The organism is Ruegeria sp. S263 (genome assembly GCF_056780525.1).
Genome location: NZ_CM165558.1, coordinates 1,420,452 through 1,532,976, shown reverse-complemented (window position 1 = coordinate 1,532,976; position 112,525 = coordinate 1,420,452). Strand labels below are relative to the sequence as shown.

Annotated in this window: 116 protein-coding genes, 1 tRNA gene, 1 pseudogene and 1 riboswitch (2 of these 119 only partly in view); of the genes and pseudogenes, 66 read left to right on the top strand and 52 right to left on the bottom strand. The window is 57.0% G+C overall.

The features are described from left to right. Together ACT2B1_RS07690 and ACT2B1_RS07685 are read left to right on the top strand one after the other, a co-directional pair. On the top strand, positions 1–39 hold the 3' portion of the coding sequence (locus tag ACT2B1_RS07690; RefSeq protein ID WP_171122089.1) for an HvfC/BufC N-terminal domain-containing protein. It extends 723 nt beyond the left edge of the window; 39 of the gene's 762 nt are visible here — the last part of the coding sequence; its start codon lies beyond the left edge, outside the window; the stop codon is at positions 37–39. Further along, complete coding sequence (locus ACT2B1_RS07685; RefSeq protein WP_171122088.1) at positions 36–554, top strand: DoxX family membrane protein; 519 nt, start codon at positions 36–38, stop codon at positions 552–554. The genes ACT2B1_RS07690 and ACT2B1_RS07685 overlap by 4 nt, the downstream gene beginning before the upstream one ends. 1 nt (position 555) lies before the next feature. Here ACT2B1_RS07685 and ACT2B1_RS07680 read toward each other — a convergent pair whose 3' ends face one another. After that, complete coding sequence (locus ACT2B1_RS07680) at positions 556–924, bottom strand: hypothetical protein (RefSeq protein ID WP_171122087.1); 369 nt, start codon at positions 922–924, stop codon at positions 556–558. A gap of 41 nt (positions 925–965) precedes the next feature. Beyond that, on the bottom strand, positions 966–1,283 hold the full coding sequence (locus ACT2B1_RS07675; RefSeq protein ID WP_481669008.1) for an ArsC/Spx/MgsR family protein: 318 nt from the start codon (positions 1,281–1,283) through the stop codon (positions 966–968). Between the two features lie 215 nt (positions 1,284–1,498). On the opposite strand from ACT2B1_RS07675, the gene ACT2B1_RS07670 reads away from it, so the two are divergent. Continuing rightward, positions 1,499–1,705 (top strand): cold-shock protein, encoded by a 207-nt coding sequence (locus tag ACT2B1_RS07670; RefSeq protein WP_170382500.1) that lies wholly within the window; start codon positions 1,499–1,501, stop codon positions 1,703–1,705. Positions 1,706–1,784: 79 nt separating this feature from the next. On the opposite strand, the gene ACT2B1_RS07665 is transcribed toward ACT2B1_RS07670, so the two are convergent. Together ACT2B1_RS07665 and thyX are read right to left on the bottom strand one after the other, a co-directional pair. Then, entirely contained in the window at positions 1,785–2,093 is a 309-nt protein-coding gene (locus ACT2B1_RS07665; protein ID WP_481668891.1) for a hypothetical protein, read from the bottom strand. A gap of 61 nt (positions 2,094–2,154) precedes the next feature. After that, on the bottom strand, positions 2,155–3,066 hold the full coding sequence (gene thyX / locus ACT2B1_RS07660; RefSeq protein ID WP_171126468.1) for an FAD-dependent thymidylate synthase: 912 nt from the start codon (positions 3,064–3,066) through the stop codon (positions 2,155–2,157). Positions 3,067–3,241: 175 nt separating this feature from the next. Here thyX and ACT2B1_RS07655 point away from each other — a divergent pair, with 175 nt between their 5' ends. Genes ACT2B1_RS07655 through ACT2B1_RS07645 form a run of 3 tightly spaced genes read left to right on the top strand, consistent with a single transcriptional unit; the run spans position 3,242 to position 5,090 of the window. Continuing rightward, positions 3,242–3,670 carry a VOC family protein gene (locus ACT2B1_RS07655; protein ID WP_171122084.1) on the top strand — a complete coding sequence of 143 codons (429 nt, stop codon included), beginning with the start codon at positions 3,242–3,244 and terminating at the stop codon, positions 3,668–3,670. A gap of 32 nt (positions 3,671–3,702) precedes the next feature. Beyond that, positions 3,703–4,371 (top strand): DUF1194 domain-containing protein, encoded by a 669-nt coding sequence (locus ACT2B1_RS07650; RefSeq protein WP_174834510.1) that lies wholly within the window; start codon positions 3,703–3,705, stop codon positions 4,369–4,371. Then, complete coding sequence (locus ACT2B1_RS07645; protein WP_171126465.1) at positions 4,368–5,090, top strand: DUF1194 domain-containing protein; 723 nt, start codon at positions 4,368–4,370, stop codon at positions 5,088–5,090. The genes ACT2B1_RS07650 and ACT2B1_RS07645 overlap by 4 nt, the downstream gene beginning before the upstream one ends. On the opposite strand, the gene ACT2B1_RS07640 is transcribed toward ACT2B1_RS07645, so the two are convergent. The 3 genes from ACT2B1_RS07640 to ACT2B1_RS07630 all read right to left on the bottom strand — a co-directional run bounded on the left by ACT2B1_RS07640 (position 5,091) and on the right by ACT2B1_RS07630 (position 6,313). Further along, positions 5,091–5,588 carry a MarR family winged helix-turn-helix transcriptional regulator gene (locus ACT2B1_RS07640; protein ID WP_481668890.1) on the bottom strand — a complete coding sequence of 166 codons (498 nt, stop codon included), beginning with the start codon at positions 5,586–5,588 and terminating at the stop codon, positions 5,091–5,093. A gap of 78 nt (positions 5,589–5,666) precedes the next feature. Further along, positions 5,667–5,924, bottom strand: coding sequence for a succinate dehydrogenase assembly factor 2 (locus ACT2B1_RS07635; RefSeq protein ID WP_481668889.1), 258 nt, complete (start codon positions 5,922–5,924; stop codon positions 5,667–5,669). Beyond that, the gene (locus tag ACT2B1_RS07630) at positions 5,921–6,313 is read right to left on the bottom strand and encodes a helix-turn-helix domain-containing protein (RefSeq protein WP_171122079.1); all 393 of its coding nucleotides are present in this window, start codon (positions 6,311–6,313) and stop codon (positions 5,921–5,923) included. The genes ACT2B1_RS07635 and ACT2B1_RS07630 overlap by 4 nt, the downstream gene beginning before the upstream one ends. A 91-nt stretch (positions 6,314–6,404) precedes the next feature. Between ACT2B1_RS07630 and ACT2B1_RS07625 the strand changes: the two genes are divergently transcribed. Together ACT2B1_RS07625 and ACT2B1_RS07620 are read left to right on the top strand one after the other, a co-directional pair. Continuing rightward, a complete protein-coding gene (locus ACT2B1_RS07625; RefSeq protein ID WP_171240089.1) occupies positions 6,405–7,607 on the top strand; it encodes a pyridoxal phosphate-dependent aminotransferase in 1,203 nt (400 codons plus the stop codon). Between the two features lie 11 nt (positions 7,608–7,618). Beyond that, positions 7,619–8,020, top strand: a complete 402-nt coding sequence (locus ACT2B1_RS07620; protein WP_171240088.1) for a hypothetical protein — start codon at positions 7,619–7,621, stop codon at positions 8,018–8,020. On the opposite strand, the gene ACT2B1_RS07615 is transcribed toward ACT2B1_RS07620, so the two are convergent. After that, a complete protein-coding gene (locus tag ACT2B1_RS07615; RefSeq protein ID WP_171122076.1) occupies positions 8,021–9,394 on the bottom strand; it encodes an MATE family efflux transporter in 1,374 nt (457 codons plus the stop codon). A gap of 104 nt (positions 9,395–9,498) precedes the next feature. Further along, positions 9,499–10,422 carry a polyphosphate kinase 2 gene (gene ppk2 / locus ACT2B1_RS07610; RefSeq protein ID WP_171122075.1) on the bottom strand — a complete coding sequence of 308 codons (924 nt, stop codon included), beginning with the start codon at positions 10,420–10,422 and terminating at the stop codon, positions 9,499–9,501. 126 nt (positions 10,423–10,548) lie between these two features. Here ppk2 and ACT2B1_RS07605 point away from each other — a divergent pair, with 126 nt between their 5' ends. Further along, entirely contained in the window at positions 10,549–11,424 is an 876-nt protein-coding gene (locus ACT2B1_RS07605) for an alpha/beta fold hydrolase (protein ID WP_171240087.1), read from the top strand. A 4-nt stretch (positions 11,425–11,428) separates the two neighbouring features. Here ACT2B1_RS07605 and ACT2B1_RS07600 read toward each other — a convergent pair whose 3' ends face one another. Together ACT2B1_RS07600 and ACT2B1_RS07595 are read right to left on the bottom strand one after the other, a co-directional pair. Next, positions 11,429–12,037, bottom strand: coding sequence for a carboxymuconolactone decarboxylase family protein (locus tag ACT2B1_RS07600; protein WP_171126458.1), 609 nt, complete (start codon positions 12,035–12,037; stop codon positions 11,429–11,431). Positions 12,038–12,157: 120 nt separating this feature from the next. Beyond that, positions 12,158–12,970, bottom strand: coding sequence for a class I SAM-dependent methyltransferase (locus tag ACT2B1_RS07595; RefSeq protein WP_481668888.1), 813 nt, complete (start codon positions 12,968–12,970; stop codon positions 12,158–12,160). 174 nt (positions 12,971–13,144) lie between these two features. Here ACT2B1_RS07595 and parE point away from each other — a divergent pair, with 174 nt between their 5' ends. After that, positions 13,145–15,103, top strand: a complete 1,959-nt coding sequence (gene parE, locus ACT2B1_RS07590; protein ID WP_171240086.1) for a DNA topoisomerase IV subunit B — start codon at positions 13,145–13,147, stop codon at positions 15,101–15,103. Here parE and ACT2B1_RS07585 read toward each other — a convergent pair whose 3' ends face one another. Together ACT2B1_RS07585 and ACT2B1_RS07580 are read right to left on the bottom strand one after the other, a co-directional pair. After that, complete coding sequence (locus ACT2B1_RS07585) at positions 15,104–15,448, bottom strand: hypothetical protein (protein WP_481668887.1); 345 nt, start codon at positions 15,446–15,448, stop codon at positions 15,104–15,106. Further along, positions 15,441–15,968, bottom strand: a complete 528-nt coding sequence (locus ACT2B1_RS07580) for a hypothetical protein (protein WP_481668886.1) — start codon at positions 15,966–15,968, stop codon at positions 15,441–15,443. Before ACT2B1_RS07580 ends, ACT2B1_RS07585 begins: the two co-directional genes overlap by 8 nt. 344 nt (positions 15,969–16,312) lie before the next feature. On the opposite strand from ACT2B1_RS07580, the gene ACT2B1_RS07575 reads away from it, so the two are divergent. Then, positions 16,313–16,594, top strand: a complete 282-nt coding sequence (locus tag ACT2B1_RS07575) for a hypothetical protein (RefSeq protein WP_171240083.1) — start codon at positions 16,313–16,315, stop codon at positions 16,592–16,594. Here ACT2B1_RS07575 and ACT2B1_RS07570 read toward each other — a convergent pair. The 9 genes from ACT2B1_RS07570 to ACT2B1_RS07530 form a co-directional block, all read right to left on the bottom strand. After that, the gene (locus ACT2B1_RS07570) at positions 16,584–17,363 is read right to left on the bottom strand and encodes an alpha/beta hydrolase (RefSeq protein WP_171240082.1); all 780 of its coding nucleotides are present in this window, start codon (positions 17,361–17,363) and stop codon (positions 16,584–16,586) included. The two genes, ACT2B1_RS07575 and ACT2B1_RS07570, sit on opposite strands and share 11 nt — an antisense overlap. A 58-nt stretch (positions 17,364–17,421) precedes the next feature. Beyond that, a complete protein-coding gene (locus ACT2B1_RS07565) occupies positions 17,422–18,567 on the bottom strand; it encodes an iron-containing alcohol dehydrogenase (RefSeq protein WP_171240081.1) in 1,146 nt (381 codons plus the stop codon). Continuing rightward, positions 18,564–19,946 (bottom strand): aldehyde dehydrogenase family protein, encoded by a 1,383-nt coding sequence (locus ACT2B1_RS07560; protein ID WP_481668885.1) that lies wholly within the window; start codon positions 19,944–19,946, stop codon positions 18,564–18,566. Before ACT2B1_RS07560 ends, ACT2B1_RS07565 begins: the two co-directional genes overlap by 4 nt. A 93-nt stretch (positions 19,947–20,039) precedes the next feature. Further along, positions 20,040–21,401, bottom strand: coding sequence for a glutamine synthetase family protein (locus ACT2B1_RS07555; protein WP_481668884.1), 1,362 nt, complete (start codon positions 21,399–21,401; stop codon positions 20,040–20,042). A gap of 56 nt (positions 21,402–21,457) precedes the next feature. After that, complete coding sequence (locus ACT2B1_RS07550) at positions 21,458–23,143, bottom strand: Na/Pi cotransporter family protein (protein WP_171240078.1); 1,686 nt, start codon at positions 23,141–23,143, stop codon at positions 21,458–21,460. Positions 23,144–23,291: 148 nt separating this feature from the next. Continuing rightward, complete coding sequence (locus tag ACT2B1_RS07545) at positions 23,292–24,326, bottom strand: TRAP transporter substrate-binding protein (RefSeq protein ID WP_171122063.1); 1,035 nt, start codon at positions 24,324–24,326, stop codon at positions 23,292–23,294. Positions 24,327–24,377: 51 nt separating this feature from the next. After that, a complete protein-coding gene (locus tag ACT2B1_RS07540; protein WP_171125354.1) occupies positions 24,378–25,697 on the bottom strand; it encodes a TRAP transporter large permease in 1,320 nt (439 codons plus the stop codon). Then, entirely contained in the window at positions 25,694–26,266 is a 573-nt protein-coding gene (locus ACT2B1_RS07535) for a TRAP transporter small permease subunit (RefSeq protein WP_171122061.1), read from the bottom strand. Before ACT2B1_RS07535 ends, ACT2B1_RS07540 begins: the two co-directional genes overlap by 4 nt. A gap of 8 nt (positions 26,267–26,274) precedes the next feature. After that, positions 26,275–27,030 carry an N-formylglutamate amidohydrolase gene (locus ACT2B1_RS07530; protein ID WP_481668883.1) on the bottom strand — a complete coding sequence of 252 codons (756 nt, stop codon included), beginning with the start codon at positions 27,028–27,030 and terminating at the stop codon, positions 26,275–26,277. A 155-nt stretch (positions 27,031–27,185) separates the two neighbouring features. On the opposite strand from ACT2B1_RS07530, the gene ACT2B1_RS07525 reads away from it, so the two are divergent. Both ACT2B1_RS07525 and ACT2B1_RS07520 read left to right on the top strand, forming a co-directional pair. Next, positions 27,186–28,055 carry a MurR/RpiR family transcriptional regulator gene (locus ACT2B1_RS07525; protein WP_481668882.1) on the top strand — a complete coding sequence of 290 codons (870 nt, stop codon included), beginning with the start codon at positions 27,186–27,188 and terminating at the stop codon, positions 28,053–28,055. A gap of 75 nt (positions 28,056–28,130) precedes the next feature. Continuing rightward, a pseudogene (locus ACT2B1_RS07520) lies at positions 28,131–28,886 on the top strand (hypothetical protein); the annotation flags it as partial. A gap of 7 nt (positions 28,887–28,893) precedes the next feature. On the opposite strand, the gene ACT2B1_RS07515 reads toward ACT2B1_RS07520, so the two are convergent. Beyond that, on the bottom strand, positions 28,894–29,568 hold the full coding sequence (locus ACT2B1_RS07515; protein ID WP_171125358.1) for a TIGR04283 family arsenosugar biosynthesis glycosyltransferase: 675 nt from the start codon (positions 29,566–29,568) through the stop codon (positions 28,894–28,896). 72 nt (positions 29,569–29,640) lie between these two features. Between ACT2B1_RS07515 and ygfZ the strand changes: the two genes are divergently transcribed. Both ygfZ and ACT2B1_RS07505 read left to right on the top strand, forming a co-directional pair. Next, complete coding sequence (gene ygfZ / locus ACT2B1_RS07510; RefSeq protein WP_171210816.1) at positions 29,641–30,378, top strand: CAF17-like 4Fe-4S cluster assembly/insertion protein YgfZ; 738 nt, start codon at positions 29,641–29,643, stop codon at positions 30,376–30,378. A gap of 105 nt (positions 30,379–30,483) precedes the next feature. Then, entirely contained in the window at positions 30,484–31,428 is a 945-nt protein-coding gene (locus tag ACT2B1_RS07505) for an ABC transporter transmembrane domain-containing protein (RefSeq protein WP_171210817.1), read from the top strand. A gap of 58 nt (positions 31,429–31,486) precedes the next feature. Here the strand turns inward: ACT2B1_RS07505 and efp are convergent, their stop codons facing one another. Then, the gene (gene efp, locus ACT2B1_RS07500; RefSeq protein WP_170325421.1) at positions 31,487–32,050 is read right to left on the bottom strand and encodes an elongation factor P; all 564 of its coding nucleotides are present in this window, start codon (positions 32,048–32,050) and stop codon (positions 31,487–31,489) included. A gap of 218 nt (positions 32,051–32,268) precedes the next feature. Here efp and ACT2B1_RS07495 point away from each other — a divergent pair, with 218 nt between their 5' ends. After that, positions 32,269–32,589: a DUF6280 family protein gene (locus ACT2B1_RS07495; RefSeq protein ID WP_037310273.1), complete on the top strand. Its 321-nt coding sequence runs from the start codon at positions 32,269–32,271 to the stop codon at positions 32,587–32,589. Positions 32,590–32,663: 74 nt separating this feature from the next. Here the strand turns inward: ACT2B1_RS07495 and ACT2B1_RS07490 are convergent, their stop codons facing one another. Then, complete coding sequence (locus tag ACT2B1_RS07490) at positions 32,664–33,233, bottom strand: cobalamin biosynthesis protein CobQ (protein WP_481668881.1); 570 nt, start codon at positions 33,231–33,233, stop codon at positions 32,664–32,666. A 62-nt stretch (positions 33,234–33,295) separates the two neighbouring features. On the opposite strand from ACT2B1_RS07490, the gene ACT2B1_RS07485 reads away from it, so the two are divergent. Continuing rightward, a complete protein-coding gene (locus tag ACT2B1_RS07485; RefSeq protein ID WP_481668880.1) occupies positions 33,296–34,753 on the top strand; it encodes a cobyric acid synthase in 1,458 nt (485 codons plus the stop codon). 3 nt (positions 34,754–34,756) lie between these two features. On the opposite strand, the gene ACT2B1_RS07480 is transcribed toward ACT2B1_RS07485, so the two are convergent. The 3 genes from ACT2B1_RS07480 to ACT2B1_RS07470 form a co-directional block, all read right to left on the bottom strand. Continuing rightward, entirely contained in the window at positions 34,757–35,485 is a 729-nt protein-coding gene (locus tag ACT2B1_RS07480) for a hypothetical protein (protein ID WP_171240071.1), read from the bottom strand. A 75-nt stretch (positions 35,486–35,560) separates the two neighbouring features. Next, on the bottom strand, positions 35,561–36,979 hold the full coding sequence (locus tag ACT2B1_RS07475; protein ID WP_171122054.1) for a TolC family outer membrane protein: 1,419 nt from the start codon (positions 36,977–36,979) through the stop codon (positions 35,561–35,563). Positions 36,980–37,074: 95 nt separating this feature from the next. Continuing rightward, entirely contained in the window at positions 37,075–37,728 is a 654-nt protein-coding gene (locus tag ACT2B1_RS07470) for a protein-L-isoaspartate O-methyltransferase family protein (protein ID WP_171240070.1), read from the bottom strand. A 225-nt stretch (positions 37,729–37,953) separates the two neighbouring features. Here ACT2B1_RS07470 and ACT2B1_RS07465 point away from each other — a divergent pair. From ACT2B1_RS07465 to ACT2B1_RS07430, 8 genes are all read left to right on the top strand, one after another. Beyond that, positions 37,954–38,027 (top strand) — tRNA-Cys (locus ACT2B1_RS07465). A gap of 237 nt (positions 38,028–38,264) precedes the next feature. Next, positions 38,265–39,653 carry a tyrosine-type recombinase/integrase gene (locus tag ACT2B1_RS07460; RefSeq protein ID WP_481668879.1) on the top strand — a complete coding sequence of 463 codons (1,389 nt, stop codon included), beginning with the start codon at positions 38,265–38,267 and terminating at the stop codon, positions 39,651–39,653. A 393-nt stretch (positions 39,654–40,046) separates the two neighbouring features. Next, complete coding sequence (locus tag ACT2B1_RS07455) at positions 40,047–40,334, top strand: helix-turn-helix domain-containing protein (protein WP_481668878.1); 288 nt, start codon at positions 40,047–40,049, stop codon at positions 40,332–40,334. A 15-nt stretch (positions 40,335–40,349) separates the two neighbouring features. After that, entirely contained in the window at positions 40,350–42,695 is a 2,346-nt protein-coding gene (locus ACT2B1_RS07450; protein ID WP_481668877.1) for a bifunctional DNA primase/polymerase, read from the top strand. Between the two features lie 582 nt (positions 42,696–43,277). Next, a complete protein-coding gene (locus ACT2B1_RS07445) occupies positions 43,278–43,757 on the top strand; it encodes a hypothetical protein (RefSeq protein ID WP_481668876.1) in 480 nt (159 codons plus the stop codon). A 590-nt stretch (positions 43,758–44,347) separates the two neighbouring features. Next, complete coding sequence (locus ACT2B1_RS07440; protein WP_481668875.1) at positions 44,348–45,358, top strand: hypothetical protein; 1,011 nt, start codon at positions 44,348–44,350, stop codon at positions 45,356–45,358. A gap of 212 nt (positions 45,359–45,570) precedes the next feature. Continuing rightward, positions 45,571–46,098 (top strand): hypothetical protein, encoded by a 528-nt coding sequence (locus tag ACT2B1_RS07435; RefSeq protein WP_481668874.1) that lies wholly within the window; start codon positions 45,571–45,573, stop codon positions 46,096–46,098. A gap of 2 nt (positions 46,099–46,100) precedes the next feature. Further along, on the top strand, positions 46,101–47,000 hold the full coding sequence (locus ACT2B1_RS07430; RefSeq protein WP_481668873.1) for an exonuclease domain-containing protein: 900 nt from the start codon (positions 46,101–46,103) through the stop codon (positions 46,998–47,000). Between the two features lie 128 nt (positions 47,001–47,128). On the opposite strand, the gene ACT2B1_RS07425 is transcribed toward ACT2B1_RS07430, so the two are convergent. From ACT2B1_RS07425 to ACT2B1_RS07370, 12 genes are all read right to left on the bottom strand, one after another. Further along, positions 47,129–48,172: a chorismate transformation FkbO/Hyg5 family protein gene (locus tag ACT2B1_RS07425; RefSeq protein ID WP_481668872.1), complete on the bottom strand. Its 1,044-nt coding sequence runs from the start codon at positions 48,170–48,172 to the stop codon at positions 47,129–47,131. A gap of 170 nt (positions 48,173–48,342) precedes the next feature. Further along, positions 48,343–49,062 (bottom strand): SDR family oxidoreductase, encoded by a 720-nt coding sequence (locus ACT2B1_RS07420; RefSeq protein ID WP_481668871.1) that lies wholly within the window; start codon positions 49,060–49,062, stop codon positions 48,343–48,345. Continuing rightward, the gene (locus ACT2B1_RS07415) at positions 49,059–49,487 is read right to left on the bottom strand and encodes a hotdog family protein (protein ID WP_481668870.1); all 429 of its coding nucleotides are present in this window, start codon (positions 49,485–49,487) and stop codon (positions 49,059–49,061) included. The genes ACT2B1_RS07420 and ACT2B1_RS07415 overlap by 4 nt, the downstream gene beginning before the upstream one ends. Continuing rightward, the gene (locus ACT2B1_RS07410) at positions 49,487–50,263 is read right to left on the bottom strand and encodes a beta-ketoacyl synthase chain length factor (protein WP_481668869.1); all 777 of its coding nucleotides are present in this window, start codon (positions 50,261–50,263) and stop codon (positions 49,487–49,489) included. The genes ACT2B1_RS07415 and ACT2B1_RS07410 overlap by 1 nt, the downstream gene beginning before the upstream one ends. Continuing rightward, entirely contained in the window at positions 50,260–51,450 is a 1,191-nt protein-coding gene (locus tag ACT2B1_RS07405; protein ID WP_481668868.1) for a beta-ketoacyl-ACP synthase, read from the bottom strand. Before ACT2B1_RS07405 ends, ACT2B1_RS07410 begins: the two co-directional genes overlap by 4 nt. Before the next feature lie 10 nt (positions 51,451–51,460). Continuing rightward, positions 51,461–53,632, bottom strand: a complete 2,172-nt coding sequence (locus ACT2B1_RS07400) for an MMPL family transporter (protein ID WP_481668867.1) — start codon at positions 53,630–53,632, stop codon at positions 51,461–51,463. After that, the gene (locus ACT2B1_RS07395; RefSeq protein ID WP_481668866.1) at positions 53,629–54,072 is read right to left on the bottom strand and encodes a hypothetical protein; all 444 of its coding nucleotides are present in this window, start codon (positions 54,070–54,072) and stop codon (positions 53,629–53,631) included. The genes ACT2B1_RS07400 and ACT2B1_RS07395 overlap by 4 nt, the downstream gene beginning before the upstream one ends. 61 nt (positions 54,073–54,133) lie before the next feature. Next, a complete protein-coding gene (locus ACT2B1_RS07390; protein WP_481668865.1) occupies positions 54,134–55,045 on the bottom strand; it encodes an LpxL/LpxP family acyltransferase in 912 nt (303 codons plus the stop codon). Beyond that, positions 55,038–55,337: an ApeI family dehydratase gene (locus tag ACT2B1_RS07385; RefSeq protein ID WP_481668864.1), complete on the bottom strand. Its 300-nt coding sequence runs from the start codon at positions 55,335–55,337 to the stop codon at positions 55,038–55,040. Before ACT2B1_RS07385 ends, ACT2B1_RS07390 begins: the two co-directional genes overlap by 8 nt. Positions 55,338–55,362: 25 nt before the next feature. Next, positions 55,363–55,764 carry a hypothetical protein gene (locus tag ACT2B1_RS07380; protein ID WP_481668863.1) on the bottom strand — a complete coding sequence of 134 codons (402 nt, stop codon included), beginning with the start codon at positions 55,762–55,764 and terminating at the stop codon, positions 55,363–55,365. Between the two features lie 18 nt (positions 55,765–55,782). Continuing rightward, positions 55,783–56,517, bottom strand: coding sequence for a glycosyltransferase family 2 protein (locus tag ACT2B1_RS07375; protein WP_481668862.1), 735 nt, complete (start codon positions 56,515–56,517; stop codon positions 55,783–55,785). Positions 56,518–56,528: 11 nt separating this feature from the next. After that, a complete protein-coding gene (locus ACT2B1_RS07370) occupies positions 56,529–57,263 on the bottom strand; it encodes a class I SAM-dependent methyltransferase (RefSeq protein WP_481668861.1) in 735 nt (244 codons plus the stop codon). Between the two features lie 200 nt (positions 57,264–57,463). On the opposite strand from ACT2B1_RS07370, the gene ACT2B1_RS07365 reads away from it, so the two are divergent. Then, positions 57,464–58,261 (top strand): lysophospholipid acyltransferase family protein, encoded by a 798-nt coding sequence (locus ACT2B1_RS07365; RefSeq protein WP_481668860.1) that lies wholly within the window; start codon positions 57,464–57,466, stop codon positions 58,259–58,261. Positions 58,262–58,271: 10 nt separating this feature from the next. Here ACT2B1_RS07365 and ACT2B1_RS07360 read toward each other — a convergent pair whose 3' ends face one another. From ACT2B1_RS07360 to ACT2B1_RS07350, 3 genes are all read right to left on the bottom strand, one after another. Beyond that, positions 58,272–59,612: an AMP-binding protein gene (locus ACT2B1_RS07360; RefSeq protein ID WP_481668859.1), complete on the bottom strand. Its 1,341-nt coding sequence runs from the start codon at positions 59,610–59,612 to the stop codon at positions 58,272–58,274. A gap of 637 nt (positions 59,613–60,249) precedes the next feature. Beyond that, positions 60,250–60,537 carry a phosphopantetheine-binding protein gene (locus ACT2B1_RS07355; protein ID WP_481668858.1) on the bottom strand — a complete coding sequence of 96 codons (288 nt, stop codon included), beginning with the start codon at positions 60,535–60,537 and terminating at the stop codon, positions 60,250–60,252. 712 nt (positions 60,538–61,249) lie between these two features. After that, entirely contained in the window at positions 61,250–62,206 is a 957-nt protein-coding gene (locus ACT2B1_RS07350) for an NAD(P)-dependent oxidoreductase (protein WP_171240064.1), read from the bottom strand. Between the two features lie 138 nt (positions 62,207–62,344). Continuing rightward, positions 62,345–62,553: riboswitch (cobalamin riboswitch) on the top strand. A gap of 85 nt (positions 62,554–62,638) precedes the next feature. Here ACT2B1_RS07350 and ACT2B1_RS07345 point away from each other — a divergent pair. Genes ACT2B1_RS07345 through cobJ form a run of 7 tightly spaced genes read left to right on the top strand, consistent with a single transcriptional unit; the run spans position 62,639 to position 70,622 of the window. Then, positions 62,639–63,028, top strand: a complete 390-nt coding sequence (locus ACT2B1_RS07345) for a DUF1636 family protein (protein ID WP_171122041.1) — start codon at positions 62,639–62,641, stop codon at positions 63,026–63,028. Further along, positions 63,025–64,080, top strand: coding sequence for a cobalamin biosynthesis protein CobW (gene cobW, locus ACT2B1_RS07340; RefSeq protein WP_171240063.1), 1,056 nt, complete (start codon positions 63,025–63,027; stop codon positions 64,078–64,080). Before ACT2B1_RS07345 ends, cobW begins: the two co-directional genes overlap by 4 nt. A gap of 3 nt (positions 64,081–64,083) precedes the next feature. Beyond that, positions 64,084–67,377, top strand: coding sequence for a cobaltochelatase subunit CobN (gene cobN, locus ACT2B1_RS07335; RefSeq protein WP_481668857.1), 3,294 nt, complete (start codon positions 64,084–64,086; stop codon positions 67,375–67,377). Next, positions 67,374–68,495 carry a precorrin-3B synthase gene (gene cobG / locus ACT2B1_RS07330; protein ID WP_171240061.1) on the top strand — a complete coding sequence of 374 codons (1,122 nt, stop codon included), beginning with the start codon at positions 67,374–67,376 and terminating at the stop codon, positions 68,493–68,495. Before cobN ends, cobG begins: the two co-directional genes overlap by 4 nt. Beyond that, a complete protein-coding gene (locus tag ACT2B1_RS07325; RefSeq protein ID WP_171240060.1) occupies positions 68,495–69,124 on the top strand; it encodes a precorrin-8X methylmutase in 630 nt (209 codons plus the stop codon). The genes cobG and ACT2B1_RS07325 overlap by 1 nt, the downstream gene beginning before the upstream one ends. Then, positions 69,121–69,849: a precorrin-2 C(20)-methyltransferase gene (locus ACT2B1_RS07320; RefSeq protein WP_481668856.1), complete on the top strand. Its 729-nt coding sequence runs from the start codon at positions 69,121–69,123 to the stop codon at positions 69,847–69,849. The genes ACT2B1_RS07325 and ACT2B1_RS07320 overlap by 4 nt, the downstream gene beginning before the upstream one ends. Then, positions 69,846–70,622 carry a precorrin-3B C(17)-methyltransferase gene (gene cobJ, locus ACT2B1_RS07315; RefSeq protein WP_481668855.1) on the top strand — a complete coding sequence of 259 codons (777 nt, stop codon included), beginning with the start codon at positions 69,846–69,848 and terminating at the stop codon, positions 70,620–70,622. Before ACT2B1_RS07320 ends, cobJ begins: the two co-directional genes overlap by 4 nt. On the opposite strand, the gene ACT2B1_RS07310 is transcribed toward cobJ, so the two are convergent. Further along, positions 70,613–71,344: a cobalt-precorrin-6A reductase gene (locus tag ACT2B1_RS07310; protein ID WP_481668854.1), complete on the bottom strand. Its 732-nt coding sequence runs from the start codon at positions 71,342–71,344 to the stop codon at positions 70,613–70,615. The genes cobJ and ACT2B1_RS07310 overlap by 10 nt on opposite strands. Between ACT2B1_RS07310 and cbiE the strand changes: the two genes are divergently transcribed. The 13 genes from cbiE (at position 71,343) to mdoH (ending at position 86,110) form a co-directional block, all read left to right on the top strand. Continuing rightward, positions 71,343–72,542, top strand: a complete 1,200-nt coding sequence (gene cbiE / locus ACT2B1_RS07305; RefSeq protein WP_171240056.1) for a precorrin-6y C5,15-methyltransferase (decarboxylating) subunit CbiE — start codon at positions 71,343–71,345, stop codon at positions 72,540–72,542. The two genes, ACT2B1_RS07310 and cbiE, sit on opposite strands and share 2 nt — an antisense overlap. Then, positions 72,539–72,907: a cobalamin biosynthesis protein gene (locus ACT2B1_RS07300; protein ID WP_171122032.1), complete on the top strand. Its 369-nt coding sequence runs from the start codon at positions 72,539–72,541 to the stop codon at positions 72,905–72,907. Before cbiE ends, ACT2B1_RS07300 begins: the two co-directional genes overlap by 4 nt. After that, positions 72,904–73,698 carry a precorrin-4 C(11)-methyltransferase gene (cobM, locus tag ACT2B1_RS07295; protein WP_171240055.1) on the top strand — a complete coding sequence of 265 codons (795 nt, stop codon included), beginning with the start codon at positions 72,904–72,906 and terminating at the stop codon, positions 73,696–73,698. The genes ACT2B1_RS07300 and cobM overlap by 4 nt, the downstream gene beginning before the upstream one ends. Further along, positions 73,685–75,007, top strand: a complete 1,323-nt coding sequence (locus ACT2B1_RS07290) for a cobyrinic acid a,c-diamide synthase CobB (RefSeq protein ID WP_171125397.1) — start codon at positions 73,685–73,687, stop codon at positions 75,005–75,007. The genes cobM and ACT2B1_RS07290 overlap by 14 nt, the downstream gene beginning before the upstream one ends. After that, complete coding sequence (gene cobA / locus ACT2B1_RS07285; protein WP_481668853.1) at positions 75,004–75,732, top strand: uroporphyrinogen-III C-methyltransferase; 729 nt, start codon at positions 75,004–75,006, stop codon at positions 75,730–75,732. The genes ACT2B1_RS07290 and cobA overlap by 4 nt, the downstream gene beginning before the upstream one ends. Further along, the gene (gene cobF / locus ACT2B1_RS07280) at positions 75,725–76,474 is read left to right on the top strand and encodes a precorrin-6A synthase (deacetylating) (protein WP_171240053.1); all 750 of its coding nucleotides are present in this window, start codon (positions 75,725–75,727) and stop codon (positions 76,472–76,474) included. Before cobA ends, cobF begins: the two co-directional genes overlap by 8 nt. Positions 76,475–76,616: 142 nt before the next feature. Further along, entirely contained in the window at positions 76,617–77,075 is a 459-nt protein-coding gene (locus tag ACT2B1_RS07275; protein WP_481668852.1) for a DUF302 domain-containing protein, read from the top strand. 78 nt (positions 77,076–77,153) lie between these two features. Continuing rightward, a complete protein-coding gene (locus ACT2B1_RS07270; protein ID WP_481668851.1) occupies positions 77,154–78,773 on the top strand; it encodes a thiamine pyrophosphate-binding protein in 1,620 nt (539 codons plus the stop codon). Next, positions 78,760–79,944, top strand: a complete 1,185-nt coding sequence (locus ACT2B1_RS07265; RefSeq protein ID WP_171240050.1) for a CaiB/BaiF CoA transferase family protein — start codon at positions 78,760–78,762, stop codon at positions 79,942–79,944. Before ACT2B1_RS07270 ends, ACT2B1_RS07265 begins: the two co-directional genes overlap by 14 nt. 182 nt (positions 79,945–80,126) lie before the next feature. Continuing rightward, positions 80,127–81,497, top strand: coding sequence for a tetratricopeptide repeat protein (locus tag ACT2B1_RS07260; RefSeq protein ID WP_481668850.1), 1,371 nt, complete (start codon positions 80,127–80,129; stop codon positions 81,495–81,497). Between the two features lie 34 nt (positions 81,498–81,531). After that, entirely contained in the window at positions 81,532–82,749 is a 1,218-nt protein-coding gene (locus tag ACT2B1_RS07255; protein ID WP_481668849.1) for an OpgC family protein, read from the top strand. Further along, positions 82,746–84,245: an OpgD/OpgG family glucan biosynthesis protein gene (locus ACT2B1_RS07250; protein WP_481668848.1), complete on the top strand. Its 1,500-nt coding sequence runs from the start codon at positions 82,746–82,748 to the stop codon at positions 84,243–84,245. Before ACT2B1_RS07255 ends, ACT2B1_RS07250 begins: the two co-directional genes overlap by 4 nt. Beyond that, positions 84,242–86,110 (top strand): glucans biosynthesis glucosyltransferase MdoH, encoded by a 1,869-nt coding sequence (mdoH, locus tag ACT2B1_RS07245; protein WP_481668847.1) that lies wholly within the window; start codon positions 84,242–84,244, stop codon positions 86,108–86,110. Before ACT2B1_RS07250 ends, mdoH begins: the two co-directional genes overlap by 4 nt. 10 nt (positions 86,111–86,120) lie before the next feature. Here mdoH and ACT2B1_RS07240 read toward each other — a convergent pair whose 3' ends face one another. Together ACT2B1_RS07240 and ACT2B1_RS07235 are read right to left on the bottom strand one after the other, a co-directional pair. Beyond that, on the bottom strand, positions 86,121–86,936 hold the full coding sequence (locus ACT2B1_RS07240) for a CE1 family esterase (protein ID WP_481668846.1): 816 nt from the start codon (positions 86,934–86,936) through the stop codon (positions 86,121–86,123). A 2-nt stretch (positions 86,937–86,938) separates the two neighbouring features. Then, positions 86,939–87,406 (bottom strand): rhodanese-like domain-containing protein, encoded by a 468-nt coding sequence (locus ACT2B1_RS07235; protein WP_481668845.1) that lies wholly within the window; start codon positions 87,404–87,406, stop codon positions 86,939–86,941. Between the two features lie 222 nt (positions 87,407–87,628). On the opposite strand from ACT2B1_RS07235, the gene ACT2B1_RS07230 reads away from it, so the two are divergent. The 7 genes from ACT2B1_RS07230 to selD are packed head-to-tail and all read left to right on the top strand — an operon-like array spanning position 87,629 to position 95,720. Next, the gene (locus ACT2B1_RS07230; protein WP_481668844.1) at positions 87,629–90,499 is read left to right on the top strand and encodes a monovalent cation/H+ antiporter subunit A; all 2,871 of its coding nucleotides are present in this window, start codon (positions 87,629–87,631) and stop codon (positions 90,497–90,499) included. Then, positions 90,499–90,858, top strand: coding sequence for a Na+/H+ antiporter subunit C (locus ACT2B1_RS07225; protein WP_171122017.1), 360 nt, complete (start codon positions 90,499–90,501; stop codon positions 90,856–90,858). Before ACT2B1_RS07230 ends, ACT2B1_RS07225 begins: the two co-directional genes overlap by 1 nt. Then, entirely contained in the window at positions 90,855–92,399 is a 1,545-nt protein-coding gene (locus ACT2B1_RS07220; protein ID WP_481668843.1) for a monovalent cation/H+ antiporter subunit D, read from the top strand. Before ACT2B1_RS07225 ends, ACT2B1_RS07220 begins: the two co-directional genes overlap by 4 nt. Then, entirely contained in the window at positions 92,396–92,896 is a 501-nt protein-coding gene (locus ACT2B1_RS07215) for a Na+/H+ antiporter subunit E (protein WP_174834509.1), read from the top strand. Before ACT2B1_RS07220 ends, ACT2B1_RS07215 begins: the two co-directional genes overlap by 4 nt. Then, positions 92,893–93,162 carry a K+/H+ antiporter subunit F gene (locus ACT2B1_RS07210; protein WP_171122015.1) on the top strand — a complete coding sequence of 90 codons (270 nt, stop codon included), beginning with the start codon at positions 92,893–92,895 and terminating at the stop codon, positions 93,160–93,162. Before ACT2B1_RS07215 ends, ACT2B1_RS07210 begins: the two co-directional genes overlap by 4 nt. A 7-nt stretch (positions 93,163–93,169) precedes the next feature. Beyond that, positions 93,170–93,556 (top strand): Na+/H+ antiporter subunit G, encoded by a 387-nt coding sequence (locus ACT2B1_RS07205; protein WP_171122014.1) that lies wholly within the window; start codon positions 93,170–93,172, stop codon positions 93,554–93,556. 4 nt (positions 93,557–93,560) lie between these two features. Continuing rightward, the gene (selD, locus tag ACT2B1_RS07200) at positions 93,561–95,720 is read left to right on the top strand and encodes a selenide, water dikinase SelD (RefSeq protein ID WP_481668842.1); all 2,160 of its coding nucleotides are present in this window, start codon (positions 93,561–93,563) and stop codon (positions 95,718–95,720) included. On the opposite strand, the gene mnmH is transcribed toward selD, so the two are convergent. Both mnmH and ACT2B1_RS07190 read right to left on the bottom strand, forming a co-directional pair. After that, positions 95,711–96,763: a tRNA 2-selenouridine(34) synthase MnmH gene (gene mnmH / locus ACT2B1_RS07195; protein WP_481668841.1), complete on the bottom strand. Its 1,053-nt coding sequence runs from the start codon at positions 96,761–96,763 to the stop codon at positions 95,711–95,713. The genes selD and mnmH overlap by 10 nt on opposite strands. Positions 96,764–96,807: 44 nt before the next feature. Continuing rightward, positions 96,808–97,473, bottom strand: a complete 666-nt coding sequence (locus ACT2B1_RS07190) for an SOS response-associated peptidase (protein WP_481668840.1) — start codon at positions 97,471–97,473, stop codon at positions 96,808–96,810. 54 nt (positions 97,474–97,527) lie between these two features. Between ACT2B1_RS07190 and ACT2B1_RS07185 the strand changes: the two genes are divergently transcribed. Beyond that, complete coding sequence (locus tag ACT2B1_RS07185) at positions 97,528–99,180, top strand: tetratricopeptide repeat-containing sulfotransferase family protein (RefSeq protein WP_171240041.1); 1,653 nt, start codon at positions 97,528–97,530, stop codon at positions 99,178–99,180. 63 nt (positions 99,181–99,243) lie between these two features. On the opposite strand, the gene ACT2B1_RS07180 is transcribed toward ACT2B1_RS07185, so the two are convergent. Then, positions 99,244–100,827 (bottom strand): bifunctional metallophosphatase/5'-nucleotidase, encoded by a 1,584-nt coding sequence (locus ACT2B1_RS07180; RefSeq protein WP_481668839.1) that lies wholly within the window; start codon positions 100,825–100,827, stop codon positions 99,244–99,246. 108 nt (positions 100,828–100,935) lie between these two features. Here ACT2B1_RS07180 and ACT2B1_RS07175 point away from each other — a divergent pair, with 108 nt between their 5' ends. The 4 genes from ACT2B1_RS07175 to arsC are packed head-to-tail and all read left to right on the top strand — an operon-like array spanning position 100,936 to position 103,095. Then, complete coding sequence (locus ACT2B1_RS07175) at positions 100,936–101,274, top strand: DUF952 domain-containing protein (RefSeq protein ID WP_171240039.1); 339 nt, start codon at positions 100,936–100,938, stop codon at positions 101,272–101,274. Next, positions 101,271–101,702 carry a DUF1330 domain-containing protein gene (locus ACT2B1_RS07170; protein ID WP_171240038.1) on the top strand — a complete coding sequence of 144 codons (432 nt, stop codon included), beginning with the start codon at positions 101,271–101,273 and terminating at the stop codon, positions 101,700–101,702. Before ACT2B1_RS07175 ends, ACT2B1_RS07170 begins: the two co-directional genes overlap by 4 nt. After that, positions 101,699–102,757, top strand: a complete 1,059-nt coding sequence (locus ACT2B1_RS07165) for a quinone-dependent dihydroorotate dehydrogenase (protein WP_481668838.1) — start codon at positions 101,699–101,701, stop codon at positions 102,755–102,757. Before ACT2B1_RS07170 ends, ACT2B1_RS07165 begins: the two co-directional genes overlap by 4 nt. Continuing rightward, positions 102,754–103,095, top strand: coding sequence for an arsenate reductase (glutaredoxin) (gene arsC / locus ACT2B1_RS07160; protein WP_171210860.1), 342 nt, complete (start codon positions 102,754–102,756; stop codon positions 103,093–103,095). The genes ACT2B1_RS07165 and arsC overlap by 4 nt, the downstream gene beginning before the upstream one ends. Here the strand turns inward: arsC and ACT2B1_RS07155 are convergent. Genes ACT2B1_RS07155 through ACT2B1_RS07145 form a run of 3 tightly spaced genes read right to left on the bottom strand, consistent with a single transcriptional unit; the run spans position 103,092 to position 105,351 of the window. Continuing rightward, positions 103,092–104,408, bottom strand: a complete 1,317-nt coding sequence (locus tag ACT2B1_RS07155; RefSeq protein WP_171210861.1) for an MATE family efflux transporter — start codon at positions 104,406–104,408, stop codon at positions 103,092–103,094. The two genes, arsC and ACT2B1_RS07155, sit on opposite strands and share 4 nt — an antisense overlap. Before the next feature lie 5 nt (positions 104,409–104,413). Beyond that, positions 104,414–104,932 carry a PaaI family thioesterase gene (locus ACT2B1_RS07150; protein WP_171240036.1) on the bottom strand — a complete coding sequence of 173 codons (519 nt, stop codon included), beginning with the start codon at positions 104,930–104,932 and terminating at the stop codon, positions 104,414–104,416. Then, entirely contained in the window at positions 104,932–105,351 is a 420-nt protein-coding gene (locus tag ACT2B1_RS07145) for a PaaI family thioesterase (protein WP_171122002.1), read from the bottom strand. The genes ACT2B1_RS07150 and ACT2B1_RS07145 overlap by 1 nt, the downstream gene beginning before the upstream one ends. A 113-nt stretch (positions 105,352–105,464) precedes the next feature. On the opposite strand from ACT2B1_RS07145, the gene ACT2B1_RS07140 reads away from it, so the two are divergent. The 8 genes from ACT2B1_RS07140 to ACT2B1_RS07105 all read left to right on the top strand — a co-directional run. Then, positions 105,465–105,833 (top strand): MerR family transcriptional regulator, encoded by a 369-nt coding sequence (locus ACT2B1_RS07140; protein ID WP_171122001.1) that lies wholly within the window; start codon positions 105,465–105,467, stop codon positions 105,831–105,833. A gap of 305 nt (positions 105,834–106,138) precedes the next feature. Continuing rightward, positions 106,139–106,540, top strand: coding sequence for a MerR family transcriptional regulator (locus tag ACT2B1_RS07135; RefSeq protein WP_171125445.1), 402 nt, complete (start codon positions 106,139–106,141; stop codon positions 106,538–106,540). A 51-nt stretch (positions 106,541–106,591) separates the two neighbouring features. Then, the gene (locus tag ACT2B1_RS07130; protein WP_171240035.1) at positions 106,592–108,373 is read left to right on the top strand and encodes an acyl-CoA dehydrogenase C-terminal domain-containing protein; all 1,782 of its coding nucleotides are present in this window, start codon (positions 106,592–106,594) and stop codon (positions 108,371–108,373) included. 54 nt (positions 108,374–108,427) lie between these two features. Next, positions 108,428–108,640 carry a hypothetical protein gene (locus ACT2B1_RS07125; protein ID WP_171121998.1) on the top strand — a complete coding sequence of 71 codons (213 nt, stop codon included), beginning with the start codon at positions 108,428–108,430 and terminating at the stop codon, positions 108,638–108,640. A gap of 150 nt (positions 108,641–108,790) precedes the next feature. Further along, positions 108,791–109,429, top strand: a complete 639-nt coding sequence (locus tag ACT2B1_RS07120) for a glutathione S-transferase family protein (RefSeq protein WP_171240034.1) — start codon at positions 108,791–108,793, stop codon at positions 109,427–109,429. Positions 109,430–109,441: 12 nt separating this feature from the next. Beyond that, positions 109,442–110,653, top strand: a complete 1,212-nt coding sequence (locus ACT2B1_RS07115; RefSeq protein WP_481668837.1) for an acetyl-CoA C-acetyltransferase — start codon at positions 109,442–109,444, stop codon at positions 110,651–110,653. After that, on the top strand, positions 110,653–111,138 hold the full coding sequence (locus ACT2B1_RS07110; protein ID WP_171240032.1) for a cupin domain-containing protein: 486 nt from the start codon (positions 110,653–110,655) through the stop codon (positions 111,136–111,138). Before ACT2B1_RS07115 ends, ACT2B1_RS07110 begins: the two co-directional genes overlap by 1 nt. Continuing rightward, positions 111,135–112,525, top strand: the 5' portion of a protein-coding gene (locus ACT2B1_RS07105) for a 3-hydroxyacyl-CoA dehydrogenase NAD-binding domain-containing protein (protein WP_171121994.1). Its footprint extends 811 nt past the window's final position; only the first 1,391 of its 2,202 coding nucleotides appear in the window; it begins with the start codon at positions 111,135–111,137; the stop codon falls past the right edge of the window. Before ACT2B1_RS07110 ends, ACT2B1_RS07105 begins: the two co-directional genes overlap by 4 nt.

The following is a 112,525-nucleotide window of genomic DNA, read 5'->3' as shown; positions in this document are numbered from 1 at the left end:
GCCATTACTTCTGTGACTATCGAAAGGCTGGCACAATGACTGCCCTGATCTCTCTTCACAACAACGTTCTGGGACGGCTGGACAGCTCAGCCAACTGGCTGACCCCGACGCTTGCACGGTTGGTTTTTGTTGCTGTTTTGTTTGTTTACTATTGGAACTCTGCGACGCTGAAAATAGATGGATCTATTTTCTCGGCCTCTGCCGGTGCGTTCGGTCAGATATTCCCCAAGGCGGCTGAGGCTGTTTTGTACGACGTCACCCAGATGACCTTCTTTCAACGCATAGTGATCTTTCTGGGTACGGTTGCCGAGTTTGTTCTGCCGGTCTTGTTGCTGGTTGGACTGCTGACTCGGGTCGCGGCGCTGGCCATGATCGGGTTTGTGTGGGTGCAAACGATTGTCGATGTAACCGGCCACGGTGTGAAACTGGGCGGCCTTTTCGACAATGCTATCACACTGATGGATCAGCGCGTCATGTGGACGTTCCTGTTCCTGGTGATCGTCATCAACGGCGCAGGTCCGATCTCGCTTGATCGTCTGCTGCGCCTGAAGTGACCTAGAAATGCGCCTTGGGCTCGTCCGGTTTACCCGCGGCCAGCCCAAGGAGGCCCGCCACCGCAGCAAATGCCACAGGGAACATTGTAAACGCATTGAACCCAAACGCGTAATACATCCCAGCCGCGGAAATCAGCAGTAAGACCCCACCGAACAATGCCCGCGCATGAGCCATGGCCCCACCCGCGATTGCCAGCAGGGGCGCAATGATGGACATGGTTTGAATAAGCTGGGCGTTGTCCACTTGCTCGGCCAACCCTTCGACTTCGCCGAACCGGTCAATCAGCTCTACATAGCCGTAGCCAAAAAAGCCGACAATCATACCGATCAGTCCGGCAATCACACCCAAAATCATCGCTGCGTTACGCATTTCTTGTCCTCATTCTTGCGTCAAAGCAGATAGGTACGCTTTCAGGAAACGCCAAGTGCTGTCTTGGTTTCCGGGGTCCAACCCAAAAAAAGCGCGCCATCCCGTTCAATCAGCGGTCGTTTCATCAGGGTCGGATGATCCTGTATCAGCTCCAACGGAGGTCGCGCGCGCTGCTCTTCATCCAGACCACGCCATGTGGTTGACCGTGTATTAAGCAAACCACCGCCGAAAATATCGAACGCCTCAGACAGTACAGATTCAGGCACGCCTTGGCTGCGAACATCAACAAATTCGGCAGAAGGACGTGATTTCAAAGCCTTACGGCAAGTATCACATGTCTTTAGACCAAAAAGGCGCATTTTTAGGCAACTCCTGATTTTGAGCCAATTTTTAGCATTTTCGCCTGCTTCTTTCGGTAATTCTTGATTTTTTACTTCACCGTGCAATGTTGAAAAAGACGAAATGCGCAATCCGGGCCGTGGCGTGTGGGCGAGGCGGTGATGTGTTGCGGTGGCGTCAATCACTACCCCCACCAATTTGTGGGACAACGTGTAAGTAGAAGGAGACACGGGAAATGCCAACTGGCACCGTGAAATGGTTTAATACCACTAAAGGCTATGGGTTTATTGCCCCTGATGAGGGCGGCAAGGACGTATTTGTTCATATCTCGGCCGTAGAACGGTCCGGTCTGACCGGGCTCGCTGACAATCAGAAAATCTCGTACGAGCTGCAAGACGGACGTGATGGCCGCCAAATGGCCGCTGATTTGAAGCCGCTTTAATTTCCCCGTTACTGCGGGAACTAAAAAACAGGCCAACGGCTAATTTTCAGCCGTTGTCCGCCGCTAAAGGTGTGCGACCTTACCCTCGGGCCGGTTTATCTTCGGCACGGGTATGCCAGTCTTGTCCCATTGCCACAATGCATGACGTGCCCGTCGAATACGTGACGACCATGGTCCAGTCACCTGATTTACTGGTCCAGACCTCCATCAACTGTTCGGGTCCACGCAGGCCGGTTGCGTGCCGCTCGGCCCCGAACTGACGAAGAAGCTTGTCATGCATTTTCGGGGTCGGTTCGCAGATCACTTCGGCTATTGGCGACTTGGCAGAAACCGGAGTCGCCAACAACAAACCAACGCATACGTATCTAAGAGGTGTCACAAATGTCATGCACCGATCGTAACAGTTTCATGACAAAATGTATAGACAACCGATATGCCTTATCCGGGCATCATCCTTTCTGGATGACACCCTGAAACTCGCGCCATTCCCGCGCGGTCATCCCTGAATTCTCCTGTGTCACAGCCTCGCCCGACAGCATTCTGCGCAGGCAATCGACCATCTGCGCAGACAGGTTCACCGCGCCCAGCCGATAGTCTTCGAACGCACGATAGGCAAACGGCACCCAGTCGGCGACGATCTTGCACATGGTGTCGGCATAAACACGGATTTCATACTGAGCATGCGGGTCAGCGCGCAAACGCAGGAAGTGGAACAGATTGTGCAGGTCCACCTTCCAATACCATTGCGTATAAATATTTGCAGGCAAGTTCATCCGCGCCAATTCGCGCGCCAATCCTTGCTGGCCATCCTGACTGATCATCGCCTCATAGTTGTCGTAACAGCGGGCACTGTCTGCCTTGAGCATTTCCAGAACGCGCGCGGCCTCTTCCCCCTGCAGGGCGTCACCTCGGCCCTGGTTGTTGATCTCGGACTGCGCCGCGACGTGGTCGGGCGCGGGGATGTAGAACTCACGATCAAGGATCGAGTAACGGGCCGAGTATTCGTTCACATTTGCCGTCCGGTGCCGAATCCACTGACGCGCGACAAAGACGGGCAGTTTGACGTGCAGCTTGATCTCGCACATCTCGAACGGGGTCGAGTGCCAATGCCGCATCAAATAGCGTATCAGGCCTTCGTCGTTCTGAACGGATTTGGTGCCCTTGCCATAGGAAACGCGGGCGGCCTGACAAATGGCGGCGTCATCGCCCATATAGTCGATCACGCGCACAAAACCGTGGTCCAGGACCTGATGCGCGGTGTAAAGGTGATCCTCCATTCCCGCTGCCACAACGCGGCGTGTTGGATGCGATTGCGCCCGTTGCGCTTCGATCTCGGCCAGTTGGTCGGTGGACAGCGGCATGAATATTCCTTTCCAGCAATGAGTCGCCCACCACTATATCTCGACAACTCCACGACCGGAACCGCGATATGTGCGCCCTGCACAGCAAATTTTAAAATGTGCCCCGGCGGCCTCTCGACACGCTTGGTCTGCGCGCTAATCTGCAGGCTATCACCGAAATAGAAAGGAAGCCGCAATGGGGCTCACATACCTCCACACCATGGTGCGTGTTAAAGATCTGGAGAAATCCATGGCGTTTTATGAGCTGCTTGGCCTGAAAGAGACACGCCGTTACGAAAGTGAAGAGGGGCGTTTTTCCTTGATCTTCATGGCGCCTCCGGGACAGGAGGATCGGCCGATCGAGCTGACTTACAATTGGGATGGCGATGATGCGCTGCCCAGTGACAGCCGGCATTTCGGGCACCTCGCCTATGGCGTGGACAACATCTATGACATTTGCCAGCAGTTGCAGGACAATGGCGTGGTTATAAACCGCCCGCCACGTGACGGCAGAATGGCTTTCGTGCGGTCACCTGACAATATTTCTGTCGAACTGCTCCAGAACGGTGAAGCCTTGGCTCCAGCAGAGCCCTGGGTCAGCATGGACAGCACTGGCCACTGGTGATCCGCTGGCTTGCAACATTAGGTTTGGCCTTTATGGCCGGCTCCCTGAAGGCCGAGACCTGCCGCCTCGCCCTTGCGCTGGCTATGGATATCTCGACCTCGGTCGATGCGGCCGAGGATGTCTTGCAGCGGCAGGGTTTAGCCGCTGCCCTTATCGCGCCCGAGGTCACGCAGGCGTTTTTCTCGTCGCCCATGCCCGTTGCCCTGGCCGTTTACGAATGGAGCGGCCGCGACACACAACACGTCATTCTGGACTGGACGATGATCCGAACGCAGGCTGATCTGCTGACCGCAGCCGCGACAGTTCAAGGTTCGGTCAGAACCGACAGTGGTTCAGCCACCGCCATGGGATACGCGCTGGCATTCGGGGCGACGTTGATGCAACAGGCCCCAGCGTGCCTGTTCCAAACCATCGACCTGTCTGGTGATGGGTCTAACAACGATGGGTACGGGCCAGATTCCGCGTACAGGCACTTCCCGTTTGAAAACACGGTGGTCAACGGTCTGGTCATCAATGCCGCGGATTTTGAGGGAGAGTTGTTTCTCATCCCGTTTTTCGAAAACAACGTCTTGCATGGCCCCGGCGCGTTTCTGGAAGTCGCGCAGGGGTTCGAGGACTTTGAGCGCGCAATGCGCCGCAAACTGGAACGCGAACTGAAAGGGCTGCAAATCGGCGCCCTTCAAGATGCCGACCCCGAATGATACGCCCGATCGCGATTGCGGCTTCTTTTCTGGGCAGCCCGGCGGCGTGTGACTGCAGACAGGCGCTGGCCCTGGGTCTGGACGTATCGGGGTCTGTCGATCAGGCGGAATACCGGTTGCAACTGGACGGTGTCGCTGCTGCATTGCAAAGCCCGGAAGTCCAACAGTTGATCCTGTCCGAAGGGTTAGCTCCGGTGCGAATGGCGATCTTCGAATGGAGTGAAACTCATCACCAGCGTATCCTTGTGAACTGGACCGATATCCGCGTTCGCCAAGACCTTGCGCGGATCGAAGCCAAATTAAGTTCGGTGACCCGCAGCAACGCGCCGCAAGGCACGGCGCTAGGGTCGGCGATGCGGTTCGGGGCCGATCTATTGGCGCAACAGTCCGAATGCTGGAAACAAACACTTGATCTGTCGGGGGATGGCAAACGCAACCTTGGCCCCCATCCACAAGAGGTCAAGAACGAGCTATCCCGAAGTGGGATCACCATCAATGGGCTGGTCATCGGTGTCGACGACGCCGATCAGTCCGATCAGCGCACGGTTCAGGTTAGTGAACTGACGGCCTATTTCACTACCTCGGTCATAATGGGCCCCGATGCTTTTGTGGAAGTCGCGCTGGGGTTTGACGAATACAAAGCTGCGATGACTCGCAAACTGATCCGAGAACTGGAGGGCCTGTCCCTGTCCGCGGTCGGCCGGACCGCCCGCCCCTAGCTAGTAAATATAGCGGATCTGATCCGTCCAATACCGCTCCACCCGGCGCAGTGACCCCGTGATATCCCCGATCCCTTCGAATTCCAGCACCCCGCGGGATTGCAGACCTTCGGCATGACGAGAAAACAATTCGGATACGATGTCACGGATCTGTCGCCCTTGTGGCGTTAGTCGGACCCGAACGGAACGGCGATCAATCTCGCACCGTTGATGGTGCATATACCCCATTTCCACCAGTTTTTTCAGGTTATAGCTGACGTTGCTGCCCTGATAGTAGCCGCGACTTTTCAATTCACCAGCCGTAACCTCGTGATCGCCTATATTGAACAGAAGCAACGCCTGCACAGCGTTGATTTCCAACACGCCGACGCGTTCAAACTCATCCTTGATGACATCCAGAAGCAGACGGTGCAGCCGCTCGACCAAGGCGAGCGCCTCAAGGTAACTGGTCATGAAACCCTTGGCCGCCGGCGCGGAGACCTGCATTTCCATACTCATCCGATCCTCCGATTCAATCGCGCTGTTTCACGCAGCATGAATTGAAAAACCGAAAAATCAGTTAAGTCCGGTTTCTCGTTATTTTTGAAACGTTTGAGCGATATCCGAAATTAAATCGGAATATCGCGCAGGCGGCGCGACCTGACCTGTCACCCACTGATAGAGGTCCTGATCATTTTCGTGCAGAAGCGCGTCATAGTTATCCAACCCGCCCCCATCCATTCCAGCTAGGTTCCGATCCGCATATGCCGACAAAATCAAGTCCATTTCCTTGATCCCCCGACGCATAGAGCGCATTTTCAGGCGTTTGATCCTGACGTCCTGGGTTTCGGTCATTTGCTTTGCTCCAGCATCAGTCGGACGCGCTTTTCCAGACGCGCTGCGCGCTCGGAACTGGCGCGCATTTCACCCCGGATCGAGCGTAGTTCAGCAACGACCTCGGCCAGTTCGGGCGCGCTTTCGTCGGCTTCGACAGGCGCATCCATCCCCTCGCCTTCGCCCGTCAGCAACCACATAATCGAGACATTGACCATACCAGCCAGCATCGACAGACGGTTGGCCCGAGGCTCGGACAGGTCATTTTCCCACGCCGCGATCGTGGCCTTCTTTACCCCCAATCGGCGCGCCAATTGAGACTGTGTCATTCCACCGGCTTCCCGCGCGCCAGCCAACCGATCCCCGAATGTTGCAGCGTCCGGCCCATACCAGTCGTTTTCATCGTTCATTCGGGTCTCCAATTCTATAGGTCATATTGCTTGATCGTCATTCGGGCGCACCCTATGACAGACAAGTTGATCATTCAAACAGAGGGCCCCAATGAGTTTCCTGTCTGCGACACTGTCACGCGTAAAACCGTCGCCTACAATCGCAATGACGGCCAAAGCCGCCGAATTGAAGGCCGAAGGACGTGACGTTATCGGTCTAAGCGCCGGGGAACCGGACTTTGACACCCCTCAGAATATCAAGGACGCAGCGGTCGCCGCCATCGCCGCGGGCAAGACGAAATACACAGCACCCGACGGCATCCCCGAACTCAAAGAGGCCGCTTGCGTCAAGATGAAGCGCGATCACGGGCTGGAATATACCCCTGCGCAGATTTCAGTTGGCACCGGGGGCAAGCAGACGCTTTATAACGCGCTGATGGCCACGATAAACGAAGGCGATGAGGTGATTATCCCCGCCCCCTATTGGGTTAGCTACCCTGATATGGTGTTGCTGGCGGGCGGTACTCCGGTGATCGTGGAAACAACGCTTGAAAACAGCTTCAAGCTGACCCCAGACCAGCTTGAGGCCGCGATCACGCCTAAGACCAAGTGGTTCATCTTTAACTCTCCGTCCAATCCCACCGGCGCAGGGTATAGCCGCGCGGAACTGAAGGCGTTGACGGATGTTCTGATGCGTCACCCGCATGTGTGGATCATGTCGGATGATATGTACGAACACCTGGCCTATGACGGGTTCGAGTTCTGCACCCCGGCAGAGGTTGAACCTGGGCTGTACGAACGCACACTGACCTGCAACGGCGTGTCCAAGGCCTATGCCATGACCGGTTGGCGGATCGGATACGCGGCGGGGCCGGTGGAATTGATTGCGGCGATGCGCAAAATCCAATCTCAGTCGACGTCAAACCCCTGTTCCGTCAGCCAATGGGCAGCGGTCGAGGCTTTGAATGGAACACAGGCGTTTCTGGCCCCGAACAACGTGACGTTCAAACGTCGCCGCGATCTGGTGGTGCAGATGCTGAACGATATTGACGGCATAACCTGCCCCACGCCCGAGGGCGCATTCTATGTCTATCCATCCATTGCGGGGCTAATCGGCAAGACATCACCTGCGGGCACTGTGATCGAAAACGACGAGGCGTTCGCAACCGCCCTGCTGCAAGAGGCGGATGTGGCCGTCGTGTTCGGCGCAGCCTTTGGCCTGTCGCCGAATTTCCGCGTCAGCTATGCAACGTCGGACGAGGCGCTGACCGAAGCTTGCACACGCATACAACGCTTTTGCGCGTCCCTGACCTGATCGGAGGTTTCATGACAGCAATGTTGCCTGAATACTATTTCCGTGTTCGAGAAAACGGTGCAGTGGTTTTCAAGATCGACACTGAAAACCGCCAGCGCCGGATCGAGATGGATCAGATTGCTGTCATCAACATCCGCAACGGTGAGGTCAAACCACATGGCCAACGCTCGCTGTCCGAGGCGGATCGGACTGAAATCGAGCGGTGGATGGACGAGCGCAAAGAGCTGTTGGCCCGCCGGGATATCGACGACATTCACCGGGCGGTCGACTACCTGAATCTGACCGCGCAATGGGCGCAATCCAAGGCAACCGACGAACAGCTTGAATACGTTACGGACCGGTTGCTGCTGGCGATGCACGATCTGCGGTCGGTGCTGGTGCGCAAGAAAGCTGATCGCTTGGACAAAAGCTGATCAGGCCGAATTGCTGGCGGCCATCGGAACCCCGCGAACGGACCGTAGCCAAAACCGGGCCATCAGAAGAACGGCTGCGCAGGCCAGTCCCAGAACGAGGCCGAGCCAGACGCCGATGCCGTCCATCCCGCGGACAAAGCCAAAGTAATACGAGGCCGGGATTCCAATTACCCAATAGCTGAGCCCCGCCATCACCATCGGTATCTTGGCGTCCTGCAACCCTCGCAACAGGCCCAGGGCGATAACTTGCGCTCCGTCCACCAGTTGAAACAGTGCCGCCATCGCCAGAAGCCCGGTGCCGATCAGCAAGATTTGCGAGCGCTGCGGATCATCGGGTTCCATGAATAGCGAAATCAACGGCTCGGCGCAGGTCAGGAACAGGATCACCGTCAGGATCGACATCACCAATGACATCCCCGTCACCGCGATCGCCCCTTTTTCAAGATGCGCCCGATCTTTGCGCCCTAACGCATTGCCCGCACGGATCGTGGCCGCATTGGACAGCCCGAGATGCACCATGAACGTGGCGGAGGCGAGGTTCAGCGCGATCCCGTGGGCCGCCAGAGGCACCTGACCCAGCCAACCCATCATGATCGCTGACATTGCAAACAGGCTGACCTCGGCCAATGTGGTCAAGCCGATGGGCACGCCCAAACGCAGCACGCTGAAGAAGAATTCCCAATCCGGCCGCCAAAAGCGTTGAAACAGGCTGTGTTCAGGCAAAACGCGCACTGCATAGATTACGACGAATACCAATGAAACGATCTGTGTCACGACCGAGGCAATAGCCGCACCAATAACGCCAAGCTCTGGCGCGCCCCAGTTTCCAAAGATCAGCGCATAGTTGGTGAACCCGTTGACCACGGCGGCTGTGACGGTGATCCACAACACGATCTGAGTGCGTTCGAGCGCCGCCAGATAGGATTTCAATACCATTACTATAAGCGCCGGAAATAACCCCCAGCCTGCAACCCGCAGGTATTCGGATGCGGTTTTGGCCACTTCCGGCTCCTGATCCAATGCAATCAGGATCGGGTACGACCACCACAAAAGCGGCATCATCAACGCCGCATAGATCAGCGACAGCCACAGCCCCATGCGGGTCGAGCGACGAATGCTCGTCTCGTCCTCTTCGGCGGCGGCGGTGGCTACGATGGGCATGACGGCCCACCCAAACCCAGCACCAAACAGAAACAACACAAAGTAATAGCTGCTGGCCAGCGTGACTGCGGCCAGCGCCTCGACCCCATACCATCCCAGCATGATGGTATCGGTCAGACCGATGGCAAACTGCGCCAGATGCCCGCCGATCAACGGCAGGCCCAGTACGGCAATGGCCCGGAAATGGCCGCGATATGTCATCACCTTGTTCATTGCCCCAGCCTTATGCCCGGCCAGAGGCCGGGACAAGACCAGAACAGTGAAATTTCACAGTGAGACTATGAAACCCAAGGCAAAATCCACGCCCCGGACACCCCCTATCGCGCGTCAGGGTGCAGCGAGTTACCCAGAATATGCTCGGACCGATGGATCACGTGATGTGCCTGTCCGACAATCAGCGGATCGGGTTCACCCACGATGTCATGGTCCTTATCCGGATAATCCAGCGTCGACAGGAAGTGACGCATCGTATTGAGGCGCGCGCGCTTCTTGTCGTTCGACTTGATGATGGTCCACGGGGCGTCGGCTGTGTCTGTATAGAAGAACATCGCCTCTTTCGCCTCGGTGTAGTCCTCCCACTTGTCCAGGCTGGCCTTGTCGATGGGAGACAGCTTCCACTGCTTCAACGGATCAGTCTCGCGGCTTTTGAAACGGCGCTGCTGTTCGGTTTGCGTGACCGAGAACCAGTATTTGTAAAGCTGAATGCCGGAACGAACCAACATACGCTCTAGCTCTGGGGTTTGCCGCATGAACTCAAGGTATTCATTCGGAGAGCAGAACCCCATGACCCGCTCGACACCCGCACGGTTGTACCAGGAGCGGTCGTAGAAAACCATTTCCCCAACCGTTGGCAATTCCTGCACGTAACGCTGGTAATACCATTGGCCTTTTTCTTCCCATGTCGGCTTGTTCAGGGCCACAACGCGGGCTTGCCGGGGGTTCAGATGCTCCATGAACCTTTTGATCGTACCACCCTTGCCTGCGGCATCGCGCCCCTCAAACAGCAACACGAACCGCTGACCGGTCTCCTGCGCCCATAGCTGGACTTTCAGCAATTCAGCCTGCAACTGGGCCTTTTGTTCTTCGTACGTTTTACGGGCCAACTTGCGGTCATAAGGATATTTGCCGCTTTCGAAAGCATGGCGAATTTTGTCCGGGCTGGGCTGGCGTTCTGTGTCGGCCAAAGGTGGTACGATTTGAACCTGACCGTTTTTCTGTTCGATCTGCGCCGCTGTTTCCATTCAGTCTCTCCTTGCTACACTGTCCGACAAGGCATCTAGCAGAATGTGAAAAAACGCGCTTTGATTGGTGTCAAACTGCTACATCTTTCTTGTCGCGTTTACGTAAACACTCCAAGGGGTTCCGCTATGGAAAACAGGTTTATCAAGCTTAATGGTCAGAGTTTTTATCTGCGCAGTTGGGGCGACCCTTCGCTGCCGGTGATGCTGATGCTGCACGGCTTCCCTGAATATGGCGGTGCGTGGGGCGATCTGGCCCCGCACCTGTCAGAACACTTCCATTGCATCGCCCCCGATCAGCGCGGCTTTGGTCAAAGTTGGGCCCCAGCGGGAACTGATCACTATGCCCTGTCCAAACTGGTTTCCGACATGGCAGCCCTCATCGAGGATGCCGGTGCACCCGTTTGCGTTCTGGGTCACGACTGGGGCGCGGCAGTGGCCTACGGGCTAGCCATGTTCCGGCCGGAACTGGTCAGCAAGCTGATTATCGCAAACGGGGTTCATCCGGTTCCGTTTCAACGTGCCCTTGCGGAAGGAGGCGCACAGTCAAAAGCATCCCAATACATCAACGACCTGCGCGACCCAAACGCGGCCCAGCGGTTCTCGGCCGATGATTTTTCCCTATTGGAACGCTTTTTCCGGCGCGGCATGGGGGTTGACTGGCTATCTGACGAACAAATGCAGGACTACCGCACCGAATGGGCGCGCCCCGGGCGGCTTGATGCGATGCTGAATTGGTACCGGGCGTCACCTCTGATCGTTGCCGACCCGGATAAGCCCCTGACTGACCTGCCGGACTTGCCCTTGGATCGGCTGATGATCAAATGTCCGCACCTGTTGCTTTGGGGACCCGAAGACACCGCGCTGCTGCCCGAGTCGACTGCCGGGCTGGAGGACTTTGCCCCGGACCTGACCAGGATCGACATTCCCGGCGCTGATCATTGGCTGCACCATCAGCGCCCCGAGGTTTTGGCGCAGGAAATCAAGAACTGGATGGCGTCTTGACCGCCTAGCGATGCCCCCAATCGGCCGGGTCGTCCGAGTTGTTCGGCGATAGCCCAAGAACATCACCATCCGTCGAACAGCCAAGCCCCAGAACCGTCCGGTTGGCATAGGAGAAATACGCACAGACCTGATTGATCTCGAGGATCTCGCCGTCATCCCACCCGGCCTTCCGCAACGCCTCGACATCGGCCGCAACCATGTCTGACGGGGCTTCTGTCAATTTGCGCGCATACATCATAGCGGCGATTTGTGCCGCGTCCAGTGGGGCGGATTGGGGGGAACCTGCCTCGATTGCCGCGCGAATGGCATTGCCGCGATCGGGGTCGTTCAGCAGGCGTTGCAATCCGCTGAAATGATGTTCAACGCAATAGGCGCAGCGATTCAAGGAACTGACCCAAACACCCAGCACCTCAAGAAACCATTTCGGGATCGTATTGGCAGAATGGTGCAGGACATTCTTATAAAGCGCCATGTGGCCTTCCATCGAATGCGGCCGCAAGGAATGCACCATCATAATATTATCCACATTATTTCCGGGGCCGGTCACACGGTCGTACAGTTTTTTCAACCTGCCCGATGCCTGATCGAACGGAACTGTCTTGATCCAACTCATTCGGTTTCCTTGCTTTTTTCACACACAACGAGCGCACCTTAGACGCCCGCGACAAGATCTACGAGGGCCTATCGCGGACCAGTTTTCTGTTTATCACCCCGGATGCGGTGCCGAGATTTCTCAGTCCAAGCGACAAACAAACATTGTGGCGGACAAAGGCATCGTCATGCCATCTGGGCCAAAGCGATTTTCCAATTCGGCCCTAAATTCCTTAACGACGTCCTCGGGGTCGACACCGCCGCGTTCATTGATTTCGTCAATCAGCGGGTTCCCAAAAACCAACGATCTGGAGAACACCTCCAGATCCTGAATCTTCTTTTGAATTTTAATGATTTCATGCGTTACGTTGCTCCACCCGGCGGAAGACAGATCGCCAAGAACGGTGGCAGGATCGCCATAGTGAAAAGGAACTTTGTAGAACCCAGGCGGGTCGTCAGGAAAAACCTTCTGCATAAGCTCGTGTGCCATCTGCGAAAATGGGTTCTCTGACATTGGGCTCCAGACATTGAAGACATATCTGCCGCCCGGCCGCAAAACGCGCGCTGCTTCTCGATATGATGCGATTTTGTCGGGAAAGAACATTACGCCGAACTGACAGACCATTAAGTCAAATTCCGGCCCGTCAAACGGAAGCTCCATCGCATTGGCAACCGCAAACTGAATGTTCTCGTCACCGGAAAACTTGGCCTTCGCCACTTCCAGCATCGGCGCGTTCAGGTCGGTCACCAACAGACTTGCCTCTGCCGGTAACTTGTCCCGCAAGAATCTGCTGACTATTCCGGTACCCGCCGCCAGTTCAATCACCGAACTGGCGGGCTCATCGCAGCACTTTTCAGCAATGAGTGCCGCGTAGTCGACGAAGATATTTGGCCCCAGACCCTTGTCGTAATGTGTCGGTATATCTCCTACGAAACTGGCCGAGTTCGTGGTCATTTCAAATTCCCCCAATTAATTGATAATGCCAAGTGTCCCAATCTTATGCGAAAACGGGCTAACGCGCGAATGGCGGCCTAGGTTTGGCAAAATCCCACAACACTTCGCGTCCCTCTTCCCCCGGACCACATCACCTGCCATAATGGGCAAAACCCAAAAACAAGAGCAGCACCGATGCCCGACGATCTGTTGACGCCCAGCGCGACCGCTACATATGACGCCTCTTCGATCGAGGTTCTTGAAGGTCTGGAACCCGTTCGCAAACGCCCCGGCATGTATATCGGCGGCACGGATGAGCGCGCTTTGCACCACATGGTCGCGGAAATCCTCGACAACTCGATGGATGAGGCGGTCGCCGGTCACGCCAACCGTATCGAGGTTGAGCTGCACGAAGATTATGCGCTAACCGTGCGCGACAACGGACGCGGCATCCCGATTGATCCGCACCCCAAATTCCCCGACAAATCCGCGCTTGAGGTCATCCTGTGCACCCTACATGCGGGCGGTAAGTTCTCGGGCAAGGCCTACCAGACCTCGGGCGGTCTACATGGGGTTGGTGCCTCGGTGGTGAATGCGTTGTCGGATTCTATGGTTGTGCAGGTGGCCCGTGACAAGACGCTGTTCGAACAGCGGTTCTCGCGCGGTATCCCACTGGGTCCAGTGGAAAAGGTCGGCGCAGCCCCCAACCGGCGCGGCACCACGGTCACCTTCCATGCGGATGCCGAAATCTTTGGCCACCACAAATTCAAACCGGCACGACTGTTCAAGTCCATCCGCTCTAAGGCCTACTTATTCTCGGGCGTCGAAATCCGCTGGAAATCGCATATCGACGACGGCGAGACCCCGACCGAGGCGACGTTCCACTTCCCGGGCGGCCTGTCCGATTACCTCAAGGAGACGATGAACGGCTCGTCCACCTATGCCGAACAACCCTTCGCAGGCACCGTGGACTTCACCGAGAAATTCGGCACACCGGGCAAGGTCGAATGGGCGATCAACTGGACGCCCTCGCGCGATGGGTTCATCCAATCCTACTGTAACACCGTCCCCACCCCCGAAGGCGGCACCCATGTGGCGGGATTCTGGGCCGCGATCCTCAAGGGGATCAAGGCCTATGGCGAGTTGATCAACAACAAGAAAGCCGCGCGGATCACCCGTGATGACCTGATCACCGGCGGCTGCGCGCTGGTGTCGTGCTTTATCCGCGAGCCGGAATTTGTGGGCCAGACCAAAGACCGCCTTGCCACAGTCGAGGCGCAGCGACTGGTCGAAAATTCAGTCCGCGACCATTTCGATAACTGGCTGGCGGCGGATACGAAATCCGCCGGCGCGATACTCGACTTTGTGATACTCCGAGCCGAGGAACGTCTGCGCCGACGGGCCGAGAAAGAGACACAACGCAAGTCCGCCACTAAAAAACTTCGTCTTCCCGGCAAGTTGGTGGACTGCTCTAGTTCAACACGCGACGGCACCGAATTATTCATCGTCGAGGGAGATTCTGCGGGCGGCTCCGCAAAAATGGGCCGCGACCGCAAAACACAGGCCCTTTTGCCCCTGCGCGGTAAGATCCTGAACGTGCTGGGTGCGGCCAGTTCCAAGCTGGGCACCAATGCCGAGATCAACGACCTGACCCAAGCGCTGGGTGTGGGCCTTGGCACCAAGTTCAACGTCGACGACCTGCGCTATGACAAGATCATCATCATGACCGACGCGGATGTGGACGGCGCGCATATCGCGTCCTTGCTGATGACGTTCTTCTTCACCCAGATGCGGCCCATGATTGACGCGGGCCACCTTTATCTGGCCTGCCCGCCCCTCTATCGCCTGACCCAAGGCGCCAAGCGTGTCTATTGTCTGGACGAAGCCGAGCGGGACGAATGGCTGGAAAAAGGTCTGGGCGGCAAAGGCAAGATCGACGTCTCGCGCTTCAAGGGTCTGGGCGAGATGGACGCCAAGGACCTGAAAGAAACCACGATGGACCCGGCTTCGCGCAAACTGATCCGCGTCACGATTGACGAGGACGAACCCGGCGAAACCGGCGATCTGGTCGAGCGCCTGATGGGTAAGAAGCCTGAACTGCGATTCCAATACATTCAGGAGAACGCGCGGTTTGTTGAGGAGTTGGATGTCTAGCTACGAGTCGTCTGCGCGTAGATCCTTCAGTAGCTCATCAACTTCCTTATCAGCATCGAAAGCGATCCTTCTGGCCGTCTCGTAGAGCTGACGAAAGTCTTGGGTTGTATAGTGATAATTTGAGGCATCTTTTAAGTCTTCGTCTGTAAACCTGTCGACAGTGTCTCCTTCGTCGTTTCGAATCGAGAGCGTGTCATCTCCTGCACTCGAAAGAGCTAATCGAACTGTACGTCTTCCGACCGGTGCCTCCAACGTGCGCGAGAATTGATCCCATTCCCAATCAAGTTCACCGGTATCGGTTTTTTGCTGAACCGCCCCGAACAGCTCGATCCATTTTTTACTCATTTCTCGCGTGCCCCTTTAGATACTCTTGAATGGAGATCAATTCATGCAGTATCAACTCAATTGTTTGTTTGGACTTGAGCGTATCCATAGCCATGCCCCGTTCTTCTGCTGCGTCCGCGGATCGCGCCAAACGCTTAATTAGATCCAAAACTGTTTCTAGCTTTGTACGTTTTTCTCCTAAGGAAACTCTGTCCGCAGACAACAACCTGACCACTTCCAATTGAGCGGTTTCCAAGTTTTCGGAAACCCGCCTCCAGTCTTTTCCCCTAATTTCATGCCGCGCACTTTTTAGATTTTCTACAATCGAGCCGATGCTTCCTACAGCATCAAATGCTGAAAAGAGTGAAACAGCATTTTCTGCCACAATACTGGCCTTTTTTGCTCTCCGCGCAGCTAGAAAGGCAAAAATGAGTGAAAGAGCACCAAAAATCGTCCCGAGAAGACTGTACCCTTCCATAAATAGACAGCTTCTAAAAACGCCATATTTAAAAAAACAGCCTCCAGTTTTCTTGAAACACATGAACTAAATTCTATTAATTATCAACAACTAGATCTTCATTCACAGAAGCGCCCCCCCCAACGTCACAAAAATCACCAACTGCTCAAAAGACGACAAAAAACAACCGGGCTGCATTGCAACAAAAACTCAAAAAATGCTTGTTAAGCCTTCGGTATACCCGCAGTGTTTTATATCCTGCAGTGACAGAAAGATTGAGACGTCATTTTTTACATCCGCCGCCGCCCCTTGCCTAACCCGTTGATCTCGTTCACACTTACTCTCAACCCGTCATTCAAGAACGACATTTGAGGTTCCCGAGCGTCCAAGACCCATTTGACCCACTGATTTTTCAACGGGAGGACGACATGAAGACAGTAACCCTTGGGTTGGCCCTGGCCCTGCTGGCCAGCCAAGTGACCGCGCAACAAACGCTCAGCACTGCATCGCCAATTCCGGATGGGGCTGAGACCCGGTTTTGCTATTACGCAGGCATGGCCTATTCACAGGACGCTTTTGTGGTGATCTTCGGCGATAATACTGTGACTGACACGATCAGTACCCGTGAAGAGCACCTGCTGCGCTGTGTTAAGAACGACGACGGCTCACTCAGCTGGAAACCCCAAAGCAGCTTCCAGATCAGCCGGTGACACCCGACGTCTGATCCAGCCAGTCCGCAATCTGTCCGGCCGGGCCTTCCCAGCCGGGCTCCATGAACAGAAAATGCGCGTGGTTTTCTACGGGCAGAAAGGTTGCGCGTTCGCCGTACAGATTGGCTAGCGAGCGACAGGTGTTGGGGTTCACGGCCCGGTCCTCGGTGCCGGAAACGATCAGAACGGGGCAGTCGACCTTGTCCCTGTCCACCTTCATCGCGTGGTGGTCGTCGAACATCCAAAAGAACATCTCGAACATCACCCGCCCGCTTTCGGGGCCGAGCTGGTCGAACACCGCGTGCTGCTGCGCCTCGGGCAGTTTGTTCAGCGCAAAAGGGGCCATCAGATCGAAATCGACGCGCATGGGCTGTTTCCAGAACGCCCCGCCCTCCATCAGCGCACGCGGTACAGCGCGTTCGTCATCGGTTTCGGGCAACGTCCCCCAGGCCGCGTTCGGGTTGATCAGGACAATGGCGCTGGCCAGCCCACGAGACGCCACCTGCTGCGCCACAACCCCCGCGATGGCATGGCCCAGCAGCACAGGCTTGCTGTCCAGCCCCTGCACGAATGCGGCAATGTCATCGGCGTAATCCATAACGCTGGTATCGGTCAGACCGGGGTCAGGCTCGGCCTTGGGGTCTCCAACATGATAGCGCAGCGCGGGGGTGTGTACCGTCCAGCCGCGCGCGCGGAAGAAGCCCGCGTAATCCTGCATACACCACGGCCCGGCAAAGGCCCCGTGGATCAGAACTATCTCTTTGGTCATGAAAATCTCCCTCACCTGCACACAGTATGCGAGGTGAAGGAGCGTGTCTGCAAGCCTGTTACAGCGCGGCTTTGAACAACGCGGTCAGGTTGTCTTCGGTCAATTCAATCGGGTTGCCGCCGCAGGACGGGTCGATGATCGCGCCTTTGACCAGTTCGGGGACCCGTGCTTCGGTCACGCCCAGATCGGACAGTTTGCGCGGGATGGCGAAGCTGTCGTTGAACTCCTGCACAAAGGCGCGGAAGCCGTCAAAGCCGCCCTCAATGCCCAGATAGGCCGCGGCCTGCTGGAAACGGTCGGCGATGGCGGGGGCGTTAAAGTCCAGAACGGCCGGCATACAAACGGCGTTCGTGGTGCCGTGATGGGTGTTGAACACCGCGCCAATCGGGTGGCTCATCGCGTGTATCGCGCCAAGGCCCTTTTGAAACGCCGTCGCCCCCATCGCCGCCGCGCTCATCATCTGGGCGCGCGCTTCGATATCGGAGCCGTCTTTATAGGCACGCGGCAGGTAGTCCTTAACCAGCCGCATCCCCTCCAGCGCGATGCCTTGGGACATGGGGTGGTAATGCGGGCTCGAGAACGCCTCGACACAATGGGCGAATGCATCCAGACCGGTGCCTGCGGTGATGAACTTGGGCATACCCACGGTCAGCTCGGGGTCGCAGATCACGACCGTCGGCAGCACTTTCGGGTGGAAGATGATCTTTTTGACATGTGTTTCCGAATTGGTGATGACGCTTGCGCGCCCCACCTCGGACCCCGTCCCAGCCGTGGTCGGCACGGCGATGATCGGCGCGATGGCATCGGCATCAGCACGGGTCCACCAGTCGCCTATATCCTCATAATCCCACACCGGACGAGTCTGGCCGCACATGAACGCAACCATTTTGCCCAGATCCAGCCCCGAGCCACCGCCAAAGGCAATCACGCCGTCATGGCCGCCCGCATTATAGGCGGCAACCCCGGCTTCGAGGTTCTTTTCATTGGGGTTCGGGTCAACGTCGCTGAACAGACCGCGGCCCAGTCCCGCAGCCTCAAGGATATCCAACGTCGCCGTCGTGATCGGCAGATCGGCTAGCCCCTTGTCAGTCACCAGCAAAGGGCGTTTCATCCCGGCAGCTGCGCAAGCTTCGGGCAATTCCTTGATCCGGCCAGCGCCAAACTTGATCGCGGTCGGATATGACCAGTTTCCAACAAGGCTCATGATGTCACCTTTTTCAGATGGTAGGATTTGGGACGTGTGAGGTTGTGATAGCCGATGACCGACAATCCCCCTCCGCGCCCTGTATTCTTGCAACCGGTCCAACACAGGCCCGGGTCCAGATAGTCCGCCCGGTTCATGAACACGGTGCCGGTTTCGATCTGGTCCCCCACCCGCGCAGCACGATCCACATCGCGGGTCCAGAGGCTGGCGGTCAGGCCAAACTCGCTGTCATTCATCAGCGCGATGGCTTCTTCGTCGGACGAGACTTTCATGATGCCCACCACCGGGCCAAAGCTTTCGTCCCGCATCACGCGCATATCATGGGTGACATTGGTCAGGATCTGCGGGGTCAGGTAGGCCCCGCCATCATCCTCGGCGAAGGTCTCGATATGGGCCACCGCACCCGCCGCGACCGCTTCGGCAATCTGCGCGCGCACCTCATCGGCAAAGCGGACATTGGCCATCGGACCAATCGTCGTCTCGGCATCCAGCGGGTTGCCTAGCTTATAGCCGTTCACGACCCCAACCGCCTTGGCAACAAACGCATCGTAAAGGCTCTCATGCACATAAATCCGCTCGATCCCGCAACAACACTGGCCCGAGTTAAACATCGCCCCGTCGATCAACGTATCCACGGCCGCATCCAGATCGGCATCCTCCATGACATAGCCAGGATCCTTGCCGCCCAGCTCGGTGCCAACGCCGGTAAAGGTGCCCGCCGCCGCGCGTTCCATCGCCTGCCCGCCACCGACCGAGCCGGTGAAGTTCACAAAATCAAACGCCCTGCCCGCGATCAGATCATTGGTCACGTCATGGCTGAGGAACACGTTCTGAAACACATCCTGCGGCACGCCCGCTGCATGAAATGCCTGCGTCATCCGCTCACCCACCAACAAAGTCTGCGTGGCATGTTTCAACACCACCGCATTGCCCGCAATCAACGCAGGCGCGACCGTGTTGATCGCCGTCATGTAAGGATAGTTCCAGGGCGCCACTACAAAAACGACCCCATGCGGGATACGCTTTATATAGCGCTTAAAGGTCTCATCCTCACCCACCGCGATATCAGCCAGCGAAACCTCGGCAATCTCGGCCATATGGCTGGCACGCTCATTGAACCCACCGAACTCACCGCCATAGCGCACGGGGCGACCCATCATATGCGCAAGCTCGGGCACGATCTCATCATTCATCGCACCCACAGCAGCCACGCCTGCCATCACAAGGCGGGTCCGCTCCTGCAACGGACGCGCCGCCCAATCCGCCTGTGCCGCCCGCGCCAGCGCAGCAGCCTCAAACGCCGCCTCAGCCGACAGCACTTCACGCTCTGCATAAACCGATCCATCAATCGGTGAGACACATTTCAACATCTGCCCCATCTTCACTCCATTTCCGAAAGAAGCAGGATCCCCTGCTTCATCTGGCCAAAAATATCCCGGGGGTCTGGGGGCAGAGCCCCCAGCCAACCCGTCTCAAGCCCGCTCAAACCCGCGCGCGATTTCCCAATCGGTCACCACACGCTCGAATTCTTCAACCTCGACCTCTGCCGCACGGGAATAATGATCGACCACCTCGTCGCCCATGGCAGCCCGCAACATGGCTGACCCATACAACGCATCCCGCGCCGCACGCAGATTGCCGGGGATCATACCCGTTTCGCCCTGATAGACGTCTCCCTGCGTCGGAGGCTGCAACTCCAGCCCCTCTTCAATCCCGGCAATCCCAGCGGCCAGCATCCCTGCCATAGCCAGATAAGGGTTCATGTCCGAACCCGGAATACGGCACTCTACCCGTACCGCCTTGGTGCCATCCCCACACAAACGGAACCCCGCGGTGCGATTGTCCACCGACCAGATGATCCGTGTAGGCGCAAAGGTGCCCTTCATGAACCGCTTATAGCTGTTAACGTACGGTGCCATGAAATAGGTGTAATCGGCCGCGTATTTCAACAATCCAGCCATGTAGCTTTTCATCAGAGCCGACATGCCCAGCGCATCCGACTTATCGAAAAACGCCGGTTGCCCATCCGCCCAAAGCGACTGATGCACATGGGACGAACTGCCCACTTTCTCATGATGCCATTTGGGCAGGAACGTCGCCGCATGACCATGCTGCCACGCGATCTCTTTCACCGCGTTCTTGGCAATCGAGTGATACTCGGCAGTGTCCATCGCCGCCGCATATTTGATGTTCAACTCTTCCTGCCCGGTCTCGGCCTCCCCTTTCGAATTCTCGACCGGTATGCCCGCATTCCACAGATGGTTGCGGATCGGACGCATCACATGCTCTTCCTTGGTGGTCTGCAGGATGTGATAGTCTTCGTTATAGCCCGAGATAGGCTCCAGATCGCGGAAGCCCTCCTTGCGGATCTGGTCAAAGCTTTTCTCGAACAGAAAGAACTCCAACTCGGTGGCGCACATTGCGTCATAGCCCATAGCCTTCAGCCGGTTCACCTGCTTTTTCAGAATGGACCGAGGCGCATGGGGTACTTCCTCATGCGTGTGGTGATCCAGCACATCGCACATCACCATAGCGGTGCGCTCAAGCCACGGCACCGGGCGCAGAGTGCTCAGGTCGGGCTTCATCACGTAATCGCCATAGCCGCGTTCCCAACTTGTGGCGGCATAGCCATCGGGGGTCGCCATCTCGAGGTCTGTCGCCAGCAGGTAGTTGCAACAATGGGTCTCCTCCCATGCGCCAGCCACGAAATGCCCTGCATGGAAACGCTTGCCCATTAAGCGCCCCTGCATGTCGACCATGCAGACCAGCACGGTATCGACCTCACCGGCTTCGACCTTGGCTTTCAGATCGTCCAAACGTGCGTCATTGCCCATCCCGTTCATCCTTTGTTATTTTCTGGGGCTATCGCCCCAAACTCTGTCCCGCGGCCCTAGTCTTCGACCGCTTCGTTTTCCATTTCCATCACCAAACGTGTTTCCAGCACCTGCCCGCTTTGATAGAGGATCGGATAGGCGACGGCGGCGATATGCCCGTGCAGGTCACGCATGGCGCGCAATGTTTCAAGATGCAGATCGCTAGAGGCGAAGCTCTCGGCCTGGCCTCTCTCAAGCCGTTTCAGATGCGCCTTGCGGCTCTTCCGTGACATCCGCTTGACCTCGACCTTGTCCAGCACCAATCGGCGCGCGCAATCCATGTCATCAACCAGCAGCACATGCCGAGCAAGCGAGAAACTAGCCAGCACAGTCGCGTGCAGATCCTTGAGCTCCTTCCAGCCCTGCGTCGAAAATTCGGTACGTTCAGTGTGTTTGATCTGCGCGGTTCGGGTCATGCGGTTGGATACCACGTCGCCCGCAGCCTCAAGCCGGATCGCGTATTCGACCAAGCCGCGTGCCGCCTTGATCTGCGCCTTGCTCATGTTCTGGCGCGGCATCCGGGCGAAAAAACGTCGGATTTCGGTCAACTGCGCATTCACCCGTTCATCTTGCTGCCACAGGGCCGAGATCGCGTCGCTATCATCCTGTTCGTAGATATCTAGAACCGGGCGGAACATGCGCTCGACCTGCGTGACCATCTGCAACAGCTCATGCCGGACCGAGGACATCGCGACATTCGCCCCTGACGCGCTGGGATCGTTCAGTGGGCTCAGCGCGTACGAGAACTGATCCATCACGCCTGCCTCGTCCTTTGGCTCGGGCAGCAACAGCGTCATCGGGCGTTCCAACCAATTTACGAACCCTGTGGCCAGCACGAATACGGCAAGGTTGAACCCGATATGGGCCAGGATCAACGACTGCCCTGCCCCGGCCGCCATAAGCGCCTGATGCGCGCCGGTCACGTTGACCGCGATCAGCATCACCAGCGCCGCACTGCCGCGCAGCAGAAGGTTGGCCAGCGGAATGCGACGCGCGGAAACCGTCAGGTCACGCGTCAGCCAGATCGGAATGAAGGCCGAACCCAGATTGGCCCCAAGCACCAGCGAAAGACCAGCCGCAAAGGGGATTGCTCCGACCTGAACCAGTGTTACGCACATCAGGATCGTCGCCACGGAACTGTGCATAACAAAGGCCAAAACAGCGCCCACGATGAAGGCGCTGAAATAGTCGCTTTCCAGATAGCCCGCGATCGCGGGCAAAAAGGCGCTTTCGCGGATCGGATCAACCGCATCCCGCAGGAACTGCAATGAGACCAGAATGAACGCAATGCCAAGAACAATGCGCCCGATCAGCCGCACATTGGCGCGATCGGATTTGAGGTAAAGCCAGCCACCAAGCGCCAGCAAAACGGGTTGCAGCCAGCCAAGATCGTAAGACAAAACCTGAATGACCAGCGCAGCCCCCAGATCCGCACCCAGCACCCCGGCCAATGCGATGCCAAAGCTGACCATGCCAGCCGCCGCAAAACCGGTCAGCAATACCGTCACCGCGGCCGAGCTTTGCAGGATCGTGGCCAGAACCATACCGGCCCCACCTGCAACAAATACGTTTGAATGGCGCGTCAACAGCGACTGAAACAACGCACCAAAGCGCCGTTCGATGCCCGTGCGGACCAGCCGCACCGCAAAAAGCAACAACATGGTTGCCGCAAAAATCTCGATCAGGAACCCGGCGATTGCCATTTGCCTATACCCCACGGACTCGGTTCACGCCAAAGCGTGACCGGAGCGTTCTTGTCTGTTTCGGAGGCAAGCCTAGCATTGGGGACAGGGGTTCCAGTGGTTCAATACCGGCACGCGACCGAGGCCGCGCGCCGTAGTCGCTTGGATTTTAGCCGTAACGATAAGGCCGCCCGGCCTTGAGCATGTCGGCGTTATACTGCTTGAAGATCTCGACGACCTTCGCCTTGGTCTCGGACTCGGCTGCGATTTCATCCCAGAAGGCAACGGCCGCTTCTTCAACCGTCGCCCATTCTTCATCCGGGATCGAGGTCAGCTGCATCTTATCGCCGTTGACGCGCAGGCTGGCCTCGCCACCCCAATACCACCACTGACGATAGTAGTGCGACTGGTCACAGCAGACGCGGAAAAGGGTCTGCAGGTCTTCGGGCAGCTCGTTCCAGCGATCCATATTTGCAAAGAACGATCCCGCCCATGCGCCCGAGATGTTGTTGGTCAGGAAGTAGTTGGTCACATCCGCCCAACCGACAGTGTAGTCCTCGGTGATGCCGGACCATGCGATGCCGTCCAACTCGCCGGTCTGCACGGCGACTTCGATATCTTCCCAAGGCAGGGTCACCGGCACGACACCAAACTGGCTTAGGAAGCGGCCCGCTGTCGGGAAGGTAAAGACGCGCTTGCCTTGTAGGTCGGCCAGGCTGTTAATCGGGTCTTTGGTGGCAAAGTGGCAGGGGTCCCATGCACCGGCGCTGATATGCTTGACGCCGACCTTGGAATATTCCTCGTCCCAGATCTCGTTCAGGCCGTACTGGTTGAACAGCACCGGCACGTCCAGCGAATAGCGCGACGCAAACGGGAAATAGCCGCCGAACACGGTGACTTCGGTGGGCGACGCCATCGAGTCATCGTCGGACTGAACCGCATCAATCGTGCCCTTCTGCATGGCGCGGAACAACTCTCCGGTCGGGACAAGCTGATCGGCATAGAACAGCTCGATCTGCATCCGGTCGCCAGCGATCTTGTTGAACATCTCGATCGCGGGGTCGATCACATGGGCGGCAAGCGCAGGACCGGCATAAGTCTGCATCCGCCATGTGATCGTGCTCTGCGCCAGTGCAGGCGCAGCCAGAGGTGCGGCGGCAACACCTACCCCGGCTGTTTTCAGAAACTTACGTCTTGTTGTCATGTCATTTCCTCTCTGTTGTAGGTTTTCGTGCCGCTTGGACGGGCATTCTTGTTAATTTCCATAGACATAGCCGGGCAACCACAGGGCGATTTCCGGGAAGATCATGATGATCGTCAGCGCCAGCACCATCACCGCGACAAACGGAAAGATCGAGCGGTAGATGTCGCGCAGCGTGATCTCAGGCGGGGCCATGGCCCGCATCAAGAACAGGTTATAACCGAATGGCGGCGTCATATAGGCGATCTGGGTGGTGATCGTATAAAGCACCCCATACCAGATCAGATCAAAACCCAACGCCCCCACCAGCGGCACATAGAGCGGCGCCACGATCACCAGCATCGCCGTGTCGTCCAGAAACGTGCCCATGACGATAAAGCTGAGCTGCATCAGGATCAGGATCATCCACGGCGACAGGCCCAGTTGATCGGTGAACAGATTGTCGATGGCTTTCACCGCGCCCAGCCCATCGAACACCGCGCCAAAGCCAAGGGCGGCGAGGATGATCCACATGAACATGCATGAGATTGCCAGCGTTTGCTTGGTGCAATCCTCGAAAATCTTCCACGTCATGCGCCGTTTGACAACCGAAACGACTAGAGCAGTCAGCGCCCCGATCGCCGAGCTTTCAACAAGCGAAGTCCAGCCGTTCACAAACGGCACCATCATCGCGGCAAAGATGATCAGCGGTAGCGCACCGGCGCCCAATAGGCGGATTTTCTCGGCCCTCGGCACCTCATGCGCGTCTTTCATTGCGGGGCCAAGTTCGGGCTGAATACGGCATCGGATCCAGATATAGAGGATGAACAAGCTTGCCATCAGCAGTCCCGGCACGATCCCGGCCAGCCATAACTGCCCCACCGGTTGCCGCGCGATCATCGCATAAAGCACCAGCACAACCGAGGGCGGCACCAGAATGCCCAGACTGGACCCGGCTTGAATAACACCCGTCACCATCGTCTTGTCATAGCCCCGCCGCAGCAGTTCCGGCAGCGCAATGGTTGCGCCAATGGCCATCCCCGCGACGCTGAGACCGTTCATGGCCGAAACCAGAACCATCAGGCCAATCGTGCCGATCGCCAACCCACCATTCACCGGCCCCATCCACACATGGAACATCCGATACAGGTCATCGGCCAGACGGCTTTCCGACAACACATAGCCCATGAAAATGAACATCGGCAGGGTCAGCAGCGGATACCATTTCATCAGCTTCATAGCGGCCGAGAATGTTATGTCCTGCCCGCCCGTTCCCCACAGGGCGAGCGCAGCGACAGTAGCGACCGCGCCGATCGCGCCAAAGACGCGCTGACCTGTGAACAGCATCAGCATCATCGACGCGAACATGAAAATGGCAATGTATTCCTGGCTCATGCCCGACGAACCCCGATTTCCTGCCCGTTGATCCGGGCTATGTCTTTGAAGAATTCCGATATCGCCTGTAGCAGCATCAGGAAGAAGCCGAACACCATGATCGCCTTGACGGGCCAGATATAAGGCCGCCACGCGGTCGAGGATCGTTCGAGGCGCCCGATCTCTTCGCTGCCGGTCAGCAGGCCGGTGAAGTACGAGATCGGCGAATCCCCCCAATAGCCAAGGCTATAGGCGGTTGATCCCAGCCCGCCGTAAAACAGCACGCCCAGATACAAGATCAGCAGCAAAACGGTGAAGGCGTCGAACCACGCTTTTTTCGTGTGGCTCCAATTGTGATAGAACAGGTCCATCCGCACGTTCGACCCCAGTTGAATCGAATATGGCCCGCCCATGATGTAATAGGTCACCATCGCGAACTGCGCCATTTCCAGCGTCCACAGCGACGGCAGGAAAAACGTCTTCGAGATCGAAGACCACAGCAGGATTCCCATCATCACGAACAGGCCCCACATCATCACCCGCCCGATCCTATAATTGATCGCATCGACGACGCGGACATATGAGCTCATGACCCGGATCACATCGCCACCTTCTTTTTGATGCCCGACAAGACACTTGCAATCCACGGAACCAGCGCGTCAGCCACAGCCGATTGCTGTTCAGGCGTTTCGATCAGGTCGTTGCGGATTTCGATCATTACGTTCAGCAACCCGCGCGGCGCGGCCTGCGCGTCCAGTGTATGCGCAACACCATCGACGGCCGAATAGGGCTCGTTCAAACGGGTGACGTATGGGTTCTGGGCTGGCTGTTGGGCCATCATTGAGGTCGCGAACCGGTCATCCTCTCCGTGCAGGATACCCAGTTCCACCTTACGCTTTTTGCCAAGATAAATGGGCGTGAAGCTGTGAACAGTGACCATCAACTCTAGCGAGCGCCGATACTGGTCCAACACTTCCGACAGGGATGCACGAAACGGCTCATAAACCCCCTCGATACGCGCTTTACGCGCTTGCGAAGACAGGTTCGCATTGGCCGGAATGTCCCAGTTCTCACTTTTTACCGGCATGGCCCCGGCGGCTTCGGGCGGGCGATTGCAGTCGTAAACCAGACGCGACACACCGCCATAAACCAAGGGGGCCGACATGCGCACTGCCATCAGCTTTGCCACAGCCAATGCGCCGGGATCCCAGGCGATATGGCTTTGCAACGCATCTGTCTCCAATCCCATGTCCCCAAGACATACAGGGATTCGATTGGACGCGTGCTCACAAACCAGCGCCACCGAAGGCGCATCGTCTGCCAAATCCGTGTGAACGACTTTTCCGAAGTCCAATTCTAAGCCCTGCGATTCCATGCGTGATCGTTGTGGAAAAATTTCCACACTCGGCAATCTCCTGTCAATAATTTTCCTGTATAAATTTTTCCACGCTTGATCTTGATGAAAAATTGTTCACATTATGCGCCTGTCGCATACAGGAGGATCGTTCAGTGCGGGTGACGGACAGGCTGCTGGCCCATCGGGACAAGATGACCCCTTCTGAACGGCAACTCATCAGTGTTCTGCTGGATGATTACCCGATGGCCGGGCTGGGCAGCATCACCGAATTGGCCAGCACCGCCTCGGTCTCGACCACCACGGTCGCGCGGATGCTGCAAAAAACCGGGTTTGACGGCTACCCTCAGTTTCAGGCCGCCCTGCGCGGCGAGGTGAAAGAGATGATCTCGGGGCCCGTCGCCAAGCGCGACGTCTGGCAGAATGACCTGCCCGAAGAACACATCCTGAATCGCTATTCCCAGCAATCCCTTGCCAACCAGAAGCGCACGATAGACGAAGTTGATCCCGGCGAATTCGATAGCTTTTGCAACCTGTTATCGGACCCGGATCGGCGGATTTTCATCACCGGGGGGCGAATAACGGGCACCTTGGCGCAGTACCTCTATCTGCACTTGCAAATGATCCGGCCCGACGTCCGGTTGCTGCCCGTTGCGGCCTCGTGGACGCATGATCTGCTGGATGTTCGAAAAAATGACGTTCTGGTTGCGCTGGACGTGCGCAGGTACGAGAACGCGACCATGTTGATCGGACAGCTTTGCCAGGAACGCGAGGCCGAGATTGTGCTGTTCACCGACCAGTGGCGCTCGCCTATTCACCGGCTCGCCAGGCACACGTTTGCGGCCCGGATTGCCGTGCCTTCGGCCTGGGACTCGATGGCTTCGATCCTTGCGTTGATGGAATGCGCCATCGCTGAAGTGCAGGAGCGGCTTTGGGATTCGGTCAAGGAACGCACTGACGAATTGGAGCAAGCCTTTGACCGCACAAAACTATTTCGGAAGTTTGGCCAAAGCTCTGGCTCTTGATTTCTGATCCGACAAAAAGAACAACAGCCCGTGAAGAGTGTTGCCACGTCGTGAACGCGTCGTCACTTTGTATGCATGACGTTTATTGCCGACAATCAACTGCCCCTGTTAATCCTGTTCTTTCTGATTGGATCGATTGGAACCGGGTTTCTGTTCCGTAAACCTGCTGGCCACCGTGCGTGGAAACTGGCTGATCTCGTTTGGGTTGTTCTGGGCGGAATCGGTGCCTTGGTTGCTGTTCTTGCGGGGTTGTACACCTCGGACAGTTCGCGGCTGGACCGGCAGATTGACGTGGCTTATGCCGCAACGCTTGCGTTCGACCGGGATGCCGCACGGTTCCGGCTGCGCTTTTGCGACCCCGCCTATGACAAAGATATCGGGGTTTTGTGCGACAAGGTGGAGTTCCTGTCGGCGTCCACCGCCAGTAATTCCGAGCTTCCGTTGTTTATCGCCGTCACCAACGAGGTCGCGCCGCTTCAGGGTCTGCATTTCCTGTTCGGACAAAGCGCAAAGGCCGAGCAGGACGATATGCGGGCAATGGCCTCAAAGGTTGAATCCTTCGACTTAGATCAGTTTCTGGTTTTCACGTCACTCGACGAAGAAACGCAGGCTGCAATCGACAACATGCGCCGAAAAGTTCCGGCAATCGCCGGGGACTATGTCATTCTTGCCCAGAGTTATGACGATCTGATCGCGCAGGTTGGGAAGCTAAAGGACGAATGGGAATACCTGCAGGCCAATGCACATATTCTGGTGCTCCAGATCGTCGCCCTCTGTCTGGTTAGTTTCGCGGCCCCGTTTCGGCTGGGTAAGTCGATCGTTGAACTGCGCACAAGCCTCAGCGCCGGTATGACTGAGCCAGCCGTTCGGGATCACCACCCAGAAAATACCGCGTCAGTGTCCACAAGTTCCGCGCACCCCGACGGGCCCACCCCACCCTCTGATACCGATCCGCACTTGTGAAGGCACGAACGGGTAACAGGGTTATACCCCGCAGCCGACGCGCCAGCGCAACATCCTCCATTAATGGCTGGTCCGGGTATCCCCCTGCATCCATGTAAGCCTTGCGCCTGATCAAAAGCCCCTGATCGCCATACGGCAACCGAAACAGGCGGCTGCGCAAATTGGCCCAACCCGCAACCCACGCAGGCGCAAACCCCGCAGCGCGGAAAGCAAGACGAAAGGCAGCCGGGCCGCCGGTCCGCAAGTGATCACCCACGGCCTTGCTCCACCCTTCTTGCAAGACGGTATCCGCGTGCAAAACCAATAACCATTCAGCCTTGGCCAATGCGCATCCGCGCTGCAGTTGTCCCCCGCGTGACGCAGCACCGGTCACAATCTCGGCCCCGGCGTCATCGGCAATTTCCAACGTAGAATCGGTAGAGCCACCATCAGAGACAATCAGTTCCCGGATTAGTCCGGTATGCAGCCCCTCCATCAAAGCCTGCAGCGTTTCAGGAAGGCTGTCCGCCGCATTCAGCGTAGGGATGACGATGCTGATCGGCGCTGGCATGATTGAAACCCTCTGGTCTTGTCGGCGTGAACTCCTATATCACGTGGCTCAGGGAAAAGACGAGGACGTAACATGCCCAATCGCCGCATCCTGCGCTTTGGCGGCGCGGACACTGACAGTTTCCTGCAAGGACTGGTGACAAATGACATCGCCGGGATGGAACACGGGATCGTCTACGCCGCGCTGCTGACACCTCAAGGCAAGTATCTGGCAGATTTCTTTCTGCTGCGGGACGGAGAGACCGTTCTTCTGGACGTGGCAGAGGAACTGGCTGACGGTCTCGTCAAGCGATTGAACATGTACAAGCTGCGGGCCGATGTCACGATCGAAGATAGCGGCCTGAACCTTCAACGCGGCACGGGCCCTGCCCCCCAAGGCGCGCTGTCGGATCCCCGTCATCCCGAAATGGGCTGGCGCATCTACTCGGAAAGCGCCGAGGGCGACGACGGCACCGATTGGGACGCGATCCGCGTGCGTCACTGCATTCCCGAGACTGCAATCGAACTGACACCTGACAGCTATATCCTTGAATCCGGTTTCGAGGTCTTGAACGGTGTCGACTTCAAAAAGGGCTGCTATGTCGGGCAGGAAGTCACCGCGCGTATGAAACACAAGACCGAGTTGCGCAAGGGTCTGCGCAGCGTCCGGGTCGGCGGCGCGGCCCCGGTCGGGGCGGAAATTCTGTCCGATGGGAAACCCGCAGGCACGCTGTTTACCCAGTCTGATGGTCGGGGCATCGCATATCTTAGACTGGACCGCGCCAAAGGCGATTTAACCGCTGACGGGGTCCCTATCACCGTTGAGATTTGATTGTTGCCAATCCAGCACGGCGTAACCCACGGTTTTTGAGGTATAGTTTGAACACGCCCAAAGGCGCTGCCACACTGTGCGCAGGTTCAAGAACCGGAAAAACAAATGTTCAAACTATACAGAGCGATCTGGCGTGCCAGTGCCGGGCGTCAGATCATCCTTATTATTTTATCCATAGCCATCGCGGGTCTGGCTGCTGTGCCGCTGGAGTTTCAGCGCGACATCATCAACCACCTGACCGAGGATAACGTCGACACGGATCACCTGATCTATCTCGGAGGCGGCATGATGTCCGTTATCCTGCTGAGTCTTGCTCTGAAATGGTTGCTGGGCTTTCGGGCTGGCACATTGGGCGAAGACATGATCCGCATGATCCGGCAGCGGCTGCTATTGCGCTCATCGGATCTGGGTGAAACGGGCGGGACCGTTCGCAAGGGAACAATGACCACCGCAATCTCGGCCGAAGCCGAAGAGCTGGGCAAATTTGCAGGCGGGGCGTTTTCGGACCCTGTGGTGCAAGTGGGAACTCTGATCAGTGTGATCGGGTATATTTCATCGACGCAGCCGGGACTTGGCCTGATTGCATTTTCGATGATTGTGCCGCAGATCGTCATCGTTCTGATCTCGCAGCGCAAAGTAAACACCTTTGTGGCCGAGCGCGTTCATATCCTGCGCAGCGCGACCGACAAGCTGACGGTCGAAGATATCGACGCCGTCGCACGAGACATCGAAGCGCAGTTCGACGAAATCTTTGAGACACGGCGACGTATGTTTTTGTGGAAACTGTCCGCCAAGTTCCTGCTTAGCGTTATCAACGGCGCGGGCACCGTCGGCGTTCTGATGCTGGGCGGTTATCTCGTTTTACAGGGCAAAACGGATGTGGGCACTGTGGTCGCCGCTACCAGCGGCCTAAGCCGTATCCAAGGACCAACCGCCTTTCTGATCGCGTTCTACCGGCAAGTCAGCGCCAATCGCATCAAGTACGAGTTGATGCTGGAATTGTTCGGCCCCAATCCTGAACAATATCGGAACCCAAGAAGGTTAAGATAAAAAAAGACCGCGCGGCCCCTGCCGTCGCGGTCTTTTTCATTTCCATCAAGGCAACCGTTTAGGCGCGCTCGGAATATTCCATGGTTTCGGTGTTCACGACGATCATCTCATCCTGTCCGATGAACGGCGGCACCATGACCTTAACACCATTGTCCAGAATTGCCGGTTTGAACGAATTCGCAGCGGTCTGACCTTTGACGACCGGCTCGGTCTCGACGATCTTGCAGGTCACTTTCTGGGGCAACGTGGCGTTTAGCGCCTCGGATTCGTAGAACTCGACCACGATGGTCATGCCGTCCTGCAGAAACGGGCGGCGCTCACCCAGCAGCTCGGCAGGCAGTTCGATCTGTTCGTAAGTCTCAGAGTCCATGAACACCAGCATACCGTCAGATTCGTACAGGAACTGCTGGTCCTTCTGCTCTAGCCGCACACGTTCAACTTTATCCGCCGAACGGAACCGTTCGTTCAATTTTGACCCATTCCGCAGGTTGCGCAATTCGACTTGCGCAAAAGCACCGCCTTTTCCGGGCTTTACATGATCGACTTTTACGGCTGCCCACAGACCGTCATTATGCTCAAGCACATTGCCGGGGCGAATTTCGTTCCCATTTATCTTGGGCATGACATAAATCCTTCACAAACGGTTGATGCGTAAGTTGCGCTCCCTATATCTGGCGTGGCTGTACCTGGCAAGACAACGAGACCTTGTGCTGCAGCTGCAGCAAGCCATGCAAATGACGCAACGCAACTATGCATATTAGGTGTATCCGAATCGCACTTAATCGGTCATAAGGACCGTCACGCCGAAAATGCAAGAGCAAGAACAACAAGGAAGACGAGATGAGAGATTTCGTTGACGGCACCGCCTTTAACAATGAGCAAGGCAACCGTGCTCGTAAACTTTTCGCAGCCGTTGTGTTGGCTGCACTGGATGACGCAATCGCCGACGATAAAAAGTACGGCAATGGCCCCGAACAGATCGCTCGGTGGGCCCGCTCGCGCGATGGTCGCGAGGTCCTGTCTTGTGCAGGGATTGACCCGAACGAACGCGTTGTCAGCGGACTGATGGAGTTCGTTGGTCGTGGTGTACGCACCTCGGTCGCCCTGTCTCGCGAAGAGAGCGAGCGTCGCAACGCTGCACAACAGGCAGAAGCAGCCTGATCAAAACTTCTGGTCGAATGAAAAAGCGCGCTCCTGCCACTGGAGCGCGCTTTTCGTTTGCCCCAAGCGTTGCGTCAGAAAAACAGCAACCACTGTCGCGCGACCCAAACCTCGGCGCACAGCATCATGGCAAAGAACACCTTCGCCGACCATGCCATGCCCCGCCGCCACAGTAACAGATAAGACACCGCGCACACTGTCAGTGACACAGGTGCCACCCAATAGGCGTGGTGTGCGCTGTCCCAATAACTGACTGGGCTGTCAAAGACCCACGAGCTGAACGGCCAGAACTGGGGCCGCCCGTCCCCGGCATGCAACAGAAAGTCCAGTAACAGATGCAGCAAGCCAGCCGACGCGCCGACGATCAGCGGCCTGATGCGGAGCCAGCCCCCAGCCAATAGCACCAATCCCCAAACAAAAAATGAGTTGTCGATGGCGAATACGGTCTGCCATTCCGTGGAATAATAAAGCTGACCGAAAACCACCTGCTCAGGAATCCCCAAAACGAACAAAGACACCCCGGCCATCAGGTAAAGCGACACGTCCGGCAGCGCAGAGCCTAGCAAAGCAGCCCACAAAATCCGCCCACGAGGAGGATTGGCAAAGGCAGCAGCCCCGATCAAAAGATGTGCAGGTGTGTTCATCCGGGGCTTTTCCTCAGCCATCAAATCGGGTCATGTGCCCTTCAGGTTATAGGAGACTCGGCATGGTTCGCGCCATCATGATTCAGGGCACCGGCAGCAATGTCGGCAAGTCGGTTCTGGTGGCAGGATTGGCCCGAGCCTTTACGCGGCGCGGCCTGCGTGTCGCACCGTTCAAGCCGCAAAACATGTCAAACAATGCCGCCGTCACCGAAAACGGGGGCGAGATTGGGCGGGCGCAGGCATTGCAGGCCCGCGCCGCCAAACGACCAACGCATACCGACATGAACCCGATTCTGCTGAAACCTGAAACGGATACCGGCGCTCAGGTCATCATACAGGGCCAACGCGCCGGGACGATGAAAGCCGGAGATTACCGCAAGGACAAATCCAAGCTGCTGAGTGCTGCCTTGGAAAGCTTTGACAGGTTGTGCGACGACGCCGATCTGGTCCTGATAGAAGGCGCCGGAAGCCCGGCTGAAACCAACCTGCGCAAAGGCGATATTGCCAACATGGGCTTCGCCTGCGCCACCGGGGTTCCGGTGGTTCTGGTCGGCGACATCCATCGCGGCGGCGTGATAGCCCAGATCGTCGGAACACAGGCCGTGCTTGACGCGGGCGATCTGGCCATGATCCGGGGCTTCGCGGTCAACCGTTTCAAGGGCGATGTTTCGCTGTTTGACGAAGGACGAGATGACATAGCAGCGCGAACCGGATGGCCTTGTCTGGGCGTCGTTCCTTGGTTCCACGATGCGTGGCGTCTTCCAGCCGAAGACATGATGGACATCCGCTCGCATAGCGGTGGGGCCTGTAAAGTCGTGGTCCCGCAACTGGAGAGGATGGCGAATTTCGACGATCTTGACCCCCTGTCCGCCGAACCGGGCATCACTGTAGAGATCGTGCCTGCTGGTCGCGCTCTGCCTGGTGATGCTGATCTGGTGTTGTTGCCGGGCAGCAAATCGACCATAGGCGATCTGGCCTATTTCCGCGCGCAGGGCTGGGATGTGGACCTGTATGCACATGTTCGTCGGGGCGGCCATGTCTTAGGCTTGTGTGGCGGGTATCAAATGCTGGGCAAGACAATCGCAGACCCGGACGGGGTGGATGGTCGCCCGGGGACTGTCGAAGGCTTAGGCCTTTTGGATGTCGACACGGTGATGTCGGGGCAAAAGACGCTCACCCTGCGCAGCGCCCGAACTGTCCCGGGCGGAGAGCCGGTACAGGGTTATGAAATTCACATGGGTAAAACCGAGGGGGCCGATTGCCGACGCGCCTGGTTGGAAATTGGCGGGCGGCCAGAAGGCGCCACCGACAAGACCGGCCGCATTCGTGGCAGCTATTTGCACGGCATCTTCTCTTCTGACGCATTTCGCGCCAGCTACTTGTCACAGCTCGGCGCAGCATCGGATTTAGGCTATGAAGATGGGGTTGAGGACACACTCGACGCGTTGGCGGACCATCTTGAAACGCATATGAACCTGGATCAACTGCTGGACCTTGCAGAGAGTCCTACGCACGGATAAAGGTCAATCCGGCTTGTGTTCGGCAAGCGCCCGATAAATCTCGCGCCGGACCATTTTGCGGACGTTGCGCGTAATCCGCTCACCCAGAACGCCTTGCAGTTCCTCACGCACAACCTGCGCTATCAGGTCACGTAACGCGGCCTCATCAAGGGCGGTTACGTCCCTGGGCTGTTCAGTGGATGATACAGCGGCAGCGGTCACTTCGGGATCGCGAATGAACATTGCCTTCGTTTCGGAAACCTGGGATTCGGCCTCGGGCGCAGAGTCATCATTGTCGGCGCGGACATCTTCCTTGGCGCTGCTTGCTTCCTCATCCGCGCTCCATTCCAGCGACGTCGTGCGCGTGCCGGAATACTCGTCCTCGCTGTCGCCGTCCGGTTCCCACTGATCTTCGGTGCGGGCAATTGCAGCTTCCAGCGCCTCAATCTTCGCGCTCAAACTATCCGCTGGGTCAGTGCTTTGCTGTTCTTCGGCGACAGGTTCGTCACGCTTAACAATGTCGCTGGCACGAAGGACCATTGGCTTGATGGACGCATCCGCGGTGTATTCCGCCTCGTCTTCGTCCTCCGCTGCTTCGCTTACGCGCAAAGCATCCGTTAGGACCAAGCGACCCGGCTTTCTGGACATGGCTGTTGGAACAAGGTCCGGGATCTTGCGGCCTTCTTCACCGACCAGCCGTTTGATAGAGGACAAAACGTCCTCTACGCTCCCATTTACCACCTTGTCCGTCATCTTTTCACTACCACTCTGTCCTCAGAATCGAGTGTAGCCAAACACTTCGGACCTCACAACCGTCAGCTTGGACCCTCAGTCGCGACGCAACGCTTTCAGCACGCGATCCAGATCCTTGCTCTGCTTGCTGACCTGCGCCGGCGCGCGCTTGACCAGGTTGTAGTAGAGCGTCGGGTCATAGATCTGTACAGCAAGACCAAGCCGCTCGGCCGTTAGCAGACCTTGGGCCTGCAGCAAATCATAGGCCGCACGTGATCGCTCTGTGCGTGATCCAACCTCGGTCAACTGCGCGTTCAGCAAGTCCTGCTGAGCGTTCAGAACGTCCAGCGTGGTCCGAGCGCCCAATGTCGCCTCTTCCCGGATACCGTCAAACGCGACCTGCGAGGCGCGAACCTGTTCCGTCGACGCCCTCAGACTTGCGGTTGCGGCCTGAAAACGCGCATAGGCATCTGCCACGCCCTGCGTGATGTCTTTTTGCACGTTCAACAGGTTTGCGCGCGAGGCGTCGCGGGTCGCCATAGACCGACGCACGTTTGCCGCCAGACGGCCACCAGCATAGATCGGCTGGTTGAAGTTCAGCGAAATCGACGCGTCTTCGAGGTTGTCATCATTGTCATAGCTTTCGCGAATACCCGCATCCGCGTTCAGGCTCACGTTCGGGCCAAGGTTGGCACGCTGCTGCTGCACGGCCAGATCAAATGCCCGCACCTCGTGCTGCGCGGCCAGAATTGCGGGGTGGTTCCGCTGAGCGAAGGCGATCGCTTCAGATTCCGAACCAGAAAGGTTCGGCAGGCTGGGTTGGCCCGCTGTCGCTCCCGGCGCCTTGCCCACGGCGTTCACATATTCCGCCTGCGCGCGGCTCAGGTTACCGCGAGCAATGGCAAGTTCCGCCTGAGCACTGGCAAGCTGCGCTTCGGACAGCGCAACGTCGGTTCGTGTGACTTCGCCTACGTCGAAACGATCCTGAGAAGCCCGAAGTTCCTCGGCGGACACATCGACATCGTTAAGCTGAATCTGAACGGTTTCTTCTTGAAGAACGACTTCCAGATACGCATTCACGGCGCGGAACAGGACAAGCTGTTCAATATCAATCAGGTTCTGACGGGTGGACAGAACGATTTCCTGTGCAGACTGTTTGCCCAGAACCGAGAAGCCGCCATCATAAATCAATTGGCTCAGCGTCAGTCCGGTGAAAAAGGACGATGGTTCGTTCCTGACTACGACGTCATCCGTGGTGGAACGCGTGTAATCCTGACTGACCTGCACCGTCCAGTTGATGATCGGCCGCAGCGCAGACAGGGCAATTGCCACATCTTCGTCCGCTGCACGCAGCAGCGCGCGGTTCTGTTCCAGCAATCCGCTTGTGTTATATGCACCAATGAAGGCGTCGGTCAGATTATCTGCCCAAACCGCCCGTCCCGGAACAACGCTGAGTGCGATACCAGCCGTAAGCGCCAAGGCCTTGACCAGCTTACCTCCCGACTTAGAACTCATAACGAAATCCTCTCAAATCAAAATTACGCAGCCCTAGGCGCAGTTTGCGCCTTTGTTTTCAACTAATCAAGGCAGCAGAATAATCTGCCGTAGAATTATAGCGAAAATGCACGATCCGCGGAAAATGCCTGCAATACCGGCGCATTGGCATTAAAAGCATGGCGCCAGGTCACCCGACCTCCGGATTTATGGCCGATGCGGACCGTTCCCAGCTCACCTTCCATGAAAAGGCAAGCAATCCGGCCGTGTTCTTTGAGCTGATCAATAATGGCGTCTGGCACCTGCTCGACCCCGCCCTGGATCATGACCACGTCGTAAGGCCCATGCTCGGTCGCACCTTGCGCCAGCGGTCCGACATGCACGATGGCGTTGTCTGCGTCCGCCTCCATTAGGACAGTCTGAGACTCGGCCGCAAGGTCCTCGTCTTCCTCGACACCGACAACCAATTGCGCCATGCGCGCTGCAACTGCTGTCGAATACCCCATTGCCGAGCCGACATCCAAAACAATTTCATCATTAGAAATGTTCAGCGCATCCAATATCTTAGCCAGGGTCCTAGGCTCTAGCATACAGCGCCCCGCACCCATATCTATCAATCCTTCGACATAAGCCGCCTCGCGCTGGGAATCCGGCACGAAGTTCTCTCGTCTCACGTTCAACATCGCGTCGATAATGGGAAACTTGGTCACATCAGAGGGTCGAATCTGTGTATCAACCATCGTGCGGCGGCGGGCTGCGAAGTCTGTCATTGGATCGCTCGTATCTTTCCCTTGGATGATGCGCTTGTGCCATATCAAGGAGGAACCAGCAACGGCCAGCGCAGAGAACTTTTGCCGCAGAACCAATATTTCCCGCGCACCTACAACCAACCAGAGCGTTCTGCATGAATTTTTGAGGCACCCCTCTGGACGCCCCAGACGAAAGCTGTTAAAACGCCCCCCACACCACAGCAAGTATTTGATTTTACTTGAAAAGGCGAGTTGGCGGAGTGGTGACGCAGCGGATTGCAAATCCGTGTACACCGGTTCGATTCCGGTACTCGCCTCCACTTCAAAACCCCCTATAAAACATAGACTTTTCCGCAACAATCGGCAGAAAAAGCGCGGAACAAACGGGGAATATTTTTCCCTCTGTGACCACCGCAGACCGCCCACAACCACCCTCTCTGCGGAAAGTTTGCGGAATGAGGTGGTGGTCTTTTTTGCCAGCCCTTAAATTCAAAGGACCGGAGCGTTGCGCCGCCCCGGCCCAAATCACAGCCGAAACACTGGAAAGGATTCTGGCCATGAGCACGAAGATTTCTAAACTAAAGGCTGAGGCGCTGAAACACATCGAAGCGGCGCTTGCAGTCAAATTCCGCGATGATGCCCTTCGTGCGGCCCTTCAGGCTGCGTCAGCATTGGCGCAACCTCAGAACGCAGCCGGTCGTTCGCACATAGAGTATGAAAACCTCGCACCAGGTGGAAAGCTGACCTGCAGGGCCAATCCCGGCCTCCTGATGCGCCATGCTAAGCGCAACGGAAAAGTATGGTTCTTCCGCTACCGCGACGAAGCAGGGAAAGAAAAGGAACTGAAGCTGGGCCGGTTTCCTTCTGAACTCTCTGTGGCCGAAGCACGCGTCGAAGCCCAGCGCCTCAGGGAACTGCACAAATCCGGCCAGCCGCTGGCTCACGCCGAACCGGACTCCGTCTACACAATGGAAGAAATCTGCGAGCAGTACATCCAAGAATACGCGCTGGGAATAGACGTCGCCACGAAGGAACTCATCAAACGTTCGGGCAAAGAAGATGCGCGGCTCTTGCGGCGGCATATCATTCCGCACCACGGGCAAACCCTTGCGTCCGAGTTTGACGGAGACACCATCCGCAAAATACTGGCATCCCTCGCGTCAAGCGCGCCCCGTGAAGCGCAGAAGCTACGTGCGGTCTTGTCCACCATGTTCAACGTGGCATCCGGTCGGACAGCAAAGATCGCCTATCCCAACGGCGCGTGGCTCCCGCAGGACCACCACAACCCAACTGATGGGGCGATGGCTCCACAGCATAAGCCCAAGACCTTCTGCCCAGACTCCGATCAGATGAAGGCCTTCATGGGAAGTCTCGACCATGAGGTCTACGGCGAAGCCCTTCGCTTTCAGGCCCTGACCATGACACGCGTGGGCGAAGCCGCCCAAGCGGCGTGGGCAGAGTTCGATCTGAACAATGCCGTATGGCATCTGCCCAGTGCGCGTGCCAAGAACAAGCACGGATACACGATCCAACTGTCCAATCAGTCCGTGGCCCTCCTGAAGCGCATCAAAGACGCTCAGACACTCGATTCCGATTACGTGTTCTCGGCTCCTCACGACAGCTCCCGCCCTGTCGCAAAGGCCAATGTCATTCGGGGGGCATCACGCATTCGCAAGTACGCAGACCTTCCCGATGGCTTCTCCACCCATGCCCTAAGACACGCTGGGCTGACGTGGTTAAAGGAGAATCTCTGTCCACTCGACGTGCGCAATGCCATCACCAACCATCGCACCAAGACACAAAATGAAGTGGTTGATGGTGGCTACACGAAAACGGCAGATTTCAGCGAACTTGCCAAAGACTGGCTGCAACGTTGGGCGGACCACCTTGACGCCCTGCAAGGTCAAAACATCGTGGCCCTTAAGCCCAGCGCCTCTGCATCATAAACTATAGGCAAAGACCCAGTGGGCATCAGTGAACCCGACGGTTCTTGTCTGCCGGTCCAGAGGCGTTTGCCATGAGAGAGGGAACCCTATCCGGGAACCAAAAGGAACCAAGGACGCGGCACCCAAATACTAGCTCCCTCCGCAACTGGAAACACCCACCATTCCAGTTAGGTAACAACCTGTAACCAATTACCTCTAATAAATTTTTCCCTTGCAGCCTGATTCATTCCATACCATGTTAATCGAACATTTTGCGATTGGTGTCGGTCTAGCGCACCGCACTCTAGGCCCTTCCTACCGAGGGTAAAAAGCCGCCCCACCAGAAGCCCGTGGGCGGTAGGTTTCGAACCAAAAGCGCGTCGCAAATCCTGCAAGCCGAGAAGGATTTGACGCATGGACACGACAACCAAGAAATACAACCGCCTGGGACGGGGTAAAAAAGCAACTATCAAAGACATCGGCCCAGCATTCAGCACGGACCAAGATATTTTCGTCCGGGATGCGACGGTGAAGGAAGTCATGGCCGTTCTGGGCTGCGGGCTGACCACGATTTACAACATGATCGCCCGAGGCGATCTGGACGCATACAAAGCTGGAACCGCCACCCGAATCCGCCGCAATTCGCTTAACGCGTTGCGTGACCGGCGCGTGAAAGACGCCAAGTCCCCCTCCGCTGCATAAACGGAGGTCAGGATTGTGGACACAAATGTAGCAGGTGTTGACGCCACAAAATCTCGCGGCGGCAAACACTGGAAGGCCGAAGCCGCGAAGAAAGCCAGGGCGGGCGTTCCGGTATTCCCGATCCTAATCGTACCTGACGGTGGCGGAGGCTGGAACAAAATTCCACTTACCGGGAAAGGGCCGGAATCCGGTAAAGGGGGCCTGCATTTGGCCTCCCTCAACGTGGAAGAGTTCGATTGGTCCCGCGCCAACGGATACGGGATGAAAATGGGTGGCGGGCTTTTCATGCTCGACCCGGACAACCCTGACCCAGAAGGGGAGGCAAAGACTTGGATGCGGGACCGTGGCCTGCTGGATACGCCCACCCGTATCCACAAGACTGTCTCCGACGGCGAGCATTTTTTCTTCCGTGCGCCCGAGGGTTATGAAGGGAAGCTGCCCACCGGTCAGAATATCGTCGCCAAGTTGGACGCCCGTGGCGAAGGGGGATTTGCCGCCTTTGGCGAGGGCTACGAGGTCATTGACGATGTCCCGGCTGCGATACTACCGCCGGAGGTTTGCGACGAACTCATTGCGCGCTACGAGGCCAAGAATCCCGGCAAGGTGGGCCGTGTTTTGGTGCGGTTCCCCCGGCCTTGGGAGAAGCCAGCAGGCGCTGAAGACACCCTCCGGGAACTGCTGGAAGAAGATAGCATGTTGAAACACCGCTGGGAGGGTGGAGAAGAAGGGCTGGATGATACTTCGCGGTCTGGTTTCGATATGTCCATCGCACGGCGTTTGGCAAAGTTCGGATGCACTTATGACTTTTCGGTTTGGGCGTTGATGGAAAAATGCACGGTGGGTACGCAGGATGAACGGCAGATCATGTCCACTGTGGCCAAATGTGAAAGGTCCAGCGGGCGCGAAGACTTCGATGTCATTGACGATCCCAAGTCTTGGGGAACCGGGGAACCGGACGAAAACGCCCAGCCCTCAACGACTGGCCAAGCATCGACTCCGCTGAATCAGGGCGCTGCCCTCGCCCACGCGGTTGCAGGCATTACCGGTCTGGTGGACGCCCTGATGGGCTACACTGAAGATGTGTCTTACCATCCGGGTCGGGATCGTCACATCCTGTCAGCTCTTGTGTCGGTCGCAGCCGCAACCGGTGGGCGAGTCGTGGTGCACCGCCCGTTCTCTCCAATCGCGCTGAACATTCAGGGCGTGCTGATCGCGGATACGGCCCTCGGTAAGGAAAAGGACCGTTCCACGGCCAAGCTGGGGGCTAAGGCGGGTGGTGTTTACCACTGCGATGGTCTCGGCTCCGGTCAGGCACTGCACCGCGTTCTACAGGACAACAACGGCGCGGTGCTATGGCTGAACGATGAATACCATTCGATCGTGCAAGCGGCCTTGGATGGACGCAATGCCAACCCTCACATGAAAACCTTGTCCGACAAGGCGGTGATGTTATACGGCCTACCTTTCAGTGATTTAGGACCTGTTAATGTGAAGTCCGCAAAGGACAGTCTGGCTGCGGTTCCCCACCCGTTTCTCGTGGCATTCCACACTACGCCGAGCATTCGGGTGTTCATGCGGGCTTTTACTTCAGAGCAACTGGAAGATGGTGTTCTAAATCGCCCAATAATCTTGGAATCCGATGATGAAGTGACGCTGCACCCGGAAAGCCACGTAGCGCCCCATCAGGTTCCGCTGAACATTCAGGACGCGTTCCGGTGGATTGCTACGGTGGCGCGGCACACGGGAGCCATGAACCCAATCCCGGTTGGCGATGACGATGCCCTGGTTGCGGAGTCAACTATGTTGCCCACGGTGCGGACCTATGGAGCCGAAACCCAATTCCGCGCGGTTCCGATAGTTCCTACGATTGAGGCTGAAAAGGTCTTGCGAGCGTGGGACGTGGAGACGACAGCACGCAAGGGCGACAAGACGGATGACACTCGCCAGCTTTGGGGTCGGGCTGCGGAAAATGCCGTAAAGGTTGCGGGAGTGGTGGCGCTGGGCGACATCGCCCTGAAAGCACCCATCCGGTTTTCGGGGGAGATCCCTCTTGAGAAGGCACACGCCGAATGGGCGGTGAAATTTGTGAAGCATTGTGTTGAAGCACAGTCACGTGCCGTCCGGTTGCATGTCGCAGACAGTCGGCACGAGGTGGACATCAATCTGGTCATGGGTGCCTTGGTCGGTTTGGGCGGGGAAGCCAAGAAAATGGAGATTACGAACCGGACCTATAAGAAGTTGGACGCCAAGCGCCGGGACGCTGCCCTCCAAATGTTGTGCGAGATGGGTCGGGTACGGTTGGATACGGTGCACACCAAAGGTCGGAAAGGTCAGGTTTACCGGGTGGTGGGCGGAGTCTGAAACCAAATCAAACTTCCTCGGCGCTTCCTCAGCTTCCGGCTGAGAAAGGGTAGCAGCAGATTGAAAATTTCTCAGCTTCCTCAGCCATCAATTGTGCGGAAGTTGATGAGAAAGATTGGCCAAAAAACACGGGAAAATATGTATCCAAATTCTTTCTTCCTCCCCCCCCCTACACCCCTCTCTAATTTTTCTTTTTTGTTATACACTCTGTTGCGTTTTCACGTGTTTTTTGGGGGGTCTTATAGGGGCCTGAGGAAGTCGGCGGAGAAAGGGTTTATGGCCTGTTTTTGGAAACAACTTGGGCAGTTTTGGTTTCTCGGTGCGGGCGTTTTCGGGGGGCGACGGTATCGCGCCCACTCGGGCTGCTTAAGGTAACAGATTGCTTCAAAATTCCCATCCGCCAAAACCGTCACTGTCGGGGTTACAGTCGGCGAACCCGGTTCCCGAATAGGACGGAATCTGAAAAACTGACTCTCCTTACGGACTGGTTTTTAGGTTTTTCGGTATCTGTTTGCATATTCGGTGGGTATAAATGCATAGGGTTGCGCCCCTAAAGCAAAAACCGATTTAAGATTGCACGATATGGACAAAAAACGAGAAATTCTAAACAAGAAGGGCGACCTCAGAGGGGTGAACGCCAGGACGCGCGCGGCATTGGCCAGCAACCGCGCAGCGACCCAGTTCGGTCCCGGAACCAAGCTGACGCTTTGCTCAAAACCTAGCTGCAAGAATGTTGCGTGGTCGAAATCGCCTTCTGGCCGGTGCTACCCGCATTCGCCCGGTAATCTGAAGGGTAAGTTTCCGCCTCGCACACCCGAAGGTCACGCCCAACGAGAGCGGAACCGCGAAGCAAACCGGGTGCGAACGTCTTTGATGGACTGGAACCCGAACCCTCAAGCCATAGACCTCCTGCGCCAGTACGAACACCGTCTGATTCAACCCCGCTCAAATTGGATGCACCTGCACGCCCTCGTGCGGCGTTACACCGAAACAGATGCGGGGCTGATGCCCGCCACCCACTTCCGTGAGCAAGTAGAAGCCCTCTGCCATCGGCAGAACTGAACCCCACCCAAGGCGTAGGCTGGGCAGGAAACCAAAACTCCCAGCCCTTGAGATCGGCACCCAGTTGGCGGCAGATACCTCCTCAAACGCATCACAACGCCCGGTAAACACAGGGCAACGACAGTTTCTGCGGAAAACTCCGCTGCATTGAAACCCGGCCCAGACTAATATTTTAAAATCATATACTTACACACTCGCAACCAACAGTGCCCACGGATGCCCAATCCGTGCAGTTGTGAGACTTATTAAGGCCGTCATGTTGACTTCTATCCCCGCATTGGCGCTAAGTCACTATTTCGTGCGCGACGGTATGGGCCAGACCTGCCTTGCCCGGTTTCCGCAAAGGCTAAACAAACCTCTCCGAAACCATGAGCGACCCCTGGCCACCCCACGAACACGACACACGCACTCTGGCGCGGCCACTGCATAAAATCCCACATGAGATTTTAAAGGAACAGATTGCTCCCAGGCGCTCGCCTTGGTGAACTATCAAAGATACGTCTTGGTCCGTGCATTGACTTGGGCATGACCAAGAACGAGCCTAACTTGGCGCTTCGTCGTGCGAGAGAAGAAGGAGGCTATTAACAACCATGTTTACTTGGACCGATAAAGAACACGATTCAGACTTTACAGTCGAATGGCGCACTGCTTCTGACCATAATGCCCCCGAATTTACCGTGATTGAAACCCCCAAATCAGGCGAGGCGACGAACTCCTATGTCATGCCGTACAATACGCAATATTTCCCAATAAAGGTACGCGTTGGCCGACTGACATTATCGGAACGCGTTTTGATTCCAGAGGGGGCGTTTGCATTACCCGAGAAAGGTGCAAAACTTAGTTTTCATGATGAAACAAGTGAGTGGTACTTGGATTCAGATCGCCAATTAGACCGGTCAGAACAAGAAGAATTTCTTACTAAAACTCCGGCAGCTAGAACTGGGTATATTCATACAAGCGGTACTGCAAAGTTCTACTCTCGCTTATCCGGTGACGCTGAACTAATCGAACCATCCTGTGTTTGCTTTTTGGGGCAAAGCGACCATGAAATCTCCACCGGGTATGCCCAATTCTCGATTAGCAAACATCCTAAGCCTTCAACAATTACTTTTTCTGAGGCGTCGGAACACGGACCGGGGTATTTTTACTTTGATATTGAATTAACCGAAGACGATTTCTGGAAGTTTGCCAATCGTATGGCCGAAGAACGAACGGCTGTCGTCAGCTTTACGGAATACTTTGCCTACCCATTCTTACTTGAAAGGAAAAATGATTATAGGGCGACGGAGAAACTTTATCACGTCCCTTATGAACAACGCGGTTGCTTTCATGACCTGCGGAAGCAACTCAAGGAAAAAGAACCGAGTGTTGAGAAGCACCCACGGGCAGAAATTTCATTCTCTGAGAAGCAAATAGGAAAGGATACTCAGGTGGCGATGGAAGGAACGGCCAGCCATGAAAATGACCTTAATGAAACCATCAAAAACCTTGAGGTAGGACTGAACAGAGCCAACGAAAATCTATGTAATATGAATCGCACAATTATGTTGGGCTTCTTTTTTGGATGCGCTGCAATAATACTCTCTATGCTGTTTCTTTGACCTTCACATCGGATTCAACAGAACCGTATTTTGATTGTACACTAGAAGTTTTCCCGGTGGTCTGAGAACAGCAGGCGACAAGTATCAAACCCGCAACGTACATCTTCGCAGAACAATCGGGTGAAAAATATACGAACACTCGCTTTACAGGGCTGCCCAGGGGCAAACTTGCTGTGTTATCAGGAGTTAACAAACAAGAATGAAGGTGCAACGTGACCGCTGAGCAGCAAATCTGGATGGAAGCCCTGAAACGCGAAAAGAGAAGGGTTGAAGACATACACAAAAAGTCTCTAGAGGAAGGAAGAAAATCTTCTGCGCAGTTTCTACCGGATCGGGTGTCTCAGCCTTGGGTTTGGTCTCGATCTGGACCCGGACCTTTATCAGATTTTGACGATGCTATTTTATTGACTGTCACTAACCTCGATTACGATCTCGATGATCCCGATTTCGTCAAATTCCTCAAAGACGCCGCGCAACTTCATATCTGCCGTGCCCGAACTAGTACTTACTGGAAGCTACTGCAGACAAAATCAGTCTCTCGTGAAGAATTCGATGATCATCCAGAGATACAATTCGCCCAAGAACATCATGGAAAGAGGCGCAAATATGCGAAAGGCGAGTTGGACGGTCTTTGGCGAATTTTCTTGCGTACACGTGTTTATCTGCAAGGTGCTTACGACAGATACCGCAAACGGCAGACAGAGGTCCCAACGATTTCGATCGAATTGAAGGTGGTATGAAAATGAATTTTGTTGCCGTCGACGTAGAAACTGCAAACTGGGACAAGGGTTCAATCTGTCAGATCGGTTGGTCACTCGTGAATGATGGCGATATCATTCAAAATGAATGCCTTCTGATTGATCCTCAGACCTATTTTGACCCGTTTAACGTATCCATCCACGGAATAACCGAAGCCGATGTTGAAGGAGCACCTACCTTCGCGGAGGTGAAACACGCATTTCACAAGGTGATGAACTCAGTACCTGTTATCAGCTATGGTCTGTTCGACCAGGCAGCTTTTGATCTCGCTGACGACAACGATCCAGACACTTCCTTCGTGACCGAAATGCCGTGGGTGAACGGTCAACGCATTGTGCGACGGGCCTGGCCAGAGCACTTCAAGGAAAAGTACAAACTTGGCTTAGTCGCGGACATCTTAGGCCTTGAACTTCAAGCGCATGACGCTGGTAGCGATGCCCAGGTCCTAGCGCAAGCGATCCTGCTTGCGGCGAAAAAGTTGGAAATGAATTTCGATCAATTGCTCAGACGAGCATATCAACCACTTTCCCGGCCACCGAATTACTACCAATTGTTGCAAATGGACGGCGAGGAGGGCGGCCCGCTTTCCGGCGAAATGATCTGCTTTACCGGGACTCTTAGCGTCCTTCGCACTCAAGCCGCAGAATTGGTTAACGGGCTTGGCGCTGGCGTTTGCCCGTCCGTAACAAAAAAGACCACGATACTGGTTGTTGGCACCCAAGACCCGGCAATGGTCGTAGACAATAAAAGCAACAAACATCGCAAGGCAGAGGATTTGATGGAGAAAGGCTTCGGTATTGAGATTTTGTCAGAGGAACAATTCTGGGCAATTCTTGAACACGGAAGACCAAGGCCTGACAGCAGAGATACCAAGCACCCTTAGTTTGTTGATAAGAAAGCATCGAGACGCGCGCAGCAAAGTCGCTTGGACCAAATCAGCGGGTGCGTCAATATAGAACGACCGCGTTCGTCGCTTGCAGGAAAAGCAGGACAAAAATTTTCAGAAGTAAATTAGCAGAGTCGCATTGCTAAAAGGTTTCTCGGGTTCACGCAGCCTTCGACTTCGATCAGCAGATCCTTGCGGCAAATATCTACATTCATGAAAAACAGCTTCTGCCTCTCCAACTTCCATTTCTTCGTAAGAATCTCACTAATCAAAGGATAGTCTGAAGCGTGCCTGAAATAGACCTTTAGGTGATCCATGTCCTCCAACGCAAAGCCCTTTGCGTCGCCAGTCTCGCTTGCGTCAATGGAAGAAAGAATCCTCACAACATTTTCCATCATGATGTCGATCTGCTCTATTAGATTTCCTTCACCAACGGTTTCAGAGCCTCTGATGCTGGCAGTACCTGAAAGGAAAAGACTGGTTCTGAGCGCATCACTCTCGTTCAACTCCTTGAGAACCGTACCTCTGGCAAAGCTGGGGGCTTTGGGGCCATAGCAACTGGGATATTGGTAGGCAGGTGTCTGCAAAGGGTTTTCAATATGTCGGTACTGACAATTTCTTGATGCGACAATATATCCAAGGATGTCTTCAGAGTGCGAACCTATCCCAGTTGCCGCAGGCATTAATTTTTCGCTGAGGTGAAATGCCTCAAACGCTCTAGCCCGACCTACGCAAAACGAGCGGTATCGCTCAATTTCTCCCTCTGGAACCTCGTTGATCCGCGGAATGAAGTTCCAAGACCTAAGTAGAGTGGTGAAACCCGAATCCAGTAAGTACGAAAACAATTCATTGTAGGCATGATTGACTGTTGTCTTGACATTCTCGATCGAGCCTAGCTTACCAAACACAATGACGTCTTCGCCAACGTCTACGTATCGGAGGTCGCTGTTGGATAGGCTTCCGTATTGGATGTTCCCGCCCGACTCTGTCCACCAGTTTTCGCAAACATCAACTCTGTGTGTCGGCGTGCCCATGGCCACGTTCATTTCGCGCTCGTTGATTGGAGAGAAATTTGCAGTGCGGTCGACGTAACGTACTCTGAAAACCGGTGCATCACCCAGGCTTTCCGAGGATTCCGAGTTGCACAAAAAGTAATTTATATCGCTCATTTTCTATCTCTGCAAAGTGGCGGCATAGTGCTGCTACGCGGTTGCTTTCAGTCGTTCTTATTGAAGTCCAGCCGGGTGGTACACTGCATTCGAAATCCGTCAACGGCACCGAAATTATACATTGACTTCTAGAAGCGTACTGACCTTTGATAGACGGTCCAAACGGACATTCACGACGCGCCACCATCGATGCAAATCTGTTGACCCGAAATAAAACCGGCTTCCTCACCAGCCAAAAACTCGATCAACGCCGCCACCTCATTAACCTGCCCCGCTCTATTAACGGGAGTCTGGCTGACAAGCCTTTCATAGTTTTCCAAAGCCGCAGTTTCTTCGGTTTCGATCACGCCCGGAGAAACTACATTTGCAGTAATGCCACGGGACCCGTATTCGTAAGTCAGAGACTTCATCAAAGGCAGAAAACCGCCCTTTGCAGCGGCGTAGTTGGCCTGCCCCCTATTACCCTTTACCCCAGAAAGGGATGAAATAGCGATCACACGACCCCATCGGGACCTAATCATTGGCAAAATCAATGGGCGAAGCGCCGAAAAAAAGGTGTTAAGATTGGTATCAATGACCGAAGTCCAATCGTTCGGAGTCATGGCTGCAAAAGGCATATCCTTCTGTCGTCCTACACAATGGACAAATATCTGCACCGGCTGATCGATGGACAGTTGCGCCAAAGTCTCGGAAGCTGGTTCACCGGCGCACAGGTCAACAGCAATCGCCTCAGCACTTCCACCAGTTTGGTGAATCTGTTCTACGCAAGCCTGCGCTTTGTCCAATCGTGAGTTTGCATGGACAATCACATGCAAGCCGCTGGAGGCCAACCTCTGGCAGATCGCAGCTCCAATTGGACTGGACCCGCCTGTTACCAATGCTCGTTTCAAGACTGGTTTCCTTCCAGTTTCAACAGCGCCCTTCCTGCAAGCAATTCGGTATCTCCGATGCAAACAGAAAATGCGTAGATCGCGCCACCAAGATCATTGTGCAATTGTTCAGCCGATACTTTTAATGAATGACACTCTCGCGACACAACGTCTGAAAATAGACTTACGTTCTGTAGCGCGACCAGCAGTCCCCTATGCTCACCTTGAAACTGATACAGAGACTGATGGGCAGCCGCAGCCTGAGCTCCAAGCTCACACAAGACCGTTGAGTAGAGAACGCCGTTCATCAAAAGCGGAAAACTATCATGATTGTGGTCAATCGCACGGCACTCAATCGAGCGTTCGTCCGCATTAAGAATCTTGTCGATTAAGCGCATACGACCCGAATGCGGCATTTGATTGAGCGCGCGCTGAAAACTCGACATCAGGTAACCTCGACCACTAACGATGCACCCGCATTGAAAGGCAGCGCGACTGGCCCTGATCCAATATCTAACAACCGCTCCAAAATAGGCAACATTGCTAAGGACGGGTTGATATCGTTGGAGTTCGACTGGTTCATGTGCTGCATGTTTGCTCCGGAATGGAACTCGAAATCCAACCTCGCAATTGTTGAATCAGTCGCCAATGGTGACAACGCCAAGGCCACTGCACCCGGCACACTCACATGGTGCGAGGTACACAACGGATACGGCAAAGGAGCATCAAAAAGTACCAGTCCCACAGAAGCCTTTTCGAACTGAACCTGGACCGATGCCTTAAGCAGACTTGCGGCCGCGGTCGCTGCACCCGCACAAATGCTCGTTGCCGCACCTTGTGATTTTCGAACAATTGTCCACTGCCCGGAGGCGGCATTGTGAACAGAATTCTGAAATTTCAGCGGTCGAACAGCCATTTCAGGTCTATTTAACGCGTCCAGAATGCTTTTGAGGGTTTCTCCCTCTCCATATGCCGATCCAAACACCCAAGACGCATCAGACTCCAACGCAGGACTGATCCTCTCAGCCACGGCTATCGCTAGTAGAGTTTGCGGGCTTAGTCTTTTTCGCGAGCGGGGCGAAAGCGAAGCTGGGCTAGGCTGCCAATTTTCCACCGCCTCGGCAAAAAACTCGTGTGGAAGACTTTCCGACAGTCTTTCTCCAACTGCGGATTTCAGCGTATATAGACTAAATCCATTTACAAAGACTGACAGAACGTTCATCGGCTGAGCACCAAAGCACAGTTGTTTCCCCCAAATCCGAACGAGTTGCTCAAAACTGCACGTAGCTCGGCTTCCCGACAGTTTGCCGTGACGTTCTGCATAACCAAGGGGTCCAAATTTTCCAGCCCTATGTTGCCCGGTATCAAGCCCTCTTCGATAGCGATCATGCTGATTATCGCCTCTACTGCACCAGCTGCGCCAAGCGTATGACCCACTGCACCCTTGACCGAAGACGCTGGTACTCCCGGACGAAGCACGGAGCGGATTGCCTGAGCCTCAGCTGGATCATTTACCGATGTGGCTGTCCCATGAAGGTTAACATAGTCAATGTCATCCGCACTAAAGCCTGAAGATTTCAGGGCTTGCGCAATGGCTTTCGCCGCCCCTGCCCCGTCTTCAGGTGGAGTCGACATGTTAGTTCCGTCAGAGCTTTCACCATAGCCACGCAGCCTGATACATTCCTCTGCACCTCGTTCAACAAGCACAAGTCCTGCGGCTTCGCCAATCGAAAGGCCATCACGATTCACGTCACAGGGCTTGCAGGGAGCCCGTGACACGAGTTCAAGGCTTTCAAACCCAGCCAAGGACGTTAGGCACAGGCTGTCTACACCGCCGGTTAGAACCGCATCGCAGATACCCAAATCAATTAACTGGTGGGCGTCGATCACGGCCTTTGCGGACGAAGAACACGCGGTGGAAACAGTGTATACGGGACCTTCAAGCCCAAGGTAACTTTGCAAAAACGCGGCAATCGCGTGTTGGCTGTCATGATGTTCAGGCTGATAGTTTGAAGGCATCGAGGCGCCTTCGGGCAGCTTTCCGTAAACACCTTCTAGGTGCTCCATGCCAGATGTCGATGTTCCTAGAACTATGCCACACCTTGCCACCCCCCATTTTCCTATGGCTTTTTGCACTGCCGCCTCAAATTCGTCGGTTTGAAGGGCTAATAACGCCAAGCGGTTTGCGCGGTTGTCAAAACCTGTGCACTTAGACGGAAATGCCAGCAAGTTCAGCTCGGACACTTCGCCGACAAAGCAATCAAACGGCACATCGAACTCTTTTGGAGCAGCGAGCCCCGTGCGCCCACTGCGAAGGGCTTCTGCATGAGTTTGACGACCGCGACCTAGGCAAGTTACCAAGCTCTGGTGTGTAATACCCGTTCCTTGAGACCAAATCTCGGCTGTCACTGCTCGTCCTCTATTCTTTCCTCGCCAAGGTCAAAATCAGCATCGCCGACAACCCCAAAATAACAGTGGCTCCGATCTGCTGAAGTATCCGAACATCGGAAAGGAACATCACTGTGAAGGCTATCAAAGTTGAGGTCGCGCACAAGCTTACCGCTGAACTTGTCGAATCCACTTCCTCATCATCACACATCGCCTGAAAGAACAGGCTATAATCCACCCCAATTCCTAGGACAAGCGCCAAGGCGACCATATGAAAAATGCTGATTGATCCATAAATTGCGACCAGAATAACAGCCGTGATCACAAGCGTCGCGATTGCCGTCCGCATTATCCGTAAAGCACTCAACCAATTGCTCAAACCTTTCGCCAACAACAAAGTCGCAATTACAAATCCGACCAACAGCCACAATGCCAGTTGGTTCTGCAAATTGGTTATTGCTTGCCGAATAGGTTCGAGCCTGTCCATTAGAACTGCGTTGTTACCACTTGGGTCAAAACTCGGACGTGCAACATTCGTTGGCAAGTAAAGGGGGATTATTTCTCTCCACCCTTCTTCTGTTTGCGAAACCCGACGGGTCAAATGCCTTATCTCAGCATGTTCCGCGAGTTCCTCGGATGATATTCGATCAGCGTTCTGCGCCTCAAGAAATGACTCAACTTGGAAAGTTGAAAACTCGGGAGAGAGACCCGAAGCTTTAAGCGACTTCTCCACAGCGTCTTTATATGTTGCCAAATCCGGCAACCCTTCTGTTTGCGGATCCATAAGATCCGCCAACATATCGTAACCTTGCAAACGTCCTTGTTGTACTGCGGTATCCAGAACTGGCTTGAGCGCAGCTTCAGCCGCCAACAATTCGTTCAAATTCTCCGCAGCTACGTCGATCGCGTACCGTCCTGAAGGTAGCAGAAGAAGCTCGCGCATCTCTTCGATATCGCTTTCTACATGATCTGGCGGCGCAAACAGGGAGATTTCGGCGGGGCCGGACTGAACAAAAATATACCCACAGCCGAGCAGGATTATCATTGCTTCCACTATCGGCTTTCCAGGCAAGTACCAAACAAATCGCGACAAGCGAAATACGTGCAAACGTTTAACTTCGGGCAGATTCAGAAGCGCGGCTGAAATAGCAGAAGCCATCAAACCAGACGAAATGAAGACACCGGTTTGGACAAGCGCTGGAATACCCGAACCAAGCATCGCCAGAAACGCAAGGCTTGTGGTTGCAGCCCCTAAAAACACAAGGCGGATCACGCGCTGCCGTTGCCATCTCGGATGGCTTATAATGTGCATTGGATAGTCCAGCGACAAACCAATCAACGCTCCACCAAATCCTAGTGCAATTACATGAACAAAACCAAAAACGGCCTGAACGACGAAAAGCCCGGTTCCAAAACCGATCGCCATCGGAATAAAGATCAAAACCACGGACACTGATCTCACAGCAAAGACTAGCCACAACACCAATAGGCCAGCCGCAACAGAGGATGCCAAAGCCGAAGCCCGAGCGTTTGCATAGGCTGTCTCGGCGGCAATAAAACGAGTTCCCAGCAAAACCGCACGCGCACCGTGATCCGTCGCTAGGTTCACTATGTCCTTTGCCAACTCACGCGTTTCGTTGGCATCGAACGGGGTGTCCGCATGGGTGACAAATATCAACGACGCCTGTTTGTTTCTAGATTGCCAAATGCCATCCTCAACAAACAACATACGCTTCTTAAACTCGAACCGGGATAGGATTTCATAGTAACTGCCTGTTGGATCCAGCAACAAACGGTCGCCAATAGCGATACCTTCAGTACTATCGAAAACTGCCATTGCCTCGCCAAGGCGCTGGGTCATATTTTCGGGCAGAAACGCTTCGGGCGGTGGCGGTACAATCTGAAACCTTTTGTCCCATAGCCAATCAAGAAACGTTTCACTGGGCGCTTGTGGGCCCACGCTGATCCAGGCGACCCTATCATCCTGCAATAAGGCATCAGCCAACGTTTTTGCCGCTTCGCGCGACTTCGAAACCGTGTCGCTTTTCACGGCGACAATCAGATCAAGGTCCACGTCTGGCGTGATCAGGGTTTCAGAAGATGCTGAGGACAACCCAGAAAGATCTGAGCGCACATCTACGCCTGACCAGATAATGGTCAGAATCAGGCCCAAAGACCACAGGATCAGAGCGACAGGTTTCAATTTTCGCCGAACCGAATTGCTCGGCTTTGAGTATTGGACACAATAAAATCGATACCCAAAAGCTCAGCGCCGCACCCAACAAGAATGATCTGTTGGGTCTGTCCCGGCTGCCGAGAGATCGGAAGTTTCCAACCATCGTCTCTGATCTCAAGTGTACCAACAAGCACGGTGTCACGATGTTGCTGCCCACCCAGTACAATTGCCCTTAGTTGCCTGAGCAGAGGCTGTAATTTTTCGGGGATTGGTCTGTGTTCGTCCGTCCCATTTCGGCGCACCCTGATCCAACCCGGGCCTATCTCTATCTCTTCGCGTTTGGGTACGTCTTGTCGGCGCAACACTGTTTCATCATCTTTAACCAGAAATACGCCGCTGGCCTTCAGCGTGCTGCCAAATGCCTTGTGGGTAATCGCCTCACGGTAAGGCAGAAGCTCCCCGGACAATCGAGGTTCGGCCCTCAAGGCGGCTTGCGCATTGGCAGGCGGCGGTTGCGTGCAAACAACTTCAGTCGCGCCAGATATCGAAGAAATTGAACCAATTATAAGGATCGCGCCGGCAATGGCTTTCGAGAACCGCAGCATATTTTTTCGCCATTTTTTGTACATTGTACGTCCGTTCCGAGCGCGCTACGTGCGCCCCGTCATATAATTCAGAAAACTCCGCCTGATAGGAATACACTCCGTTCCAGGTCGCAAAGCTAAGAAAGATTGGCACCTCAGCTGCCATGGCGGTTAGATAGGGCGAGGTCGGCACATTGATCTCTCCGCCCAAAAACTCAACAGTTGTTGCAGCGCGGGTCGACTCATCAGGTACGCGATCGCCCAGAAAGGCAACAAACTCGCCGTTCTCTAGCGCACTATAGACTTGAAACATGGCCATAGGTCCGTTTGCGAGCGATATGACCCTGTCGGCCAACTTGGGGTTAAGCGCCTCAAGAAGACGGGTGCTGTGTTCGGCATGTTCGGGAAACATTAGATAACGCACAGATAACCCTGGCAGATCACGTTCTAACGCCCTTAATGCTTCGAAACTCCCGTAATGAGCGCCCAACAGAACGCCCCCTCGACCTTTAGAAACGCGTTCCTGCACAATCTCGCCCCCCCGGAGAGAAACAGAATATTCTGATGTCCCTTGAGCCAACAAACCCACTCTTTCAAAGAACACATGGCTAAATGTAAGATTGTGGCGATGGCGTTCCCAGAAAGTGGGAGGACGGTTCAGAATCCTGCTTAGGTACATCTCGGACGCTCGAGTGGTTTCGCGGCGTCGGTCGGCGGCGAAAACCAAGGCTATTACCCAAAGTACAGGGGAACTGACTATGCGTGGCGCTCTAAGTCCCAGAAAACGCATGAAACGAAGTTGCCAGGCCGAGCCAGCCTCTTTGCTAATTGCCCATTCGGCTTGATTGTCAGTCATGAACGCGTCCAATTCGCACCCGGGCTTCGGCTATAAGATCACCACATGCAACCCAAGCGATGCGTCCTGAGTCTTTCGCTATCTTACAGTTGATTTCGAATGGAACTCCTGGGGTCAGCTGACTCAGGAATTTGACGCGGGTCAAGGCAAGTATCCTGTAGCCCTTCGATGATAGGCCTTGGGTCGCAAGCCCCAATAACACCGCGCCCGGTACTATTGGATTGCCTGGAAAATGCCCATCCAGACAATCCGAGTCACTGGCGATGCCGCGGGGGAAGGAAAACGTTATCAAACCACTCTCCCGCTCCGATCAGCAATTAGTTGAGGCAAAAAAGTACATCGTTGCTTAGGTTCTCGACCCAACTACTGTAGCGGTTATGGATCGTGTTCTTACTAGGGTTGTACTTCATGTTTTTGGAGTCGCGGTAAGTAATATTGAATGCTTTGCCGCTGTACTGAATATCGACCGCAACGTAGTGTTTGCCCCGAACAGTCAATGTCCCAACCATTTTTCCGGTCCCATCGGATGAAAACCGCCAACCACGTTGAGCACCGCACGTCTTGAAAGCCTGCTGCACCTGTGCAGCGGAAAACTGTTTGCCTTTGGCGGCTTCAATATCTGTATAGATTGGTTGAACCGGCTTCAGCGCCCACGCCGGTGTACTTACTAGTAAGGTCGCTACCACCGCAATTCGCAAAGCTTTGAAGATCGATCTCATAGTTCATTACTCCTTAGTTTATTCTTTTTTCAGCCCAATTGCCCGCACAAGACCAGGCATACAAAGCCGGTTACTCAAGAGGAACACCGTGACCAACCCGAACAAACGCGAAAAATCACGCATGGGGTCGAAGTGACTCGGCCGTAGAACGTAACCATCGTATCGGGCTTTTATCGGCACATAGGAAAATTCCGTGCCAAGTTTCGCTGCATACATGAGAGCCGCGGTTTCGAATTTGAAACCATGTGTATGCTGCACTGGTATTTTCAGTCGCTGCCACATCGAACAAGGATAGGCCCGCATTCCACACTGTGCGTCCTGAATAGATCTATTACAGGCCCAGCCGATGAAGAAATTGCCGAATTTTATGCTGCGCCGACGATGGCTGGGCATGTGTTTCATATCCCCCGAACGATCGCCTAGAATGAACGCCGAGGGATCTTTACGATGTGCATTGATAAAATTAGGAATGTCTGTGGGATCATGCTGTTGATCGGCGTCCAAGACTACAACGACATCGGCCCCGATGCTTAGTGCGTAGTCTAGTCCTTCAACCAACCTCGCGCCCTTTCCAAGGTTTTCTTCATGACGAATGACCTTGCAATCGCTGCCTGCCAAACAGCCAGACGTGTCGTCCGTGGAGCCGTCATCGATGACAATCACTTGATCAACGAATGGTACAGTCGCATCCACAACCTTCCTAACAGTAAGCGCTTCATTGTGCGCAGGGATCAGGGCAACGGTTTCAGGCATTCCGGATAGGGTTACTTTTTGGCGCTGTATTCAGAGAAGCAGCCCAAAAGCATCTTGTGTTCGGCCACCTCAAACCCCGCCCGCTTCAGGCTAGTCAGAATAGCCTCTGGATCCACCATCTGATCCATGGAGTCCCAGTAATACCGCATCAAACGATACGAATTGCGATCCCAGGTAAGCAATCCTGATGCCCACGGCAGAAGATACTTAAAATATGCTTTAAATATCTGCCGGGAAACAATTCCGCTAGGCACAGTAACATCCATGATCAGCACCTGGCCACCGTTTCTCAGAACTCGATGAAACTCTTTGAAGCTTTCTTCGAGGCTATCCACGTGCCTCAACGCAAAACCCATCGTCAGAAAGTCAAATCTGTCACTATCAACCGGTAGCTGCTCGGCAGTTGATTGATGGTGGACAACCGGTACGGTTTTCAGCGATTCGCGGATCATCTCGCCGGATGGCTCGACACACTCCACCTGATCGGGGCTGTTGACGATGCTCAGGATAGCACGGGCAACCTGTCCGGTTCCGGTTGCAACATCCAGAACTTGCATCTCCGGAGTAACACCGTGACGCATTAGCGCCTCTTTTCTGTACCAATCGCCAGACCCGAACCATCCCCATTTGGCAATGAATTCATAGTGTTTTGCTGTATCGTCAAAAACGTCCCGTAGAAAAGGTTGTTTCCCATCTGCGGAGTCGTAGTAGCTTCCAACCACAATTGGTCTGTTTTCCTCAGGCAATTAGGTGCTCTTTCTTTGCTTGGGGTGCCGCGTCAGCAACCCGTTTTTTAGGTCCTTATTGCAAGAATAGAAGGTACAAAAAAGCCCAAACCGGAATAAATTTTAAAGCCGGTCGGTCTTTCCATCCAAAGCTACACAGGATAAATCACGTCCCGAGTACGCTTTTTGGGAATGTGGCCTAAGCGAATGATTTCTAAACAATGAACAGCAAGACAGAATCCAACCACTCCTTACCGGAAACAATCATTGCGTTTATGCGCACCCGCCTCAATGAGTTGTTCGTTTTCTTAATTAGCCTCATTTGCGGGCTTGTTATCTTGGTCTATTTGCGATGGACGAAGACACCGCGCCACGTTCGTTGGCTTCTGCGCTTCTGGTCCGCATCATTCATTTTTGGCGCTAGATACATTCTTGGTGTGAAGTACAAGCTGGAAGGCTTGGAAAATGTCCCCGACGAAACTGTTATATACATGGGCAACCACCAAACGGCTTGGGAATCGATCATGATGACTGTGCTGGTTCCGCACGTGAATATGGTGACCAAAAGTACAGCCCTTTCTATTCCAGTCTTTGGGTGGGGATTGAAACATGCACCGATGATCTACATCGACCCCGACTCTCCCGGCAAAAACATCCGTGGTCTACTGCGCGGTGGTAAAACCTCAATAGCAGAGGGCCGCAGCATTGTGATCTTTCCCGAAGGATCTCGCGTGCCTATTGGGCAAACACGCGAGTATGCACGCGGGTTTGAGACCCTCTACAAACACTGCAAGGTCAAGGTTATCCCATTTGTAACGAACGCAGGTTTATCCTGGCCTCCGGGATATTCGATAAAATACCCCGGTGTGATCACCCTAAGGTTTCTGGCGCCGATAGATCCCGGTCTTTCACCACAGGAGTTTTCGAATAAGATCGAGCAAACTATTCGCACCGAGGCTGCGAAGCTGCTTAAAACTAAGCCTTCAACGTGCCCCCAGATTCCGTCGCAAGTCGTCTAGATTCTGCCCTTCAGCCAATACCTGCTTTTTTAGCAAGGACCTTATAGGATTCTGAAGAAATCTTACCTGTCGGTGTACGTGGAATCTCGTTTAGAATCAGGACACGCTTTGGTACAAACGCCGGATCGAAATGCTTTAGTAAATAGTTCCGGATTCGGTATTTTATTTCACTCTCGCCAACGGTTTTATCACCCGGCACAACTGCTACCGCCAACTGATCATCAGTCTCCGCTTTCATATGCAAATATGTAGCATCAGACAGGCCCGGGGCCTCGGCCAGTATAGCATTCAAGGCAGAAAGATGGTTGCGTTTTCCACGAATGCTAACGGTATCACCCTTGCGACCGAGAAGCAGGAACTGACCGTCAGATTTCAATTCGACTTCATCGCCAAGTATCACTTGATCAGGTAGATGTGGTGCCTGTGCGATACAAAAATCTCCATGCTGTTGCATTTCAAAACCTGCAGCAATCGTCCAAGCAGTTTCTTCAGACGTTCGTCTGAACGCCAGTGACCCTGTTTCCGTACTGCCGTAAATCTCAAAAACGCGCAGCTTACCACGCGCCTCAAGCCTTTCAGCCTGAGGAACAGACAACGGAGCGGTAGCGGAAAGCACGCAGCAAATTTCAGGCGTTCTCAGAATTGTTCGTTCCAAAAACCGCAAGTGCGCAGGACTTGTAACCAGTACAATCCGTGTTCGCCCCAAAGCACGGGCCGCTGCAACCGCCGCGTCTAGATCAGCTGGGTAGAATATTGTTTCTCTGTAGGTACAAAGTCCTTGACCAAGGGTAGCAAAGACATTTGCCTCTAGCCCGAACATGTGACGTGGAGGTGTGGTGCCCAATAGCGCAACTTTGTCTGGCGAAGCGTCAAGGCGATCTGTAATCAGCTTGGTAACGGCCGCTCCCGCGTTCAGAATACTCCAAGTTTTTGCGACCCGGTCGGGGCGTTTGGTTGTCCCTGATGTGAATACACTAATTTCGCTTTGAGATGCCGCAAGCCGACAAAAAAGTTGCCTCGTCTGAGTATCCAAATCCACTGAACTTAAATTCGCAATCGGAGCGGGATCTTCGACAGGCAGGGTAGCCCTGCTAGCATAAAACGGATCTTCCGCGCCCAACAGCGACGCTGAAACTGCTTCGGGTGCGTCTGACGGCGGTAATACGGTAATCTGCCCATTCAGCATTGCTGCGGCCAAGGTTAGCGAGAATCGCAGCCTGTCCTGATAAAGATTGCAGACATGAGAAAACTCACCAATACTTGGCTGAAGCGACCTTGTCGCAGAGGCAAACTGCGCGGCATTGACGGTGCCCTTCGTGGAAAAAAACATCGTGTGGTCGGAAGAGTACATATTCTTAGATCTTAAGTTTTGACCAGGTTTCGTGCCGCGTCATATGCAGCAGAGTAACCTGCCAACGTTCTGGGCGCCCATACCAAATTTGCGCGAATAAGTGCGAGGCGCAAAACCAAATAATCTGAATTGCCAAAAGGGCCCAAAGCGCATGGTTGACCACAACTCGTGCTTCTGATGAGACCATAGCAGTAACACTGAGCACTACAGTTGTCGTGCCAAATCCCATCCATACGAAACACTGTCGCTTTAGATAGCGTATAAACATGCTCGACATCGGTGGTCCCTGATGCGCCACCTCAACGAAATGCGCCAGAAAAGAGGAACGCCCTTGAATAATTCGGTGGCTGAATACGTAAGCTACAGCTACGTTCCCGTTGGCAAGAGCTAGATATGGCCAGAACGGGACACTGGGATCAATCAGAACGGCAGCGGAAATAAGAGCCAATCCGATCAAGAAAACCCAATACGCCAACCGTTTCCGTTTGCACGGTCCAAAAAAAAATGAAGCAAGTCCCAAAAGGGACAGAAGACCAAAAAGGACATTGAACAAAGCTGGCGCAAGAACCCATGTGCCCAAAAAGATCGGCAGGGCGACCCAGATCAGATAATTTCCCCAATCCCCTGACACACTGCACTATACTGCGCGGTTGTCGAAAATATGCCGCGCCAATGATCTGACGTTGGCAAAAATCTCTTCATTGCGCTCATCGTCCGAGCGCAGCTTGAAGCCGTATTTTTCGCCAATTGCAAATGCGATCTCAAGCGCGTCGATAGAATCGAGACTAAGTCCGTCTCCGAATAGAGGCGCATCGAAATCAATTTCCTGTGCTGTGATATCGTCCAGCTCCAGAGATTCTACAATTAGTTCGGCCACTTCGATCTCGAGCGTGGAAAGATCGTGAGTAACGTGAAGAGTATCCACTTCAATGCCTTTTGTTTCTGCGTTCCGATAGGTTAGATTTGTCTGCCGCAGCCGTCGTGAATAGTCAACGCAGCATACGTCGATGGAGCTTCAACACTGGCCTCTTTGCAACGGTGCAATCCACCCATCTTTCGTCGATGCGCACAGTCAGTGATCCACGCCCCCGATATAAGACAAGAAATGAGGCAGCACATGTGATTTTACGCCAATAATCAGGGAAAACCGCACGAATTTAACCAGTTCTCAAAGCCGCAAACGCAGCTCGCTTGGCGTAGACCTTCTGGTGCTGGTCATAGTACGGCAAAATGGCGACCGAGTTTCAATGAGTGCTGACCCTAAGAGCGATTAAGCGCCACTTCTGCGGATTTCATCCCAAAACAAGAAACAGGAAGCTTCGAAAAATCTCACAAAATTAGTAAGTTGAAACAAATTGTGATGTAAGTGCCAACAGATTGCAAATCCGTGTACACCGGTTCGATTCCGGTACTCGCCTCCATTTTATTCTAAATCATCGACTTAGCTCTGTGGTGCTCGAGTTTAGCACTTGGGCAATAGCGCCCTCCCCGCGCCTAAACCCATCAAGAAATGGGATTTTTGTTCCCGTAGGCCTTACCCTGCTTCTGTTGCTAGAAGAGCGATCCTGCCCACAGGAGGACCGCTGCGCGCCCGGTGGACGAGCGCGCGGCGGCAAGGTGACGGACTTCATGAATAACTAAACGGCGTTGCGACCCTGAGGGACGACCTCGTACCCTGGCTCTTCGGGTTCATCGTCTTCCATCTCGGGTGGAAACCCTGGGGCGCTGACATCCAGCCCAGTCGCATCCTCCAGGCGCCGGATGATGTTCGGCGAAAGCTCCCGCTCTCCGTAACGTGCGATGGCGTCGTCAAAAATGCGGATCATCAGCGGGTTCATTTCAAGCGGAACACCGGCGCGGTCTGCCACCTCCTGAAACAGACCGATGTCCTTTTTCACAAGGTCCATTGTGAATGAGATATCCCGCGATCCGTTCAAAATGACCTGGCTTTCTGTCTCATGGACAAAGGATGTACCCGAAGAGATCTTGATGGCCTCATACGTGGTATTCAGGTCCATACCGGCCGCCTTGGCGGTAACCAATGCTTCGGCGCAAGTGATCAGATTCGCCGTGGCCAGGTAGTTTGTCAGGACCTTCAGCACCGAGGCCGAGCCGAGATCACCGGTGTGCAGGATGCGCCGGCCCATTGTCGTCAGAAATGGCAGGATACGCTCAAAGGTATTCCGGTCACAGCCCGCAAAGATCGAGATGTTGCCCGTCGCAGCGCGGTGGCACCCGCCCGACACAGGGCAATCCACCGCTGCGCCCCCGCGCTCGATAACAAGGGCACCTAGCCGTTTGACCTCGGCCTCGTCGGTGGTAGACATCTCCATCCAGATCTTGCCGGTACGGACATTGGGCAGCATCTCTTGCATCACCGCATCCGACGCGGCGGGTGATGGCAGGCAGGTAATGACCGCATCGCAGTCGCGCATCAACTGCGCAGGGTTTTCGGCGGCCTTTGCACCCCGCGCTACAAATTCAGCGACCAGATTGGGATTCAGATCATGTACGGTCAGGTCGATCCCGTTGCGAAGCAAGGATCCCGACAGTTTGCCACCCACATTGCCCAGCCCGATAAAGCCTACCTTCATGCGACATACCTCTCTTGTTTAGGGCATGGCAGCATGACGCTTGCCCCCAAGTCATGCCGCCCAGCGACGCTGTCAGGTCGCTTTTTCACTCTGGTAGCGCAGATATCTGCGAGTCGCTTGACAATCCCCTGCCGGGTGCCGCATGTCCGATCCGTTGGTGTCCATCTGAGGATGGATGAAAAGGGAATGTGTCAGCGGATCTTCCGTGAAACACAGCCGCCCCCGCGACCGTGACCGGAGAGGGTGCCCAAAGCCACTGGCCAAAAAGGTCGGGAAGGCGGGACATCTGACAGGGCTATGCCCCGATATCCGCAAGCCGGGAGACCTGCCAACGCCCGAAGATGTAACCGGACGGGGTGTTCCGGTGTCGGGTCCATGTCGCAACGCGTGGCCCGCATGAGACCCCGTCCCCCACAAAGAGGATTTGGGGGGATGAGAGACGTGACCGATACTGCACCAGTCGAGCTGCTGGTCTGCACCACCTGTCGCCGAGGACTGCCCGTCGAGGACGACGCGCAGCGGCCCGGCGCATTGCTGCACAAAGCCCTTGAACAGGCCACGCTGCCAGAGGGCGTTGTCCTGAAAGCCGTAGAATGCCTGTCGAATTGTGATCAGGGCTGTTCCATCGTTCTACGCGGTGGGCCCGAACGCTGGACGTTCGTGTATGAGCACCTGAATGAAAGCGACCATGTCGAAACCATCGTCGAAGGTGCGACCAAGTACCTTGCGACCGAAGACGGCTTAGTCAAATGGCGCGAACGCCCCGAACATTTCCGCAAAAACTGCGCGGCCCGCATTCCCCCGATTGGAGCCCAGAAATGAGCAACTTGGAAAAACTCCCCGTCACCGTGATCACCGGCTTTTTGGGCTCGGGCAAAACAACTTTGGTTAAGCACCTGATGCAGAACCCGCAGGGCAAACGTCTGGCCGTGGTGGTCAATGAGTTCGGCGATGTTGGCGTCGATGGCGACATCCTGAAATCCTGCTCGATCCCGGATTGCCCGGCAGAGAACATCATGGAACTGGCGAACGGCTGCATCTGCTGCACCGTGGCCGACGACTTCATCCCGACCATCGAAGCTCTGATGGCGCTGGAGCCGCGTCCCGATCACATCCTGATCGAAACCTCTGGCCTCGCCCTGCCCAAGCCGCTGCTGAAGGCGTTCGACTGGCCCGATATCCGTTCGAAAATCACCGTCGATGGCGTGATCGCGCTGGCCGATGCCGAGGCTGTGGCTGCCGGTCGCTTTGCGCCGAATGTCGAGGCCGTGGACGCTCAGCGTCTGGCCGATGACTCGATTGACCATGAAACGCCCCTATCCGAGGTGTTTGAGGATCAGATTTCCTGCGCCGATATCATCCTGCTGACCAAGCCGGATCTGGCCGGTCCCGAAGGCGTCGCCAAAGCGCGCGAGATCATCGCCGCCGAGTCCCCTCGCCCGCTGCCTGTGGTTGAGGTTGCCGAAGGTGCCGTGGACGTCCGTGTTGTGTTAGGACTTGAAGCGGCTGCCGAGGATGACATGGATGCGCGCCCCAGCCATCATGACGGTCACGACGACCACGAACATGACGATTTCGAAAGCATCATCGTCGAACTGCCCGAACAGGCCGACCCGGCCGATCTGGTGGCCAAAATCGAACGTCTGGCGTCTGAACTGAACATCCTGCGCGTCAAAGGCTATGCCGACGTTCAAGGCAAACCGATGCGCCTGCTGGTGCAGGCCGTGGGCGCGCGCGTGCGTCATCAGTATGATCGCCTTTGGGAACCGGACGAGGCGCGCCGCTCGCGGTTGGTCGTCATCGCCGAGCATGACGATATAAAGGAAGCTGAAATCCGTGATATCCTTGTGGGTGTGAAAGAGGCCGCCGAGTAAATCATGCACGTCGTCTTCCGCGAAAGCCACGGGCTCGAGGAATCCGAGACCCCGACCGATCTGGGCCAGAGCCCGGCGGATTTGGTGGTGCTGTCTTTTTCCGACAGTGACCTAGGCGCATTCGCGGCGGGCTGGCATCGCGGTGGCGGGCCCGAGGGGCGGATGCCGACCCTGCGGCTGGCCAATCTGACGGCGCTGAAACATCCTCTGTCCGTTGACACCTATGTGGAGCAGACGTTGGAGGGTGCCAAGGGTATCCTGATCCGCCTGATTGGCGGGGTGCCCTATTGGGCCTATGGCTTGCAACAGGTTCTGGCGCTGGCGCAGGCCAAAGGAATTGCTGTGGCCGTGCTGCCCGCCGATGGGCGCGAGGATACGCGGCTGGATGACTATTCCACCCTGCCCGTGTCAACCCTGCGGCGCTTGGCACATCTGTGCGACACGGGGGGCGAGGTCGCAGCACAAGCCGCTTTGGCGCAGATGGCGCTGGCAGCGGGGTTGTATGCGGGTCCGGTGATGGGGGCCAAGACCATCCCCGAATGCGGTGTTTGGTGCCCGGATCGCGGCGTGATCCCGGCAGAACAGGCGTTTTCCGGCCATGCGAAACGCGTTGTGGTCAGTTTCTACCGCGCCTATCTCACATCCGCAGACACCGCCCCCGTGGCGGCCCTGATCCGCAGCCTGCGTGCGCGCGGGTTTCAGGCTGTGGGCCTGTTCGCCCCCTCGTTGAAAGCCCCCGCCGCCGCCGACTGGCTGCGCGACACCATCGTATCGCTTTCTCCGTCGGCGATCCTCAACGCCACGTCTTTCTCGGGAAAGGGCGCCTCTGGTACCTCGCCCTTGGACGCAGCGAATGTCCCCGTGTTTCAGGTCGCGCTGGCCACCTCGCGCCGCAAAGCCTGGGCCGAGGCGGAACGAGGTCTGTCCCCCGCCGACCTTGCCATGCATGTCGTTCTGCCCGAGGTGGACGGGCGGATCAACGCAGGCATCGCCTCGTTCAAGGAACCGGGCAAGCGTGATCCGCATCTGGAATATTCCCGCTTTGCCCACCGGGCCGAGGAGGAACGGATCGAAGCTATCCTTGACCGCGTCACCGGCTGGCTGAATCTGCAGGACAAACCCAAATCCGATCGGTTGCCTGCGCTGGTGTTGTCCACCTATCCCGGCAAGGACTGGCAGATGGCCCATGCGGTTGGTCTGGACGCGCTGGCCTCGGCCGAGGCGATGCTGCGTGACCTTCGGGCCGAGGGCTACGATACCGCGCCCGCCGAACCAATTGCCGATACGCTTCTGGACGCGCGCATTTCATGGCCACTGACTGAGTATCAAACCGCACTGGCGGACCTGCCCGAACAACTGCGCACCGACCTGCAAACGGTCTGGGGCGCACCCGAGGATGATCCCGCCTGCACTGACGGCGCATTCCACTTCACCGCCCTGCGCCGGGGCAAAGCTCTGGTCGCGCTGCAACCCGAACGCGGCACGCCTGAATTGCGCGATGACGATTATCATGATCTCTCGCGCACCCCGCGCCACAGCTATGTTGCGTTTTACCTGTGGCTGCGCAAAAGCCTTGGCGCCGATGCGCTGATCCATATCGGTGCGCATGGCACATTGGAATGGTTGCCGGGTAAATCCGTCGCCCTGTCCGCTGCTTGCTGGCCCGAAGCACTGATCCGCGATCTGCCCGTGATCTACCCCTTTATCGTCAACGACCCCGGCGAGGCCGCGCAGGCCAAACGCCGGATCGGCGCGGTTACGCTGGGCCACATCCCACCCGCGCTGAAGGAAAGCGGCACGCCGGATCGGATGGTGCGGCTGGAATCCCTGTTGGACGAATTCTCGAACGCCGACGGTCTGGACCCCAAGCGCCGTGACCGGCTGCAAGAGGATATCCGGGATGAGGCGCAGGCCATCGGGTTGGAAAGCGATCTAGGGTTGGATCAGGCCACCTGCACCGCCGAGGCGATCACCCGCATCGACCGCTTTGTGTGCGACATCAAGGAAAGCCAGTTTGGCGACGGTCTGCACATCTTTGGCCGCGTGCCAGAAATCACTGGCAGTTTCGATCCCGCGCCCTCGGCCCAATCTGAACGAAGCGCTCTGATCGACGCGCTGGCCGGAAAGCGGATCGAAGCTGGGCCGTCCGGTTCGCCTTATCGCGGGCGCTCGGACGTGCTGCCTACGGGCCGTAACCTCTATACCACCGACCCGCGTTCGGTCCCGACCCGCGCGGCTTGTGCGCAGGGCGTCAAACTGGCCGAGGAGCTTGTGCGGCGACATTTGCAAGAGGAAGGCGATTACCCAAAAGGCCTAATCGTTGACCTTTGGGGGTCAGCCACCATGCGCACGGCGGGTGAGGAATTCGCCATGGCGCTGCATCTGCTGGGCGTCAAACCGGTCTGGGACAAGGGGTCTGAGCGGGTTTCGGGGATTGAGGTTCTGCCGATCACCGACCTCAGCCGTCCGCGTCTGGATGTGACGCTGCGGGTCTCGGGCCTGTTCCGCGACGTATTCCCGACGCTTTCGGCGCTCTACGGCCAGGCGATCCGGGCGTTGTCGGCGCGGGACGAGGCCGCTGACTGGAACCCTTATGCCGGTCACGAACCCGCCGCCCGCGTCTATGGCCCCGCGCCTGGCAGCTATGGCGTGAACATGACGCAATTGTCGGAAATCTACACCGACGAAGCGCGCGCGCAGGCGGGCGAGGCATGGCTGGACGCCAGTTCCTACGCGCTGGAAGGCGAGCATATTGCGCAAGACAAGGACGGCATCACCCAGCGCGTCGCCAAAGCTGACAGCTTTGTTCACCTACAGGACCTGACGGAAACCGACCTGCTGCTGGCCAATGACTACGCCACGCACGAGGCCGGGTTCGCCGCCGCCAAGAAGATTACCGGCGGCACGGCGCAGCTCTATCATCTGGACAATACCAACCCCGACACCCCCCGAGCGCGGACCCTGCCCGAGGAAATCAGCCGCGTCGTCCATGCCCGCGCCGCCAATCCGGGCTGGATCGCCGGGATGCAACGCCACGGATTCCGGGGCGCGGCCGAGATCGCCGCGACACTGGATCACATGGCCTCATTCGCGCATCTATCGGGCACCGTCGCACCGCATCTGTTCGACCTCTACCACGATGCCACGCTGGGCAATGAAGACGTCGACGCCTTTCTGGCCGAGGCCAACCCCAAGGCGCATCAGGCCATGCAGGACCGGTTCCGCGCCTTAATGGAGGCCGGGCTTTGGAACACGCGGCGAAACTCGATCCGCGCCGATCTGGAGGGGCTTCGATGAGCGCGCCCATCGTCCAGGGCTGGTGCCCCGGCGCGCATCGACCGATGATGTCGGGCGATGGGCTGGTGGTACGGGTGCGGCCTCGGCTGGCCCGTCTGGATGCCACGCAGGCCATGGGCCTGTGTGATCTGGCCGAGCGTTTCGGCAATGGCACCATCGACCTGACCAACCGCGCTAACCTGCAGCTGCGGGGCGTGGCCGAGGCGGATCATCAATCCCTGCTAACCGAACTGACCGCGCTGAACCTGCTGGACGCCGAGCCGGGGATCGAGGTGCGCCGCAACATTCTGGTCTCGCCCCTGTATCAAGCTGGCGACATGACCGCCCGGCTGACACAGGAACTGATTGACCGGTTGGCGGAATTGCCCGCCCTGCCCGCCAAATTCGGCTTTGCCATCGACACCGGACCTGAGCGCCTGCTGGCAGGTGATTCCGCTGATATCCGGTTGGAAATCGGTCCGGAAGGCATGATCCTGCGCGCCGATGGGGCCGAGACCGGGCGTCTGATCCAAGACTCCGAAGCCATCGACCATCTGATCGCCCTAGCCGCATGGTTCTCCCAAACCTACTCGCCCGAACGCAGGCGCATGGCCCGCGTGGTCTCGAACTTGCCGCCGGAGTGGCAAGGGTCAACACCGGGCCCAGTGGGCTCCCCGCTGCAACCCGGGCCCTGCGATCAGGGGACGCTCTATGGTGCAGCCTTTGGGCAACTGCCCGCGCGCGCCCTGAAAGAGCTGATCGCGCACAGCGGGGCCCAAGCCCTGCGTGTGACCCCATGGCGTCTGGTCCTGCTGGAAGGCGGAGCGGCGATATCCGCTCCAGCCTTTGTCACGGACGGCACCGATCCGTTGATGACCACCGACGCCTGCCCAGGCGCGCCATTCTGCTCGCAAGCGCAAGTGGAAACCCGTGATATCGCCCGCGCTTTGGCAGCGCGCGTACCGGGCAACCTGCATGTCTCGGGCTGTTCCAAGGGATGCGCGCGGATGGGCCCTGCCGATGTGACTCTGATCGGGAATGCCGGGCGTTTTGATCTTGTAAATCGAGGCCGAGCGGGGGATGAGCCCTGCCAGACCGGCCTGACCGTAGAAACACTGATGAATATGGACTTCACCTGATGCCTTACACTTACGAAACCGATGGCGCGGCGATCTACAAGGAAAGCTTTGCCACCATCCGGTCCGAGGCCGATCTTGCACGTTTTGACAGCGATGAAGAGCAGGTCGCCGTTCGCATGGTTCACGCAGCAGGCATGGTGGGGCTGGAAGAGTTCGTGCATTTCTCGCCCGGTTTTGTCGCCACCGCACGCGCAGCACTGGAGGCTGGCGCACCTATCCTGTGTGATGCGCGCATGGTCAGCGAAGGCGTGACCCGGTTCCGTTTGCCCGCCGACAACGAGGTGATCTGCACCCTGCATGACGACCGCGTGCGCCCGCTTGCCGCCGAGATGAGCAACACGCGCTCGGCCGCCGCGCTGGAGCTGTGGCGCCCGCATCTGGACGGAGCTGTGGTCGCTATCGGCAATGCACCCACCGCGCTGTTCCACCTGCTGAACATGCTAGAAGACCCCGATTGTCCTCGCCCAGCCGCTATCATTGGCTGTCCCGTGGGCTTTGTCGGTGCGGTTGAATCCAAGGACGCCCTGTGGGAGGCGCAACCCGTCCCCTCGTGCATCGTTAAGGGGCGTCTGGGCGGCAGCGCCATCACCGTCGCCGCCGTTAACGCCATCGCGAGCCGCGCCGAATGACAGCGGGCAAAATATACGGCGTTGGCCTTGGCCCCGGCGACCCGGACTTGATGAGCGTCCGGGCCGACCGCCTGCTGCGCAACGCGCGACATGTGGCGTTTTTCCGCAAGCCCGGTCGCAGCGGGCAGGCACGCAAGATCGTCAACGGGATGATCCCAGAAAACGCCGTGGAATTTCCGATGGAATACCCGGTAACGACCGAAATCCCCTTAAGTGACCCGCTCTATAACGAAATGCTGTCGGCCTTCTATGAAGGCTGCGCCGCGCATTTGAAATCCTTGACGGAACAAGGCGAGGATGTCGTGGTTCTGTGTGAAGGAGATCCTTTTTTCTATGGATCTTTCATGCATCTTTACAACCGCTTGCGAGCCAAAGCTGACGTGGAAGTCGTGCCCGCAATTACCGGAATGTCCGGCGCGTGGACGGCCACGGGTGACCCGATCACATGGGGCGACGACGTATTGACCGTGTTGGTTGGCACGCTGCCCGAAGACGATCTGGCGCAGCGCATGGCGCATACCGATGCTTTGGTGGTCATGAAGATCGGTCGCAACATTGACAAGGTGAAGCGGGCGCTCAGGACGGCAGGAATGTATGACAGGGCTTGGATCGTCGAATTTGCGCAGATGCCCAACCAGAAAGTGATGAAATTGTCCGAAGCTGAGGACAAGGTCACGCCTTACTTCTCGATCATCATTGTACACGGACAGGGGCGGCGACCATGAGCGGCTGGGTCAAAATTGCTGGACTCGGCCCCGGCAACGAAGGACTTGTAACACCTGAAGTTACTGCTGCACTGGATGAGGCGACGGATGTTGTCGGCTACATCCCCTATGTCGCGCGCGTCACCGAACGCGCCGGCCTGACCCTGCACGCCAGTGACAACCGGGTCGAGATCGACCGCTCGCAGCATGCGTTGCAATTGGCAGCGGAAGGTAAGCGCGTGGTCGTGGTATCCTCGGGCGATCCCGGCGTTTTCGCGATGGCAGCCGCAGTGTTTGAAGCGTTGGAGAATGGGCCGGAGGAATGGCGCAATCTCCAAATCGACGTTCTTCCCGGTATTACGGCGATGCTTGCGGCCGCGGCGCGTGCGGGCGCACCGCTGGGTCATGACTTTTGCACGATCAACCTGAGCGACAACCTAAAACCGTGGTGGCTGATTGAAAAACGTCTGCGTCTGGCTGCACAGGCGGATTTCTCGATGGCGTTTTACAATCCACGCTCAAAGTCTCGTCCCGAAGGCTTTGTAAAAACGCTGGAAATTCTGCGTGACGAATGCGAACCCGAACGGTTAATTCTGTTTGCCCGCGCCGTATCCCGCGCAGATGAGGCGATCCGAGTTTCGACTTTGGCCGAAGCAACGCCGGACATGGCCGATATGCAAACCGTCGTTCTGGTCGGTTCCTCGCGAACACGCCTGATCGAGCGGGACGGAACACCCATCATCTACACGCCGCGCTTTACCCCGGACGAGGATCAGGCCGAGGTTCAGGAATGATCCAACCAGTCCAGAACCTGAGCAACGCTCGTCAGTTCTGTTCTTTGCGGCAGGACCGGCCGGCCGATCATCAAGACCGGCAAACCCAAAGATCGGGCCGCGTCCAGTTTGGCGCGTGCCCCGGTTCCGCCAGCATTCTTAGAGACAACCATCTCAATCCCGTGCCTCTGCATCAGCGCGCGGTCGTCCGCTTCGTCGAAAGGCCCGCGATCCACGACAATCTCGCAGTTCGGCAGGGGCAGCGCGCCGGGCGCGTCCACCAGCCGCAACAGATAATGATGCTGGGGTTGTGCGGCAAAGTCCTTAAGGTGCATACGTCCAACCGCCAGGAAAATGCGGCGAGGGTCGCCAGACAACGCTGCAACCGCCGCCGCAATGTCCGGAACGTGGCGCCAATCGTCACCGGCTTGGGCTGCCCAGGGGGGACGGGTCAGCGCAGCGAGCTTAGTTTGTGCAACCGCGCTGGCCTCAATCGCGTTTCGGCTCATCTGGGTGGCAAACGGGTGGGTTGCATCGACAATGTGGGTTATTTCGTTGTCATGAATGTAAGCAACCAGCCCATCAACGCCGCCAAAACCGCCAACCCGCACCGGCAAGGGTTGCGGATGCGGCTTGTCCACGCGGCCAGCATAGGAATAGATCGCGGGCATCCCCAGATCCGCTGTGGCTTGAGCCAATGCATTCGCTTCGGTTGTACCACCAAGAATCAGGAGGTTAGGCATGTCTGATACTCCGTGGTTGACCGTTTTGGGCTTGGGTGAAGATGGACTGGATGGCCTTTCGCCTGCAATCCGTCAAGTGCTGGAACAGGCCGAAGTTATCATGGGCCCACCACGCCATCTTGCATTGATACCCCAAGGCAAGGCCGAACGGATCGAATGGCCTGTCCCATTTTCCGACGGCCTGCCTATCCTGAGCGGTTTGAGGGGGCGCAAGACCGTGGTTTTGGCCTCGGGCGATCCCTTCTGGTTCGGCGCAGGCTCGGTGATTGCCCGCAATTTTGAGGCCGGTGAGTGGACGGCTCTGCCCGGCCGATCGACGTTTTCACTGGCCGCCGCGCGCTTGGGTTGGCCGCTGGAAGGGACTCAGACCTTCGGCTTGCACGCCGCGCCCCTGACGCGATTGCGCCCCCATTTGGCAGCGGGGCTTCGTGCGATACTTCTGCTGCGCAACGGGGCTGCGGTCGCAGAGCTGGCGCAGTATCTGACCGAAACCGGATTTGCCGACACCCAGTTTCACGTGATGGAGGCTTTGGGTGGCCCCCGAGAGCGATCCCACAGCTTGACTCTGACCGAAGCCTTGCAAGGCGGTTTCGACCACCCCGTTTGCGTTGCACTGGACGTGGCGGGACACGGCAACGCCATTCCCAAGGCCTCTGGCAAACCCGATGAGATTTTTGAAACCGACGGCCAAATTACAAAACGGCCCATTCGCGCATTGACCCTGTCTGCCCTCGCCCCTCAGAGAGGGGAGCACCTTTGGGATATCGGAGGCGGCACTGGCTCGATCGGTATCGAATGGCTGATGTGTGATCCGACGCTAAGCGCTACCACCATCGAACCGCGCAAGGACCGCGCCGACCGCATTCGGCGCAACGCGGACGCGTTGGGGCAAGACCGGCTGGAGGTAGTGCATGGCACTGCACCTGAAGCCTTGGCCGCGCTCCCAAAGCCCGACGCTGTTTTCATCGGTGGCGGCCTGAGCACCGCCCTTCTGGAATGGATCAGTGAAACACTGCCGGCAGGGACGCGGTTGGTGGCAAACACCGTGACATTGGAAAGCGAGGCAATGCTGACCCAATGGCACGAGAAGCTGGGCGGTGAGTTGTTGCGGATTGAATTGGCGCAGGCTTCGGCTTTGGGCCCTCGCCGCGGGTGGAAGTCATCCTACCCGGTCGTCCAGTGGAGCGTGACGCTATGATTGTCGCGGGCCTTGGTTTTTCGTCATCTGCGACGGTTGAAAGCTTGCGGGCTGCCTATGAAGCGGCAACGATAGGTCACGACGTTTCAGCCTTGGCGACGGCCAGCGACAAAAAGGGGCATCCGGCCTTAGCGGCCTTTGCGGACGCACTGGCCCTGCCCTTGCGCTATGTGGCGGCCGGTGAACTGGCCGGACAACGCACCCTGACATGCTCGAACCGCAGCCGTGCCACATATGGCACTGGCAGCGTATCCGAAGCATCCGCCCTTGCGGCCGCCGGGCCTCAGGCCCGGTTGCTTTCCCCCAGACACATATCGGACGACCGGCTGGCCACCTGCGCCATAGCCATCGGAGGACAATCATGACCGTTCATTTCATCGGTGCCGGACCCGGTGCCGCCGACCTGCTGACCCTGCGCGGACGCGATATCATCGCGTCCTGCCCAGTGTGCCTGTACGCGGGCTCGCTGGTGCCCGAGGAAATCCTTGGCCACTGCCCCGAAGGCGCGCAAATCATCAATACTGCCCCCATGGATCTGGATCAGATCATGGCCGAGATCGAGGCTGCGCACAAAGCAGGCCACGACGTTGCGCGCCTGCATTCCGGCGACCTGTCGGTCTGGTCGGCCATGGGCGAGCAAATTCGCAGGCTGAAAGAGATGGGGATCCCCGTCAGCGTCACGCCGGGCGTGCCCTCGTTCGCGGCGGCAGCGGCAGCGCTGGGGACCGAACTGACGCTGCCCGGGCTTGCGCAATCAGTGGTTCTGACCCGGACACCGGGCCGTGCGTCCTCGATGCCCGAAGGCGAGACTCTGGAAAACTTTGCCCGCACAGGCGCAACGCTGGCCATTCATCTGTCGATCGGCAATCTGGACAAGGTGATCGCCGACCTGACCCCGGCCTACGGTGCAGATTGCCCCGTCGCCGTTGTTTATCGCGCAAGCTGGCCGGATGAACGCATCATCCGCGCGACGCTGGAAACGCTGAAAGATGCGCTGGACGAAAGTATCTCGCGCACGGCGCTGATCTTGGTTGGCCCCTCATTGGCAGGTGAAGGGTTTGACGAAAGCTGCCTGTATTCAAAGGATTACGACCGCCGCTATCGCCCGCAAAGCGCGGATAGCCCGTGGTCAAGCTGGAGCCATGGCGATGACTAACCCTCCGGGCCTGTTGATCTCCGCACCGTCTTCGGGGACTGGGAAAACGACAGTCATGCTGGGGCTTCTAAGGGCGCTGGCCGAAGATGGGCTGACGGTGCAGCCGTTCAAAAGCGGGCCGGATTATATCGACCCGGCCTTCCACAGGGCGGCTGCCGGGCGCGCCTCGTTCAATCTTGATAGCTGGGCGATGGGAGAGCCGCTTTTAACAGCTATTTCCGCGCAAGCTGAGGGCGCGGATATCGTCGTCGCCGAGGGGTCGATGGGCCTGTTCGACGGTGTTGCCAAACCAGGCGAGCTTGGGCACGGTTCAAGCGCGGAAACCGCGCAGCGGATGGGTTGGCCCGTCGTGTTGGTGCTGGATGTCGGAGGGCAGGCTCAATCAGCCGCTGCAACCGCGCTGGGATTTCGGATGTATAATCCCGATCTTCCCTTTGCAGGCGTAATCCTGAACCGATGCGCCAGCCCACGTCACGAACGTTTGACGCGGCTGGGCATGGAGCGCGCCGGATTGCCTGTTCTGGGCGTATTGCCGCGCCGGGGCGACCTGACGCTTCCTGAACGGCATCTGGGCCTAATTCAGGCTGTTGAACATCCTGACCTTGAAAGCGCAATCGTCGGATATGCCGCGTTCCTTCGGGAACACGTGGATCTTGAGGCCATCAAGAATGCGGCTTCCTCAGGCCCCAAGAGGCCATCGTCATCCGCGCTGCCGCGGCCTCCTGCGCAGCGGATCGCGCTGGCACGGGACGCGGCGTTTTCTTTTACCTATCCGCACTTGCTGGAAGGGTGGCGCGCCGCCGGGGCGGAAATTCTGCCCTTTTCACCACTTGCGGACGAACCGCCCGCACCCGACGCGGATCTGGTCTGGTTGCCGGGCGGTTATCCCGAGCTTCACGCGGGCACACTGGCCGCTGCTGCAACATTTCTGTCCGGCCTGCGTAAACACGCGGAAACCAAGCCCGTTCACGGTGAATGCGGAGGTTACATGGCCTTGGGAGAAGCCCTTGTCGACAAGGATGGCACCCGGCATCAGATGGCAGGGTTGCTGGGACTGGTCACGTCCTATGAGAAACGCAAGTTCAACCTTGGGTACCGCCGGGCAGAACTGTTGGCCCCAATGCCCGGCTATGACGCCAAGACACCGCTGAGGGGGCATGAGTTCCATTATTCATCCATTCTCGAGCAGCCAGATGCGCCATTGGCACGCGTATTCGACGCTGAAGGGGCTGAAGGACCGCAAACCGGGTCGGTACGCGGCAACGTAACCGGCACGTTCTTTCACCTGATCGCGGAAGCCTCGGCATGAGCGGGTTTGTCTCATTCATAGGCTCGGGGCCCGGTGATCCGGAACTGTTGACGCTGAAGGCTGTGGACAGAATGCAAAAGGCTGACGCCGTGCTGTTTGACGATCTCAGCAGCGGTCCGATCCTGTCTCATGCGCGGGACGACGCCGATCTGGTGGGTGTCGGCAAACGGGCCGGACGTCCGTCGCCCAAACAGGATCACGTCAGCCGATTGCTGGTCGACTACGCAAATACCGGTGCGCGTGTGGTGCGTTTGAAATCGGGCGATGGAGGCTTATTCGGACGGCTCGAGGAAGAGCTTGTCGCCCTGCGAGAAGCCGGCATCGAGTACGAAATCATACCCGGAATTCCATCGGCTGTTGCCGCTGCGGCGGCGGCCGGTATCCCTCTGACCCGGCGACTTACCGCCCGGCGTGTGCAATTTGTGACGGGCCACGATGTCAGCGGAAAACTTCCTAACAATCTGAACCTGCCCGCATTGGCCGACCCAGACGCAACCACTGTTGTTTTCATGGGCAAGCGAACTTTTCCTTTTCTGGTCAAAGCGTTGCACGATCATGGCTTACCATTGGAAACCCCTGCTTTGATGGCTGAATCCGTATCTACACCCGACCAAAAATTGCACCGATCATCGGTCGGCGCACTGTCCGAGAAGTTAGCGGCAGAAATCGGCACAGCCCCAGCCCTGATCCTTTATGGTCCGTTGGCAGAGTTTGACGATGTTTGACCTGACCCTGATCGGCATCGGCTCGGGTAACCCGGACCACGTGACCTTTCAAGGCGCGCAGGCCATTCGGGCGGCTGACTTGATCCTGATTCCGAAAAAAGGCGAGAACAAAGCCGATCTTGCCGGGCTGCGCGAAGAAATCATCAATGCAGTAACGGACACACCGCCGCAAATCGCGTATTTTGACATCCCCAAACGCCGCTCGGAAGACGGGTATCTACAGGGCGTCGACGAGTGGCATGACGCTATCGCCCAGCGCTGGCGCGATGCGATTTCCGCCCATCCTGGCGCGCGCCACGTTGCGTTGCTGATCTGGGGTGACCCGTCATTATATGACAGCTCTCTCAGGATCGCGTCACGGCTGAACCCTTACCCCGAGACCCGTGTCATACCGGGCATTACTGCTTTGCAGGCCCTGACTGCGGCTCATGCCATCCCGATCAACAACCTTGGTGCGCCATATGTTGTCACAACCGGGCGGCGCATTCGGGATGAAGGATGGCCACAGGATGCGTCGACAGTCGCGGTTATGCTGGATGGGGAATGCTCATTCCAGCACCTGTCGATGGCCGATTATGACATCTGGTGGGGCGCTTACGTCGGCATGACCGAGGAAATCCTGATCAAAGGGGCTTTGGCAAAGGTCGCCCAGCAGATTGTGAACACACGCGCCACCGCCCGGGCGGATCACGGCTGGATCATGGACGTCTATTTGTTGAAAAAGCGCGAAGACCAAGGCTAGTCCCCAGTCTTGGTTCTTACCTACAATGCTGTGATCCCTTAGGTTCTGAACTGTTAATCCGTTTGGAATGCGCGCAGTATTGCGACCGAAGCCTGTTCTATTTCTTGCAAGACGCGTTCGGGTATTTCGTAGGAGACTTATTATGAAAGCTGCTTTGTTTGCGTTGGGGTTCTTGGCCTTGCCTGCCTGGGCAGACGACGCGCCGTCAGGATGGGCCGTTTATCCAACGCAGAAATCCTACGAGGACCTGCTGACAGACACAAAAGCCGCCGTGAAGGAAAACGGGTTGATCCTGGTCACTCAGGCCGGGCCGACACAGGCTGCCGCAGCACGTGGGATCACCATTCCCGGCAACCGGGTCATTGGTGTCTTTAACAATGATTACGCGGTACGCGTTCTTGAAACGTCAGTGAACGCGATGATCGAGGCCCCGATCCGGTTCTATGTGACAGAAAACCCCGATGGCACCGCCACTTTGTCCTACAAGACACCCAGCTTTGTTTTTTCACCCTATCTGCTGGAAGGCGGCGAACCGTTGCGAAACATCGCGGCTGATCTGGATACAAAGTTTCAGTCCATAGCCGAAACCGCAGTCAAATAGTCACACTGGCGTGATCCGCCTTGCGTCCGGGGCCGTCCTCCGCAATCTGCTTTGAAACATATTTTCGGAGCACGACTGATGCAGGACCTTTCGCCCCGCGCTGCGGACCTTCTGGCCGAACGTCTTTATGAGGCCGGGTGCCGCCACGCCTTTGGCATGCCGGGCGGCGAAGTCCTGACACTGGTGGACGCGCTGGAACAGGCCGGGATCACCTTTCACCTGACCAAACACGAAAACGCAGCAGGATTCATGGCTGAGGCTGTGCATCACCGCGACGGCGCGCCTGCAATTCTTGTCGCAACACTCGGCCCCGGAGCGATGAACGGGATCAATGTGGTTGCCAACGCCTTGCAGGACAGGGTGCCCATGATCGTTCTGACCGGGTGCGTCGACGCGGATGAGGCGCTGACCTATACCCATCAGGTCATGGATCACGCGCAGGTCTATCACTCGATCACCAAGGGGACCTTTACGCTCACCGCAAAGGGCGCGGATATCATTGCGGACAAGGCCGTCTCGCTGGCCAACCAGCCCCGCCCCGGTCCGGTGCATATTGATGTGCCCATCTCGGTCGCGGATACACGCGTATCGGGCGTAAAACGCCGCCGACTTACCAAACCCGGTGCGGTCGCGCCCGAAGGGAATTGCATTGAGAAAGCCCGCCGCTGGGTCACCGAGGCCGAACGCCCCATTGCCATTGTCGGGCTTGATGTTCTTTACGATGACTCGCGCAACGTCGTGCAGGCGTTTCTGGAACATTTCGACATTCCATTCGTCACCACCTACAAGGCCAAGGGCGTCGTCCCCGAAGATCACCCCCTGTGCTTGGGTGGCGCGGGTCTGTCACCGTTGGCCGACAAGCATCTGGTGCCGTTGGTTGAACAGGCTGATCTGGTTTTGTGTCTGGGCTATGACCCAATCGAAATGCGCCCCGGCTGGCGCGAGATTTGGGACCCAGATGAAAAGCGGGTCATTGATATCTCGGCCGTGGTTAATGACCACTACATGCATCAGGCCGGGTTGAATTTGGTGGCCGATACAGGCGCGACACTTGAAGCGATTGCCAAGGGCAACCCCGCCCGCAAAACCTGGCCCGGCGGTGAACCGGACAAGGTCAAGTCTACATTGTTACAGGCCTTTCCGGCTGATGATGAGTGGGGACCGGCAGCCGTTATCGCTGAAACACGCGCTGCACTGCCACCGGAAACACTAGCCACGGCAGATAGCGGGGCCCATCGAATCCTTCTCAGCCAGATGTGGGAATGTTCCGAGGAACGCGGGTTGATCCAATCTTCGGCCCTTTGCACGATGGGGTGCGCCGTGCCGATGGCGATCGGTCTAAAACTGGCAGAGCCCGACCGCCCCGTGATCAGCTTTTCGGGGGACGCCGGATTCCTGATGGTCGCCGGAGAGCTTTCGACCGCCGCCGAAATGGGCGGTAACCCCATTTTTCTGATCTTCGTGGACGCAAGCCTTGCCCTGATCGAGTTGAAACAGCGGCAACGTCAGATGGGAAACAAAGGTGTGGACTTCGACCGACACGATTTTGCGGCAATGGGCCGCGCATTTGGCGGCAGCGGCCACACGGTTCGCACACGTTCCGAATTGCGCGCAGCACTGGACGCGGCGATGAAATCTGACACATTCACTGTGATTGCCGCAGAAATTGACCGTGGAGGCTATGATGGCCGTATCTGAAGGCCCGCTGAAAGGCGTAAAGGTATTGGACCTGTCCCGCATCCTTGCAGGGCCGACTTGCACTCAGCTTCTGGGGGATCTGGGCGCCAACGTGATCAAGATCGAAAACCCAGCAACCAAGGGCGACGACACGCGCCAATGGGGGCCGCCCTATGTGGCGGACGCCGATGGAAACCCCTCGGACCTGAGCGCGTATTTCATGTCGGCCAACCGCAACAAGAAATCCGTCGCCATAGACATCGCAACAGCCGAGGGTCAGGCCGAGATCAAAAGACTGGCCTCATATGCGGATATCCTGATCGAGAACTTCAAACCCGGGGGGCTGGCAAAATACGGCTTGGATTACAAGGCGTTGTCCAAAGATCTTCCCGGCCTCGTCTATTGTTCCATTTCGGGTTATGGGCAGACGGGCCCCAATTCGTCAAAACCCGGCTATGACCTAATGGCGCAAGGCTACGGCGGCATCATGTCCCTGACAGGTGATCCCGAGGGCGCTCCGATGAAAGTGGGTGTGGGCATCGCGGATGTCATGTGCGGGATGTACGCAACTGTTGGCATTCTGGCCGCGCTGCGTCACCGAGACTTAACCGGAGAAGGCCAGCAGATCGACCTTGCGCTTGTGGATGCTCAGATTGCGTGGCTGATCAATGAAGGGGTCAACTACCTGACCTCTGGCGACGTTCCGCAGCGGCGCGGAAACGGCCACCCAAATATCGTGCCTTATGATGTCTATGAAACGTCAGACGGCCACGTCATTCTGGCAGTCGGGAATGACAGCCAGTTCAGGCGTTTCTGCGACTTTGTCGAGCGCCCCGAACTGGCCGATGACGCGAGGTTTGCCACGAACCCTTCGCGTCTTGAAAACCGGGATGCGCTGAACGCAATACTTCGCCCCGCCGTTCGATCCCTTGATACTGAAACGGTGATATCCGAGCTTGAAAACCGCAAAGTGCCCGTCGGCCCCGTGCAGACAATGGATCAGGTTTTTGACACCGAACAGGTCGCGGCGCGGCAAATGCAGATTGCAATGCAGGCCGATCCAGCCGAAGTGAAACTGATCGGAAATCCGCTCAATTTCTCGCGCACGCCGGTTACATATCGTGCCGCTCCCCCGGTCTTTGGGGCGGACACACAGGATGTTCTGAACGCTGAAAATCCGTTCAAAGATTGAAACAGAACGCCGAATTAGGCGGCATGTTGCTGAAACATGCCGTTGAATCGGCGGTTTTTTTCACGTTTTAGGCACACAGCCTTTCACCAATTCGAGAGGTTGGTCGATACTGATACGACGCCGCTAGAGTCTCTGGTAAGTCGAATAGAGCAACATATTCAAAACTGGATCGGACCACGAGCATGAAACAAGACGTTTTCGGACAGATGAACACTCTGAGCCACCCGACAAGCGTCGAAGCATGGAACGGGGTGCTGCTAGGATTTATGGCGCACGCGGCGGTCACCCCGCAGCACCTGGTCGCTGTCCTGGAACTTGAGCCCGACTTTGCGCTGGGTCACGCGGTCAAAGGCTTGTTCATGGTCCTCTTGGGGCGGCGCGAGATGATGCCTGTTGCAACCGACGCGCTGTTCTCTGCAAAAGCCGCGATGGAGCGTCAGCCAGTCACAGACCGCGAACGTCTGTATGTTGATGCATTGGAGCTTTACCTGTCCGATCTGCCTTCGCACGCTGTGCAGAAGTTCGAGGACATCCTGCGCGCGCATCCGCAAGATACGCTTGCAATGAAGCTCAGCCATGCCACCCGGTTTGTTTTAGGTGACTCCGCCGGGATGCGCCGATCCATCGAAAGAGTGATGCCCGCGTATGAACCTGATCACGCGGGGCGCGGCTATCTGCTGGGCTGCCACTCTTTCGCGCTGGAAGAAACGGGCGCCTATGAAAAAGCCGAGATCGCAGGTCGTCAGGCCTTGTGGATGGCCTCCGACGATGCATGGGGCCTGCACGCCGTCGCACATGTGCATGAGATGACAGGCAATGCACAACTGGGTCTGGACTGGTTGGCCGGACGCGAGGACGCCTGGACCCATTGCAACAACTTCCGCTACCACGTCTGGTGGCACAAGGCGCTGATGCATCTGGATTTGGGTCAGGTCGATCAGGTGATGGAGTTGTATGACAACTATATCCGTCAGGACAAAACCGACGACTACCGCGACATCTCGAACGCCACCTCTCTGCTATCCCGGCTTGAGCTTGAGGGCGTCAATGTTGGCAACCGCTGGGAAGAACTGGCCGATCTCAGCGCCGCGCGCACCGAGGATGGTTGCCTGATCTTCGCCGATCTGCACTATTTGCTGGCCCTCACTGGCGACAAGCGCCCCGAGGCCACCGGCAAGATGCTGCAACGCATCCAGAAAGACGCCCAGCGCAATCAGGGTGACACCCCGATCCGCATGTCCGATCCGGGGATCGCGGCGGCCAAGGGGCTGGAAGCCTTCGGCGAGGGGCTTTATGGTCAAGCCTTTGATTTCCTGTCCAATGCACGTGACGGAATGCAACTGGCAGGTGGCAGTCACGCGCAACGTGATGTATTCGAGCGCATCACAATTGATTCCGGCCTGCGCGCCGGGCGTCTAGATGCAGTCGAGCGCATTCTGGATGACCGCCGCGCAAAACGGGCCGGTGGCGAGGACAATTACGCCCTTGCGCGCCGCGCACTGATCGACGCGGCCCGCGATGATCGGGATGCACAAAGCGTTCCGGCTGAATAACAAAAACAAAAGACCAAAGAAGGACAGAACACGTATGGCGACAGCATCGCCCGCTTCTGATTTTGCGCCTGTGGCGGCCAAAGCAGCCGCCCCTGCCCGCGTGCGCGACCCGCGCCTGGATTTCTATCGCGGCATCGCGATGTTTATCATCCTGATCGCCCATATCCCAAACGACCCCTGGGCCAAGTGGATTCCCGCGCGGTTCGGGTTCTCGGACGCAACCGAGATTTTTGTGTTCTGCTCGGGCATGGCCTCGGCCATCGCATTTGGCGGTGCTTTTTTGCGCAAAGGCTGGTGGATGGGCACGGCGCGTGTCGCCTTCCGCATCTGGCAGGTATACTGGGCGCATATCTGCCTGTTCTTCTTCGTGGCCATGTCGATGGCTGCACTGGATCAGACCGGGCTTTTCGAGAAAACCTACATCTCGTCCCTGAACCTGCAGCATTTCTTCAATGACCCGGCCCCGCAAATGGTAGGGTTGTTCACGCTGACTTACGTGCCGAACTACTTTGACATTCTGCCGATGTATCTAGTGGTTCTGGCCCTTATGCCCGTGTTCATGGGCTTGTATCGGGTTGGATTTTGGGCCGTTGCCGCCACGTCCATAGCGATCTGGCTCATTGCACAGACGGGTGCGCTGGCCCTGCCCGCCGAACCGTGGTCGGAACGGGAGTGGTTTTTCAACCCCTTTGGATGGCAGTTGCTGTTCTTCACTGGCTTTGCCTTCATGCGAGGCTGGATTCCTGCCCCGCCTGTGTCGAAAACGTTGATCTGGGCAGCGGCGCTATTCCTGATCCTGTCAATGCCTTTCGGGTCCTGGAAAGTGTTTATGTGGATCAATGCGGCAGCCCCTGACCTTGCCAACGAAATCCGCAAAGTCTGGCCCGTCACCAAGGAATTCCGCGACAAAACGGAATTCGGCCTCTTCCGTTACATTCACTTCCTGTCGCTAGCCTATCTGGGCTGGGTCGTCGCCGGTGAGCATGGTCACCGCCTGATCGCGACCGGGCACGGAGCTGCCGCGCGGGTCTGGCAGTTCCTGTTGACCGTCATCACCAAAGTTGGGCAGCAGTCACTGGCTGTCTTTGTATTTTCAATGGCAGCAGCACGACTTATCGGCGTCGGACTGGACCTGAGTGGGCGGGATGTTGCCAGCGTGTTTGCCGCAAACATGATTGGCTTTGCCATGATCATCGGCGTCGCTTACACGGCCGCCTGGTTTAAGTCACAACCTTGGAAGTCGAAAAAATGAATTTCACACGTCGCGCATTTCTGGCCTCAACCTCGGCGCTTGCAATCGCCCCGGCGACCTTTGCGGTAGGTGGTGAAGTTCCATTTCAGCGCGAAGACGTGATCGCGCTTGCCCGCGATCTGGCCAGTCGGCCATTTGCGGAACGGGAAATGGTCCCGCAGGAATGGCAGGACCTGACCTATCAGCAATACCGCTCGATCCGGTTCCGTCTAGATCGCGCGCTGTGGTACGAAACCGAAACGCCGTTTAACGTCGATTTCTTCACACCCGGCCTTTACTTCCCCCGCACTGTCAAAGTGGCCACGGTCGAGGATGGCATGGCCACGCCGGTCGCTTTTGACCTGTCGATGTTCGACAAGTCCGAAGACGTGCCACAACTGCCCATCGACGATACGCTGGGCTTTTCTGGCCTGCGCCTGCGGACCGAAATGCACCGCCCCGGCGAGACAGACGAGTTCTGCGTCTGGCAAGGGGCCAGCTATTTTCGCGCCATTGGCCTGCACGAGGTTTACGGCCTGTCCGCGCGTGGCCTTGCCCTGAAAACCGGCGACCCGGACGGCGAGGAGTTCCCGGAATTCATCCGCTTTTGGCTGGAACGCCCTGAACCCGGCCAGCGCAACATGGTTGTGCACGCCCTGATGGACAGCCCCAGCCTGACCGGTGCCTATCGGTTCAACGTCACCGCCGGTGCGGATTGCGTGATGGATGTCGAAGCTACGCTGTTCCCGCGCGAGGACCTGACTCATGTAGGGATCGCACCGGGCACGTCGATGTTCCTGTTCGATCAAACCAACCACAGCCGCTTTGACGACTTCCGCCCCGCCGTCCACGACAGCGACGGGCTATTGATCCGCAACGGCGCCGGCGAGGTACTGTGGCGGCCATTGGCCAACCCTACCCGTTTGCAGATTTCCTCTTTCGTCGACATGAACCCGCGTGGTTTCGGCCTGATGCAGCGCAAGCGGGAATTCTCGGACTATGCCGATCTTGAGGCCAATTACCACAAACGTCCCAGCCTGTGGGTTGAACCAAACGGCGACTGGGGCAAGGGCACGGTGACGCTGGTTGAAATTCCGGCCGATCAAGAGATTTATGACAACATCGTAGCCTATTGGCGGCCAATGGAGCCGTACACGGCAGGCAGTCAGGTCGACCTGTCCTATCGCCTGATCTGGGGCGAAGAACCACAGCGGACCCCAATGCCGCGCGTGATCAACACGGCGATGGGGGACAACACCTTTGGCGACGGACGTCTGGCTGTCATCGACTTTGAGCCAAGCGAGTTGTTCGATGATCCCGAGGCGATGACCATCTTCGTGGACTCGCCCCATGCCGAAACCTCGGATGGTGTATTGCAGCGTAACCCCGATACGGGTGGGTTGCGGCTGGCATTCTCGTTCCAACCCGGTGAACGCAACCACGTCGAACTGCGTGCGCAATTGATGAAAGACAAACAACCGGCCTCAGAGGTCTGGCTGTACCGTTGGACCATATGAGCAGCGATTTGCATATCATGCCGCCTGAGACCCCTTTGGCGATGCTAGCGCAGAATTTCCGCGCAGGGTTCCGCGATGCACAAGTCCCGGGCGGCCAGCGTCCTTCGGCTGGCTTCTGGCGTGCGCTTGTGTTCTCGCCCGCAATGGTTGCGACGCTGGGCTTGCTATGGGTGATGGCGGACTGGTTTGCGGCCGAAGGGATCAATCTGGTGGAAGGTATCCTTCTAACCCTAATTTCCTTTAATTTCTTCTGGATCGCTTTCACGGTCTGCACTGTATTGCTGGGCATGGTGTCGCTGTCCCGGCAAGAACCGCCGCAACGGCAAGATCGCGCGCAGCCGCTGCGCGTTGCTCTGCTGATGCCTGTCTATAACGAGGTTCCGTGGAATGTTCTGGGGAATGCCCGGACGATGCTGGAAGACCTGCGCGCGCAAGGTGGTCAGCATCACTATGGCATGTTCATCTTGTCCGACACCCGCGATCCCGAAATTGCCGCGCAGGAACAAGCCAGTATCGAAGCGTTGCGCACCACGCTCGCGCCGGGGTTGGAACTCTATTACCGTCGGCGTGAACAGAACACGGACCGCAAGGTCGGAAACATTGCCGATTGGGTCAGTCGCTGGGGTGCTGATTGGGACGCGATGCTGGTGCTGGACGCAGACAGCCTGATGACGGGCCAGGCAATCCTGCGCCTGACCGACTCGTTGGCGCGCGACCCCGGCGCGGGCCTGATCCAGAGCTATCCTCAATTGATCGGCGCGCAGTCGGTTTTTGCCCGCATGCAGCAATTCGCCAATGGGGTTTACGGTATCGCCTTTGCCGAAGGGCTGGCCCGCTGGTGCGGGCAAGAGGGCAACTATTGGGGTCACAACGCCATTATCCGCACCAAGGCTTTTGCCAATTGTGCGGGTCTGCCAAAACTACGGACGCTCAGCGGTCAGGAAAAGCTGATCATGAGCCACGACTTCGTCGAGGCTGGGCTAATGCGCCGCGCCGGATGGGGCGTGCGGTTCCTGCCGCGCATCCGTGGATCTTACGAAGAAACCCCGCCGACGCTGATTGATCACGCATTGCGGGACAGGCGCTGGTGCCAGGGCAACCTGCAGCACCTGAAATTGTTGGATTCTGCCGGGTTCCGGGCCGTATCGCGGTTCCACATGTTCCACGGTGCTGTTGGATACCTGATGTCACCGCTTTGGTTCGCGTTACTGGTCATGTGGGCGCTTATCGGTCAGGGCGAAGACGCGTCGGTTCTGCATTATTTCAGCCCCGATAACCCTCTGTTCCCGCAGTGGCCTGAAATGTCGGAAACCCGTCACGTCCTGATTATCTTGGTCATGTACGCCATGCTACTGGCCCCCAAAGTGCTTGGCGTTCTGGCACTGCCCCTAAGCGGTATGCGCTATTCCGAGTTTGGTGGCGGTTCCAAGTTCCTGACCTCTTTTCTGGCCGAGGTGGTCCTGTCCATCCTCTATGCTCCGATCCTTATGGTGCAGCAGATGATCGCCGTTTTCCGTACAGCGTTTGGTGTGCAAAAAGGCTGGTCCCCACAGGCGCGCGATGGCGGCAGCTATGGGTTGCGTACATTGATCCTGTGCCATGCGCTGGAAACCATCAGCGGCGTCGCCCTGAGTGTTGGCATTCTGTCGGGCCTCGTGTCGATCTGGCTGGCTCCAATTGCCATTAGCCTGGCGTTTGCCATTCCGTTATCGGCGCTCAGCGGTGTTTCATCTGCACCCGCGCGCCGTATGGTCGGTATGAAAGAGGACATTCAGGAACCCGCAATCACCCGGTCGGCCCGTCGACACCGGGATGAATTGAAGCGTCTGATCGAGGGCAAGGGCGTCATGACACCTGCCGAGTAATGGGCTTTGATCAGCCTCCCGGCAGGCCTTCATACCAATCAACCATCATATCGGACCACCCCTTTGGCACATTGTGCCCCCCGGGGAAAAGCGCGAATTCCAACGCGCTGCCATCGGCGCAACCACTCCAGTGACGGCGCATGAATTGGCCGGTTGTGGAAAAACCGGTTGGCTTGGTGTCTGCGCATTCGTTGGCTACGCGCCATATTTCCAACCCGGCAAAAATATCGCCCTGATGAAAGCGGCCTCCACCAAGGATGCGGCCTTCCAGCGGGACGACATTGTCGGTCCAGCCATGCGTGTGAAACAGGCGCACCGCTCCCTCGCAGCTTTGGGGATGGGGCCGCCAAAACCCGCCGGATACCGGCACATAGGCCGAGAATGTCTCGGGCGCGGCGCATGCCAGATAGTAGACCATGAAGGCCCCGGCCGAAAACCCACCCAGAACCACGCGGTCGGCATCAACACCAAACCGGTCCGAGGCGTCCTGCACCACTTCGGTCAGGAATGCGGTCTCGTCCCTGCCTTCCCATCCGGGGAAAAAATTCCAGCTTTGGCGTCCGTTTCGCTCTGACCCTTCGGGGGCCATGACCGCATAGCCTCGGGCCAGTAGAGGGTCGACCATCCTACGGTTTTTCAAAGTCCCCGTTGCGGTGCCGCCATAGCCGTGCAGAAAAACCACCAGCGGCGGGTTTTCGGCCTGTGGCAGTTCGATGTGGTACTCACCCGAGGCCGTTTCGCACATCCCGTCCTGATCAGCACAGGCGGCAAGGCCGGTCTGACCCGCAAGCGAAAGGCCAAGTGCCAATGTCACCGTTCGGATCATAGCTATTCCTTTTCGTAGTCAACCAAAGGCAGGCCCGTACGCAGCCAGCCCGGACCCGCAGCGGACCCAAGCATACCTTCGGGAACGTCGATAATTTTCTCAAACCCGGCCTCACTTAGGCGGTTACTCAGCCGGGCTGACCGGACACCACGCGCGCAGATCAAAGCGATTGCCGTGGTCTTGTCGCCGTCGGTCAATTGATCCAACACCTCGACAAAATCCTCCCGGCGCATGTCCAGCGTTGCCGCCCCTTCTCCGACGCCTGTCGCCGCCCATTCCCGTGGCGTGCGGATATCAAGCAACAATATCTCACCTGATACAGCCTGTTGGTGCGCGTCCCGAACCCCAAGCTGCCCACCCGCGTAAACAGGAGGGATCAGCCGGTATTCGCGGACCGCCAACCCTATTGCCACGACGCCGACCGTGCCAAGCACGACCCATCTGCGTGTTCTAGCTGTTTCACCTGCCACGTCGCATACTCCTAAACCGGCAAGACGGGTTTATCACAGTCCCAGTTTCAATTCCGCGCCGAAAATAGACGCGCCAATCAAGATCGCGTCATTTTCCCGCACAAAACTTCGCCCTGAATGCAGGGGTAGGACAAAGTGCAAAACTTGCAATAGCTGGACAGTCGGAAATATTTCCTTACAAAATCAGTACTAATTTTGACCGCCCAGACCGGAGTATCGCACTTGTCCCTATTCCTCATCGCGGCCCTTCCCTTTCTCGGCGCTGTGTTTCCAGCCCTTCTTATCAGGGCGGGACGAAACGCAGCTGCATCCGCCGCGGGGCTGACCACGTTTCTGGCCTTGATGGGTTTGCTCATCCACATCCCGTCGGTCATGCGGGGGGATGTCGTGACCGCTCGGTTTGATTGGATTCCCAGCCTTGGGCTGAACGCCAATTTCATGCTGGACGGTCTTGGTTTTCTGTTTGCCCTGCTGATCCTGGGCATCGGTCTGCTGATCATTCTCTACGCCCGGTTCTACCTGTCACGCGAAGATCCGATGGGGCAGTTCTACACGTACCTGCTGCTGTTTCAGGGCGCGATGGTCGGTATCGTTTTGTCGGACAACATCCTTCTTCTACTTATTTTCTGGGAACTTACGTCGCTGAGCTCATTCTTACTGATCGGCTATTGGAAACACCTTCCCGAAGGGCGCCAAGGGGCCAGAATGGCACTGGCGGTAACGGGGTCAGGCGGGCTCGCCATGATCGCGGGGATGCTGATCCTTGGCAATATCGTCGGCTCCTACGACCTGAGCGTCATTCTTCAGAACAAAGAACTGATCCAGTCGTCGCCGCACTATCTGCCTGCGCTGATCCTGATCCTGTTGGGGTGTTTCACCAAGTCGGCCCAATTCCCGTTTCACTTCTGGTTGCCCCATGCGATGGCTGCACCGACACCGGTTTCGGCTTACCTGCACTCTGCCACAATGGTGAAGGCCGGGCTTTTCCTGATGGCGCGAATGTGGCCGGTTCTGGCCGGAACAGATGCGTGGTTCTATATTGTCGCGACAACAGGGTTGGTCACGATGCTGATCGGTGCCTGCATCGCTCTGTTCAAAGATGACCTGAAGGCGCTGCTGGCGTTTTCAACGGTGTCACATCTGGGGCTGGTGACGATGTTGCTGGGCTTTGGCACCAAGTTCGCAGCCGTCGCAGCCGTGTTCCACATCATCAACCACGCGACCTTCAAGGCCGCGCTATTCATGACCGCAGGCATTGTCGATCACGAGACGGGAACCCGCGACATCAAGCGGCTTGGCGGTCTGCGAAAGCTTATGCCGATAACCTTCACCATCGGAGCGATTGCAGCACTGTCAATGGCAGGGCTACCGCCCCTGAACGGCTTCTTGTCCAAGGAGATGATGCTGGAAGAAACCGTTCACACCACTTGGTTGAACTCACACTACCTGGTGCCGGGTCTTGCTTTGCTGGCGGCGCTGTTTTCTGCCGCATATTCATTCCGCTTCGTCAGCCATGTGTTTCTTGGCCCACAGCGGAGCGATTACCCGGCCCATCCACATGATCCTCCGGTCGGGCTATGGCTGGCCCCGGCTTTCCTTGTGGTGCTTGTTGTGCTGATTGGCCTGTATTCTGCGGCCATTGTAGGGCCACTGGTCGCCGTTGTATCCAGCGCGGTGATTGGTGGCGAGAAACTGCCCTACTACTCGCTAAAGCTGTGGCACGGCTTTACGCCTGCGCTTTACATGTCCGTTGTTGCAACGCTGGGCGGTCTGTTCCTGCTGGCCCTTCACCGCCGGGGCGAGCAGCTTTGGAACGCCCTTCCCCGCCCCGAGGCCAAAGCGATCTTTGACTATGTCATTGGCGCATTCACGGTGTTCAGCAGGTGGGTCACAGACGCGCTGCATAATGGTGTGATCAGCCGGTACGCCATAATCCTGATCGCCTTCACGCTCGGACTGGGATACTATGCGTATTCGACCGGGTCGCTGGGGGTCGCGACACGCGAAGCCCTGCCTGCGCCACTCATTCCGTTCATCGGTTGGATCTGTCTGGTGGGTGCGACGCTGGCGATTATGTGGTTCCACCGTAACCGGTTGCTGTCGCTGGTCCTGATTGGAGTCGTTGGACTGATCGTTTCAATGGCGTTCAACTACCTCTCGGCTCCGGATTTGGCCCTGACGCAGATCTCGGTCGAAGTGGTGACCATGATCCTTCTGCTGCTGTCGCTGAACTTTCTGCCTACGGATACACCATGGGACAGCAGCGCAACGCGGCGTTGGCGGGACGCGGCTATTTCAGTCGTCGCAGGGCTGGGTACTGGCGCGTTGATCTATGCGCTCATGCTGCGTGACTTTGCGTTTCCAACCATTTCCGAGTTCCACCTTGCCAACTCGTACAAAGGAGGCGGAGGCACCAACGTCGTCAACGTGATTCTGGTCGACTTCCGGGGTTTTGATACCTTTGGTGAAATCATTGTGCTGGGGATTGCTGCCCTGATCATCTTTGCGCTGACAGAATCCGTATTGGGGACGAATGTCCGCAGCTATCTGCTGAACCGCAAACCGCACTGGCCACAATCGGGTGATTTACACCCTCTCATGATGGTGGTCGTGACGCGCATGATGATGCCAATTGCGTTGATGGTGGGGGCCTATATCTTTTTCCGCGGCCACAACCAGCCCGGAGGCGGCTTTATCGCCGGACTGATCGTCGCCATCGCCTACCTGATGCAATACATGGCCAGCGGATACACTTGGGCCATTGAACGGCAGCGGTTCTATTATCACGGCACAATCGGCTGGGGTGTCCTGATCGCAGCCGCAACGGGTCTGGGTGCGTGGTTCAACGAACGCCCCTTCCTGACCAGCGACTTCGGCTATCTGCACTGGCCACCGCTGGAAGAGTTCGAATGGGCCACGGCGATGCTTTTCGACACAGGCGTTTTCCTGGCGGTTCTGGGCGCTGTCATGCTGGCTTTGGACAGTCTGTCACGGTTTGCCTGGCAGCCCGGAATGGCGCAGGAATTCCCGATGGATATCAACCCGCTGCGGGATAATCCCCCGGAAGAAGAACAAGAAAAGGAGCAAGCCTGATGGAAGCGCTTGTCGCCTCAGCCGTTGGCATCATGACCGCCGCCGGGATTTTCCTGATCCTGCGCCGTAGAACCTTTCCGGTTATTCTGGGCCTGTCCTTGCTGACCTACGCCGTGAATGTATTCCTGTTCGCCACCGGACGGCTGGCGCTGAACGCTCCTGCTGTCCTGAACAAATACGAAGACGTTCCCTATACCGATCCGCTGCCACAGGCGCTGGTTCTGACGGCCATCGTGATCTCGTTCGGGATGACGGCGGTGATCGTCATGATCTCATTGTCGGCGTACCTGTCGTCCAGAGATGACCACATCGACATGACCGCGCAAGACAGCGTGGATGCGCCGGGAGAAGACGCATGAACCACTGGATCGTAGCGCCGGTCGTCCTTCCTGCGATTCTGGCCCCGTTTATTATCATGGTCCTGCGGTATCATCTGGACCTGCAACGCATCTTCTCGGTCGCCGGGGTTGTTGGTCTGCTGGGGATTGCCCTGACCATTACTGCACAGGCGGCGGGAGGAGACATTCAGGTTTATGAACTGGGCGACTGGCCCGCGCCGTTCGGTATTGTTCTGGTTCTGGACCGACTGTCGGCCATGATGGTACTGCTGACCGCCCTGCTGGCGCTGCCGATTGTGCTGTATGCCATCGCCTCGGGCTGGGACGACCGGGGCAAACATTTCCATGCCTTGTTCCACTTTCAATTGATGGGTGTGTGCGGCGCATTCCTGACTGGCGACGCCTTCAACCTGTTTGTTTTCTTCGAGGTTCTGCTGATCGCCTCTTACGGCCTGATGACCCATGGCGGCGGGGCGGTGCGTCTGAAGGCAGGCGTGCAATACGTCGCTTATAACCTGCTGGGATCAACCCTGTTCCTGTTCGCACTGGGAACGCTTTATGCTGTGACCGGTACGCTAAACATGGCGGACATGGCTGTACGCGTGGCCGAGCTACCGGCCGACGACACGGCCCTGCTGCGGGTCGGCGCGGTGCTGTTGCTGTTGGTGTTCTGTATCAAGGCCGCGGTATTGCCTCTGCATTTCTGGCTACCCGCCAGCTACGCGAACGCCCCTCTGCCTGTCGCAGCACTGTTTGCCATCATGACCAAGGTCGGGGCCTATTCGATCCTGCGGATGTACACGCTGGGCTTCGGCCCCGAGGTAGAAGCGACGCAAGGACTGGTAGGCGCATGGCTACAACCGGCTGCTCTGGTGACGCTTGCGGTGGGCACGATCGGCATCCTTGGCGCGCAGCATATCGCGCGGATGGTGGCCTTTTGCGCCATCGCATCGATGGGAACGCTGCTGGTTGCCATTTCGCTGTTCACAGAAACCGCTACAACTGCGGCGCTGTACTATATCTACCATTCGACCCTAGCGACCGCCCTGCTGTTCCTGGTAGCGGATCTGGTGATGGAACGTCGTGGCGGAGCGATTGCCCCCACGCGCCCAATGCCGCAGAGCGGGTTGATTTCAGCCCTGTTCTTTGTCGGGGCCATCGCGTTGGCAGGGATGCCGCCGCTATCCGGCTTTGTCGGCAAATTGTTGGTTCTGGACGCCGCGCGGGATGCACGGGACGCAAACGCAATCTGGGCCGTAATCCTGATCGGCTCATTCGTCACGATTGTCGGGCTGGCGCGGGCCGGGTCGCTGATCTTTTGGAAAAGTCATGGCGCCCAGCACAACCCAGAAGCGGACCAAGAAAACGAAGACGGGGTTGACGCAGTTCCGGCGCCAGAACCGCAACCCGGTCTTGCCTTCACTGCCGTCTTTACGCTTGTTCTTGGCCTTGTCATGCTGACGTTATTCGCTGGTCCTGCATTGCAATACGCCAGCAGCACGGCCCAGCAGTTGTTTACCCCGGAAGACTATATCTCAGCCGTTTTGGGAGGCGAAGAATGATAAGACTCCTGCACCGGATATTTCCGCACCCTCATCTGACGTTTCTTTTGACGGTTGTGTGGGTTCTGCTGGCGAACGAACCTTCGCTGAACTCGTTGGTCTTCGGCCTGATTTTAGGGATCATCATCCCATTCGTCACGCAACCCTACTGGCCGGATCGCCCGAAACTGCGGAATTGGCCTATGGTCGTAGAGTATATTCTGGTCGTACTTTGGGATATCGTCGTGGCCAATGTCACCGTCGCCCGGATCATCCTGTTCAAACGCGATGCAGACCGCCAACCCAATTGGATCAGCGTACCGCTGGAACTACGCACGCCCGAGGCCATAACCGTTCTGGCCGGCACCATTACAATGACACCGGGCACGGTCAGCAGCGATCTGTCAGCGCAAGGTCATTGCCTTTTGGTTCATTGCCTGGACGCCCCCGACCCCGATGCGGTGCGGGATCAAATCAAGCAGCGCTATGAACGCCGGCTCAAGGAGATTTTCGAATGATCGACTACGCCATCTGGTTTGCCTTTGCGTGCTTCGGAACCGCCATCATGATGTGCCTTTGGCGGATCATCACAGCAGACGGCGTCGGCACCCGTGTGCTGGCGTTGGATACGATGGTGATCAACACCATCGCCCTTCTGATCCTGTATGGCTTATCCCTGGGGACCGAGATCTTTTTCGAATCCGCCATGATCATTGCCATGCTGGGCTTCGTCTCAACCGTGGCTTACGCGCGTTTCATGTTGCGCGGCAATATTATCGAGTGAGGGCGGCATGGCATTCATTTTCGAGTTTTTGATCGCCTTCTTTCTAGTCGTCTCGGGGATTTTCGGGTTCGTGGGCTCTTACGGGATGATCAAACTGAAAGACCCGATGTCGCGCCTTCATGCGCCGACCAAAGCTACGACTCTGGGGGTGGGCGGCGTTCTTGTGGCTTCGATCATCCACTCAGTTCTGATTGAAAATCATCTGTCCCTGCATGAGCTGCTGATCACGTTGTTCTTGTTCCTGACAGCCCCGATCACGGCCCTGTTCATTGCAAAGTGGCACATTCACCGCCATGAAAAACCCGAGAACCTGCCAGACGCGGGCGAGGACGGGCTTTGGGCCACCCACGCCGTCGAACAGGTCGAAGACGTACCGGACCATACGGCGAACTAGCGATATGAATACACCTCCGCTGCCCCTGACCCGCGATCTGGTTCTTATTGGCGGCGGTCACACCCACGCACTGCTGCTGCGGAAATGGGGGATGGACCCGCTGCCGGGCGCTCGGGTCACGGTGATCAACCCCGGCCCGACCGCACCGTATTCGGGCATGCTGCCGGGGTTTGTCGCCGGGCATTATGACAGGCACGAGCTGAATATCGATCTGGTCAAGCTGGCCCGGTTCGCAGGTGCGCGCATCGTTCTAGGGGCCGTGGATGGAATTGACCTGAATGACCGACATGTGCATGTGCCCGGACGCCCTCCGATCACGTTTGACGTGGCTTCGGTCAACGTGGGCATCACCTCGGACATGCCACGACTTGAGGGCTTCGCCGAACACGCGACCCCAGCCAAATCGCTGGGGCCATTTGCAGCCAAATGGGGCGATTTTGTCGACCAAAGCGGCCCTGCTGCGGTGGTCGTTATTGGCGGCGGTATTGCGGGCGTCGAATTGGTCATGGCAATGGCCCATGCCCTAAAGTCCAGAAACCGACCCGCGCAGGTCACGTTGATCGACAATGCCCAAGCCCTGACCGCAACGCAGGTCAAAGCCGCATCGACGATAAGGCGCTCGATGTCCGGCCTTGGCATTGAAGTCATCGAAGGCGCGACCATCACGCGGATTGCAAACGATCATGTGCTGCTTGAGGACGGGCGTCAGATTCCGGCGAACTTTGTAACCGGTGCCGCCGGTGCCCGCGCCCATGAGTGGATCGCGCAGACAGGGCTGGATTTGAAAGACGGCTTTATTCAGGTCGACGGGCACCTTCAATCCAGTGACCCGGCTGTCTTTGCCGCCGGGGATTGCGCGCATCTGACCGAAAGCCCAAGACCCAAGGCAGGCGTCTATGCAGTAAGAGAAGCCCCCATTCTGTTCAATAACTTGCGCGCAGCCCTTGGCGCGGGAAAACTGCGCCGGTATGTCCCGCAAAAGGACTACCTGAAACTGGTGTCTTTGGGCGGAAAGTCCGCGCTGGCCGAACGTCTGGGCACCTCGTTCAGTGGTGCGTTGATGTGGAAATGGAAGGACCACATCGACCAGACATTCATGAACAAATTCCGCAACCTGCCTCAGATGACACAACCTGCGCTGCCCCGCGACCACGCCGCTGGGATGGAAAGCGCGGTCGGTGACAAACCTATGTGCGGGGGGTGCGGCGCAAAGATCGGGAGGGGCGCGTTGCGGGACGCCCTGCGCAACCTGCCCAAACCCGACCGCGCAGATGTGACGCCGTTGCCCAATGACGACGCCGCCCTTCTGCTAACCGGAAACGCACGGCAGGTCATGACATCGGATCACCTTCGCGGTTTCACACTCGACCCGGTCCTGATGACTCGGATCGCCGCCGTGCACGCCCTTGGTGATATCTGGGCGATGGGAGCTGCACCGCAAGCTGCAACGGCCACAATCATTTTGCCCCGGATGTCCCCGGACTTGCAGCACCGCACGATGGTCGAGGTCATGACGACGGCTAACGACGTTATCCGTTCAGCCGGAGCTGAAATTGTAGGTGGCCACAGTTCCATGGGGGACGAATTGACCATCGGCTTCACCTTGACCGGCCTGTGTGAGCGCGACCCGATCACGCTTGCCGGTGCACGCCCCGGTGATGCCCTGATCCTGACCAAACCATTGGGCAGCGGTATTCTGATGGCCGCTGAAATGGCTGGCGCGGCGGACGGAGCGTGGGTCACAAAGGCATTTCAACAGATGGCCCAGCCGCAGGATGCAGCTTCGCGCATTCTAGCCGACGCCCATGCCATGACGGACGTAACCGGGTTTGGCCTCGCAGGGCACCTTTTGGGTATCTGCGAAGCATCAGGCTGCGGGGCAACCCTTGCCCCCGATGCAATCCCGATCATGACCGGCGCACTTGAACTGAGCGAAGGCGGCGTCAGATCCACGCTGTTCAATGACAATCGCGCGCTGGCGCCCGAATTGCCCTCCGGCGGCAAGATCGACCTGCTGTTCGACCCGCAAACCGCCGGGGGCTTATTGGCTGCCGTTTCCCCGGATCACGCTCATCAAACCTGTACGACGCTACGTGAGGCGGGATACCCCGCAGTTGTCATTGGCCAAATGACCGAAACATCCGGTCTGCGCCTTCAAAGCTGATCCAAAACCTGTTGGACCTGTGCCGCCGCACTGTCCAGTCCCGCGTCGTCCAACCTAGGAACATCGACATGGGCGATGACCGGCGCTTTGCGCGCCCGGCTGGACTTGGCATAAGCCGGGTCATAGTGCTGCTCCATCAAGGCTCGGGTCAGAGCCTTCTTGTCGCCTGCGTCGATCAACGACAACCACCCATCCACAATATCGTGGCCCCGGTGAAACCGGAGCGGAGACAGCCGATCCCGCAACCGGTCACTATCTGACAACACGTCGTCATAGGCCGACACCAGATAGGCCGAGCGTGCCTCAATCGGGGCAGCGATCTGAATACGGGGCGCGTTTCGAAGCGCGGACCAGATGGTTGGAGGCAAGATCAACGATCCGATTTTCGAAGACTCCGCTTCCACCACCACCGGACGGGCGGGATCCAGCAGGCACAAACTGGCTGCCAACGCGGATTCGAAGGCCTTCTGGCTGGGCTGTCCTCCGGGCATTTCACCCAGCAATGACCCCCGGTGATTTGCCAGCCCTTCAAGATCAAGCACCTGAACGCCACACGCGCCGAGCTTGGCCAGCAATTCGGTCTTTGCGGTACCCGTATACCCGTCCAGCGCAATCAATCGGTGGGGCAACGGGTCATCATACAGGTAATGGTTCACCAACCTGCGATAGGTGCGATAACCGCCCTCGACAACTTCGGCTCGCCAGCCGATTTGCTGCAGCATCCAAGTAAACGACCCTGACCTCTGCCCGCCGCGCCAGCAATAAACCAAGGGCTTCCACCCTCCTACGTGGTGGGACAGGCTGCGTTCGATATGATTAGCCGCGTTCCGAAACACCAATGCCGCGCCCAGCTTTCGCGCCAGAAAGGGGCCTTGCTGAACGTATATCGTGCCGACCCTTGCGCGTTCTTCATTGTCCAACACCGGCAGGTTTATTGCACCGGGCAAATGATCTTCGGCAAATTCCGCAGGGCTGCGCACGTCGATCACCGTGTCAAATCCATGCGCATAGAGTTCGGGCAGGTTGGAAAATTTCAGAACCATGTCAGCGGTCTAACCCGCCCTGCCCGGTTTGGAAAGAACAGCGATCACGCATCGACAGGCTCAATCAGGTCAGGACCAGATGCCCGGTTGGAATTCACCACCGGATCCACCCGGTGAAAACTAAGAACACCTTCGGCCCCCGGTTGCATCAATCGCGCGGCCCCTTTTCCAGTTTCACCCAACCACAAGGGCCAGTTGTTTTGCTCAAGTATCAGGGGCATTCGGTGATGGATCGCGCTCAGGTGTTTGTTGGCAGGGGTTGTGACGATTGCGCAGGTCCCTTGCCGCGCGCCCTCGCCCCCCCAATCTTGCCAGACTCCAGCAAAGGCAATGGGCGCGCCATCATTACGTTGAATGTACCAAGGCAGCCGATCACCCTGGTCCGTCTTGGTCCATTCGTAAAACCCGGTGGCCACGATCAGGCACCGCCGCTCGCGGCAAGCTGCACGAAAGGCGGGCTTCTCGGCAAATGTTTCTGCCCGCGCGTTGATCAGCGAGGGACCCGCGGTTTCCGTCTTGTACCAATGCGGCAGAAACCCCCATCGCAGAGGGTCCAGCGTGCGGCCGTTTTCTCCGGCCCGTACCACATGCACCTGATTTGTCGGGCAAACATTAAAGTTGGGCACGGCAGGCAACGTATTAGCAGGCCGAGCTGCAAAAAGCTGCGCCATAGCGTCGTTGGGAAGAGTTATTGCAAACCGTCCGCACATGGGTAATGAACCATCAACAGTATTTCCTACAGGCACAGGTTCTCACGGGGTCATATGCAAAATCAAACAGCAAGTTCCCTGAAAAGTAAGGCGCTGTCGGCCCTGGACGCAGGCAAGCTGCAGCAAGCATTGAAAAAAGCACAGTTGGGCCTCAAGAAGTTTCCAAAAGACACGGATTTTCACGCCATTTCCGGCTTTGTCCTGACCGAGATGAAGCAGTATCGAAAGTCGATACCACATTTCGTCGAAGCCTCGCGGATGAAACCGGACGATCCGCAATTTGTCGAAAACCTTGCCAACGCGCTGATGCAAACCGGTCAAATTCCCAAGGCGCTGGAATTTGCTGAACAAAAGCTTGAGAAGTTCCCCAACAACAAGGAACTGACCCGCGTCATCGACGAAATCCAGCAAAAGGGAAGCAACTGGCGTCTGATCATCGACTATACTTCCAGAAAGCTGGCCTCGGACCCGGATAACCCCGGTCTTTTGTCGACGCGTGCACGGGCCTATGGGCGCATATCGTTTGTCGAAGACAGCGCGCGCGACATTACCCGGGCTTATGCGCTGGACCCTGAAAATCACAATGTTGCGTTTCAGATGGCCGTTAACCTGCATCAAAGCGGCGACAAGGCGGGGTCGAAGGAAATTATGCAGCGGATTCTGACCGAAGAGCCCGGGCATGTGGCGACGCTGTTCCAACTTTCAACCATGGCGAACGCGGAAACCGCGCCAGACCTGATGCCAGCGGTTGAAGCCGCCCGCAAATCAAATGAGCATGAACTTTCAGAGTTGGAATTCGCCAAGGCCGAGCTGATCTCAAAGACAGAAGGGTTGGGCGCCGCGCTTCCTCAATTTGCGCGGGCCAATGCAGTCCAGCACGAAGCAAACCCGTATGATTTCCAGGCAGAAGAAGAAAAGCTGACGCAGATCACGGACCTGTTCCCCATTGGGGTCGATCCGGTCATGGCTGACCTTTCGGAATCCCCCAAACCCATTTTCGTTCTGGGCCAGCCCCGTTCCGGCACCACGTTGATGGAAATGATGCTGAGTTCTGACCCCGAAATCGCGGGGTGCGGAGAGCTTACGATTACCGGCGACCTGTCTCAGGCCCATTTGAAAATCGGTAAACGGTTCGGCGAAAAAGAGGCGGCGGAATTTGCACGGGAATTCCGCAAGTTGATGCCTCCAATCCCCCACGACTCCGCCGCGTTTGTCGATAAGATGCCGCACAACTTTCAGCGCGCGGGTTTCCTTCTGTCGGCCTTCCCCAATGCCAAAGTCATCAACATGCTGCGCGATCCGCGCGACGTTGGTCTGTCCAAATGGATCAGAAGGTTCCCTGCTGGCGGGATGCGCTATGCCTCAAACCTTGAAGCAATTGCCCACACAGCGAACCTGTACCGTCGCTATATGACGCATTGGACCGCTGTGTTTGGCGACAGAATTCTGACAGTTCCTTACGAAAAGCTGGTCGCCGATCCCAAGACGTACAGCCAACAGGTTGCCGAATTCTGTGACATCAAATGGTCCGAAACCATGATGCACCCGGAAAAGAACACCAAACAGGTCAGAACGGCCAGTATCGACCAAGTGCGCAAGAAAATCTCGACCAAGTCCATTGGCGGTTGGCGCGACGTTTCAGAGCATCTTCAACCGATGCTGCAAGGGTTCGACGCAGAACTTTGGCCGGAATACGATTTCAGCTAACGGGTCCGAAACAAAAAAGGCCGCATCGACTGATGCGGCCTGATTTTTGTTATCTAATTCGCGTTACTTCTGCTTGATGCGACCATCCAGATAAGGCGTGTAAGGCGCGTTTTCTGCAAGGTATTCCGCCGTCACATCAGCCAAGTCCGGGCCAAAGTCGTAGGCATTCTTGTCGTCACCTTCGAACATGCTGTATCCGTCGCCGCCATTGCGGACATAGTTGTTCGTGACAACCAAATAGGTCGCGGCGGGGTCAATCGGCTTAAAGCCGTCGCCATCGGCCACCATTACTTCGGTGATGCGGCCTTCGTTCGGTGCCACTGACGGGTCCCATGTGAAGGTCATGCCCGCCACCTGCGGGAAGCGGCCCTTGACCTCTTCGACTTGGCTGACGCCGTTTTCCAAAGCATCAATCACGCCCTGGCCGCTGATCTCAAAGGTCGAAAGCGTGTTCTGGAACGGCAGAACCGTCAGCACTTCGCCCATGGTCACATCGCCCGAGTTGATTGAGGCCCGTAGACCACCCGAATTGGCAATCGCGATCTGAGCGCCCTGATCCGCGACCCGCGCCAACATCGCGTCGGCGACAAGGTTGCCCATTTGGCATTCCTGAACGCGGCAAACATCGCGGTTTCCTTCAATCGCTTCAGCGGAACTGGCGACCACACGCTGTTTCATTTCCTCGATCGGGGCGCCCATCTCGGCAACACGCGCGGCGATATCGGGGTCCGGAGTTACCGAGGCATCCAGCAGGATTGGCTCACCTTCTGCAGATACAAGGTTTCCGTCATCATCAAAGGTCAGCGTAACCTCGCCGAGATACTTGGAATAGGCATAGGCCTGAACGACCGGAACGTCGCCGACCATCACGGGATAAGACCCAGCCGCGCCCTCTTGCGTGTTGGACAAAAGCGTATGGGAGTGCCCGCCCACGACTAGATCCAGCCCCGGAACTTTTTCGGCAATCTCGATATCCTTGGCCAAACCCACATGGGTCAGGGCGATGACGATATTCACACCCTCGGCCTTCAGCGCTTCGACATCAGCGGTCAGGCTTTCGATTTCGTCCTGAAACACTACGTCCTTGCCGGGGCTTGAGGTTTCCACCGTGTCCGTCGCCAGTGCTGAGACGATCCCGATTTTCTGGCCGCCCAGCTCGAGGACAACATGCCCATCAATGCGATCTTTCAGTTCCGACGAAGACGACAGGTCCAGGTTCCCCGAGATCACGGGAAAACTGACAACGTCAATAAATGCAGCCAGACCTTCGGGGCCGTCGTCAAATTCGTGGTTTCCAACCGCCATGACATCATAGCCGATTGCTTCCATGAACTCAGCTTCCGCAGCGCCCTTATAGGTCGTATAGAACAGCGAACCTTGGAAGGGGTCACCGGCATCAAGCAAAAGATAGTTTTCGCCGCTCAGCGCATCGCGACGGGCGTCCACGATCGTTTTCAACCGCGCAACGCCGCCAAAGCATTTGCCTTCTGCTTCATCCTCGGCATCGCAAGTTGAATCATATTTGTTGATGGACTCGATGCGGCTGTGGATGTCGTTGGTGTGCAGGATCGTCAGCTTGTATTCGGCCAACGCCATGCCTGCGGTCAGGCCCAAAACAGCAGCCGAAGCCAGGAAACGGGTCAACATATTGAAACTCCCTATTGTTATTGGGCGTGATGGTGCGCTCTGCTGTTCAAAGAGTCAAAGGGGGAAATCCATCTTGATTCTAGCCGTCGCGCGGGGCATCACGAGCCCATGCTGATTTACAAGATTTTTCGGGCCGATGAATGGGCCGCGTTGCAGTCCAACGGCGAATCCGATGGCGCTCCGATCGACGTTTCGGATGGGTATGTTCATTTCTCGACCGCGACGCAGGCTGCTGAAACCGCGACCAAGCACTTTGCGGGTGTCACAGGGCTGACCTTGTTGGCCTGCGATGCGGGCGCGATGGGAGGCGACTTGAAATGGGAGGTGTCGCGGGGCGGCGCTTTGTTCCCCCATCTATACCGCAAAATCCGCATGACGGACGTTGTCTGGTCGCGCCCCCTGCCGTTTGATGGACATGCGCACCAATTCCCCGAGGAGATGGAATGACAACCTATATCGACCCCGAGCGCGCGCAATTCGAGGCGTTCAAGACCCTCGACCGCGACCATCCGATCGAGATGCTGAATCTTGTGAAGTTCCGGGCCAAGGCGCAATACCCTGACGGGCATGATCTGGCGAAGGCTGACTTGACCGGCGCGCAGGCCTATCGGAACTACGGAACCGAAACCGCGCCGATCATCGCCCGTTTGGGTGCATCAATACTGTGGCGCGGTGCGTTCCAGACAACCCTGATCGGCCCCGGCGACGAAAGCTGGGATGCCGTTTTCATTGCCCGGTACCCTTCTGCACATGCCTTCCTTGAGATGGTTACGAACCCGACCTATCAAAAGGCGGTTGTGCACCGCCAGGCAGCGGTTGAAACCTCGCGCCTGATCCGCTGCGCCCCGGTACAGGGCGGAGAGTCGTTTGGATGAAACTGACCGAGAAAATTGGCCTTGCCGCCCTTCACCGGATGGACCCGGAAGCCGCTCATGGACTGTCGATCAAAGCCCTGAAGGCTGGGCTGGCCCCGGCACCGGGACCGATTACGTCGCCAAGGCTGCGTACAACAGTTGCAGGGCTTGACCTGCCGAACCCCGTTGGATTGGCCGCCGGTTTCGACAAGAACGGAGAGGTTCTTGCCCCGCTGTCCCGTGCTGGTTTCGGGTTTATCGAAGTCGGCGCAGTCACGCCGCGCCCCCAGCCCGGCAACCCAAAGCCGCGCCTGTTTCGCCTGACCGAAGACAGTGCAGCCATCAACCGGTTCGGCTTTAACAACGAAGGCATGGAGGTTATGGCAGGCCGTCTGGCGCAGCGCCCCAAGGAAGCTGTAATCGGCCTGAACCTTGGTGCGAACAAAGACAGCGACGACCGTCCGGGCGATTTTGCCAAGGTACTGGCCCATTGCGCCCCGCATCTGGATTTTGCCACGGTGAACGTGTCCTCTCCCAACACTGAAAAGCTTAGGGATTTGCAGGGTAAAGCTGCGCTGACTGCATTGTTAAGCGGCGTGATTGAAACCCGTGACGCACTGGCATGTCCTTTGCCGATTTTCCTGAAGATTGCCCCGGACCTGACCGAAGACGAGCTGCAGGATATTGCCGACGTGGCCCGCGAAACAGGTGTAGACGCCGTAATCGCCACCAATACGACACTGTCGCGCGACGGCCTGAGCAGCCCTCATAAGTCCGAGGCTGGTGGTCTTTCCGGCGCGCCGCTGTTTGAAAAATCCACCCACGTTCTGGCACAGTTGAGCAAGCTGACAGACGGGCAGGTTCCGTTGATCGGCGTCGGCGGCATCAGCTCGGCCGAGCAGGCCTATGCAAAGATTTGCGCCGGGGCGTCGGCCGTTCAGTTCTATACAGCCATGGTATTCGGGGGCATTTCCCTTGCCTCTGACATTGCGCAGGGGTTGGACAATCTATTGGCCCGCGATGGGTTTGAAGCTGTTGCGCAGGCCGTTGGCAGCAAACGAGAGGATTGGCTGTGATCGAATATTGGCACAACCCGCGCTGCTCCAAGTCCCGAGCCGGGCTTGCTCTGCTAGAGGAAAACGGCGCAAAGGTTGAAATCCGCAAGTATCTGGATGATGCGCCTTCGGCAGAAGACATCCGCGCCACCCTGCAAAGCTTAGGTATTCCTGCCATCGAAATGATGCGGACCGGCGAAAAGCGTTTCAAGGAACTGGGACTGTCCAAGACAACGCCCGAGGATGACTTGATTGCAGCGATGGCTGCCAATCCGATCTTGATCGAACGCCCTGTGGCGATATCAGGCGGCAAGGCGGTTATTGGTCGGCCTTCTGAAAATCTGCTGACCCTGCTCTAGGCGATCTGGGCTTCCAGTCTGGGGTATCGCCATCCCAAGGTGACGCCCCGGGCAATGTTCAGCACCATCAGGGCCGCCCATAACCCGTGATTGCCCAGCCACGGGACAAGAACAAACAGCGCCACGACATAGATCGCGACGGATTGGATCATCGCTTGCCGCATTGCACGAGTCCACGTGGCGCCGATGTAGATACCGTCGAACATCCAGCTTGCCACGCCGATCACTGGGGCCAATGCTGCCCAGGCCAGATACTCTCGTGCGGCAACCCGCACTTCAGCCGAGGTGGACATAACATCGATCAACGCAGGTCCGGCCAAAAAGAACACTGCCCCCAGCACAAAGGCTCCGCCCACGCCCCAGAGCGACGCCATAACCGAGGCCTGCCGCACCTGATACCGATCCCTAGCGCCAACCGCCCCCCCGACAAGGGCCTCGGCAGAAAACGCGAACCCGTCCAGGGCAAACGCTGTGATTTCAAGAAATTGCAACAAGACCTGATTGGCCGCCAGGTTGACGTCGCCCAGATCTGATCCGACAAACAGAAAGGTCGTAAACGAGCCGGTCAAAAGGACCGAACGGATCATGATATCCCTGTTCACCTGCATCATGCGGCGCAGGCGGGCGGGATCGAATATTCGCGGCCAGTCGCGCCATTGATTGCCACCAAACGCGCTGCGGCACAGCCAGAGGCCCAAAGCCAGACCCGTCCATTCAGCGATCAATGTCGCAATCGCAACACCTTCGACGCCCCAGCCAAGTCCCAGCACAAACCAAAGGTCCAGCACGATATTCAAGCCGTTCATCCAGATTTGCAGGATGAACACCCCTTTTGTCCGTTCGATCGCGATCAGCCAGCCGGTCACCGCATAAAGCGCAATTGTCGCCGGAGCCCCCCAGATTCGAATTTCCAGATAGTCGCGCGTTAATGCCTCAACTTCGGGGCTGGCTGGCGACAGGGCAAACGCGCCCCAGAACACCCAGATTTGCGTCAGGACAAAAAACAGCCCCGCCGCACCGCCCAAAAGCAGCCCCCGCATCAAAAGAGCGCCAGTTTCGGCCGTGTCCCCTGCCCCGCGTGCCTGTGCTGCCAAACCTGTGGTTCCCATACGCAGGAACCCGAAAATCCAATAAATCGCGGACAGGATGACGGCGCCCATACCGACGGCCCCGATTGGCGCGGCCTGGCCCATTTGTCCGACAACACCAGTATCCACGGCCCCCAAAATGGGAACTGTGGCATTCGACAGCACAATCGGCACCGCAATCTTCAGCACCCGCTTATGCGTTATGGGTGCCGAAGCATCCTGCACAGCCGTCACTCTTTGGCGGTCGGTGGTTGTGGCATCAGAAAATGCCCTGTGGCCTGCGCATAGGGGCGCGCGTGATTGTCCTGCCACGCCTCAACCCGCACCGAAGCATATCGCCGCCCTGAACGGCTGACGAAGGCCCGGGCATATGCATCGCGTGGCAAGCCGGACCGCAGATAGTCAACAGTGAAATCCACCGTTTTGGGGAACCGCACCGTGTCATCCTTGAAGATATCTTCTGCATCCAGTTCACCGCTTTCGATCCGGGGAAAGAAAAACTCCCAACTCAGGGTGATTACTGCCGTCACTTCAAGAAAGGCCGCTGTGACTCCACCATGCAAAGCTGGCAGAAAAGGGTTTCCGATCAGCTTTTCGTCGAAGTTCAACACGCTGGTCAGTTCATCCCCGCGCCGGTCAAATCTGATATTGAGAAACCGGATATAGGGCACACCATCAACGATAGCGTTCAAAGCCGCATCGCGTCGTTGCTTTACGACTTGCATGGGCTCAGGACGGGTACGTGCCATTACAGCCCCTCCACGGTGAAAGACCCGGATGCCGTCGCCACAGGCAGATCCTGATCATCGTCCATTGCAGTTGCTCGGACAAAGGCGACGTTGCGGGTGATATGATAGCAGGTCGCGCGGGTCGTGATGCTCTGCCCCGGTGTCGCGGCGCGCATGTAGTCAATCCGCAGGTCGATCGTGGCCGTTCCCCCGGGGGCGGCGGGGTGGCTCATGACAGCGGCCCCGCAACAGGTGTCCAAAACGGCAAAGACCGCCCCCCCGTGGATCACACCTGTTCGCGGATCGCCAACCAGTTGTTCGCTGTACGGCATGGTGATTTCAGCCTCGCCGCTGTCGATTTTGGTCAGGTGCATTCCCAGCGCCTTGGCATGCGGAATCGCCTCGATGAACTGGCGCGCAATCGTCGCATTGTCGACCATGTACTTGTGTCCTCTTGGTTTCTCCCTTTATGAGCGAGGGGCAGGCAAAAGAGCAAGCCTGCCTGTTGCGCTTGCATGCGGCAGGCCATAGGTTGTCCCAGAGGAGATCAGGAATGTCCGACGATCGTTTGTCATTCAAAGAGATGTGCGCCGAGTTCGATGTGACCCCGCGTACCCTGCGCTACTATGAGTATATCGAGTTGCTGCAACCCGAACGGGAAGGCAGGTCGCGGTTCTATGGCCCTCGGGAATGTGCCCGGATGACGCTGATCATGCGGGGGCGGAAATACGGCTTTCCTTTGGAAGACATTCGCCAGTGGCTGTTGATCTACGAAGATCAGGGGAATCAGGCCCAAATGAAGGCCTTCGTTGAATTGGCCGACCAGCAGCTAGTCGAGCTGGAAAAGCAACGACAGCAACTGGATGAGGCGGTCGACGCGTTGCAGAGCATGCGTGATCAAACCGCCAGTTCGCTAGAATAATCAAGGGGCGGCAGGCGCTGCGCCGATTCCCCTCTTCACGGTGTCACCCTAAGGGACCGGCCATTTTCAAATTCGCCGGATCGCCGTGTCCTGCCGCCGCAAATCAGCACAACCTCATCTGTCAGGAATTGTGACGTCACGTTCGTTTGATCTTGGCGCCCAAGGCGCTTGACGTAAACGGATGTTACGTCAACTTATAAGTGACGTAGCGTTTGCATTACGTAAACTACACCTCCGTGTTGTAAGACGCGCATCGACTGCGCAACTAACTATTGAAAACGCCAGTGATCAAGAGTGCTGAACCCATGACCGAAGATCTGATGACCATTCGTGAAATGTGCGAGACGTATGACGTCACTCCACGCACATTGCGTTTTTACGAGGCAAAAGAACTTTTGTTTCCGATCCGTGAAGGGCAAAAACGCCTGTTCACCAAACGCGACCGGGCACGCCTGAAGCTTATCCTTCGCGGGAAACGCTTTGGGTTCAGCCTGGAGGAAATTCGGCAACTGCTGGATCTCTACCACGTCGGCGATCAGCAGATGACCCAGATGACCCGCACGCTTGAGATCGCGCGGGAACGTCTGGTGGACTTGGAATCCCGCCGGGACGAACTGGACCAGGCGATCAGCGAAATGAAAGAGCAGTTGCGCTGGGGCGAAAAAGTCATCGCCTCGATGAAGAACGAGAAAAACGCCGCCGAGTAACCCTGGCGGTCCCTAATCACCCGGACATCTGAATATTAAAGGGAGCTTCAAATGCCCGTCTATAACGCGCCCACCAAAGACATGCAGTTCATCCTGCACGAAGTGCTTAACATTTCGGGGTCGGACATCCCCGGATACAACGAACTGGACGCCGAATTCACCGGTGCCGTGTTGGAAGAAGCGGGAAAGATTGCATCGAACGTCCTGCATCCGCTGAACACCGTTGGCGACACCGAAGGCTGCCGCCTTGAAAACGGCATCGTTTACACACCGACCGGCTTCAAGGACGCGTTCGAGCAGATGAAGGAAGGTGGTTGGACCGGCCTAGATATGCCCGAGGAATTCGGCGGTCAGAACATGCCCTATGTGATGGGTACTGCCGTGGGCGAGATGTTCTCGGCCTCGAACCAGGCGTTCACCATGTATCAAGGTCTAACCCACGGTGCGGCTTCGGCCATTCTGGCGCACGGCACCGACGAACAGAAAGCCACCTATCTGCCCAACATGGTAAGCTGTGAATGGACCGGCACCATGAACCTGACGGAACCGCATTGCGGCACCGACCTGGGCCTAATGCGCACCAAGGCCGAGCCCCAAGATGACGGCTCATACAAGATTTCGGGTCAAAAGATCTTTATCTCGTCCGGCGATCACGACATGGCCGACAACATCATCCATCTGGTGCTGGCCAAGGTCCCCGGCGGCCCCGAGGGCATCAAGGGTGTTTCGCTGTTCATCGTTCCCAAGTTCATGGTGAACGAAGATGGCTCGCTAGGCGAACGCAACGGCGTTTCGGTCGGCAAGATCGAAGAGAAAATGGGCATCCACGGCAACTCGACCTGTGTGATGAACTATGACGAAGCCAAGGGCTTTTTGCTGGGCGACCTGAACAAAGGTATGCGCGCTATGTTCACCATGATGAACGAAGCGCGTCTGGGTGTGGGTATGCAGGGCCTGTCGCAGGCCGAGGCCGCGTATCAGAACGCTTTGGAATACGCCAAGGACCGCCTGCAGGGCCGTGACGTAACCGGCGTGAAAAACCCAGATGGTCCCGCAGACCCGCTGATCGTCCACCCCGACGTCCGCCGCAACTTGATGGATCAGAAAAGCTTCACCGAAGGCGCACGGGCATTCATCCTGTGGGGTGCCACGCTGATCGACCAGGCGCACCGCTCGGAAGACAAGGACGCGGACGGCCTGATCTCGCTGCTGACGCCGGTCATCAAGGGCTTCCTGACCGATCAGGGCTATGACATGACCGTTCAGGCCCAGCAGATTTACGGCGGCCACGGCTACATCGAAGAATGGGGCATGTCGCAATATACCCGCGACGCGCGGATCGCCATGATCTACGAAGGTGCAAACGGCGTTCAGGCACTTGACCTTGTGGGCCGCAAACTGGCCACCGATGGCGGCAAGCACGTCATGGCATTCTTCGAGATCGTCAAGAATTTCTGCAAGGTAAACGGCGGCCAGAACGAAGCCTTCGACAAAGCGTTCATTGAACCGCTCAAGGCGGCTTCGAAGGACTTGCAGGCCGCTGGCATGTATTTCATGCAGAACGGTGCCAAGAACCCCAACCACGCGCTGGCCGGGTCGAACGACTTCATGCACATGTTCGGCCATGTCTGCCTAGGCCTGATGTGGGCGCAAATGGCAAAAGCGTCTTATGCAGCCCTTGACGGCGCAGCCTCGGATACCGAGTTCTACGAGACCAAGATTGCCACCGGCCAGTTCTACATGGCGCGTCGCCTGCCGGCCACCGGCCTGCATCTGGCACGTATCCAGACCGGCGCCGACACAGTCATGGCACTGGAGGCGGCAAACTTCTGATCCTTACCTGGTTCCGGGGGCGACCCCGGAGCCAGTTCCTCGGGAGGGAAAGACATGCCGAAACGATTTCGTTTAACCCGCCGGTTTCCGGTCGCAATGACCGAAGACGGATACCGCAAGCTTAGGGGGTTCGCCCGCGAAGCAGGCTTGGACGAAGGCGAAGCGCTGTCTTTCCTTTTTGAAAACTTCAACAGCGTCATCGATCAGGACAACCTGACCCACCGACTCCGGGTTTTCAATTCCGAGCTAGAGGCGCGCAAGCGTTGAACCAAAAGCAAACAGAACCCGGAAAACCGCGTATTTTCAACAAGAAGAAACTTGCGCAATAGACCGCAACGTCATTCATGAATGACAGGTTCTTGCTGCTAAAGATACGCGTGAAAAACAGTCGATCAACGCCACGGGAGGGGCGCGACCATGACCATGAAACTATATTGCTTCGGCGCGAGCGGAAATTCCTACAAGGCGGCTCTGGCGCTTGAATTGTCCGGTCTGGATTGGGAGCCGATCGAGGTCGAATTCTTCAAGGGCGAGACACGGACCCCTGAATACCGCGACTACGTCAATGCGATGGGTGAAGCCCCGGTGTTGGTTGATGGTGATTTTCGCACCAGCCAGTCCGGCGCGATTCAGGCATATATCACTGAAAAAACCGGCAAATTCGGCGGCACAACGCATGAAGAGAAATACGAGGTTCTGCGTTGGGTTCTCTGGGACAACCATAAGTTCAGTTCGATGGCGGGTTTGACACGCTTCCTGATGAACTTCCTGCCCGCTGAACACCGCAACGCGGACGTTATTGCATTCAATCAAGGGCGTCTGAAAGCGGCTTATCAAGTTCTTGACGCTCATCTGGATGGCCGCGACTGGATCGTTGGCAACGGTGTGACAAACGCCGATCTCAGTTGCTGCGGATATCTGTATTACCCCGAACCTTTCGGCTTTGACCGCGCCGAATGGCCCAATATCGACAAATGGCTGACGCGGCTGTCTGAACAGCCCGGTTGGCAACCACCCTATGACCTGATGCCCGGCCAAGCACCGGATCGAGCTTAAGGAGAGCTACTGATGACCGAAGCATATATCTATGACGCCCTGCGCACCCCGCGTGGCAAGGGCCGTAAGGATGGCAGTCTGCACGAGGTGACCTCGGTGCGACTGTCCGCCGTGACCCTGAACGCGCTGAAGGAGCGTAACAACCTTGAAGGCCACGCCGTTGAGGACGTGATCTGGGGCAACGCCACTCAGGCAATGGAACAAGGCGGCTGTCTGGCCCGGACTGCTGTTCTGGCGTCGGATCTGGATGAAAGCATCCCCGGCCTGTCGATCAACCGTTTCTGCGCATCGGGCATGGAGGCCGTGAACCTGGCGGCAAACCAGGTCAAAGGCGGTGCTGGCGACGGCTACATCGCCGGTGGCGTGGAAATGATGGGCCGCGTGCCCATGGGTTCCGACGGGGCAGCGATTGCCATTGACCCGACCGTGGCGATGGACACCTATTTCGTGCCGCAGGGGATTTCCTCGGACATCATCGCAACTGAATACGGGTTCAGCCGTGAACAGGCCGACCAGTTGGCGATGGAATTGCAGCGCCGTGCGGCACAAGCCTGGGAAGAAAACCGGTTCGAGAAATCGGTGATCTCGGTCAAGGACCGCAACGGCCTGACCATTCTGGACCGCGACGAATACATGCGCCCCGGCACCGACATGCAGAGCTTGGGCAGCCTGAACCCCGCCTTTCAGATGATGGGTGAGCAGATGCCCGGTTTCGACAAGGTGGCGCTGCTGAAATACCCGCATCTGGAAAAGATCAACCACATCCACCATGCGGGCAACAGCTCGGGCATTGTGGACGGGGCTGCGGCGGTTCTGATCGGCAACAAGGAATTCGGTGAAAAGCACGGCCTGAAACCCCGCGCGCGCATCAAGGCCACCGCCAAGATTGGTCTGGACCCGACCATCATGTTGACCGGCCCCGTGCCGGTGACACAGAAAATTCTGGCTGACAGCGGCATGGCGATCTCGGACCTGGACCTGTTCGAGGTGAACGAAGCCTTTGCCTCGGTCGTGCTGCGCTTCCAGCAGGCGTTCGATGTCGACCCCGAACTGGTCAACGTCAACGGCGGCTCGATCGCTATGGGTCACCCGCTTGGCGCCACCGGTGCGATCATCATCGGCACCCTGCTGGACGAGTTGGAGCGCCAGGACAAAGAGACTGGTCTGGCGACGCTGTGCGTGGCCTCGGGCATGGGTGCAGCCACCATCATCGAGAGGGTGTAATGCCCAAGCTGGATCTCTCGCGGATCCCGTTTGTGGAGGGGTCGTCCTATCCCGGCAAACTGGCCGAGGCGACCGCAGGTCGTTTCGTTCAGCGACTGGGGGATGCGGGCGGTCTGACCCAATGCGGGGTCAACATCGTGCGGTTGGAACCGGCGGGGATGTCCTCGTTGCGGCACTACCACATGGAGCAGGACGAGTTTGCCATTGTGCTTTCCGGCACCTGCACCCTGATCGACGATGACGGTGAACATGAGATGCAGCCCGGTGACTGTGCGGCCTGGCCCGCAGGTGAGCCCAACGGCCACCACTTTGTGAACAAAACCGACGCGCCTGCGACCTTTCTGGTGGTGGGCACGCGGACCCCGACCGAGACCGCTTACTACAGCGACCTGGACATGATGGTGAAGGACGACGCATATGGCGAATCCTTCACCCGGAAAGACGGCAGCCCCCTGACGGCTGACCAGATAGGAGACGACGGATGACCGAGTTTACCCTGACCAAAGACGCCGATGGCGTCGGTACAATCACCTGGGATGTTCCCGGCAAATCAATGAACGTGATGTCCTTTGACGGGCTGACACAACTGGATGCCTGCATTGATCAGGCGCTGGCTGACGATGAGGTCAAAGGCATAATCATCACTTCGGGCAAAGAGGGATCCTTTGCCGGTGGCATGGACCTGAACCTGCTGGCCGTGATGAAGGAACAGGCGGGTGATGACCCGGCCAAGGGCCTGTTCGAAGGCACGATGAACATGCACAAGCTGCTGCGCAAAATCGAGTTGGCTGGCATGGACCCCAAGACCAAAAAGGGCGGCAAGCCGATTGCGGCCGTTCTGCCCGGAACCGCCGCCGGTATTGGCATGGAACTTCCCCTGTCGACCCATCGCATCTTTGCCGGTGAAAGCCCCAAGGCCAAATACGGCCTGCCGGAAATTATGATCGGCATCTTCCCCGGCGCAGGCGGAACCACACGGATGGTCCGCAAGGTCGGCGCAATGGCTGCGGCTCCGCTGCTGCTGGAAGGCAAGATGTTGGACGCCAAGAAGGCCAAAAGCGCAGGCTATATCGACGAGATCGCAGCAGACCCGATGGCTGCAGCGAAAGAATGGGTTCTGAACGCCAAAGACGCCGATCTGGTCAAGCCGTGGGATGCCAAAGGTTATAAGATGCCCGGTGGCGCTCCGTTCAGCCCGGCTGGTTTCCCGAACTTCGTCGGTGCTGCCGCGATGGTGCATGGCAAGACGCAAGGCGCATTCCCTGCTGCCAAAGCCTTGTTGAGCGCGGTTTACGAAGGTGCGTTAGTTGATTTCGACACCGCGCTGAAGATCGAGGCCCGCTGGTTCACTACCGTACTGATGAACCCCTCTTCCGGCGCGATGATCCGCTCTTTGTTCCTGAACAAAGAGGCGCTGGACAAGGGTGCCGTGCGCCCCGCCGGTATCCCCGATCAGTCGGTCAAGAAGATCGGCGTTCTAGGTGCAGGCATGATGGGGGCCGGTATCGCCTTGGTTTCTGCGCAAGCCGGGATGGAGGTTGTTCTGATCGACCGTGATCAGGCCGCCGCCGACAAGGGCAAGGCCTATACCGAAGCCTATCTGGACAAGGGCATGAAGCGCGGCAAAGTCACCGAGGACAAGAAAGTCGCCATGCTGGGCCAGATCACCGCGACCCCGGATCTGGATCAGCTGAAAGGCTGTGACCTGATCATCGAGGCCGTGTTTGAAGACCCCGCGGTCAAGGCCGACATGACCAAAAAGGTCGAGGCTATTATCCCCGAAGATTGCATCTTTGCGTCGAACACCTCGACCCTGCCGATCACCGATCTGGCCAAGGCAAGCGTGCGGCCTGAGCAGTTCATCGGCATCCA

Excerpts from the sequence above, each read along its gene's own strand:
- ACT2B1_RS07560 (WP_481668885.1), bottom strand. The coding sequence starts at position 19,946 with ATGGGGCAGATGTTGAAATGTGTCTCACCGATTGATGGATCGGTTTAT.
- ACT2B1_RS07120 (WP_171240034.1), top strand. The coding sequence starts at position 108,791 with ATGACCATGAAACTATATTGCTTCGGCGCGAGCGGAAATTCCTACAAG.
- ACT2B1_RS07505 (WP_171210817.1), top strand. The coding sequence starts at position 30,484 with ATGTTCAAACTATACAGAGCGATCTGGCGTGCCAGTGCCGGGCGTCAG.
- ACT2B1_RS07680 (WP_171122087.1), bottom strand. The coding sequence starts at position 924 with ATGCGTAACGCAGCGATGATTTTGGGTGTGATTGCCGGACTGATCGGT.
- parE (WP_171240086.1), top strand. The coding sequence starts at position 13,145 with ATGCCCGACGATCTGTTGACGCCCAGCGCGACCGCTACATATGACGCC.
- ACT2B1_RS07260 (WP_481668850.1), top strand. The coding sequence starts at position 80,127 with ATGAAACAAGACGTTTTCGGACAGATGAACACTCTGAGCCACCCGACA.
- ACT2B1_RS07110 (WP_171240032.1), top strand. The coding sequence starts at position 110,653 with ATGCCCAAGCTGGATCTCTCGCGGATCCCGTTTGTGGAGGGGTCGTCC.
- cobG (WP_171240061.1), top strand. The coding sequence starts at position 67,374 with ATGAGCGCGCCCATCGTCCAGGGCTGGTGCCCCGGCGCGCATCGACCG.
- ygfZ (WP_171210816.1), top strand. The coding sequence starts at position 29,641 with ATGCCCAATCGCCGCATCCTGCGCTTTGGCGGCGCGGACACTGACAGT.
- cobM (WP_171240055.1), top strand. The coding sequence starts at position 72,904 with ATGACCGTTCATTTCATCGGTGCCGGACCCGGTGCCGCCGACCTGCTG.
- ACT2B1_RS07535 (WP_171122061.1), bottom strand. The coding sequence starts at position 26,266 with ATGAGCTCATATGTCCGCGTCGTCGATGCGATCAATTATAGGATCGGG.
- cobJ (WP_481668855.1), top strand. The coding sequence starts at position 69,846 with ATGAGCGGCTGGGTCAAAATTGCTGGACTCGGCCCCGGCAACGAAGGA.
- ACT2B1_RS07585 (WP_481668887.1), bottom strand. The coding sequence starts at position 15,448 with ATGAGTAAAAAATGGATCGAGCTGTTCGGGGCGGTTCAGCAAAAAACC.
- ACT2B1_RS07265 (WP_171240050.1), top strand. The coding sequence starts at position 78,760 with ATGGCCGTATCTGAAGGCCCGCTGAAAGGCGTAAAGGTATTGGACCTG.
- ACT2B1_RS07655 (WP_171122084.1), top strand. The coding sequence starts at position 3,242 with ATGGGGCTCACATACCTCCACACCATGGTGCGTGTTAAAGATCTGGAG.
- cobA (WP_481668853.1), top strand. The coding sequence starts at position 75,004 with ATGAGCGGGTTTGTCTCATTCATAGGCTCGGGGCCCGGTGATCCGGAA.
- ACT2B1_RS07375 (WP_481668862.1), bottom strand. The coding sequence starts at position 56,517 with ATGCCTGAAACCGTTGCCCTGATCCCTGCGCACAATGAAGCGCTTACT.
- cobW (WP_171240063.1), top strand. The coding sequence starts at position 63,025 with ATGAGCAACTTGGAAAAACTCCCCGTCACCGTGATCACCGGCTTTTTG.
- ACT2B1_RS07630 (WP_171122079.1), bottom strand. The coding sequence starts at position 6,313 with ATGAACGATGAAAACGACTGGTATGGGCCGGACGCTGCAACATTCGGG.
- ACT2B1_RS07360 (WP_481668859.1), bottom strand. The coding sequence starts at position 59,612 with ATGTACTCTTCCGACCACACGATGTTTTTTTCCACGAAGGGCACCGTC.
- ACT2B1_RS07415 (WP_481668870.1), bottom strand. The coding sequence starts at position 49,487 with ATGTCGAGTTTTCAGCGCGCGCTCAATCAAATGCCGCATTCGGGTCGT.
- ACT2B1_RS07485 (WP_481668880.1), top strand. The coding sequence starts at position 33,296 with ATGGTTCGCGCCATCATGATTCAGGGCACCGGCAGCAATGTCGGCAAG.
- ACT2B1_RS07685 (WP_171122088.1), top strand. The coding sequence starts at position 36 with ATGACTGCCCTGATCTCTCTTCACAACAACGTTCTGGGACGGCTGGAC.
- mdoH (WP_481668847.1), top strand. The coding sequence starts at position 84,242 with ATGAGCAGCGATTTGCATATCATGCCGCCTGAGACCCCTTTGGCGATG.
- ACT2B1_RS07410 (WP_481668869.1), bottom strand. The coding sequence starts at position 50,263 with ATGAACGTTCTGTCAGTCTTTGTAAATGGATTTAGTCTATATACGCTG.
- ACT2B1_RS07345 (WP_171122041.1), top strand. The coding sequence starts at position 62,639 with ATGAGAGACGTGACCGATACTGCACCAGTCGAGCTGCTGGTCTGCACC.
- ACT2B1_RS07670 (WP_170382500.1), top strand. The coding sequence starts at position 1,499 with ATGCCAACTGGCACCGTGAAATGGTTTAATACCACTAAAGGCTATGGG.
- ACT2B1_RS07125 (WP_171121998.1), top strand. The coding sequence starts at position 108,428 with ATGCCGAAACGATTTCGTTTAACCCGCCGGTTTCCGGTCGCAATGACC.
- ACT2B1_RS07460 (WP_481668879.1), top strand. The coding sequence starts at position 38,265 with ATGAGCACGAAGATTTCTAAACTAAAGGCTGAGGCGCTGAAACACATC.
- ACT2B1_RS07325 (WP_171240060.1), top strand. The coding sequence starts at position 68,495 with ATGCCTTACACTTACGAAACCGATGGCGCGGCGATCTACAAGGAAAGC.
- ACT2B1_RS07320 (WP_481668856.1), top strand. The coding sequence starts at position 69,121 with ATGACAGCGGGCAAAATATACGGCGTTGGCCTTGGCCCCGGCGACCCG.
- ACT2B1_RS07580 (WP_481668886.1), bottom strand. The coding sequence starts at position 15,968 with ATGTGTTTCAAGAAAACTGGAGGCTGTTTTTTTAAATATGGCGTTTTT.
- ACT2B1_RS07130 (WP_171240035.1), top strand. The coding sequence starts at position 106,592 with ATGCCCGTCTATAACGCGCCCACCAAAGACATGCAGTTCATCCTGCAC.
- ACT2B1_RS07425 (WP_481668872.1), bottom strand. The coding sequence starts at position 48,172 with ATGAGCGATATAAATTACTTTTTGTGCAACTCGGAATCCTCGGAAAGC.
- ACT2B1_RS07640 (WP_481668890.1), bottom strand. The coding sequence starts at position 5,588 with ATGAGTATGGAAATGCAGGTCTCCGCGCCGGCGGCCAAGGGTTTCATG.
- ACT2B1_RS07350 (WP_171240064.1), bottom strand. The coding sequence starts at position 62,206 with ATGAAGGTAGGCTTTATCGGGCTGGGCAATGTGGGTGGCAAACTGTCG.
- ACT2B1_RS07625 (WP_171240089.1), top strand. The coding sequence starts at position 6,405 with ATGAGTTTCCTGTCTGCGACACTGTCACGCGTAAAACCGTCGCCTACA.
- ACT2B1_RS07145 (WP_171122002.1), bottom strand. The coding sequence starts at position 105,351 with ATGGTCGACAATGCGACGATTGCGCGCCAGTTCATCGAGGCGATTCCG.
- ACT2B1_RS07205 (WP_171122014.1), top strand. The coding sequence starts at position 93,170 with ATGGCATTCATTTTCGAGTTTTTGATCGCCTTCTTTCTAGTCGTCTCG.
- ACT2B1_RS07430 (WP_481668873.1), top strand. The coding sequence starts at position 46,101 with ATGAATTTTGTTGCCGTCGACGTAGAAACTGCAAACTGGGACAAGGGT.
- ACT2B1_RS07575 (WP_171240083.1), top strand. The coding sequence starts at position 16,313 with ATGAAGACAGTAACCCTTGGGTTGGCCCTGGCCCTGCTGGCCAGCCAA.
- ACT2B1_RS07215 (WP_174834509.1), top strand. The coding sequence starts at position 92,396 with ATGATAAGACTCCTGCACCGGATATTTCCGCACCCTCATCTGACGTTT.
- ACT2B1_RS07555 (WP_481668884.1), bottom strand. The coding sequence starts at position 21,401 with ATGGGCAATGACGCACGTTTGGACGATCTGAAAGCCAAGGTCGAAGCC.
- thyX (WP_171126468.1), bottom strand. The coding sequence starts at position 3,066 with ATGCCGCTGTCCACCGACCAACTGGCCGAGATCGAAGCGCAACGGGCG.
- ACT2B1_RS07600 (WP_171126458.1), bottom strand. The coding sequence starts at position 12,037 with ATGAGTTGGATCAAGACAGTTCCGTTCGATCAGGCATCGGGCAGGTTG.
- ACT2B1_RS07220 (WP_481668843.1), top strand. The coding sequence starts at position 90,855 with ATGAACCACTGGATCGTAGCGCCGGTCGTCCTTCCTGCGATTCTGGCC.
- ACT2B1_RS07645 (WP_171126465.1), top strand. The coding sequence starts at position 4,368 with ATGATACGCCCGATCGCGATTGCGGCTTCTTTTCTGGGCAGCCCGGCG.
- ACT2B1_RS07545 (WP_171122063.1), bottom strand. The coding sequence starts at position 24,326 with ATGACAACAAGACGTAAGTTTCTGAAAACAGCCGGGGTAGGTGTTGCC.
- ACT2B1_RS07490 (WP_481668881.1), bottom strand. The coding sequence starts at position 33,233 with ATGAACACACCTGCACATCTTTTGATCGGGGCTGCTGCCTTTGCCAAT.
- ACT2B1_RS07225 (WP_171122017.1), top strand. The coding sequence starts at position 90,499 with ATGGAAGCGCTTGTCGCCTCAGCCGTTGGCATCATGACCGCCGCCGGG.
- ACT2B1_RS07390 (WP_481668865.1), bottom strand. The coding sequence starts at position 55,045 with ATGACTGACAATCAAGCCGAATGGGCAATTAGCAAAGAGGCTGGCTCG.
- ACT2B1_RS07210 (WP_171122015.1), top strand. The coding sequence starts at position 92,893 with ATGATCGACTACGCCATCTGGTTTGCCTTTGCGTGCTTCGGAACCGCC.
- ACT2B1_RS07185 (WP_171240041.1), top strand. The coding sequence starts at position 97,528 with ATGCAAAATCAAACAGCAAGTTCCCTGAAAAGTAAGGCGCTGTCGGCC.
- ACT2B1_RS07255 (WP_481668849.1), top strand. The coding sequence starts at position 81,532 with ATGGCGACAGCATCGCCCGCTTCTGATTTTGCGCCTGTGGCGGCCAAA.
- mnmH (WP_481668841.1), bottom strand. The coding sequence starts at position 96,763 with ATGGTTCTGAAATTTTCCAACCTGCCCGAACTCTATGCGCATGGATTT.
- ACT2B1_RS07275 (WP_481668852.1), top strand. The coding sequence starts at position 76,617 with ATGAAAGCTGCTTTGTTTGCGTTGGGGTTCTTGGCCTTGCCTGCCTGG.
- ACT2B1_RS07605 (WP_171240087.1), top strand. The coding sequence starts at position 10,549 with ATGGAAAACAGGTTTATCAAGCTTAATGGTCAGAGTTTTTATCTGCGC.
- ACT2B1_RS07455 (WP_481668878.1), top strand. The coding sequence starts at position 40,047 with ATGGACACGACAACCAAGAAATACAACCGCCTGGGACGGGGTAAAAAA.
- ACT2B1_RS07180 (WP_481668839.1), bottom strand. The coding sequence starts at position 100,827 with ATGTTGACCCGTTTCCTGGCTTCGGCTGCTGTTTTGGGCCTGACCGCA.
- ACT2B1_RS07440 (WP_481668875.1), top strand. The coding sequence starts at position 44,348 with ATGTTTACTTGGACCGATAAAGAACACGATTCAGACTTTACAGTCGAA.
- ACT2B1_RS07470 (WP_171240070.1), bottom strand. The coding sequence starts at position 37,728 with ATGACAGACTTCGCAGCCCGCCGCCGCACGATGGTTGATACACAGATT.
- ACT2B1_RS07300 (WP_171122032.1), top strand. The coding sequence starts at position 72,539 with ATGATTGTCGCGGGCCTTGGTTTTTCGTCATCTGCGACGGTTGAAAGC.
- ACT2B1_RS07540 (WP_171125354.1), bottom strand. The coding sequence starts at position 25,697 with ATGAGCCAGGAATACATTGCCATTTTCATGTTCGCGTCGATGATGCTG.
- ACT2B1_RS07240 (WP_481668846.1), bottom strand. The coding sequence starts at position 86,936 with ATGATCCGAACGGTGACATTGGCACTTGGCCTTTCGCTTGCGGGTCAG.
- ACT2B1_RS07635 (WP_481668889.1), bottom strand. The coding sequence starts at position 5,924 with ATGACCGAAACCCAGGACGTCAGGATCAAACGCCTGAAAATGCGCTCT.
- ACT2B1_RS07675 (WP_481669008.1), bottom strand. The coding sequence starts at position 1,283 with ATGCGCCTTTTTGGTCTAAAGACATGTGATACTTGCCGTAAGGCTTTG.
- ACT2B1_RS07550 (WP_171240078.1), bottom strand. The coding sequence starts at position 23,143 with ATGGCAATCGCCGGGTTCCTGATCGAGATTTTTGCGGCAACCATGTTG.
- ACT2B1_RS07365 (WP_481668860.1), top strand. The coding sequence starts at position 57,464 with ATGAACAGCAAGACAGAATCCAACCACTCCTTACCGGAAACAATCATT.
- ACT2B1_RS07620 (WP_171240088.1), top strand. The coding sequence starts at position 7,619 with ATGACAGCAATGTTGCCTGAATACTATTTCCGTGTTCGAGAAAACGGT.
- ACT2B1_RS07175 (WP_171240039.1), top strand. The coding sequence starts at position 100,936 with ATGCTGATTTACAAGATTTTTCGGGCCGATGAATGGGCCGCGTTGCAG.
- ACT2B1_RS07665 (WP_481668891.1), bottom strand. The coding sequence starts at position 2,093 with ATGACATTTGTGACACCTCTTAGATACGTATGCGTTGGTTTGTTGTTG.
- ACT2B1_RS07495 (WP_037310273.1), top strand. The coding sequence starts at position 32,269 with ATGAGAGATTTCGTTGACGGCACCGCCTTTAACAATGAGCAAGGCAAC.
- cobF (WP_171240053.1), top strand. The coding sequence starts at position 75,725 with ATGTTTGACCTGACCCTGATCGGCATCGGCTCGGGTAACCCGGACCAC.
- ACT2B1_RS07190 (WP_481668840.1), bottom strand. The coding sequence starts at position 97,473 with ATGTGCGGACGGTTTGCAATAACTCTTCCCAACGACGCTATGGCGCAG.
- ACT2B1_RS07135 (WP_171125445.1), top strand. The coding sequence starts at position 106,139 with ATGACCGAAGATCTGATGACCATTCGTGAAATGTGCGAGACGTATGAC.
- ACT2B1_RS07290 (WP_171125397.1), top strand. The coding sequence starts at position 73,685 with ATGGCGATGACTAACCCTCCGGGCCTGTTGATCTCCGCACCGTCTTCG.
- ACT2B1_RS07595 (WP_481668888.1), bottom strand. The coding sequence starts at position 12,970 with ATGACCACGAACTCGGCCAGTTTCGTAGGAGATATACCGACACATTAC.
- ACT2B1_RS07165 (WP_481668838.1), top strand. The coding sequence starts at position 101,699 with ATGAAACTGACCGAGAAAATTGGCCTTGCCGCCCTTCACCGGATGGAC.
- ACT2B1_RS07380 (WP_481668863.1), bottom strand. The coding sequence starts at position 55,764 with ATGAGATCGATCTTCAAAGCTTTGCGAATTGCGGTGGTAGCGACCTTA.
- ACT2B1_RS07445 (WP_481668876.1), top strand. The coding sequence starts at position 43,278 with ATGGACAAAAAACGAGAAATTCTAAACAAGAAGGGCGACCTCAGAGGG.
- ACT2B1_RS07475 (WP_171122054.1), bottom strand. The coding sequence starts at position 36,979 with ATGAGTTCTAAGTCGGGAGGTAAGCTGGTCAAGGCCTTGGCGCTTACG.
- ACT2B1_RS07565 (WP_171240081.1), bottom strand. The coding sequence starts at position 18,567 with ATGAGCCTTGTTGGAAACTGGTCATATCCGACCGCGATCAAGTTTGGC.
- ppk2 (WP_171122075.1), bottom strand. The coding sequence starts at position 10,422 with ATGGAAACAGCGGCGCAGATCGAACAGAAAAACGGTCAGGTTCAAATC.
- ACT2B1_RS07250 (WP_481668848.1), top strand. The coding sequence starts at position 82,746 with ATGAATTTCACACGTCGCGCATTTCTGGCCTCAACCTCGGCGCTTGCA.
- ACT2B1_RS07115 (WP_481668837.1), top strand. The coding sequence starts at position 109,442 with ATGACCGAAGCATATATCTATGACGCCCTGCGCACCCCGCGTGGCAAG.
- efp (WP_170325421.1), bottom strand. The coding sequence starts at position 32,050 with ATGCCCAAGATAAATGGGAACGAAATTCGCCCCGGCAATGTGCTTGAG.
- cobN (WP_481668857.1), top strand. The coding sequence starts at position 64,084 with ATGCACGTCGTCTTCCGCGAAAGCCACGGGCTCGAGGAATCCGAGACC.
- ACT2B1_RS07170 (WP_171240038.1), top strand. The coding sequence starts at position 101,271 with ATGACAACCTATATCGACCCCGAGCGCGCGCAATTCGAGGCGTTCAAG.
- ACT2B1_RS07615 (WP_171122076.1), bottom strand. The coding sequence starts at position 9,394 with ATGAACAAGGTGATGACATATCGCGGCCATTTCCGGGCCATTGCCGTA.
- ACT2B1_RS07480 (WP_171240071.1), bottom strand. The coding sequence starts at position 35,485 with ATGACGGACAAGGTGGTAAATGGGAGCGTAGAGGACGTTTTGTCCTCT.
- selD (WP_481668842.1), top strand. The coding sequence starts at position 93,561 with ATGAATACACCTCCGCTGCCCCTGACCCGCGATCTGGTTCTTATTGGC.
- ACT2B1_RS07650 (WP_174834510.1), top strand. The coding sequence starts at position 3,703 with ATGGCCGGCTCCCTGAAGGCCGAGACCTGCCGCCTCGCCCTTGCGCTG.
- ACT2B1_RS07270 (WP_481668851.1), top strand. The coding sequence starts at position 77,154 with ATGCAGGACCTTTCGCCCCGCGCTGCGGACCTTCTGGCCGAACGTCTT.
- ACT2B1_RS07150 (WP_171240036.1), bottom strand. The coding sequence starts at position 104,932 with ATGGCACGTACCCGTCCTGAGCCCATGCAAGTCGTAAAGCAACGACGC.
- ACT2B1_RS07570 (WP_171240082.1), bottom strand. The coding sequence starts at position 17,363 with ATGACCAAAGAGATAGTTCTGATCCACGGGGCCTTTGCCGGGCCGTGG.
- ACT2B1_RS07310 (WP_481668854.1), bottom strand. The coding sequence starts at position 71,344 with ATGCCTAACCTCCTGATTCTTGGTGGTACAACCGAAGCGAATGCATTG.
- ACT2B1_RS07515 (WP_171125358.1), bottom strand. The coding sequence starts at position 29,568 with ATGCCAGCGCCGATCAGCATCGTCATCCCTACGCTGAATGCGGCGGAC.
- cbiE (WP_171240056.1), top strand. The coding sequence starts at position 71,343 with ATGTCTGATACTCCGTGGTTGACCGTTTTGGGCTTGGGTGAAGATGGA.
- ACT2B1_RS07140 (WP_171122001.1), top strand. The coding sequence starts at position 105,465 with ATGTCCGACGATCGTTTGTCATTCAAAGAGATGTGCGCCGAGTTCGAT.